Below are 115,343 nucleotides of genomic sequence, written 5' to 3'. Positions count from 1 at the left end.
CCCGACGTGCACGGCCCCCGCGAGCGTCAGGATCGTCACGGGGACGCCCACGGCCCAGATCGCGGCACGGTGCGCGCCGACCTCCTCGACGGCTCGTCGCCACAGCGCGGCCCGAGGCCTCGGTGCCTCGTGGTCGCCGTGCATCACCGTGCTCGCTCTGTCCTGTCCCGGCGCGACGGCCGGACTCCCGCCCCCTGCGTTCGTCACCCGGCGAACCTAGCGCAGCGCCGAGGAGCCCCACGGGCGTCGTCCACAGGGCCCGGCCGACCGATGGCCGGACGACCGTCCACCGGTCCGCACTGCGGGCGGGTTCGGGGCGGGCGCGCGCGGCGTGGGAGGATTCTGCTCATGCTTCGTTGGTTGACATCGGGTGAGTCGCACGGTCCGGCGCTGGTCGGCATCCTGGAAGGGCTGCCCGCAGGGGTCGAGCTCGTGACGAAGGACGTGCAGGACGCGCTCGCGCGCCGCCGTCTGGGCTACGGGCGCGGCGCGCGCATGAAGTTCGAGCAGGACGAGGTCCGCATCCTCGCCGGGCTGCGCCTGGGCCTCACGCAGGGTGGTCCGCTCGCGATCGAGATCGGCAACACCGAGTGGCCCAAGTGGGTCGACGTCATGAGCGCGGACCCCGTGCCCGCGGAGGCGCTGCAGGTCGACGCCGGGACGGGCGACGTCCGCGAGATCGCGCGCAACCGCCCGCTCACGCGCCCGCGCCCCGGGCACGCCGACCTGGTCGGCATGCGCAAGTACGCGTTCGACGACGCCCGACCGGTCCTGGAGCGGGCCTCGGCCCGCGAGACCGCGACCCGCGTCGCGCTCGGCGTGGCCGCTGCCAAGTTCCTCGAGCAGGCCGTGGGGATCCGCCTGGTCTCGCACGTCGTGGGCATCGGCACGGTCGACGTCCCCGAGGACGCGGCCCTCCCGCTGCCCGACGACGTCGAGCGTCTCGACGCCGACCCGGTGCGCTGCTTCGACCCCGCGAGCTCGGCGGCGATGGTCGCGGAGATCGACGAGTGCCACAAGGACGGCGACACCCTGGGCGGTGTGGTCGAGGTCCTGGCCTACGGCGTCCCGTCGGGGCTCGGCACCTACGTGCAGTCGGACCGTCGGCTCGACGCACGCCTCGCGGCCGTGGTCATGGGCATCCAGGCCATCAAGGGCGTCGAGGTCGGCGACGGGTTCCGCACCGCGCGCCGCCGCGGGTCGCAGGCCCACGACGAGATCGTGCGCGGCGAGGACGGCCACCTGCACCGCCTGAGCAACCGTGCGGGCGGTGTCGAGGGGGGCATGTCCAACGGCGAGGTCCTGCGCGTGCGCGCGGCCATGAAGCCCATCTCGACCGTCCCCCGTGCCCTGGCGACGGTCGACGTCGCGACGGGCGAGCCCGCCAAGGCCCAGCACCAGCGCTCGGACGTGTGCGCGGTGCCGCCCGCGGCCGTCGTGGCCGAGGCCATGGTCGCGCTCGTCCTCGCGGAGGCCGTCCTGGAGAAGTTCGGCGGCGACTCGGTCGTCGAGGTCCGCCGCAACGTCGAGGGCTACCTGTCCTCCGTGCCCGAGCTGTTGCGCTGAGATGACGTCGAGCACCGGCCCCCGGGTCGTCCTGATCGGCCCTCCCGGCTGCGGCAAGTCGACCGTCGCGGGGGTGCTGGCCGAGCGCCTGGGCCTCGCGGCGCGCGACACCGACACCGACGTGGAGGTCGTCGCGGGCAAGTCCGTCGCGGACGTCTTCCTCGAGGACGGCGAACCGCGCTTCCGTGCGCTCGAGCGCGAGGCCGTGACACAGGCCCTCGCGGTCCACGACGGCGTGCTCGCCCTCGGTGGCGGCGCGGTCCTCGATGAGTACACCCAGGCGGCGCTCGAGGCGTACGCGGCGGCCGGAGGGGTCGTGGTGTTCCTCGACGTCTCCCTGGCGCACGCCGGGCCGCGCGTCGGGTTCAACCAGGCGCGTCCGCTGCTGCTCGGCAACCCGCGCGCCAAGTGGCAGGCGCTCATGGACGGGCGGCGCCCCGTCTACGAACGGCTCGCCACGCTGCGGGTCCTCACCGACGCCCGCACCCCGGGCCAGGTGGCCCACGAGATCGAGACAGCACTCGGCGAGGCGCCCTCCGCGGCACCCGCCGACACCACGAGGAGCGAGCAGTGACCGACCAGCAGGAGACCGTGAGCGCAGCACCGGAGGACGAGCAGGGCCGGCCGGCCACGCCCGCCCGCGTCCGGGTCGAGGGCGACCAGCCCTACGACGTCCTCATCGGCCGGCACCTGCTGGGCGAGCTGCCCTCGATGCTCGGCCCGGACGTCCGCCGCGTGCTCGTGATCCACCCGGCCGCGCTCGCGACCTCGGCGGACACGGTCCGCGAGGACCTGCTCGCGGTCGGCTACGAGGCGTACATCGCCGAGGTCCCCGACGCCGAGGAGGCCAAGACCGCTCAGGTCGCCGCGTTCCTGTGGCAGGTCCTGGGACAGGCGGACTTCACGCGCAGCGACGCGATCGTCTCGGTCGGCGGTGGAGCCACGACGGACCTCGCGGGCTTCGTCGCGGCGACCTGGCTGCGCGGGATCAAGGTCGTGCACGTCCCCACGACGCTGCTGGCCATGGTGGATGCGGCCGTGGGCGGCAAGACGGGCATCAACACGGCCGAGGGCAAGAACCTCGTGGGCGCGTTCCACCCGCCCGCGGGCGTGCTGTGCGACGTCGCCTCGCTCGAGTCGCTGCCCAAGTTCGACTTCGTCGCGGGGCTCGCCGAGATCGTGAAGACCGGTTTCATCGCCGACCCGCGGATCCTCGAGCTCGTCGAGGAGAACATCGACGAGCTCAAGAGCTGGGGCGGCGCCACGGTGCCCGCCTCGACGTGGGCCGTCGTCGTCGAGCTCATCGAACGCTCGGTCGCGGTCAAGGCGCGCGTCGTGGGGGAGGACCTCAAGGAGGCGGGCCTGCGCGAGATCCTCAACTACGGCCACACCCTGGGCCACGCGGTCGAGCTCACCGAGCGCTACGCCTGGCGCCACGGGGCGGCCGTGTCGGTCGGCATGGTCTTCGCGGCCGAGCTCTCGCGCCTCGCGGGGCGCCTCGACGACGCGACCGTGGACCGCCACCGCGAGATCCTCGGCAACCTGGGCCTGCCCCTGACGTACCGCGGGGACCGCTGGGAGCAGCTCCTGTCGGCCATGCGCCGCGACAAGAAGTCCCGCGGCGACCTGCTGCGCTTCGTGGTCCTCGACGGGATCGGCAAGCCCTCGCGCCTCGAGGGTCCCGACCCGGCGCTCCTCGCCGCCGCGTACGCCGAGATCGCGATCGACGCGCCCCGCGGTGGGCCGATCGCCCTCTGACGCGACGCCGTCGGGCCCCGTGAGGGCCGCCGCGACGCGCCCACGGCCCGTCCCCACCGGTGGGGGCGGGCCGTGCGCCGTCCCGGACGCGGCTCGCTCAGGGCGAGCTCGAGGACGGGCCTCAGGCCCACCGCCCCCGCGCGAGGAGGACCTCGCGCAGCAGGTCCGCGCGGTCCGTCACGATCCCGTCGACCCCCAGGTCGACCAGCCGCCCCATCTCCAGGGGGTCGTTGATCGTCCACACGTGCACCTGGCGACCCGCGGCGTGCGCGGCCGCGACCGTCCGGGCGTCCACGACCGTCAGCGGCCCCTGGCGCTCGGGGACCTGCAGGCAGTCGGCGCCGCGCAGCGCCCAGGACGCGAGCGACCCGAACGGTGCCCGCGGGGCCCCGGCCCGGGCCGCGAGCAGGAACGTCGCGACCTCGCTCGTGCCCGTCGAGGTCGCCACGGGCCGGGTCAGGCGCTCGACCGTCCGTCGCCTGCGGGCCGGGGAGAACGAGGCGACGCACACGCGCTCGTGCGCCCGCGTGCGCTCGATCGCCGCCGCCACCGGCCCGACGGCTGAGTCCGCCTTGACGTCGACGTTGACCCGCAGGTCCGGCCACGTCCCCAGGACGTCCTCCAGCAGGGGGACCGGCTCGACGCCCCCGATCCGCGCGCCGCGCACCCGGGCCCAGGGCAGGTCCGCGACCGTCCCCGTGCCGTCGGTCGTGCGGTCCAGGGCCGCGTCGTGCAGCGCGACCGCGACGCCGTCGGACGTCGCGTGCGCGTCGGTCTCGACGTACCCGAACCCCAGCTCGCGGGCCGCGGCGAACGCCGCGAGCGAGTTCTCGAGCCCGTCGAGCGAGAACCCACGGTGCGCGAGCGCGACGAACCCCGTGGGCGAGTCGAGGTAGGGGTGACGCCAGGCCCCGGGGCGACCGCCGCGCAGGTCGGTGCGGCTCATCGGGACGGGCCCGGGCGGCGCCCGCTGCGACCCAGGTGACCCAGCCGGTCGTCGAGCCAGGTCAGCATCGACGACAGGTAGGCCTCGCGCGGGCCGTCCGCGGACAGCGTCAGGTCGTGCACCCCGCCCTCGATCGAACGGATCGTCACGTCGGGACCCGCTCGCGGGGCCAGGCGCGCGATCTGCTCGACGTCCAGGACCGTGTCCTGCTCGTCGAGCAGAGGGTTCGCCAGGTCGTCAGGTCCCGAGGTCGCCGAGTGGGCCACGAGCACGGGGCACGCGACGTCGAGCCCGCGGGCGAACCTCGCCTGCCCCTGGCGCACGGCTCGCAGCCAACCGGCACGCACGGGCACGCCGTCGGGCCGCTTGAGCGTCGGGTCGAACTCCCACCGGCCCCCGTTCGCCGCGAGCAGGTGCGTCGCGTACGCCGAGGGGGCGGCGCTGAGCACCGCGAGGGGAGACCACGGCCCGACGGCGTCGAGCACCCTGGTCGCGATCGTCCGGTTCAGCCAGCTCGAGTTGAGGTCGAGGAACGGCGAGTCCAGCACGAGCGCGTCGACCAGACGCTGCCGACGGTGCGCGTGCGCCCACAGGGGCGCCACCAGCCCACCCGTCGAGTGCGCGTGGACCGCCACGGGCAGACCGGGGTGCAGCCCGCGGACCGCGGCGACCGCGACCGACAGGTCCGTGGCGGGCTCCCGCAGGTCCTCGACGAAGTGCGGCACCTGCCCCGGCCGCAGCGAACGCCCCGCGGCCCGCAGGTCCACGGCGAAGAACGCGTAGCCCGCGTCCTCGACCGCGCGGGCCAGGTGGTCCTGGAAGAAGTAGTCGTTGTAGCCGTGCACGTGCAGGAAGACGCCCCGCAGGCCACCGGCGGCCCCCGCCCCGACGGGCACGCGGCGCACGAGCGTCGCGACCGGCGGGGGGCCGGGCTCGGGAGCGACCAACGGATCCGGGTCCGCGTCGGCGTCGGCGTCGCGCACCGTCGAACGTTCGGCGCCCCCCAGGGCGCTCGCGGCCCGGGCGGAGAGCGCCGGGACGAGCGACAGCAGCCCTGCGCGCGAGCCGGGCGGCGGGCCGCCCGTGGCGAGGGTCGCGGCCTCGAACCCGGCCAGCAGGTGGTCGGGTCGCCAGGCGAGCCGGACGACCGCCCCGGCATTCCCGCGACGGTCCTGCTCGTCCGTCGTCGCGAGGGGCTCTGTCACGGCTCGTCCTCCGTCATCGCTGGCCCTTCGTCATCCCTGGTCTCTCGTCGTCGGTGGCTCGTCGTCATCGCCGGTCCTCGGCGCTCGACGAGCCCGGGGCGCCCGCGGACGCCGTCACGAGGTCCTTGCCGCCGTCGACGCCGTCGCCGGCCGGGAAGCGCACGAACAGCATGAGCACGAGCCCGACGAGGATCACGGCCACGATCCCCAGGATGCCCCAGAACTGCTGGCCGGACACGGCGACCATGGTCGCGAACGCCATCGGGGCGAGGAAGCTCGCGGCGCGGCCCGTGGTCGCGTACAGACCGAACGCCTCGGCCTCCCGGCCCTCGTCGCTGATGCGGCCCAGCAGGGCACGGCTCGCGGACTGGGCCGGGCCGACGAACGCGCACAGCAGCAGGCCCCAGACCCAGAAGACGTTCGCGCCGCCGTCGTGCTGGACGAAGACGGCCGTGCCGGAGATCACGAGACCCACGAGCGAGCCCAGGATCACGCGACGCGGGCCGATCTTGTCGTCGAGCCAGCCGGCCGCGATCGTCGAGAGCCCCGCGACGACGTTCGCGGCGATCGCGAACACGATGACCTCGCTCGCGCTGAACCCGAACGTGCCCGAGGCGATCACGGCGCCGAACGTGAAGACGCCCGCGAGGCCGTCGCGGTAGACCGCGCTCGCGACGAGGTACCCGAGCGTCGAACGACGCGTGCGCCACAGGTGGACCAGGTCGCGCCCGAGCTTGCGGTACGCGCCCACGACACCGATGGGTGCGGCACCACCCGGGCGCGGCGTCTCCGGGACGGCCAGGAGCACGGGGATCGCGAACGCCGCGAACCACACGGCCGAGAGCAGGACGCTCACGCGGATGTCCATGCCTCCCTCGCCCGTGATGCCGAACCAGCCGACCTCGGGGTTGATGAAGCCCACGAACAGCACGAGCAGCAGCACGATCCCGCCGACGTACCCGGCGCCCCAGCCGATGCCGCTGATGCGCCCGATCGTGCGCGGTGTGGAGATGTCGAGCAGCAGGGCGTTGTACGCGACCGAGGCCAGCTCGAAGAAGACGTTGCCCGCCGAGAGCAGCACGATGCCCAGGATCACGGCGTCGGACAACGAACCGGGGGTCGGCTGCACGAAGAACATGGCGACCATGGCCGCGACGGTCGCGGCGGTGTTGACGCCGAGCCAGACCTTGCGCCGGCCCGAGGCGTCCGCGAGCGCCCCGAGCGCGGGGGCGAGCAGCGCGATGAGCGCGCCGGCGATCGTCAGGCCCCATCCGAGCCAGGCCGTGTGGTCGGCCATGACGGCGTCGGGGTCGGCGGCACCCGCCTCGACGAACGCGTCGCTCGTGATCCAGCGCGTGAAGACGAACGTCGTGACGACGGCGTTGAACGCGGCCGAGCCCCAGTCCCACAGCGACCAGGCGAGGACCTGGCGTCTGCCGACGGCGCGGGAGGCAGCGTCCGGGGCGGGGGCGAGGCCGCTGCCGGGCCCGTGGCCGGGTGTGGTGGGGGTCACGTTCTGGTGATCTGGCACGCGCGCATCGTAGACCGTCCGGCGGGCGCGAGGGTGAACGCAGGGCGCGGGCCGCCTGGACTGCCGCCCCGGGGAAGCCGCCCGCCCCGCTAGGCTCTGCGCATGACTCGTGTCCTCATCCTCAACGGTCCCAACCTCGGTCGCCTGGGCGTCCGCGAGCCCGACGTCTACGGGGCGGCGTCCTATGCCGACCTGGTCGCGGCGGGGGAGCGCTGGGGCGCGGAGAACGACCTCGAGGTCCAGGTGCGTCAGACGGACGACGAGTCCGAGCTGGTCGGCTGGCTGCACGGCGCGGTCGACGACGGGGCGCACGTGGTGCTCAACCCTGCGGCGTTCACGCACTACTCGTACGCGCTGCGGGACGCGGCGGCGCAGGTGACCAAGGCGGGCCTGCTGCTCGTCGAGGTGCACCTGAGCAACCCGGCAGCGCGCGAGGAGTTCCGGCACAACTCGGTCATCGGCGGGGTCGCGACTGGCACCGTGGCCGGGTTCGGGTTCGACTCGTACCGGCTGGCGGTCCTGGCGATCGTGTCGCGCCTCGCGGCCTAGATCTCTCCCGCTCAAGCAACGGGGCTTGATCTGACGGAATCAAGCATCAGGCCTTGAGATGAGTGGATCAAGGGTCTACCGTGGAGGGATGTTCGTCCTGACCGTGGACCAGAGAGCCAGCACCCGCCGGGGAGACCTCGTGCCGGAGCTGCTCGACCGCCTCGCGCCCTACGAGGAGCGCACGGGGGTCGTCATCGCGTTCGACCGGACGGTCGGCGACGAGGTCCAGGCAGTGCTCGACGACGCCGCGCTCGTCGTGGAGGTCGCGCTCGCCCTGGGCAGGTGGGGGGGCTGGAGCACGGGTCTCGGCATCGGTCAGGTGCTTCCCGGGCCCGACGGGCGTCTGCCCCGGGTCTCCCGTGAGGCCTCCGGGTCGGCGTTCGTGCACGCCCGCGCCGCGGTCGAGCGGGCCAAGACCCGTGGCAACCCCGTCCCGTTGGCGGTCGAAGGGCCAGATCCCGCGGCGGCCGGGGAGGTCGAGGCGCTCCTGCGGCTCCTGCTCGCGGTCGGCGCGCGCCGCACCCCTGCGGGGTGGGAGGCTGTCGACGCGCTCGCGCGTGTGGGTGGCACCCAGAAGGATGCGGCCCGGGACCTCGGGATCAGCGAGCAGGCCGTGAGTCAACGCCTGCGTGCGAGCCTGTGGTCCGAGGAAGCGGCCGTCCGGCCGGTCGTCACGAGACTCCTGCAGGAGGCAGACGCGTGAGCTTCGCATCAGGGATGGCCGTGGCGGGGGTCGTGGTCGCGACCCTCGTGCTCAGCGTGCTGGGCGGCATGCTCGTCACGCCGTGGGTGCTGCGGGCCGCAGCGCGCCGCTCCGAGATCGAGGGGGAGACGCCTCCCGCCCGGGACCCGGGGCCCGTGCCCCCGCCGCCCGGCCACGTCGCTCCGGCCGCAGGAACCCCCGCGGCGACGAGCGCTCCCGTACCCCCGCCGGCCGCCGGCATGCCCGCCGGGCCGCCCGTGCCGTCGCCGCCGGCTCCGCCTCCTGTGCCCGCCGCACCGGATCCGGCAGCCGCAGCGGCGCCGTCGGACCCCGGTGGGCCCCTCGGCGAGGAAGCCGTCCAGACCCTGCGCGGCGGCACCTGGATCGGGATCCTCGAGCGCCTCGCGATCACGGGCTGCCTGCTCGCCGGGTACCCCGCGGGGGTCGCGTTCGTGGTCGCGATCAAGGGCCTGGGACGCTACCCCGAGCTGCGCGACCACCCGGTCGCGGCCGAGCGCTTCATGATCGGCACCCTGGCCTCGATGATCTGGGCCGGAGCGACCGGAATCCTCGGCGCAGCGATCCTTGGCCTCCTCCGGTAGACTGGACCGGGCCTTTCGCGGCCCCCGGGAACGTCGCAGCGCTCGAACGCTGCTGTCGGCGCGGGGAGCCCGCCAGGAGAGGCCCGCTACCGCCAGGGCGCGCACCCGAACGTGTGCGCATCAGTGGATCGCACGTGGCTCCCACCGCGAGACACCCCGACGGCAGCCCCATGACAACGCGACAGGAAGACCGAACGTGGCGACGACCAACGACATCAAGAACGGCACCGTGCTCAAGCTCGACGGCCAGCTGTGGACGATCATCGAGTTCCAGCACGTCAAGCCCGGCAAGGGTGGCGCCTTCGTTCGCACCAAGATGAAGAACGTCCTGTCCGGCAAGACCGTCGACAAGACCTTCAACGCCGGCCTCAAGATCGAGACCGCGAACGTCGACAAGCGCGACATGCAGTACCTGTACAAGGACGGCGAGGACTTCGTCTTCATGGACACGTCCACGTACGACCAGATCACGGTCCCTGCCGCGACCGTCGGCGACGCCGCGGACTACATGCTCGAGAGCCAGAGCGCGCTCGTCGCGACCAACGAGGGTGTGCCGCTCTACGTCGAGCTGCCCCCGTCGGTCGTCCTCGAGATCACCTACACCGAGCCGGGCCTGCAGGGCGACCGCTCCACGGGCGGCACCAAGCCCGCGACGCTCGAGACCGGCGCGCAGATCCAGGTCCCGCTGTTCCTCGAGCAGGGCACCAAGGTCAAGGTCGACACCCGCGACGGCTCCTACCTGGGGCGCGTGAACGACTGACGTGGGTGCACGAACCAAGGCACGCAAGCGCGCGCTCGACGTCCTCTTCGAGGCCGAGCAGCGCCAGCTGGACCCGCAGACCCTCCTCGCCGACCGGATCGTCGACTCGGGCAGCCAGACGCCCCTGCCGCAGTACACCGTGGACCTCGTCGAGGGAGTCCTGGCGCACCGCGAGCGGATCGACGAGCTGCTCGAGACCTACTCGCACGGTTGGACCCTCGAGCGCATGCCCGCGGTCGACCGTGCGCTCCTGCGCATCGGCAGCTGGGAGATCCTCTACAACGACGACGTCCCCGACGCCGTCGCGATCGACGAGGCCGTCGACCTCGCCCGTGAGCTCTCGACGGACGACTCGCCGAGCTTCGTCAACGGCCTGCTGGCCCGCATCGAGGAGATGAAGCCGACGATCCTGGCCTGAGCCAGGTCGAGCGGCCGCCTCACGCCACCTCGGTGGCACGACGTGCCCCCGGACGCCGGTCCCGCCCTCGTGGCGGGGCCGGCGTCTGCGTGTCCGGGCTGCGCCGACGATGCGGTCGCACTGTGACGAACGACGCCTGCCCACCCCGTGAGAAGCGCCGGGGCGCGCCCCGGTCGGGCGGTAGGGTGAAAGGGTCAGATTTCCTTTAAGGCCCGTCCAGTGAGGCGGGGAAGGGGGTCACCAGAATGAGTTCTGGGCCTGCCGTACCATCTTCCGTTCCACCCGTCACCCCCGAGGATCCCTCGGCCGGTGTGACCACCGTTCTCGGTGAGACCGAGATCGCGCGGGCGCTGACCCGCATCGCCCACGAGATCGTCGAGCGCAACAAGGGCGCGCACGACGTGGTCCTCCTGGGCATCCCCACCCGGGGCGTCCCCCTGGCCGTGCGTCTCGCCGAGCGCCTCGCGACGATCGAGCCGGGCCTCGACATCGCGAGCATCGTGGGCGAGCTCGACGTGACCATGTACCGCGACGACCTCCACAAGCACCCGGTGCGCACCATCGGCGCCACCCACCTGCCCGCGTCGGGGATCGACGGCAAGGTCGTCGTGCTCGTCGACGACGTGCTGTTCTCCGGTCGCACCATCCGTGCGGCGCTCGACGCGATCAGCGACATCGGGCGGCCCCGCGCCGTCCAGCTCGCGGCGCTGGTCGACCGCGGGCACCGCGAGCTGCCGATCCGCCCCGACTACGTGGGCAAGAACCTGCCCACGTCGCTCTCCGAGCGGGTGAGCGTGCGCCTCGTCGAGACCGACGGGCCCGTCGGTGAGGACGCCGCCACGAGCGCGCCCACGACCGACGCGGTCCTCATCAGCCAGCGGCCCACCACGTCCAGCGAGGGCACCCGATGAAGCACCTGCTGTCCACCGCGGACCTCTCGCGCGCCGACGCGATCCGCATCCTCGACACGGCCGCCCAGATGGCCGCGACGCAGTCGCGCGAGATCAAGAAGCTCCCGACGCTGCGCGGCCGCACGGTCGTCAACCTGTTCTTCGAGGACTCCACGCGCACCCGGATCTCGTTCGAGACCGCGGCCAAGCGCCTGTCGGCCGACGTCATCAACTTCTCGGCCAAGGGGTCGAGCGTCTCCAAGGGCGAGTCGCTCAAGGACACGGCCCTGACCCTGCAGGCCATGGGTGCCGACGCGGTCGTGATCCGCCACCAGGCCTCGGGCGCCCCGCACACGCTCGCGCACGCGGGCTGGGTCGACTCGGCGGTCGTCAACGCGGGCGACGGGATGCACCAGCACCCCACGCAGGCGCTGCTCGACGCGTTCACCATGCGCCGCCACCTGGTGGGGCGCGGCGCCGCGGGCGCCTCGATCACCGGCGACCCGACCGGCCAGGACCTCGCAGGTCTGCGGATCGCGATCGTCGGCGACGTGCTGCACTCGCGCGTGGCCCGTTCCAACGTCCACCTGCTGCACACGCTCGGCGCGAAGGTCACCCTGGTGTCCCCGCCCACGCTCGTGCCCGTGGGCGTCGAGACCTGGCCGTGCGACGTCTCCTACCACCTCGACGAGGTGCTCGCGGAGACCGCCCCGGACGCCGTGATGATGCTCCGTGTCCAGCGCGAGCGCATGAGCGGCTCGGGAGCGGGCGGGGGAGCGTTCTTCCCCAACCCGCTCGAGTACACGCGCAACTTCGGGCTCGACGGGCGCCGCCTGGCGCTCCTGCCCGATCACACCATCGTCATGCACCCCGGCCCCATGAACCGCGGCCTGGAGATCTCGGCGGAGGCAGCCGACTCACCGCGCGCGGTGATCGTCGAGCAGGTCGCCAACGGGGTCGCGGTGCGCATGGCCGTCCTCTACCTGCTCCTCGCGGGCGACGCTTCCACGGAAAGGGCTGGACTCGAATGAGCGAGCAGACCACGAACCCCACCTACGTCCTGCAGGGCGTGGCGCCCCTCGGCGCCGACCCGGTCGACCTGGTCCTGGCCGGCGGCGTCATCACCGAGGTCCGCGCGGCGAACAGCCCCGTCGCGGACGGCGAGACCGTCGTCGACGGGACCGGCCTGGTCGCCCTGCCCGGCCTCGTCGACCTGCACACGCACCTGCGCGAGCCGGGCCGCGAGGACGCTGAGACCATCGTCTCGGGCACGCGCGCCGCGGCGGTGGGCGGCTTCACGGCCGTGCACGCCATGGCCAACACGACCCCGGTCGCGGACACCGCGGGCGTCGTCGAGCAGGTGTGGCGCATCGGGCGCGACGCGGGCTGGGTCGACGTTCACCCGGTCGGCGCGGTCAGCGTGGGCCTCGAGGGCCACCACCTCGCCGAGATCGGCGCCATGGCCGACTCGGCCGCCCGCGTGCGGGTCTTCTCGGACGACGGCAAGTGCGTCTGGGACCCCATCCTCATGCGCCGCGCCCTGGAGTACGTCAAGGCGTTCGACGGCGTCGTGGCCCAGCACGCGCAGGAGCCGCGCCTCACGGAGGGCGCCCAGATGAACGAGGGCGTCGTGTCGGCCGAGCTCGGTCTCGCGGGCTGGCCCGCGGTCGCCGAGGAGGCGATCATCGCCCGCGACGTGCTGCTGGCCGAGCACGTGGGCTCGCGCCTGCACGTGTGCCACCTGTCCACGGCGGGCTCGGTCGAGATCATCCGCTGGGCCAAGGGCCGCGGCATCGACGTGACGGCCGAGGTCACCCCGCACCACCTCATCCTCACGGACGAGCTCGCGCGCGACTACGACCCGACGTTCAAGGTCAACCCGCCGCTGCGGACCGCCGCGGACGTCGAGGCCGTGCGCCAGGGCCTGGCCGACGGGACGATCGACATCGTCGCGACCGACCACGCCCCGCACACGCGTGAGGACAAGGACTGCGAGTGGGCCGCGGCGGCGTTCGGCATGACGGGCCTCGAGACAGCCCTGAGCGTCGTGCAGGAGACCATGGTCGACTCGGGCCGCATGTCCTGGGCTGACGTGGCGCGCGTCCTGTCGTCCGCGCCCGCGCGCATCGGCCGCATCGACGAGGGCCCGACGGCGCAGGGTCGCCCTCTCGAGGTCGGCGAGCCCGCCAACGTGGTCCTGGTCGACCCGGCCGCCCGGCGCGTGGTCGACGGCTCGGCGCAGGCCACCGCGAGCACCAACACGCCCTTCCAGGGATACGAGCTGCCGGGACGGGTCGTCGCGACCTTCCTGCGCGGGCGTGCGACGGTCCTGGCCGGCGCTCCCGTCGAGCAGGTCGCGGAGGTGCGCGCGTGAACCTCCCCCTTCCCGTCGCGGTCGGCATCTGGGTCGTCATCGGCCTCGTGCTGCTCACGGTCGTCTTCGTGGGCCTCAAGCGACTGACGACCCGCACGGCCCAGACCGTCCCCGCCCCGCCGGCCGTCCCCGAGGGCGACCTGGGCGAGGTCCTGGCCGGCCCCGTGACCGCGGTCTACGTGTCCAGCACGCTCGCGGGGGACTGGCTCGCCCGCGTCGGGGCGCACCGCCTCGGCTTCCGGTCGAACGCGACCGTGAGGGTGCACCGCACCGGGGTCCTGGTCGCACGCCAGGGCGCCCCCGACCTCTTCCTGGCCGCGAGCGCCCTCGAAGCCGTCTCGCTGGCCCCCGGGATGGCGGGCAAGTACGTCGGCAAGGACGGCCTGGTCGTGCTGACCTGGACCGTCCCGGCCGCCGGCGGCGCGCCCGCCACCCGCTTGGATACTGGACTGCGGACCCAGCAGACCGCCGACCGTGCCACCCTCCTGAACGCAGTCCGCGAGCTTCTTCCCGCCGCCGACAGCGCACCGAACGACGACTCGAAGGAGCCGCAGCAGTGAGCATCTCGACCCCCAGCACGGACGCCCAGGCCGACGACCGGACCGCGGTCCTGGTCCTCGAGGACGGCACGACCCTGACGGGCCTGGCCTACGGGGCCCGCGGCACGACGTTCGGCGAGATCGTCTTCAACACCGGCATGACCGGCTACCAGGAGACGCTGACCGACCCGTCCTACCACCGCCAGATCGTCGTCATGACGGCCCCCCACATCGGGAACACGGGAGTCAACGACGAGGACGCCGAGTCGACCCGCATCTGGGTCAGCGGCTACGTGGTGCGCGACCCCGCGCGCCGTGCCTCGAACTGGCGCGCGACGCGCTCGCTCGACGAGGACCTCGCGGCGCAGGGCGTCGTGGGCATCAGCTCGATCGACACGCGTGCGCTCACGCGCCACCTGCGCGAGCTCGGCACCATGCGTGCGGGCATCTTCTCGGGCGAGGACCTGCGTCGCGGCGGCCACCCGCGTCCCACGGAGGAGCTCGTCGAGCTCGTCCGCTCGGCCCCGGCCATGACGGGCGCAGACCTGGCCCGCGAGGTCAGCACGCCCGAGGCGTACGTCGTCGAGCCCTCGGGCGAGCACGCCGGTCAGGAGCCGGTCGCGACGGTCGTCGCGGTCGACCTGGGCATCAAGGCCATGACTCCCCAGCGCCTCGCCGAGCGCGGCGTGCGGGTGCACGTCGTGCCGAGCACGACCACGATCGACCAGATCGTCGCGCTCGCGCCCGACGGCGTGTTCTTCTCGAACGGCCCGGGCGACCCGGGCGCGGCGACGACCGAGGTCGAGCTGCTGCGCGCGGTCCTCGACCGCGGCATCCCGTACTTCGGCATCTGCTTCGGCAACCAGATCCTGGGCCGCGCGCTCGGCTACGGCACCTACAAGCTGGGCTACGGCCACCGCGGCATCAACCAGCCCGTGCTCGACCGCACCACGGGCAAGGTCGAGGTCACGGCGCACAACCACGGCTTCGCCGTCGACGCCCCGCGCGACGGGGAGTCGGTCGCCCCGCACGACGGCGGGCGCTACGGCCGCGTCGTCGTCTCGCACATCGGTCTCAACGACCAGGTCGTCGAGGGGCTCGCGTGCCTCGACCGCCCGGCCTTCTCGGTGCAGTACCACCCCGAGGCCGCCGCGGGCCCGCACGACGCCGCCTACCTCTTCGACCGCTTCCTCGACCTGATGCGCGACTCCGCAGGGGCCTCCGGCTCCGCGACGAACGCCGCCCCGGTCACCCCGTCCTCCGAAAGTGAGATCTGAGCCGTGCCTCGCAGAACTGACATCTCCAGCGTCCTGGTGATCGGCTCCGGGCCGATCGTCATCGGCCAGGCGTGCGAGTTCGACTACTCGGGCACGCAGGCCTGCCGCGTCCTGAAGGAGGAGGGCCTGCGGGTCATCCTCGTCAACTCGAACCCCGCCACGATCATGACGGACCCCGAGTTCGCCGACGCGACCTACGTCGAGCCCATCACGACCGAGGTCCTGACGACCATCATCGCCAAGGAGCGCCCCGACGCGCTCCTCGCGACCCTCGGCGGCCAGACGGCCCTCAACGCCGCGATCGCGCTCGACGAGGCCGGCGTCCTCGCGCAGTACGACGTCGAGCTCATCGGGGCGAACATCGCCGCGATCGAGAAGGGCGAGGACCGCCAGCAGTTCAAGGAGGTCGTCGAGAAGTGCGGCGGCGAGAGCGCCCGCTCGGAGATCATCCACACGATCGACGAGGCCATCGCGGCCGCCGACTCGCTCGGCTACCCCATGGTCGTGCGCCCGTCCTTCACCATGGGCGGGCTCGGCTCGGGCATCGCCTACGACGAGCAGGACCTGCGCCGCATCGTGGGCCAGGGCCTGCACTACTCGCCCACGACCGAGGTGCTCCTCGAGGAGTCGATCCTCGGCTGGAAGGAGTACGAGCTCGAGCTCATGCGCGACACCGCGGACAACGTGGTCGTCGTGTGCTCGATCGAGAACGTGGACCCGGTCGGCGTGCACACGGGCGACTCGGTCACGGTCGCCCCGGCGCTGACGCTCACGGACCGCGAGTTCCAGAAGCTGCGCGACATCGGCATCGCGGTCATCCGCGAGGTCGGCGTCGACACGGGTGGCTGCAACATCCAGTACGCGGTGCACCCCGACACGGGCCGCATCATCGTCATCGAGATGAACCCGCGCGTCTCGCGCTCCTCGGCGCTGGCGTCCAAGGCCACGGGCTTCCCGATCGCGAAGATCGCCGCGAAGCTCGCGGTGGGCTACACGCTCGACGAGATCCCCAACGACATCACGCAGGTCACGCCCGCGTCGTTCGAGCCCACGCTCGACTACGTCGTGGTCAAGGTCCCGCGCTTCGCGTTCGAGAAGTTCCCGGCCGCGGACCCGACGCTCTCGACCACCATGAAGTCGGTCGGCGAGGCCATGGCCATGGGCCGCAACTTCACCGAGGCGCTCGGCAAGGCCATGCGCTCGATCGACAAGGCCGGCTCGGTCTTCCACTGGGACGGCGAGCCCGTCTCGGGCGAGGCGCTCGACGAGCTCCTGGTGGAGATCGCGCGCCCGACCGAGGGCCGCCTGGTCGCGACCCAGCAGGCGCTGCGCGCCGGCGCGAGCCTCGAGCAGGTCTTCGAGGCCACCAAGATCGACCCGTGGTTCCTGGACCAGATCCAGCTCGTCAACGAGGTCGCCGAGTCGGTCGCCTCGGCCGACGCGCTCACGCGCGACGTGCTGCTCGAGGCCAAGCGCCACGGCCTGTCGGACCCGCAGATCGCGAAGCTGCGCGGCATGGGAGCGGCAGGGGAGTCGACAGTCCGCGAGGTCCGCTACGCGCTCGACGTGCGCCCGGTCTACAAGACGGTCGACACGTGCGCGGCCGAGTTCGCGGCCAAGACGCCGTACCACTACTCGTCGTACGACCTCGAGTCCGAGGTCGCCCCGCGCGAGCGTCCCGCGGTCCTCATCCTGGGCTCGGGCCCCAACCGCATCGGTCAGGGCATCGAGTTCGACTACTCGTGCGTGCACGCGACCCTCGCGCTCAAGGACGAGTACGAGACCGTCATGGTCAACTGCAACCCGGAGACCGTCTCGACGGACTACGACACCTCGGACCGCCTGTACTTCGAGCCGCTCACGTTCGAGGACGTCCTGGAGGTCTACCAGGCCGAGCTCGCGGCCGGCCCGGTCGCGGGCATCATCGTCCAGCTCGGCGGCCAGACCCCGCTGAGCCTCGCGCAGCGCCTGGCCGACGCGGGCCTGCCGATCCTGGGCACCTCGCCCGAGGCGATCGACGCAGCGGAGGACCGCGGTGTGTTCGGCCGCGTCCTGGCCGAGGCGGGCCTGCCGGCCCCGGCGTTCGGCACGGCGACGTCCCTGGCCGAGGCCCAGGAGATCGCCGAGGGCATCGGCTACCCGGTGCTCGTGCGTCCCTCCTACGTGCTCGGCGGGCGCGGCATGGAGATCGTCTACTCGGCCGAGCAGCTCACGGGCTACGTCGAGCGTGCGCTGCACGCCGCGGCCACGGACGACCGCACGACGACGGGCTCGCTGCCCGCGCCGCTGCTCATCGACCGCTTCCTCGACGACGCGATGGAGATCGACGTCGACGCGCTCTACGACGGCACCGAGATGTACCTCGGCGGCGTCATGGAGCACATCGAGGAGGCCGGCATCCACTCGGGCGACTCGGCCTGCGTGCTGCCCCCCGTCTCGCTGAGCGAGGCCGAGATCGAGCGCATCCGTCGCTCGACCGAGGCCATCGCCAAGGGCGTGGGCGTGCGCGGCCTGCTCAACGTGCAGTACGCGCTGGTCTCGGACGTCCTGTACGTCCTGGAGGCCAACCCGCGCGCCTCGCGCACGGTCCCGTTCGTCTCCAAGGCCACGGGCGTGTCCCTGGCCAAGGCCGCGGCCCGCGTCATGGTGGGCGAGACCATCGCGGACCTGCGCGCGAGCGGCGTCCTGCCCGCCGAGGGCGACGGCGGCACGCTCGACCTCGACGCCCCCATCGCGGTCAAGGAGGCCGTGCTGCCGTTCAAGCGGTTCCGCACGACCGACGGCATCGTGGTCGACACGGTCCTGGGCCCGGAGATGCGCTCGACGGGCGAGGTCATGGGCTTCGACCGCGACTTCCCGCGTGCGTTCGCCAAGTCCCAGGCGGCGGCGTTCGGCGGCCTGCCGACCAAGGGCTCGGTCTTCGTGTCGGTCGCCGACCGCGACAAGCGCTCGATCGTCTTCCCGATCAAGCGCCTCACGGAGCTGGGCTTCGAGATCCTCGCGACCCAGGGCACCGCGGGCGTCCTGCGCCGCAACGGCATCCCGGCCACGATCGTGCGCAAGTTCTCCTCGGGCCGCGGCGCGGACGGTGAGCCGACGATCGTCGACCTCATCACCGAGGGCAAGGTCGACATGGTCATCAACACGCCGTCGGGCCAGGGCGCGCGCGCCGACGGCTACGAGATCCGCGCTGCCACGACCGCCGCGGACAAGCCGATCGTCACGACGACCCAGCAGCTCGCTGCAGCGGTCCAGGGCATCGAGGCCGTGCTCGCGGGTCCGTTCGACGTGTGGAGCCTGCAGGAGCACATGGCGGCCACGGCCGAGCGTCACGCAGCGGCGGACGCGTGAGCGCCGCGGTGACCGGGGCGCGCCGGCCCTTCGGGGAGCGGCTCGCCGCGGCCATGGACTCCCACGGGCCGCTGTGCGTGGGTATCGACCCGCACCCGGGTCTGCTCGCGGCGTGGGGCCTGCCCGACGACGCCACGGGAGTCCGTGAGTTCGGCCTGCGGGTCGTGGAGGCCCTGGGCGGGCACGTCGCCGCGCTCAAGCCGCAGTCGGCGCTGTTCGAGCGCCACGGCTCGCGCGGGGTCGCGGCTCTCGAGGAGGTCCTGGCCGCCGCGGCGGCCGCGGGGCCCTCCGGGACGCTGACGATCGTCGATGCCAAGCGTGGCGACATCGGGTCGACCATGGCGGGATACGCGGACGCCTACCTGCGCGACGGCTCGCCGCTCGCGGGCGACGCCCTGACCGTCTCGCCGTACCTCGGGTTCGGCTCGCTGACCCCTGCGGTGGAGGCCGCGCTCGAGTCGGGGCGCGGGCTGTTCGTGCTGTGCCTGACGTCCAACCCGGAGGGCGCGCAGGTCCAGCACGCCCGCACGGGGGCCGGGGCCGACGTCCGCTCGGTCGCCGCGCGCATCGCGGCGGAGGCCGCGGCTCTCAACGAGGGCGCCGACCCGCTCGGGTCGATCGGCCTGGTCGTGGGCGCGACCATCGGTGACGCGGCTCGCAACACCGGGGTGGACCTGCCTGCCGTCAACGGTCCGCTGCTGGCTCCTGGCGTCGGGGCACAGGGTGCGGGGGCTACCGAGCTTGCCGCGGTGTTCGGCGACGCCCGCCGCCAGGTGCTCGCGTCGTCCTCGCGCGGCGTGCTCGCGGCAGGGCCCGACGCTGCCTCGCTCCTCGAGGCCGCCCGAGCCGCTTCACGCGAGGCAGCCGAGGCGCTGCGCGGCTGAATGCCTGCGGCACGCTCGCGCACGTCCGAGGGGGCGCCCATCGATCCCGGTGGGCGCCCCCTCGGGCGTGCTGCGGCACGTGACGTGCCGTGCGGCAGCTCTTGACGCCACCTGAAAGACTCGCCCCATGACTTCCTCTCTCGCTGCAGACGCCCGGACGGACGACCCCGGGGCCCTCGACATCCCCGGGACCTGGAACGCCCGCGACGTGGGCGGGCGCGCCGTGCCCGTCGGCGCCACCGAGCCGTTGCGGACCGGGGTGCTGCTGCGCACCGCCGGCCTGTCCCGCCTGACCCCCGAGGGCGTCGCGGCTCTCGAGGCCCTCGGGGTGACCGTCGACCTGGACCTGCGTGGTGAGGACGAGGTCGAGCGCGACGGGCAGGACGTCGTCCCGGCGACCACGCGCGTGGTTCCTCGACGGATGGACCCGGGCGCCGGCGTCGGGCACGCGTTGCGCGGCTCGGACGCAGGGCCTGGTGGCGCGGACGGCGCGACCGCCGGCGAGGAGCGCTCGGCCGACACCGCGGCCATGATCGCCCAGCTGATCGGGTCGAAGGACCCGCAGGCGCTGGCCCGCGCCATGATGCACGGCGTCTATGCGACGTTCGTCACGGACCCGGGGATCCGCCGGACCGTGGGTGAGGCTCTCCAGGACGTCGCGGACGCGGACGGGGCGGTCGTCGTGCACTGCTCGGCGGGCAAGGACCGTACCGGGTGGATCGTCGCGCTCGTCCAGTACGTCTGCGGCGTGAGCGACGAGGACCGACTCGCCGAGTACCTCGCGAGCGGGGCCGCGGTCGACGGGATCGCGGCCGTGATCCCCCCGATCCCCGGGCTGGACAAGGAGGCCCTGACGCCCCTGCTGGGCGTCGAGCCGGAGTACCTCCTGGGCGCCTGGGAGCTGGCCGAGAAGGAGTTCGGGAGCATCGACGGGTACCTCGAGGCGTGCGGCGTCGGGCCTGCGACCAGGGAGAAGATCGTCAGGAAGTTCGCTGCTCAGGGCGTGTGAGCGTTGCCTGACCTGCCAGGTGTGACTAGTTTCGAAGGTGTCGAGGTCGCCACCGGGGCTCGTGATCCGGTGGGTGGCCCCGGTGCACGTGTGGGCCCATCCGTCTGAGGACAAGTAGGTGACTTGCGTGGCACTACCATCCCTGACCCCCGAGCAGCGCGCGGCCAATCTCGAGAAGGCGGCCGAGGCGCGCCGAGCGCGCGCCGAGGTCAAGAACCGGTTGAAGTACTCCCAGGGCTCCCTCGCTGAGGTGATCGAGCAGGGGCGCACCGACGACGTGATCGGCAAGCTGCGCGTCGTCGCGCTGCTGGAGTCGCTCCCCGGCGTAGGTAAGGTGAAGGCCCGGGCGATCATGGAAGAGATCGGGATCGCCGAGACGCGTCGCGTCCGCGGGCTGGGACCTCACCAGTCCGCGGCGCTCATCGAGAGGTTTGGCTGACATTTCCGCTTCACCCGCTGCGCCGGTTGCCTCGTCACCCGCCGCACCACAGCACCCTGCCCGCCTGACCGTCCTGGCGGGCCCGACCGCCGTCGGGAAGGGGACCGTGTCCGCGGACATCCGCGCCCGCTACCCGCAGGTGTGGCTCTCCGTGTCCGCGACGACCCGCGAGGCGCGCCCGGGCGAGGTGGACGGCGTCCACTACCACTTCATCTCGGCCGAGGAGTTCGACCGCCTGGTCGCCGAGGGCGAGATGCTCGAGTGGGCCGTGGTGCACGGGCGCAACCGGTACGGCACCCCGCGTCGCCCGGTCGAGGAGAAGCTGGCGGCGGGCGTTCCCGCCCTGCTGGAGATCGACCTCCAGGGCGCGCGCCAGGTCCGTGCCTCCATGCCGGAGGCACGGTTCGTGTTCCTGGCCCCGCCCAGCTGGGAGGAGCTCGAGCGGCGCCTCGTGGGCCGTGGCACGGAGGGACCCGAGGAGCGCGAGCGCCGCCTGGCGACCGCACGCGTCGAGCTGGCCGCAGAGCCCGAGTTCGACGTCGTGATCGTCAACGACGAGGTGCACCGGGCGACCGACGCGCTCGTCGAGGCCATGGGCCTGACGCCCGTCGCCTGACGCGACCCGCGACCACGCCCGGCCCTGCCCCGGCAGGCAGGGCGATCGGTCCCTCGGGAGGATTTGTGCCTGCCCAGTAGACTGGTCGTCAGGCGCGTGCGTGCTGAGCGCGCGCAACCTCGTGATCGACCCGCTGTACAAGGTCCGCACGTCGTACCTGAACCATCCATCCTGCACCGGCCCTGACAGACCGTCGCAGGTCCCCCTGACTCACGGAGTGAGACTGTGTCCGGAACCATCGCCGCCCCCGAGGGCATCACCGACCCGCCCATCGACAAGCTGCTGGAGCGCGCCGACTCCAAGTACGCGCTCGTGATCTACGCCGCCAAGCGTGCGCGCCAGATCAACGCGTACTACTCCCAGCTCAACGAGGGCCTGCTGGAGAACGTGGGCCCGCTCGTCGAGACCCGCAACCAGGAGAAGCCGCTGTCGATCGCGATGCGCGAGATCAACCAGGGCCTGCTCACCATCGAGACCGTGGACGTCCCGGCTCCCTGATCGTCGACCGCCTCCGGGCGGACGGACGTTCTGTGCGAGGCGTGGGCGCGAGGGAGGGCTCGTACCGATGAGGATCCTGCTGGGTGTCAGCGGGGGAGTGGCGGCCTACAAGGCCGTCCTCCTGCTGCGTCTCCTGCGTGAGCAGGGTCACCGGGTACGAGTCGTCCCCACCGCCTCCGCCCTGCGCTTCGTCGGCGCGCCCACGTTCGAGGCGCTGTCGGGCGAGAAGGTCAGCACCGAGGTGTTCGACGACGTCCCGCAGGTCGCGCACGTCGCGCTCGGCCAGGGCGCGGACCTGGTGATCGTCGCCCCCGCCACGGCGGACCTCCTCGCGCGCGCGGCCGCGGGCCGTGCCGACGACCTCCTCACCTCGACCCTCCTGACCGTGCACTGCCCCGTGGTCATGGCTCCGGCCATGCACACCGAGATGTGGCAGCACCCGGCGACCGTGGCCAACGTCGCGACCCTGCGCTCACGCGGCGTCCACGTGATCGAGCCGGCCAGCGGCCGGCTCACGGGCAAGGACACGGGTCCCGGGCGCCTGCCCGAGCCCGAGGACATCGCCCGCGTCGCGCTCGAGGTCGCCGGTCGGGCGGGCACCGGCGGGGCTCCGCAGGACCTGGCCGGGCTGCGCGTGGTGGTCTCGGCGGGCGGAACGCGCGAACCGATCGACCCGGTGCGCTTCATCGGGAACCTCTCGAGCGGACGCCAGGGGATCGCGCTCGCGCGCGTGGCCCAGGACCGTGGAGCGGACGTAACCCTCGTCGGGGCGAACCTGACCGAGCCGCTCGACGGGATCGCGGACGTCGTGCGCGTGGGGTCCACGGCCGAGCTGCGTGACGCCGTCCGCGCGGTCGCGCCTGACGCCGACGTGGTGGTCATGACCGCCGCGGTCGCGGACTTCCGTCCGGCCCGGACCCCGGGGGCCAAGATCAAGAAGGTGCCGGGCCAGGGGCCCGCGCCCATCGAGCTCGTCGAGAACCCGGACATCCTGGCCGAGCTGGCACGCGAACGCCTGCGCCCCGGGCAGGTCGTGGTCGGGTTCGCCGCCGAGACTGGCGACGACACCGGCGACGTCCTGCACCACGGCCGCGCCAAGGCGCGCCGCAAGGGTGCCGACCTGCTGGTGATCAACCCCGTCGGTGGCGGGCGAGGGTTCGGTACGGACACCAACGAGGTCACGATCGTCGACGCGCAGGGCGAGACCGTCGCCCAGGCCGCCGGGTCCAAGCGCGAGGTCGCGGACGCGGTGTGGGACGCGGTCCTCAAGCTCTCGCCGCCGCTCGCCGCGACCACGGACTGAGATCTCCTTCACGTCTCAGTGGTCGGATGCCGCGTATCACCTAGCGGGACAGTACGCTGGATCCCATGAGTTCTGACGACCTGCGCCTGTTCACGTCCGAGTCCGTGACGGAAGGCCACCCGGACAAGGTCTGTGACCAGATCTCCGACGCGATCCTCGATGCGCTCCTCGAGCAGGACCCCACCTCGCGCGTCGCGGTCGAGACCATGGTCACCACGGGCCTGGTCCACGTCGCGGGGGAGGTGACGACCAACGCGTACGTCGAGATCCCGCAGATCATCCGCGACGTCGTCAAGGGCATCGGGTACACGTCCTCCGCGATCGGCTTCGACGGCGACTCGTGCGGCGTGTCGGTCTCGATCGGCCAGCAGTCCCCGGACATCGCGCAGGGCGTCGACAAGAGCCTGGAGGAGCGAGACGACTCCTCGGGCCCGAGCATCTCGCGTGACCCGCTCGACGCCCAGGGCGCCGGCGACCAGGGCCTGATGTTCGGCTACGCGAGCGACGAGACCCCCACGCTCCTGCCCCTGCCGATCTTCCTCGCGCACCGCCTGGCCGAGCGCCTCGCGCTGGTCCGCAAGGACGGGTCGCTGCCGGGCCTGCGCCCCGACGGCAAGACGCAGGTGACGATCGGCTACGACGGGGACCGTGCCGTCCGCCTCGACACCGTGGTGCTCTCGACCCAGCACGACGAGGACGTGCTGCAGGAGACGCTGCGCGCCCAGGTCGCCGAGCTCGTCGTGGCCCCGGTCGTCGCCGGGCTGGACCTGGACGTCGCGGACTTCCGCCTGCTCGTGAACCCGACCGGCAAGTTCGTCATCGGCGGCCCCCAGGGCGATGCCGGGCTGACCGGCCGCAAGATCATCGTCGACACGTACGGCGGCATGGCCCGTCACGGTGGCGGCGCCTTCTCGGGCAAGGACCCGTCGAAGGTCGACCGTTCGGCCGCGTACGCCACGCGCTGGGTCGCCAAGAACGTCGTCGCGGCGGGGCTCGCGCGCCGCTGCGAGGTCCAGGTCGCGTACGCGATCGGCAAGGCGCACCCCGTGGGCCTGTACGTCGAGACGTTCGGCACCGAGACGGTCCCGGTCGAGCGCATCCGTGCCGCGATCGACGAGGTCTTCGACCTGCGCCCGGCCGCGATCATCGCGGACCTGGACCTTCTTCGTCCCATCTACTCGCAGACCGCTGCGTACGGTCACTTCGGTCGCGAGCTGCCCGACTTCACGTGGGAGCGCACGGACCGCGTCGCCGCGCTCCAGGCTGCCGTCTGAGCCGGGGCGCACCGGCTTCCCCGGTGTGGGTGGCGCGTGCTGAGATAGGGCGATGACCAGCCAGGACACCGCCGAGGACGCAGGGGAGCAGCTCACGCTGCTCCCCGCTCCCGAGGCGGCCCCGCGCGCCCGGCGCGCGGGCAAGGCCGCACGCCCGGTGGGCGCGCTGGAGATCGCGGGCGACCAGCCGGTCGCCCGCGTGGTCCTGGACCTGTCGCCGCACCACCTGGACCGCACGTTCGACTACCTGGTGCCCGCCTCGATGGCCGCGGACGCTCGGCCGGGGGTCCGGGTCAAGGCGCGGTTCGGCCCGCAGGAGGTCGACGGATTCGTCTTGGCCCGTGCGGACCGCAGCGACCACGACGGTCGTCTCGTACCGCTCAAGCGCCTCGTCTCACCCGAGCAGGTGCTCACCCCGCAGGTCGCGCAGCTGTGCCGCACGGTCGCCGACCACTACGCGGGCACGCTCTCGGACGTGCTGCGCCTCGCGATCCCGCCGCGTCACGCGCGGGCGGAAGCGGCGCCGTCGGGCAGCGAGCAGCCGACCGCGGACGCCCCGGTGGACCCGGGCACTGGTGACGAGGGCGCCGCGAGCGCCGCGGCAACCGGTGCTCCGACGGGTCGCGCGGGCTCCGCTTCCACGGTGGCACCGCCTGCCCCCGCGGCACCGGTGCCCTCCGGCCCGGCGCGTCCCTCGGAGTGGGCCCCCTACCGCGGCGGGGCCGCGTTCCTGAGCCACCTGGTCGGCGGGTCGGGCCCGCGCGCGGTCTGGACGGCGCTGCCGGGCCGCGTGGCCGACGGCGTGCCCGTCCCCCGTGATCGTCCGGCGGGCGGTCGCGGCGCCGGCGAGGAGGACCCGGCGCAGGCCGTCCAGCACTGGGCCCTGGCCCTGGCCGAGGCCGTGCGCGCGACCGTGACGGGCGGGCGCGGGGCGCTCGTCGTGCTGCCCGACGCGCGGGACGTCGACCAGATGTCGCGGGCGCTCGAGCTCGCCGGCTACACGGCCCGCACGGCTCGCCAGGACGGGCAGTTCGTCCGGCTGACCGCGGACGAGGGGCCCTCACCCCGGTACCGCAGCTTCCTCGCGGCGCTGCGCGGCGAGGTCCCGATCGTGATCGGCACGCGAGCCGCGGCGTTCGCGCCCGTGCAGGACCTGGGGCTGGTGGTGTGCTGGAACGACGGTGAGGAGACGCTCGCCGAGCCGCGCTCGCCGTACCCGCACGCCCGCGAGGTCCTCGCGCTGCGCAGCGAGCTGGAGGGGGCCGCGTTCCTGCTCGGTTCGGTCAGCCGCACGGTGCAGGCCCAGGCGCTGCTCGAGTCGGGCTGGGCCCGGGAGGTCGCCGCGCCGCGCGAGGTCCTGCGCGCGCGGGCCCCGCGGGTGCGGGCGCTGACGTCGGTCGAGCTCGCGTCCGAGGGCGCGGGTGCCGCGGCGCGCCTGCCGAGCGCCGCCTGGCGGGCCGTGCGGGACGCCCTGGGCACCGGGCCGGTCCTGGTCCAGGTCCCGCGTGCCGGCTACATGCCCGTCGTGGCGTGCGCCCGCTGCCGCACGGCCGCGCACTGCGGCACGTGCCACGGGCCGCTCATGCTGCCTGGTCCCGGGGCGCCGCCGCAGTGCGCGTGGTGCGGGGCCCTGGCCGGGGCGTGGTCGTGCGACGAGTGCCACTGGACAGGCCTGCGCTCGGTGCGGGTCGGGTCGGGACGTACGGCCGAGGAGCTCGGCCGTGCCTTCCCGGGCGTCGCGGTGCGCGTCTCGGGCGCGAGCGCCCCGGGCGGGGTGATCGCCGCCGTCGGGCCGCGTCCCGCCGTGGTCGTGGCGACCCCGGGCGCGGAGCCCGTGTCCGAGGGCGGCTACGCCGCCGCGCTGCTGCTCGACGCGGCGCTGAGCACCGCGCACGTGGGGCTCGCGGTCGCCCAGGACGCCCTGCACCGCTGGCTCGCGGCCGCGGGCCTGGTGCGCTCGGCCCGCGAGGGCGGGCAGGTGCTGCTCGTGGGCGACGCGGCACCGGGGCCCACCAACGCCCTGGTGCGCTGGGACCCGGCCGGGTTCGCGGACCGTGAGCTGGCCGAGCGCCGCGAGCTCGACCTGCCGCCCGCGGTGCGGGTCGCCGCCGTCACGGGGGACCGGCAGGCCGTGGACGCGGTCGTGGCCCGGGTGGGCCTCGCGGACGCCTCGACGACGCTGGGGCCCGTGGAGGTCGCCGAGGGGGCAGGGCGCCCCGCACGCGGCGGTCCTGGGCGTGATCCCTCGCTGCAGCCGCCCGTGCGCACCATCGTGCGCGTGCCGCTGCGCGAGGGCCGCAGGCTCGCGCGCGAGCTCTCGGCCTCTCTCGCGGTGCGCTCTGCCAAGCGAGAAGGTGGGAGCGTACGCGTCCAGCTCGACCCCAAGGAGATGCTGTGAACCCCACCACGTCCACGACCCCGGGCGGCGCGCCCGAGGGGAGCGCGCCCGCCCCGGCGATCGACACCGTGCTCTTCGACTTCGGCAACGTCCTGGTGACGTGGGACCCGTACGCGGCCTACGAGGGACGCATGGCCCGTGCCGACGTCGAGGCCTTCTTCGAGGCCGTCGACTTCCCCACGTTCAACGCGCGTCAGGACGCGGGCCGGTCCTGGGCCGACGCCCGCCGCGAGCTCGCGGAGCACCACCCCGAGCACGTGCAGACCCTCGACGTGTACACCGAGAACTTCGCAGCGAGCCTGGTCGGTCCGGTGCCCGGCACCGAGGAGGTGGTGCGCGAGCTGCGCACGCTCGGTGTCCGGCTGTACGGGCTGACGAACTGGTCCGCGGAGATGTTCCACGAGGCCGAGCCCGCGGCCCCGGCGGTCGGGCTCATGGAGGACGTGCTGGTCTCGGGCCGGGTGGGGCTCGTCAAGCCGGACCCGCGCATCTTCGAGGTCGCGACCGAGCGCTTCGCCCTGGACCCCGCGCGCACGCTCTTCGTCGACGACTCCGTGGCGAACGTCACGACCGCCCGTGCGCTGGGGTTCCGGACGCTGCGCTTCGAGCACGTCGAGGGGCTGCGGGCGAGGCTGCGAGAGCTCGGCGTCCAGGTCGCCGAGGCCTGACCCGCGCTCTGCCCGGTCCGGCCCGTCCGCGCCGGACCGGATCCCGCACGCCGCTCGTCCGGCCGCCCGCGGGGTCCGGACGGGGCGGCCGGCAGGGGTGCACCGCCTAGACTCGCCCCATGCGTGTGCTCTTCGCCGGAACCCCGGAAGCGGCCGTCCCGGCCCTCGATGCCCTGATCGACTCCCGGCACGAGGTGGTCGCCGTCCTGACCCGTGCCGATGCGCCCTCGGGTCGCGGCCGCAGGCTGACCCCCAGTCCCGTGCGGGTGCGGGCCGAGGCGGCCGGGATCCCGGTCATTACCGACGTGCCCCGCGGTGCGGAGTTCGTCGCCCGGCTCGAGGCCCTCGAGATCGACTGCGCGCCCGTCGTGGCGTACGGGCAGATCCTGCGCCGCGAGGTGCTCGACGTGCCCCGCTACGGGTGGGTCAACCTGCACTTCTCGGTGCTGCCAGCCTGGCGCGGCGCGGCCCCCGTGCAGCGCGCGATCATCGCGGGCGACGAGGTCACCGGCGCCACGACCTTCCTGCTCGAGGAGGGCCTGGACACCGGCCCCGTGCTGGGCACCGCGACCGAGACCATCCGCCCCCGCGACACCTCGGGCGACCTCCTGGGACGCCTCGCGACGTCGGGGGCCGGCCTGCTCGTGGCGACCCTCGACGCGATCGAGGACGGTGTGGCGTCCCCGGTCGCCCAGCCGGCCGAGGGAGTCAGCATCGCCGCGAAGCTCGTCCCGGAGGACGCGCACGTGCGCTGGGCCCACCCGGCGCTCGCGATCGACCGCCAGGTGCGCGGCTGCACGCCCGCGCCCGGCGCCTGGACCACGCTGCCCGACGGCGCCCGCCTGGGCCTGGGCCCCGTCACGCCGCGCCCCGACGTGGACGACCTGGCCCCCGGGGAGCTGCGCGCCGGCAAGCGTGACGTCCTCGTGGGCACCGGCACCCACGCGGTCGCGCTCGGCGAGGTCGCCCCCGTGGGCAAGAAGCACATGGCCGCGACCGACTGGGCCCGCGGCGCCCGCCTGGGCGACCACGTCGTCCTCGGGACCCCCGACGACACGAAGGACCACGCATGAGCGGCGAGGCACGCACCCACGGAAGCCCCCAGCGCGGCGGCGGCGGCGACCGCCGCGACGCCCAGGGCCGCGAGCGCGGCGCGGCGCGCGCCCGGGGCGCGGGCCAACGGTCCGAGTCGGCGCCCTCCCAGCGCGCCAAGGTGACCGACCCCGCGCGCAACGTCGCGTTCGACGTCCTGCAGGAGGTCGCGTCCTCCGACGCCTACGCGAACCTCGTCCTGCCGCCCCTGCTGCGCGCGCGCGGCATCCGCGGTCGCGACGCAGCCTTCGCGACCGAGCTCGCCTACGGCACCCTGCGCCTGCGGGGGCGCTACGACGCGATCATCTCCCGGTGCGTGGACCGCACCCTCGACCAGGTCGACCCGAACGTGCTCGACCTGCTGCGCCTGGGCGCCCACCAGCTCCTGGGCATGCGCGTGGCCCAGCACGCGGCCGTCTCGGAGACCGTGGGCCTGGCCCGCGCCCGCGCCGGCGCCGGCAGCGCCCAGTTCGTCAACGCGGTCCTGCGCAAGATCTCGCGCTCGACCCTCGAGGAGTGGCTCGAGGTCATCTCCGCCGACGCGCCCGACGACGTCACGCGCCTCGCGATCACCCAGTCCCACCCCGTGTGGATCGCGCGCGCGATGCGCGAGGCCCTGGTCGGCACGGGACGCTCGGCCGACGACCTGGCCGAGCTCCTCGAGGCCGACAACACCGCCCCCCGGGTGACCCTCGTGGCGCGCCCCGGCCTGGTCAGCCGCGAGCGCCTCGCGGGCGAGGTCACCCACGACGTGCGCGGGGACGCCACCACGGACCCCGGCCGCTGGGCCCCCACGGCCCTGGTGCTGTCCGGCTCGGACCCGGCCGCGATCCCTGCGGTCCGTCACGGCGCCGCAGGCGTCCAGGACGAGGGCAGCCAGCTCGTGACGCTCGCGTTCGCGGCAGTGCCCACGCTGCCCGCCGCACCCTCGACGCCCACGGCGGGCGACCGGTCCGACCGTGCGGCCAACACCGACGAGCGCTGGCTCGACCTGTGCGCGGGCCCCGGCGGCAAGGCGGCGCTCCTGGCGTCCCTCGCAGGCGAGCAGGGCGCACGCATCGTCGCGAACGAGGTCGCCCCGCACCGCGCCCGCCTGGTCGAGCAGGCGCTCGCGGCCGTGCCCGCGGACGCGGTCGAGCGCGTGCAGGTGGGCGACGGGCGCCAGGTGGGGGTCGAGGAGCCCGGCGCGTACGACCGCGTCCTGGTCGACGCCCCCTGCACAGGGCTGGGGGCGCTGCGCCGGCGCCCCGAGTCGCGCTGGCGCCGCACCCCGGGGGACATCGCGACCCTCACGACGCTGCAGCGCGAGCTGCTCGGCTCGGCCCTGGACGCCGTGCGCCCCGGCGGCGTCGTCGGGTACGTCACGTGCTCCCCGCACCTCGCGGAGACCCAGCTCGTGGTCAAGGACGTCCTGGCCGGGCGCGACGACGTCGAGGTCCTCGACGCGGCCGCGGCCGTGCGGCAGATCGCGGGGGACGACATCCCCCTCGCCGACCGCACCGACGTCCAGCTGTGGCCGCACGTCCACGGGACCGACGCGATGCACCTGACGCTGCTGCGCCGTCGGGCCTGAGCACCTGCCGTCCGCGGCCGGGTCGGGTAGCCCTCGCCACCCGGCCCGGCCGTTCCGCGTCTCCGCACAGGGTGCGGGCGCCCTCTAGGCTGGTGCCCATGTCCGCACTCATCGCCCCCAGCATCCTGTCCGCCGACTTCGCGAACCTCGAGCGCGACCTGGGCGCGATCGCGACCGCCGACTACGCGCACGTCGACGTGATGGACAACCACTTCGTGCCCAACCTGACCCTGGGGCTGCCGATCTTCGAGCGCCTGGTCCAGGTGTCCCCGGTGCCGATCGACGCGCACCTCATGATCGCCGACCCCGACCGCTGGGCCCCCGGCTACGCCGAAGCGGGCGCCGCGTCCGTCACGTTCCACGCCGAGGCCGCCACGGCCCCCGTGCGCCTGGCGCGCGAACTGCGCCGCCTGGGCTCGCGCGCGGGCCTCGCGCTGCGTCCCGCGACGTCGGTCGAGCCGTTCCTGGACCTGCTGCCCGAGTTCGACATGCTCCTGGTCATGACGGTCGAGCCCGGGTTCGGCGGTCAGTCCTTCATCGAGGGCACGCTGCCCAAGATCCGTCGCATCCGCGACGCGGTGTCCGAGGCCGGGCTCGACGTGTGGATCCAGGTCGACGGCGGCGTCTCGCGCGCCACGATCGAGCGCGCGGCCGAGGCCGGGGCCAACGTGTTCGTCGCGGGCTCCGCGGTCTACGGGGCGGAGAACATCCCTGAGGAGATCGCGGCCCTGCGGGCGCTCGCGGAGGGCCACGCGCACTGACGCCGTTCACATCGGTCCAGCCCGCGGGACGGACGGGGCCGCGTGCCTGCCGGCCGACGCCGGTGTGGCATGCTGGGTGGAGACGAGAAGCCGGGCCCGGTGCGCACCTTCGGTGGGCGGGGTCCGGGCTCGAGCGCATGAGCAGTACGCACACACGTGCTCCGGGGTCGGTGTAATTCCGAGCCGGCGGTGACAGTCCGCGACCCACGCCTCGGCGTGGTTGACCTGGTGGAACTCCAGGACCGACGGTGAAAGTCCGGATGGGAGGAAGTACGTGGCGGCGCGGGGCGGAGCCCTGTGCCGTGGTGTCGTGACGTCCGTGGACCCTCAGTGGTCCCCGTGGCGTCGCCGACCCCTCACCCCGGAGCATCGTGCTCACCGGGAGGAGGACGCATGGGCGCCAGGCCCACCCTGACGATCGACGCCGCGATGGTGCGCGCGCTCGAGCTGGCCGCGCGCGGCCCCGCGCACGGCCCCAACCCGCGCGTGGGCGCCGTCCTGCTGGGACCCGCGCCCCGCCCGCTGGACTCCCTGCCCGACGCCGCCGCTCCCGGCCCCGTGGACGACGCACCCCGGGCGGTGCTCGCCGAGGGCTTCCACCGGGGCGCGGGCAGCCCGCACGCCGAGGCCGCGGCCCTGGCCGACGCCCGCGAGCGTGGCGTGGACGTACGCGGCGCGACGGCCGTGGTGACGCTCGAGCCCTGCAACCACACCGGACGCACCGGGCCGTGCGCGCAGGCGCTGCTGGACGCGGGCGTGGCGGAGGTCGTGTACGCCGTGGGAGACCCGAACCCCGTCGCGACCGGCGGCGGCGAGCGCCTGCGCGCGGCCGGGGTGCGCGTCGCCGCGGGGCTGCGCGAGGCCGAGGGCGAGCGCCTGCTCGGCCCGTGGCTGGTGGCCGTGCGCCGGGGGAGCCCGTACGTGACCCTCAAGCTCGCCACGACCCTGGACGGGCGGGTCGCCGCGGCGGACGGCACCTCGCAGTGGATCACCGGACCGGCCGCGCGCGAGCACGCCCACCGGGTGCGGGCACAGGTCGACGCGATCCTCGTGGGCACCGGGACGGTCCTGGCCGACGACCCGTCGCTCACGGCGCGCACCCCCGTGCCGGCACCGGGTGGGGCCGCCGAGGGCGAGCACGAGGCGGGGCTCGCGGGGCACCGGCCGGTGCGCGTCGCTGGTGGGGTGGTCGGGCTGGAGCCCGGGCTTGCGGGGCATCAGCCGGTGCGGGTCGTCGTCGGGCTCCGTGACCTCCCGCCGCACGTGCGGCTCGCGCCAGGAGGGTCCTGGACCGCCGACGGCGGCGGCCCCGTGCTGCACCTGCGCACGCGCGACGTCCGCGCGGTCCTGGCCGAGCTCGCCGGGCGCGAGGCCCGCCACGTCCTGGTCGAGGGCGGCCCCGGCCTGGCGACCGCGTTCCTCGCGGCCGGGGCCGTCGACGAGATCCACGCCTACCTCGCGCCGGTCCTGCTGGGCGCGGGCCTGGGCGCGGTGGGCGACCTGGGCGTGACCACGCTCGCGGGCGCCCCGCGCTTCGTCACGCACGACGTGCGCCGCCTGGGCGCGGACGTCCTGGTCGTGGCCCGCGCCTCGCCCTCCGCCCACCCCCTGACCACCGTCCCCAGCACCACCCCCGAACAGGAGAGCTGATGTTCACCGGAATCGTCGAAGAGATCGGTACGGTCCGCGAGATCGCGTTCCCGGGCGGCCAGGAGTCCGACGCGGTCCTGACCGTGCACGGCCCCCTCGCCACCTCGGACGCGCACCTGGGCGACTCGATCGCCGTCAACGGCGTGTGCCTGACCGTCACGGGCGTGGGACAGGACGGCACGTTCACGGCCGACGTGATGCCCGAGTCGTTGCGCCGCACCGCGCTCGGTGACCTGGTCGCGGGCTCGCCCGTGAACCTCGAGCGGGCCGTGCGCGCCGACACGCGCCTGGGCGGGCACATCGTCCAGGGCCACGTCGACGGCGTCGGCGAGCTCGTGCGCCGCACGCCGGGCGAGCGGTGGGACGACCTGGTCCTGTCCGCGCCCGCCGGCCTGACCCGCTACGTCGCGGAGAAGGGCTCGATCACGGTCAGCGGCGTCTCCCTGACCGTGACGCACGTGGACGAGACCACGTTCGGCGTCTCCCTGATCCCCACGACGCTCGAGGCCACGATCCTCGGCTCGCTCGTGCCCGGGGACCGGGTCAACCTCGAGGTCGACGTGATCGCCAAGTACGTCGAGCGCCTGCTGGGCGCTCGCGGGACCCACGCGTCCGGCGCCCCGGGCACGACGACCTCCACCGACCTGCTCGGTACGAGCGCAGCACAGGAATGAGCACCGCCATGAACACCGTCCCGGGCAGCCAGGGCCCCGTCGACCCTGCCACCTCCGCCGCGACCGGCCCCTCCTCGGCCCCGCACGTGGACCCCGTGCGCACCGGCACGATCGAGGAGGCGCTGGACGCGATCCGCGCGGGGCGACCCGTCCTGGTCGCGGACTCCCCGGACCGTGAGAACGAGGCCGACGTGATCTTCGCGGCCCGCACCGTGACCCCCGAGTGGGTCGCGTGGACGATCCGCCACTCCTCGGGCTACCTGTGCGCGCCCATGCCGGCCGCGCGCGCCGACGCCCTGGACCTGCCGCTCATGGTCCCGCACAGCCAGGACCCGCGGCGCACGGCGTACACGGTCACGGTCGACGCCGCCACGGGAGTGACCACGGGCATCTCCGCGGCCGACCGTGCCCGGACCCTGCACGTCCTGGCCGACCCGGCCTCGGGCTCGGGCGACCTCATCCGCCCCGGGCACGTCCTGCCCCTGCGCGCCGTGCCCGGCGGGGTGCTGCACCGTGCCGGGCACACCGAGGCCGCGGTGGACCTGGTGCGCCTGGCCGGGGCGGGGGAGGTCGGGGGCATCGCCGAGCTCGTCAACGACGACGGCACCATGATGCGGCTCGACGACGCCGCGCACGCCGCGCAGGAGGCGGGCCTGGTCCTGATCACCATCGCGGACCTCATCGCCTGGCGCCGCGAGCACGACCCCGTCGTGCCCGAGCACGAGGCCGGGCCGTCGTCCGCGCCGCGCGTGCAGGCCACGAGCGTCGCGGACCTGCCCACCGCGCACGGGCACTTCCGCGTCCACGGCTACCGCGACCTGCGCACGGGGGCCGAGCACGTGGCCCTGGTGCCGGTGGCCGTGCCCGCCGGGGGAGGGGGCGCCCTCGACCCGGCTCCGGGCGCGACGGTCGTCGCGCCGCTCGTGCGCGTGCACTCGGAGTGCCTGACCGGGGACGCGTTCGGGTCGCTGCGCTGCGACTGCGGCCCCCAGCTGCAGGCCTCCATGGAGCGCGTGGCCGCCCAGGGCGGGGCCGTGGTGTACCTGCGCGGGCACGAGGGCCGCGGGATCGGCCTGCTCGCCAAGATCGGCGCCTACGAGCTCCAGGACGCGGGCTTCGACACCGTCCAGGCCAACCTCGAGCTCGGCTGGCCCGTGGACCGGCGCGAGTACGGGGCTGCGGCCGCGATCCTGACCGACCTGGGCCTGGACCGCGTCACGCTGCTGACGAACAACCCGGCCAAGGTCACCGGCCTGGCCGCGCACGGCATCGACGTCGTGGACGCCCACCGGCTCGAGGTCGGGCACGGCGAGCACAACCACGGGTACCTCATGACCAAGAAGGTCGCGATGGGCCACCTCCTGGACACCCTGGAGATCACGCCCGAGCAGGGCACCGGGCCCGTCCCGACCGACCCCACCACACCCACCACCACCGAGGAGAGCGACCGATGAGCGGCGCAGGAGCACCCCAGATCACCGTCGACGGCACCGGGCTACGGATCACCGTGGTCGCCGCCAGCTGGCACACCGAGGTCATGGACGGCCTCCTCGCGGGGGCCCGCCGGGCGCTCGCGGCCGCGAACGTCATGCACGTCAAGGAGATCCGCGTCCCGGGCTCGTTCGAGCTGCCCGTGGCCGCGGCGCGGGCGGCCGAGCGCGGCACGGACGCGGTGATCGCGCTCGGCGTCGTGATCCGTGGGGGTACCCCGCACTTCGAGTACGTGTGCTCGGCCGCGACCACGGGCCTGACGGACGTCTCGGTGCGCACGGGGGTCCCGGTGGGCTTCGGGGTCCTCACGTGCGACGACGAGCAGCAGGCGCTGGACCGTGCGGGGTTGCCGGGCTCGCGCGAGGACAAGGGGGCCGAGGCCGTCGAGGCGGCCATCGCGACGGTCGTGGCGCTGCGCGACCTCTGACGTCTCCTGCGCCTGTCGCCCGTCCTGACGTCGCCCCTCGTCGTCAGGGCGGGCGAGAGGGTGGGGACGACGGGTGACCGGTGGGCGGGACGGTTGGGCCCGCCGGTCACGGGGCGACTACCCTGGTCGGGTGAAGACGTTCGAAGGGCTGTTCGCCGAGCTCACCGAGAAGGCCACCACCCGACCCGCCGGTTCCGGCACGGTTGCGGAGCTGGATGCCGGTGTCCATGCGATCGGGAAGAAGATCGTCGAGGAGGCCGCCGAGGTGTGGATGGCGGCCGAGTACGAGGGTGACGACAAGACGGCCGAGGAGGTCTCCCAGCTCCTGTACCACGTGCAGGTGCTGCTCCTGGCCAAGGGCCTGACCCTGCAGGACGTGTACAAGCATCTGTGAGCCCGGCCAGGTCCGGGTCCAGGGGGAGGCGCACGGGGGCCCAGGCACCCGGGTCGCTTCCCTCACGCATGTCCGTCGTCCGCAGTAGTCGTCCACCGTCCGTCCCTGCGTTCCCGCCGTCGCGGGCGCGCCGACCGGGTGATCGGTCGTCCTGACCGCCCCGTTCCCCGAACTCCCCAAGAAACGCGAGGATCTCGTGCTCCGCATCGCCGTTCCCAACAAGGGCTCCCTGTCCGAGCCCGCCGTCGACATGCTTCGTGAGGCCGGCTACCGCCAGCGTCGCGACACCCGTGAGCTCGTGCTCGCGGACCCGGACAACGACGTCGAGTTCTTCTTCCTGCGCCCGCGTGACATCGCGGTGTACGTGGGCACGGGCACGGTCGACGCCGGCATCACGGGCCGCGACCTGCTCCTCGACTCGGGGGCGGCGGCCGTCGAGCACATGCAGCTGGGCTTCGCGGGCTCCACGTTCCGGTACGCGTCCCCCGTGGGCACCATCACGTCCCTCGACCAGGTCGAGGGCCTGCGCGTGGCCACGTCCTACGAGGTCCTGGTGGAGAACCACCTGCGCGCCAACGGGGTCACGGCCTCGGTCGTGCACCTGGACGGTGCGGTCGAGTCCGCGGTCCAGCTCGGCATCGCCGACGTCGTCGCGGACGTCGTGTCCACGGGAACGACCCTGCGCGGGGCGGGCCTGGAGGTCTTCGGCGACCCGATCCTGAAGTCCGAGGCCGTCCTGATCCGCCCGGCCTCGGTGGGCGACGACGCGGTCTCCGCGGGCCTGGAGACGCTCACGCGCCGCCTGCTGGGCGTCCTCACGGCCCGTCAGTACGTCCTGATGGACTACGACGTGCCCGCGCACCTCGTCGAGGCCGCGGTGGCCCTGACGCCCGGCCTGGAGTCCCCGACGGTCTCCCCGCTGCACGACCGCGACTGGGCGGCCGTGCGCGCCATGGTGCGCCGCGACCAGACGAACAAGCTCATGGACGCCCTCTACGAGGTCGGGGCGCGCGCGATCCTGGTCACCTCGATCCACGCCTGCCGCCTCTGAGCCCACGGGCCGCCCCGTCCGGTGACGCTGCCCGGTGACCCCCGCTTGCGCAGGGGGGCACCGGGCAGCGTCGTCCCCGGTCCCCGGCAGCCTGCCCGACGACGCCCCCGGCGCGAGCGCGTCCCCGGCACGGGATCCACGGGTCGGCGGCCGATCGTGCCCGCCGACCGCGCGCGGTACCTCAGCGCCCCGGGCGCTCGTCGCTCGCCAGCACCTGGAACATGGCATGGTCCTGCCAGCGGCCCGCGATACGCAGGTAGCCGGGGGCCAGACCGTACCGGGTGAACCCGTTGCGCTCGAGCACCCGCTGGGACGCGACGTTGTGCACGAGGGTCTCCGCCTGCACCCGGTGCAGGCCCAGCGGCCCGAACGCGTGGTCGACCATCTCGCCCACGGCCGCGGTCGCCAGACCCCGCCCGTTGCGCGCCTCGTCCACCCAGTACCCCAGGGCGCACGAGCGCAGGGCGCCCCGCACGATCCCCGACGCGATGATCCAGCCGGCGACCTGCCCGCCCTCGTCCACGACCACCCGGGCCACGACGCTCCCCGCGAGCTCCTGCGCCAGGGCCGCGGCGACGCTCGCGCGCTGACCCGCGAGCGTGAACCACTCCTCGGGTCGCTCGGGCTCGAACGGGGCCAGGAACTCCCGGTTGGTGCGCAGGAGGTCGGCCAGGGCGGCGGCGTCGTCGAGACGCAGGGCACGGGTGGTGGGCACGACCCATCGTCCCTCACCCGCAGGCCACGCCCCGCGACGCGGTCACAGGGCGGACGAGGTCCGCAGCACCCGGGCCGTCGACCCGGCCCCGCGCACGGGGGAGGATGAAGACGTGAGCAGCTACGTCGCACCACCGCCCGGGGACCTGTCCGGCGACCCCTACGCCCCCTTCCGGCCCCGCTGGGGCACCGCCGTGGCGTACACGGCCGCCGTCGTGATCCTCGCCGGGTGCACGTTCGTCGCCCTCGTCGCGACCGGCCCCGGGACCGACTCCGGGTGGAACAAGGCCGCCACGATCGGGGTCGGGGCCTTCTGCGCGCTCATCCTGTGGCGCCTGGGCCAGGTCCGGGCCACCGTGACCCCCGAACGGCTCACCGTCCACAACATCGTCGTCACCCGCCGCCTGGAATGGGCAGAGGTCCTCTCGGTACGTTTCGGCCCCGGCGACCCCTGGGTGCGCCTGGACCTCTCCGACGGCAAGGCGCTCGCGGTCATGGGCATCCAGCGCGCGGACGGGGCGCGTCGCAGCGAGAACGAGGCCGCCCGCCTCGCGGCTCTCGTCCAGGCCCTGGGGGAGGCGCCCGAGGGCTGACGCGGCGCCGTCGGGCACTCCTGCCCGTCCGGTCTCCGCCTACCTCCCGAAACCTGCGCACCTGACCCGCGCCGCCCCGGAACGCGTGAGGGCCCCGGGACCTTGCGGTCCCGGGGCCCTCACGTTCGTGCTCAGCGGCCTGAGGTCAGGCCGGGCGATCGATCAGCGCTCACCCGTGCGGTAGCGGGGAGCCTTGCGCTCGCCGCCACGCTCGGGACGCTCGTCGTAGCGACCGGCCGGGCCGTGGCCCGAGTGACCGCCCGAGTAGCCGCCCGAACGGGGAGCGGAGCCACCGGCGCGCGGTGCGCGGCTGCCCTGGGGCGCGCCCTGGTCGACCTGGATGCGCAGCGACTTGCCCGCGACACGCGCCCGCGAGATGCGGTCAATCGTCGCCGAGTCGAGCGGGGTCGCGATGTCCACGAGGGAGAAGCTCGGGAAGATGTCGATCTTGCCGAGGTCCTTGCCGTTGAGGCCACCCTCGTTCGTCAGGGCGCCGACGATGCCGGACGGCTGAGCGCCGTGCGTGTGGCCGACGGCCAGGCGGTAGCGGGTACCGACGACGTCGCGGCGGATGCCACGCTCGCCGCCACGACCACCCTCGCGCGGACCGCGCGAGTCACGGTCGCCGTAGGGGCGCGACTCGCGCTCACGGCGGGCGTTCTTGGCCTCGGCGCGCTGCGCCTCGAAGAGCTCCTGCTCCTCGCGGGCCTTGGGGCCGTCGTCGCCGACCGACAGGGCCACCAGGACGGCAGCCAGGTCGATCGGGTCCACGTCCGACTCAGCGACGTACGCCGCGACGAGGTCGCGGTACATCGACAGACGGCCGGCGGCCTGACGCTCGGCGACCTGACCGAGGATGCGGCGCGCCTTGTGCGCGGAGACGTCCGCGGGGGAGGGCACGTCGACCTCTTCGAGCGTCGCGCGGATCGTCTTCTCGATGAACTTCAGGCGGTTGCGCTCGCCCGGCGTCACGAAGCTCAGGGCCTCGCCCGTACGACCGGCACGGCCCGTACGACCGATGCGGTGCACGTAGGCCTCAGGCTCACCCGGCAGGTCGAAGTTCACGACCAGGCCGATACGGTCCACGTCCAGGCCGCGCGCCGCGACGTCCGTCGCGACCAGCACGTCCAGGGCGCCCGAGCGCAGACGCTCGACGATCTTCTCGCGGTCCTTCTGCGCCACGTCACCCGAGATCGTGGCCGCCGAGATGCCGCGCTCGACGAGAGCCGAACCGACCTCCTCGGCCGCGCCACGGGTACGGGTGAACACGATCGCCGCGTCCGCGTCCGACGTCGCGAGCACGCGCACCAGGGCACCGGTCTTGTGACGGAACGGCACGACCGAGTACGTCTGACGCACCGAGGTCACCGTCGAGGACTGGCGGGTGACCGCGATCTCGACCGGGTCGTTCAGGTGCTGGGCGGCCACGCGACGGATCGGGGCCGGCATGGTCGCGGAGAACAGGGCGACCTGACGCTCGCGCGGAGCCTGACCGAAGATCTTCTCGACGTCCTCGGCGAAGCCCATGCGCAGCATCTCGTCGGCCTCGTCCAGGACCAGGTAACGGATGTCGTCGAGCACGAGGCTGCGACGCTCCAGGTGGTCCATCACACGGCCGGGGGTCCCGACGACGATCTGGGCGCCACGCTGCAGCGCACGCTGCTGAGGCTGGTACGGCGAGCCGCCGTAGACCGCGACGACCTCGATGCCCGGCACGTGCTTGGCGAAGCTCTCGATGGCCTCGGCGACCTGCATCGCGAGCTCACGCGTCGGAGCCAGGACCAGACCCTGGACCCGGCCCAGGTTCGGGTCGATCGCAGCCAGCATCGGCAGACCGAACGCGGCCGTCTTGCCCGTACCGGTCTGGGCGACGCCCGTGATGTCACGCCCCGAGAGCAGCGCGGGGATCGCCCGCTCCTGGATGGCGGAAGGAACGGTGAAGCCCAGGTCCGTCACGGCCTGGAGGATGTTCGTGGGCAGACCGAGGTCCGCGAACGTGGGGCCCGACTGCTCGGCAGGAGCCGGCGTCTGGGCGGAGTCGACCTGGTCCGAGGCGTACGAGGGCGCAGAGGTGTCAAGAGACATAGAGATGTGTTCAACCGTTTCGCTGAGGGTGGGAGTTACGCGTGGTTGCCAAGTCGGCTCTCCACTGGCCGCACTCCCGAACACACACCGGTGACTCGCCCGCTCAGCAAAGCGGCGGGCCACACTCACACGAACACGCGGGAACAGCGACGAACTCCAGATTGTGCTGCCAGTCTACGCGACACCCGTCCCCCGCAGGGTGCCGAGCCCCGGTGACCTCCACCACAAGGCCCCCGGACACCCCAGAACCCGCCCGGGCGCACGCGAACCAGCACACACACAACGGCCCGCGCGCGAACCAAGTTCCGCAACGCCGCTGTCGCACACACCACGTCCCACACAAAACAGGTCAAACCCGGAAGAACACCCCGAGCAGCCCCTCAAATGCCCCACCAAACAGCCCCCACGCCCCTAGGATGACCACCCGTAGGATGAAGACGGACAAGCGATGCGCAAGACGCAGTGAGCAACGGACGGTGGGCGTGGCAGCAGGGCAAGAGGTCAGCTCACGCATCCTCACCATCCCCAACGCCATCAGCTTCCTCCGACTCGCCCTCGTCCCCCTCTTCGCCGTCCTCATCGTCCGCGGCGACGACGCCTGGGCGCTCGCGGTCCTGGCGATCTCCGGGGCGTCGGACTGGCTCGACGGCGTCCTCGCGCGCCGCCTGAACCAGGTCACCAAGCTCGGGCAGATGCTCGACCCGGCAGCCGACCGGCTCTTCATCTTCGTGACGCTCCTCGGCCTCGCCTGGCGCGACGTCGTTCCCTTGTGGCTCGTGCTCGTCATCGTGGCCCGGGACCTGACGCTGCTGGCTCTGCTGCCGGCGCTCACGCGGCACGGGTACGGCCCGCTGCCCGTGAGCTTCGTCGGCAAGGCCGCCACGTTCGCGCTGCTCTACGCCTTCCCCCTGCTCCTGCTCGCCGAGAGCCCGGGCGCACTGGGCGCCACGGCGTCGATCATCGGCTGGGCGTTCACCTGGTGGGGCGTCGGCCTCTACTGGCTCGCCGGGTTCCAGTACGTCCGCCAGACCCGACAGCTCCTCGCCCCCAGCCACCGCCCCGACCCTCAGGACACGGCCGCAGGATGACCAACGCCCCCCGCAACGACGCGCCCGCGACCCGCCGCCCCCCACGGGTCGACGCATCGATGACCTTGCTGACCGAGGTCATGGACCGCCCGCTCGACCCCGGCTACGCCGAGGCCGCCGCGCGCCGCGCGAGCGGCCAGGAGCAGTCGAAGGGCCCCCGCGCCTGGCTCCTCGTCGTGACGCTGGGCATCCTGCTCGGCTTCGTCACGACGACGGCCACGGTCGACCTCAGGGCTCCCCAGGGATCGGCGATCGCCGCCCGGCAGGTTCTCGAGGACGAGATCACCGATCGTCGCGAGACCGTCGACGAGCTCACCGCACGTGCCACGGCACTGAGCGAGGAGACCGAGGCCCTCCAGAACGTCGCGCTCTCCGACGTCGACCCTGCCCTCCTGGAGTCCCTCAAGGTCGACGGCGTGACCAACGGTTCGATCGCGGTGACGGGGCCGGGGATCGTCGTGACGCTCAAGGACGCGCCGGCAGGGCTCGGGGCGTCCGACGAGGACTCGTTCCAGAAGAAGGTCCAGGACATGGACCTCCAGCACGTCGTCAACGGCCTCTGGGCCTCGGGGGCGGAAGCGATCGCGATCAACGGCCAGCGCCTGACCCCCCTCAGCGCCGTGCGCAGCGCGGGCGAGGCGATCCTCGTGGACCTCCAGCCGCTGATCGGCCCGTACCGCGTCGAGGCGATCGGGGATCCGGACACCCTCGAGACCGCGTTCGCCCGGTCTGCCGCGCAGGACTACCTGATGACCATCAGCCAGGCCTGGGGCATCCAGCAGAGCCGCGTCGCGCAGAGCAAGCTCTCGCTGCCCGGCAACGGGGTGCAGCGCCTCTACTACGCGTACGCCGTAGACTCCACCGCAACCGGGGGCGACGAGCCCACGGGCACCGACAGTTCACCCGCAGAGCAGGAGAGCACGGAATGATCGCAGTCGTCGGACTGGTCCTGGGCGTCGTGGCGGGGCTCGTGCTCCAGCCCACCGTGCCCGTAGCGCTCCAGCCCTACCTGCCCATCGCGGTGGTCGCCGCGCTCGACGCTCTCTTCGGCGGCCTGCGCGCCATGCTCGACGGACTGTTCGACGACAAGGTCTTCCTCGTCTCGTTCCTGTCCAACGTCGTCGTGGCAGCGCTCATCGTCTTCCTCGGCGACCAGCTCGGCGTGGGCACGCAGCTCTCGACCGGTGTCGTCGTCGTCCTCGGCATCCGCATCTTCTCCAACGCCGCCGCCATCCGCCGGCACCTGTTCAAGGCCTAGGACCCGCGATGGCGAAGAACCCGACGCCCGACGACGCCCCGCTGCCCGAGGACTCCTCGGTCGAAGACATCTCGCCCGAAGGTGCCGTCGCAGCGACGCCCGAGCCCGTCCCCGTCCCGTCCACGGACGAAGCCGAGACCTCTGACGCACCCGACGGCGTCGAGGAGGTCGAGCCCGGCGACGCAGCACCGCACGAGGCCGGCGTGGAGCCCGAGGCCCCGGAGCCGCCCGTCTCGTCCGACGGTCAGGTCGACGGTCGCGCAGACGGCGCGTCCGACGACCCCGGCGCCACGGGCCGCCTTCCCGACGCCGCCCCCGCCGCGACGGCCTCGACGCCCGAGCCGGTCACCGAGGCCGTCGTGCAGGCTCGCTACGGGCCGCCGGCGGTCACGGGTGCCGTCGAGGCGGTCTCCGCCGCCCCGCCCGGGACGACCAGCGAGCCCGCGGACGTCCCAGCGCCCGGCGGTGAGCACGCCGTCGGGCAGGACGACGCGGCGGAGCCGCAGTCCCCGCCGCACCCACGCCCGACGCCGCACGGTCGCCACGAGGCGGCGGCGACGCCTTCTGCCGGCTCGTCTGGGGGATGGTCCAAGCTCGGGCACGCGATGCGTCCCCAGCTCACCCGCTCCAAGCTGCTCGCAGGTCTGCTGTGCGCGCTCCTCGGCTTCGCGCTCGCCGTCCAGGTGAGCCAGACGCAGGAGCAGCAGCTCTCGTCGCTGCGCCAGAGCGACCTCGTGCGCCTCCTCGACGAGGTCACGCAGCGCGCGAACGAGCTCGAGGAGCGGGTCGCGACGCTCCAGTCGACACGGGACGAGCTCAAGTCGGGTTCGGGGCAGCAGCAGGCAGCTCTCGAGCTCGCGCAGAAGCAGTCCGAGTCGCAAGGGATCCTCTCGGGCCGCCTGCCGGCGGAGGGAACGGGGATCGAGCTGTCGATCGTCGAGCCCGGCCAGCCGCTCACGGCCCCCAAGCTGTTCAACATCCTCGAGGAGCTGCGCAACGCAGGAGCCGAGGTCATCGAGGTCAACGGCGTCCGTCTCGTCACGAGCAGCTACTTCGAGGACAGGGACGGGGGGATCGTCGTCGACGGCCAGAAGATCACCTCGCCGTACCGGTGGAAGGTGATCGGCGACCCGTCGACGCTCGAGACGGCCCTCGAGATCCCCGGCGGGGCCATGGCCACGGTCCGGACCGCCGGTGCCGTGCCGACGATCACCCAGAAGGAGCTCGTGACCGTCGACGCGACGCGTGAGCCGCAGGCTCCGCAGTTCGCGACGCCGGTCCCCGCCGAGGACGGCAGCTGACCCTCGTCATGCCTCCTGACGTGCACGGATTCTTCTCTCGGACCCGTCCGTCGGGGTAGGTTGGTCGCGTTGGGCGGCATTCCTCCGCCTCGCCGCGTTCCCTGTACCCGGGAGACCGGTAGGTGTAGTAACTTCCCCCCAAGGTATTTTGCTCTGAATGCGTAAAAACTCCCGAGGAGGCGAGATGACCACTCCAGGTGAATCTGCGGAGCCGCGCCGGGGAGGCAGCGATACGACCGTCACGTTCGGACGAATCGAGCTTCCGATCGACGACGGCCTGCAGCCGGGCAGCCTCACTGCTGAGGAACAGACCGCCATCTCGGCACTGCCGCGCCATTCTGCGCTGCTCGTCATGCAGCGGGGACCCGCCGTCGGCTCGCGCTTCCTGCTGGACGCCGACCGGGTCGTCGCGGGCCGTAGCGAGCACGCTGACATCTTCCTCGACGACGTCACGGTCTCGCGCAAGCACGCCGAGTTCGTGCGTGAGGGCGGACAGTTCGTCGTGCGTGACATCGGCTCCCTCAACGGGACCTACGTGAACCGTAACCGCGTGGACGCGGTGGGCCTGGTGACCGGGGACGAGGTCCAGATCGGCAAGTACCGCATGACTTTCTACGCCAGCCCGGTCCTGGACGGGCCCGCGGGCCCGGCGGAAGGCGCGGCAGAGCACCCGTGAACCAACCGGCACGTTCCCCCTGGGGACACGACGACCGGTTCGGCGGGGCCGGTGCGCACGCCGCACGAGCCCTGGCGGACCACGAGGCCGAGGACTCCACCGAGAGATGGCCTCACGGGATCTCGCGGCGCGCGACCATGCGTATCTCGGACGTGCTGCGCGCTCTGCGCACGGAGTTCCCAGGGGTCAGTCACTCCAAGCTGCGCTTTCTCGAGGAGCAGGGGCTGATCGATCCTGAGCGGACCCCGTCCGGCTACCGGCAGTACAGCCCGGCCGACGTCGAGCGCCTGCGGTACGTGCTGCTCGAGCAGCGGGACCGCTACCTCCCACTCAAGGTCATCAAGGAGAACCTGGCCGCCCTCGACGAGGGCGACGTCGTGGAGAACCCCGCACCCCGGCTCGCCACGAGCGGGGGCGAGCCCGAGCGCGCGCAGACGCGGCAGAAGTACACCGTCGCGAGCCTGGCCTCGACCGCCGAGGTGGACGTCTCTCTCGTCGAGGCGCTCATCTCCGCGGGCGTGCTTCGTCAGGCCCCCGGTGGGCAGCTGGACGCCTGGTCGCTCGAGGTCGTCCAGCTCGCGGCCGCGCTGTCCGAGTACGGTATCGAGCCGCGCCACCTGCGTCTCCTGCGCACGTCGGCCGATCGGCACGTCGGTCTGGTCGAGCAGGTCGTCGCGCCGTGGCGTAGCCAGCAGAGCGCCTCGGCCCGCGCTCACGCCAGCGCTCTGGCCGGCGAGGTCGGCGAGCTCTTCGCCAAGCTGCACACCGTCTGGGTCCGCCAGGGAGTGGGCGACCTCACGAACTGAGGCACAGTTCACCTGCGCCCCCGGTACGTACCCACGTACCGGGGGCGCGGTGCTTCGCGGACGCAGCACGGTCCTGCTCCTGACGGAGCGGGCCACGCGTCGTACGGTGGAGACGTGAGCGACAAGGTGCCGATGGTCCCCGTGGAGGTCCTCGGCGTGCGCCAGCAGCAGGGCGTGGGTCAAGAGATCGTCGTCCTCCTTCTCGACCCGGCGGCCGAGCTCGTGGTGCCGATCATCATCGGGCCACGGGAGGCGAGCGCGATCGCGATGGCCCAGGCCCACCTGAGCGCGCCGCGGCCCATGACGCACGACCTCCTGAGGAACGTCCTGGACGCGCTCGACGTCGAGCTCACGCGTGTCGAGATCGTGGCCCTCGACGACGGGATCTTCTACGCCGAGATGGTGCTGGGAACAGGGGTGCGCGTGGACGCGCGAGCGTCGGACGCGATCGCCGTCGCGGTGCGGACCGGGAGCCCCGTGCTGTGCTCGGCGGAGATCGTGGCACTCGCGGGCGTCGAGCTCGTCGACGGCGAGCAGCAACGGGAGATGGAGCGGTTCCGCGATTTCCTGGATCACGTGACGCCCGAGGACTTCGGTCCACCCGAGGAAGGGGAAACGCCCGAAACCCCCGAAAGGGACGCGTGACATTCAGGCTTTACCTGAGACAATAGGCGCACAAGCGTCTATTTTGGACACTCAATCTCGACCTGAGGTCTGGGAAGGGTTCGCCGGGCCAGGGGAGGCCTCCAGGGCCTCCCGGTCACCTGCGACACGCCCGGACTTCGGAGGCTCAGTCGTTGACGGCCTCCGGTCACGGGCCTAGCGTGGAGTCCACATCACCCTTGGAGGCACAGTGAACAGCAGCGGTGGAGCCAGCGCGGAGCCGGGTGCTCCCGTTCCCCATGCGGCACAGGGCCTGCTGTTCGGTGAGGACATCACCGAGCACGACACGAACACCGGGTACCGCGGGCCGACGGCCTGCCGTGTCGCCGGCATCACCTATCGCCAGCTCGACTACTGGGCGCGCACGGGGCTCGTCGAGCCGACGGTCCGTCCCGCCAGCGGTTCGGGCACCCACCGTCTCTACGGCTTCCGCGACATCCTCGTCCTCAAGATCGTCAAGCGACTCCTGGACACCGGGGTCTCCTTGCAGCAGATCCGCACCGCGGTCGACCACCTGCGCGAGCGCGGAGTCGAGGACCTCGCGCAGATCACGCTCATGAGCGACGGTGCGAGCGTCTACGAGTGCACCTCGCCGGACGAGGTCGTCGACCTCGTCCAAGGTGGGCAGGGTGTCTTCGGCATCGCGGTCGGCCGGGTCTGGCGCGAGGTCGAGGGCACGCTCAGCGAGATGCCGACCGAGTCCCTCGCGGACACCGAGGACGCCCCCAGCAGTCCTACGCAGGACGAGCTGGCGCTGCGCCGTCGGGCACGAACAGCGGGCTGAACCCAGGTCGCTCACACCCTCCGACGAGCCCCGTCCTGCCTCCGCAGGGCGGGGCTCGCCCGTGTCGCAGGCCACATTCGCGGCCGCTCGCGACGTCCTGGTGCCCGAACCGTGAAGAAGCCGTGCGAAGATCGCCTGTGGGTGTCCCGGCGCACGCCGGAGCGACACCCGTGACGAGCGGGTGCGTGGACCTCTTCTCGCGACGGTCCCGTACCCGACCCACGATGACGGATGGGGTACTTGGTGTTCTCGAAAGTTCTGGTCGCCAACCGCGCGGAGATCGCGGTCCGGGCGTTTCGCGCTGCGTACGAGCTCGGCTCCCGGACGGTGGCCGTCTTCCCCTACGAGGATCGAAACTCCGAGCACCGGCTGAAGGCCGACGAGGCGTACCGGATCGGCGAGGAAGGTCACCCCGTCCGGGCGTACCTCGACATCGAGGAGATCGTGCGCGTCGCCAAGGACGCGGGCGCCGATGCGATCTACCCCGGCTACGGCTTCCTCTCGGAGAACCCGGACCTGGCCCGGGCCTGCAAGGACGCGGGCATCACGTTCGTCGGACCGCCCGCCGAGGTCCTCGAGCTCGCGGGCAACAAGGTCCGGGCGCTCAAGGCAGCGCGCGAGGCCGGGATCCCGGTCCTGGCGTCGAGCGAGCCGTCGTCGGACATCGACGAGCTCATCGCGGCCGCCGACGAGATCGGCTTCCCCATCTTCGCCAAGGCCGTCGCGGGCGGTGGCGGGCGCGGCATGCGCCGCGTCGACCGCCGTGAGGACCTGCCCGAGGCGCTGGCCGCCGCGATGCGCGAGGCCGACGGCGCGTTCGGCGACCCGACCATGTTCCTCGAGCAGGCCGTCCTGCGCCCACGGCACATCGAGGTGCAGATCCTGGCCGACGGCCAGGGCAACGTCGTGCACCTCTACGAACGTGACTGCTCGGTCCAGCGGCGCCACCAGAAGGTCATCGAGATCGCGCCCGCGCCCAACCTGGACCCCGCGGTCCGCGAAGCGCTGTGCGCCGACGCCGTGAAGTTCGCGCGGTCGATCGGGTACCAGAACGCCGGGACGGTCGAGTTCCTGCTCGACACCGTGGGGGAGCGTGCGGGGCAGCACGTCTTCATCGAGATGAACCCCCGGATCCAGGTCGAGCACACCGTGACCGAGGAGGTCACGGACATCGACCTGGTCTCCTCGCAGATGCGCATCGCCGCGGGGGAGTCGCTCGAGGACCTGGGGATCCGTCAGGAGGACGTCCACGTCAACGGCGCGGCTCTTCAGTCGCGGATCACGACCGAGGACCCCGCGAACGGTTTCCGTCCCGACACGGGCCGGATCGTGGCCTACCGCTCGCCCGGCGGCGCCGGCGTGCGGCTCGACGGCGCGACGGCGACCGCCGGGTCGGAGATCTCGGGCCACTTCGACTCGATGCTGGTCAAGCTCACGTGCCGCGGGCGGGACTACCCGACGGCCGTCCGGCGCGCACGACGCGCCCTTGCGGAGTTCCGCATCCGCGGCATCCGTACCAACATCCCGTTCCTGCAGGCCGTCCTGTCGGACGCGGAGTTCATCGCGGGCAACCTGTCGACGTCGTTCATCGACGAGCGCCCCGAGCTGCTCGCTGCGCGCGAGAGCGCGGACCGTGGCACCAAGCTCCTGAGCTACCTGGGCGACGTGACGGTCAACCGTCCGCACGGGACGGGCCCCGGCGGGATCGACCCCGCCGCCAAGCTCCCTGCGGTCGACCTGTCGGTCGCTCCTGTCCCCGGCAGCCGTCAGCAGCTCCTGGAGCTGGGCCCCGAGGGCTTCGCCCGCGCGCTGCGCGCCGAGACCGCGGTCAAGGTCACCGACACGACGTTCCGTGACGCCCACCAGTCGCTGCTCGCGACGCGCGTCCGCACGCACGACCTGGTCACGGTCGCCCCCTACGTGGCGCGCACGACACCGCAGCTCCTGTCGGTCGAGGCGTGGGGCGGGGCGACGTACGACGTCGCGCTGCGTTTCCTCGGCGAGGACCCGTGGGCCCGGCTCGCGGCACTGCGCGAGGCGATGCCCAACGTCGCGCTGCAGATGCTCCTGCGCGGCCGCAACACCGTGGGCTACACGCCGTACCCCACCGAGGTCACCGAGGCGTTCGTCCGCGAGGCCGCGGCCACCGGGGTCGACATCTTCCGCATCTTCGACGCCCTCAACGACGTCGAGCAGATGCGCCCCGCGATCGACGCGGTGCGAGCGACGGGGACCGCGGTCGCCGAGGTCGCCCTGTGCTACACGGGCAACCTGCTCGACCCGGCCGAGTCCCTGTACACGCTCGACTACTACCTCGAGCTCGCCGACCGCATCGTCGACGCCGGGGCGCACGTCCTGGCGATCAAGGACATGGCCGGCCTGCTGCGTCCTGCGGCTGCCGCTCGCCTCGTCACGGCCCTCCGGGAGCGCTTCGACCTGCCCGTGCACCTGCACACGCACGACACCTCGGGCGGGCAGATGGCGACCCTCATGGCAGCGGTCGCCGCGGGCGTCGACGCCGTGGACGTCGCGAGCGCCGCGATGGCGGGCACCACGAGCCAGCCCTCGATGTCCGCCCTGGTCGCGGGCCTCGAGCACACCGAGCGCGACACGGGCGTCTCGCTGCGTGCGGTGTGCGACCTCGAGCCCTACTGGGAGGCCGTGCGCCGCCTCTACGCGCCGTTCGAGTCGGGGCTGTCGAGCCCGACGGGGCGCGTGTACGAGCACGAGATCCCCGGCGGCCAGCTCTCGAACCTGCGCCAGCAGGCCATCGCGCTCGGCCTGGGGGACCGGTTCGAGCAGATCGAGGCGACGTATGCCGCGGCCGACCGCATCCTCGGCCGGCTCGTGAAGGTGACCCCGTCGTCCAAGGTCGTGGGCGACCTGGCGCTGCAGCTCGTGGCGCGCGGCGCAGACCCGGCCGACTTCGCCGAGAACCCTCAGGACTACGACATCCCGGACTCGGTCATCGCGTTCCTGGGCGGCGAGCTGGGCGACCCGCCCGGCGGGTGGCCCGAGCCGTTCCGCAGCAAGGCTCTCGCGGGCCGGGTCGTGCGCAACGCGGTCACGCCCCTCACGGTCGAGGACCAGGCGGACCTCGACGGGGACTCGGACGCGCGCCGCAACCGGCTCAACCACCTGCTCTTCGCCGGCCCGACCAAGGAGTACGAGGCGTCACGGGCCGCGTTCGGCGACGTGTCGGTGCTGGGTACGCAGGCGTACCTGTACGGCCTGACGCCCGGCGAGGAGGTCGAGGTCTCGCTCGGCCGCGGCGTCAAGCTCCTGGTGGGGCTCGAGGCGGTCGGCGAGCCCGACGAGCGCGGTCGCCGGACCGTGATGTTCACTCTCAACGGTCAGCTGCGCCCGCTCCAGGTGCGCGACCGGTCGATCGAGGTCGACTCGTCGTTGGCGGAGAAGGCCGACCCCGGATCGCCCGGGCAGATCGCCGCGCCGTTCGCCGGCGCTGTGACGCCCGTGGTCCACGAGGGCGAGGTGGTCGAGGCCGGGCAGACCGTCGCGACGGTCGAAGCCATGAAGATGGAGGCCGCGATCACGACGCCCGTCGGGGGCACGGTGCAGCGCGTCGCGATCGGTGCGGTCCAGCAGCTCGAGGGCGGGGACCTGGTCCTGGTCGTCGTCTGATCCGGAGGTCGGCCGCGGGCCGGTGGGGGAGCGTCACGCTCCCGCACCGGCCCGCGTCGTCGTCGGAGAAGCGGGAGCCCGACGACGGAGCTCCCGCGGGAGCGCGGGCCGCGGCCGCGTCCGAGCCACCTCGCGCCGCACGCGGCCGCGCACGGCACACTTGAAGCAGCAGCTCCCAGTCGAAGGAAGGCTCATGCGCCTCACGTTCCACGGACACTCCTGCGTCGCACTCAGCCACGAAGGAACCACGCTCACTGTCGATCCCGGGACGTTCGCCGACACGTCGGCCGCGCTCGCCGACCCCGGGACGCTCCTCGTGACGCACGCGCACCCGGACCACCTCGACGTCGCGGCGGTCGGCAAGGCCCTCGACGAACGCCCGGACCTGGTGATGATCGGTCCGCAGGCGGCTTTCGACCTGCTGGGGGAGGTCCCCGACGGCGAGAGGTACCGGGTCGTCGAACCGGGTGACGTGCTCGACCTGGGGCCCTTCGCCGTGCTGGTCGGAGGCGGTCAGCACGCGGTGATCCATCCCGACATCCCGCGGGTCTCGAACGTCACGTACCTGTTCTCGGCGGGCGGTGCGAGCGTCTACCACCCGGGTGACTCGCTCGTCCCACCGCTGACGGACCGGCGTCTCGACGTGCTGCTCGCACCGGTGTCGGCGCCGTGGATGAAGGTGTCGGAAGGCATCGACTTCGTCCGGGCGCTGGACCCGTGGACCGTGGTGCCGATCCACGACGCAATCCTCTCGTCCGCCGGGCTCGGCCTGGTCCACCGCCTGTTCGGGGTGGGGCGCACCGGCGGGACCTACGACTACCGTCCGCTCGAGGTGGGACAGCACCTCGACGTCACCCCGAGGAGCCGACCATGACCGAGCAGCAGGCCCACCGCGACCCAGAAGCCGTCGCGCAGGAGCTCCTGCGCGAGCACCCCGAGTTCGACGAGGTACCCGTCATCGAGATCGACGAGACCGTCCCGCCGCGCCCCGAGGAGGAGATCGCGGACGCCACGAGGGAGTAGGGGAATCTCCGGTCGGTAGTCTGGCGAGATGCGAACACGTGACGCCCGCACCGGGGGCGGCACCCGGTCGGCGAAGCGTGCACGCCGACAAGCCCTGGAGCGTCTGTGCGAGGCTTGCCACCACCCGTGGGGCGAGCACCCAGAAGCCGTCGCCGCCTCGGATGCGACCTGCAGTGAGTGCGAGTACGAGCTGGAGCACGGATTCAGCGACCGGGCCGCCTGCCGACTGAGCATCCCCATGATCGTGCTGGACGTGCCCTGAACTCTCTGCTGCTCGCTGTCCTCGTGACCTGGCTCTACAGCAGCGGGCGGAGCGGGGTCAGTGCGACCTCTCCGAGCTTGGCCGCGAGCGACCTGCTCGACCACTCCGTCAGCGTCAGCTCGCGGCAGTTGCTGAGGTCGAAGTCGAACACCTTCTCCATCTGTCCAGCGATGCCCGCGTCGACGATCTCGAGGTTGACCTCGTAGTTGCCCGTCAGGCTGAGGCGGTCGATGTTGGCGGTGCCGATGGTCGTCCAGCGGCCGTCGATCGTCGCGGTCTTGGCGTGGACCATGGCTTCCTTGTAGAGCCAGATCGTGACCCCACCCCGCAGGAGCGTGGTGTAGAGCCCGCGCGAGAGCCAGTCGGCCACGACGTGGTTGGAGCGCTCGGGCACCAGGACACGGACGTCGACGCCGCGTTGTGCAGCCATGAGCAGCGCGTCGAGGATCTCCCGGTCGGGGATGAAGTACGCCTGGGTGATGTAGATGTGGTCCGAGGCCCGGTCGATCGCATCCAGGTAGATGCCGCGGATCGGGAAGACGAGGTGCGCGGGGGCGTTGCGCGCCGCGCGGAGCTCGGGGAGCCACAGGCGCGAGCCCGGGTCCTCGAGCGGCGGCTGGTGGGACTTGCGGTTGGAGTTCCAGAAGTCGACGAACGCGTTGCGCAGCTCCCAGGCCGACGGGCCGTCGAGCCGGATGTGCGTGTCTCGCCACTGTGTCGCGTACACCGCGCCGATGTTGTACCCGCCGACGAAGCCGATCTCGTCGTCGACCACGAGGATCTTGCGGTGGTCTCGCCCGGACTTGCGGACGTTGAGCACCAGGACACCGGGACGGAAGACGGGATACCGGATGACGTGGATGGGGGAGGGGAACGTCAGGAACTCCCGCGGGACCACGAGGTTCGCGAAGCCGTCGTAGATCACGAAGACCTCGACGCCGCGCTCGGTGGCCTCGACGAGGGCGTCCTTGAACTCCTGGCCGAGCTCGTCGCCCTTCCAGATGTACGTCTCGAGCATGATGCGACGCTTGGCGCCGCGGATGGCGGCGAGCATCTCTCGGTAGAGGTCGTCCCCGTAGGTGAAGATCGTGGTCGACGTCTCGCCGATCCGTCCTTCGGCGGGAGCCGAACGGGGGAACCTGCTGGGGTCCGTGACCCGGCGCTTGCGGATCGCATCGGCGATCACGAGCCCCGTGGCCACGGTCATGGGGACGGCGATCGTGAGAACTGCCGCACGGGCCATCACCGTTCGGGCGAGCTGGACGGGAGAGGTCTTCGAGGGGCGCACCTGCTCACCGTAGCCTCAGGAGGCCGGGAGCACCCGGAGAAAAAGGGTGACGTCGGCCGGACCGGCCGCGACCCTCGCGCTGTCAGGGCTGCCGGGTGCCGATTTCACCCGCTCTGTCTGTTTCGGCTGGCGGTTCGCTCCCCATCTCCGCAGGCAGCCCGGTCGAGAGCGGGTGCGACCGGATCGCTGCGGCCAGCTCGCCCTCGATGCGGTCGAGGTAGACGCCTGTCGTCGCGATCGACGCGTGCCCCAGCAGCTCGGCTATGACCTTGACGTCCCATCCCTGGGCTACGAGGAGCGTCGCGGTCGTGTGTCGCAGGGCGTGAGGGGTCGCGGCCCGTCGGTACTCGTCGGGCATGCGGGCGATGCACCGGTTGAGGAGTGCGCGGATCGCCTGCGCGTCGATGCGCCGGCCTCGCCAGGTGAGGAGGAGGGCACGGGTCGCATCAGGGTCGCCGGGCCGCCGGCTGAGCAGCTGGGGGCGCAGGCCGGCGAGGTACTCCTCGAGAGCGCGCGACAGCGGCTCGGACAGGCTGACCGTGCGGACGGCCCCGCCCTTGCCCTTGATCCGCCAGCGGGTCTGGTCCGGTTCGCGGACGAAGTCGTCGATGTCCGCGCGAGCGACCTCGGAGACCCTCGGACCGAGGATGAGCAGGAGCGCGATGATGAGGCGGTCTCGCAGGGCGAGGTCGTGGTCGACGCGCGGTGCCGTCACGCCGGACGCGGTGCGCAGCGGCGACGCGGCGTCGCCCGTGCGCGGCTTGGTGCTCGCCGTCACGAGCAGCGACTGCGCGGCCGTCGCGGACAGTGCGGTCCGGGCGACACGCAGCCCGCCGCGGAGCCTGGCCGGGGGAGAGGCCCACTGCATCGGGTCGGCCTGGACCCAGCCGTCGCGTGCCGCGTGCGTGAAGAAGCGGGAGATCGACTGCCGGAACCGGTTCACGGTCGCGGCGGACCTCCCGGGGCCGTCGGGCTTGGTCCGGGGATCGGCGTACCGGCCGTCGGGTGTGATCTGGTAGCGCAGGAGGAAGTCGTCGATGTCGTCGCCCGTGATGTCGTCGAGGATCGTCTCCGGTCCGGCGAGGGAGGAGAGCTCTCGGAGGTCGCGCTCGTAGTTGCGCTGGGTCGTGGGGGAGAGGACACCCCTGACGGTCTCCGCGGACACCGACGACAGGTACGTGGCGACTGCCTCGGCGACCGTGACACGACGTAGGCGGGGAGGGGCGACCACCGTGCGACTCCTGGGAACGGGATGACATCGGACATCCGGAGCATAGGGGGCGCCACTGACACGCTGGAGGGGACCGGTCCTCCCGTTCGCCCCTCAGAGCATGGTGTTGTGACAAACACAATGGTTTGTCCTGTATGTCCTTATCTAAGAGAGTACCCCCAGCAGTGCCATCGCGAAAGAGGTGCGGGCAGCTACGCCCTCAGATGCCCGACGACGCAGCGAGGGGCGCGTCGCCGTCCCGCCCGGGCCGAACGTCCAGGAGGGCGCCCGCACTCGAGGGGGACCGGTCGAGCGCAGGGCGGAGCCACAACCGGTAGATCCACCAGGGGGCCGTGAGGACCGCGACGATCGAGGCGAGCGCAGCCGCGAGCACCGCCACGCCGAGCGTCGTCACCAGGAGCAGCGCCACGAGGGTCGCGCGCGCGCCGTGGACCGCAAGCCGACGGCCGGTCGGCGCCGGCGAGCTCCTGGGTGACGGCGCCGGCTCGACGACGGTCGGCCTGTCGGACTGCGCGGCCGCGAACGGTCCTGAGCTCATCGTCGACTCCAGAGGCTGCTGCGCGCCGCTGCTCGACGCCCTTGCGAAGGAGAGAGTCCGCCGCGTCCGATCCTGATGCACGCCGTGCGCCCGGCGAGGCTCGATCCAGTCGTACTGTGCGTGGTCGCTCAGGGCGCCAGGGGCCCGTCTGGCCGCACGAGAGGGGTGGCCCCGTTCGGCCATAATGACATAATGTACATTATCGGCGTTGCCGGGTGACGGTCGAGAGGGGCTGGAAGGGGCGTCGTTCCAACGATCTGTGGACCGGACCGTTAGTCACCGATCAGGTGCAGCTCCGTGGTCGCATCGGCGGCGCACCGCTCGGCCAGGCCGACGACCTCGTCCACGATGCGCGCAGCGGCCCCGGAAGCCGCGCCGTCGACGGATCGCAGCTCGGCGACCAGCTGGTCCGCGCCTCCGACGACGTCAGGACGAGATCTCCGTACGGGTCGATCTTCGCCAGCAACGGCCGCCCGCTCGCCGCGGCCAGCCGGACGAGCTCGCCCTCGGTGTCGCAGGTGGCTGCCAAGGTCCTCAGCGTGCGACGGCGAGAGCTCGTGCCTCGCTGCGAGACGGCGACCAGCAGGATGTCGAGGGGCATGGTGAGCATGGTGCCAGACGATGCGGGCGCCGCGGCCAGGAGACGTGTGCCCGCCACTCCCCCAGCTGTCAGCTCCCGGATGTGTATCCGTGCAGGTCAGAGCGCATTTCTGCGCTCTGACCCGCACAGTGACGGAGTGGCGACGCCCGCTGTCGGTCAGCCGGCCGCCCGCTTCACGAGCTCGGCGATCGTCGCCTCGTTCTCCGCCGTCAGCTCCGTGAGGGCATAGGCGACGGGCCACAGCGTGCCCTCGTCGAGCTGGGCGACGTCGTTGAAGCCGAACGTCGGGTAGCGAGCGCCGAACTTCTCCGCAGGCTGGAAGAAGCACAGGATCTTGCCGTCCTTGGCCCACCCGGGCATCCCGTACCAGGTCTTCGGCGCGAGCGAGGGCGCGTGCTCGGCCACGAGCTCGTGGATCCGCGAGGCCATGGAGCGGTCCGGCTCGGACAGCTCCGCGATCTTCTCGAGCTGAGCCTTCTCCGCCTCGGCCCGGTTCGCGGACGCCTTGAGCTCCTTGGCGCGCTCCTTCATCGCCGCGCGCTCCTCGGCCGAGAATCCTTCGTAGGCCTTGGCGGTCTTGGTCGACTTCGTGGTGCCGGTCATCGTGGTTCCCCTTCTCGGTGGGTCTGTCGTCAGGTTCGACGCTACTGACGGGCGCCGTCGTGCGCTTCTCCAGATCTGCTCGATCGTGTCCGACGGCGCGCCCGCTCGCGTCTCGAAGTAAGACCTCGCGTCGCCGAGGTTCTTCACTCCGCCCTCGCTCGGGGAATCGATGAAGAGATGCCCTGGAGCGAGGCACGAATTTCCGCACGGCAATGGCGAGAAATGATCAGGTCGGAAGGTATCGAAGCAGCCGTCTGGGCATACCGAGATTCAGTCGGCGAATCGGCAGCCTGCAGCGCGGAGCAGTCGGCGGAGAATTTCCTTGGTCGACTGCGCGTGCGGCGTGCTAGCGTCGCCTTGATCGTGACCCGTCGTCGAGGAGGTGAGACCCGTGAACGCCGTACCCGTACCGGGCTCTCCCCTGCAGTCCACGATCGCGCGACCGAGCTAGTCGTCGCAGGGAGCGCTTGCCCAGCACTTCGCGAAAGGCGACTCCCATGAACACCTCACCTGATTCCTCCCCGGCCCGCGACTCCTCGAACACTGACCAGAGCCTGCCGCGGCTCCCTGCCGGCGAGCGGGCGCTCGTCCTCGGGGGCGGCGGATCGACGGGCAACGCCTGGCTGATCGGCGTCGTCGCCGGTCTGTTCGATGCCGGGCTCGACGTGACAGCAGCAGACCTCACCGTCGGGACGTCGGCCGGTTCGACTGCCGCCGCCCAGCTGGCCGGCGCATCTCCGACCGAGCTGCTCGCGACGACCCTCGCGGCTGCTCCCCCACGTCCGAACGGCGCACCCGGCGGAGACCGAGGACATGCCCCGAACCGCGCGGTCGTGGATCATCTGGCGCGGATGAACGCTCTCATCGCTTCCGCCGACGACGCTGCTGACCTGCGACGAAAGGTGGGCGCCGCAGCGCTCGACCGCGAAGCGGCATCGGACGGTTCCTGGCGCGCTCGGTGGCGCGCTACCGTCGCTTCTCGGCTGCCGAGCCAGCACTGGCCGCAGCGCACGGTGCTCCTCACGGCCGTCGACGCCGAGTCCGGCGAGCCAGTCGTGTTCGACCGCCTCAGCGGGGTCGACCTGGCGGACGCCGTCGCCGCGAGCTGCTCGAGCGGCCTTCCGTACAGGATCGGTGACCGTCTCTACATCGACGGCGGCTACCGCCGCAACGAGAATGCCGACCTGGCCGCCGGGCACGAGCGTGTGCTGGTGCTGTCACCGTTCGCCGGGAGGTCGTTCACCCCACCGGCGTGGGGACTGCAGCTCGCTGCGCAGGTGGACGAGCTCCGCGCACGGGGCAGCGCGGTCGAGACGATATTCCCTGACAGCGCTTCCGAGCACCTGTTCGGAACCCACGCGATGGACCTGTCCCTTCGTCCGGCTGCGGCTCGAGCCGGGTACGAGCAGGGCACGGAGCTGGCTGGTGGACTGGCTTCGTTCTGGCGCTGACGCCCACGGAAACAATGGGCAGGTCTTCGGCGGTGCGGCGTTTCCACACCGCACCGCCGGAAATCCCCGACAATCCGTCCGAACCTCAGGTCAGTCGTTCGGAAAGGTGGACGGTGACGGCGTCACCGAGGTCCTTTCCGAGAGCCTTCCGCATCTTCGCGCTGATCGAGAGCATGTGGCCGCCGGCCCCGGTCGGCATCAGTCCCGCCGTCAGGTCGTGACCGTCCACGGTGGCGACCACCCGCACGGCCTTGCCGGTTCCCAGGAGCTCGACCGAGTCGGGCACCTCGACGCACGACCACACGTCGCCGCGCACGGTCACGCCGATCGGTGCGGAGAACGTCACGTCCATCGGACCTGGAGGGCTGCTCACCGGGTGGCTCCTTCGTCGTTCGTCGACACCGCTCCACGCAGCGCCCTGTTGCTCGACCCTATCGAGCAGCAACAGGCCGGGCAGGTCGGAACGCGCCGCGAGTCGGTACCCTGCGTGCCGACCGCCCGCCACTCCCCGACCCGCCCGATCGATCCACACGGGCGGTGCGCTCACCCGTCGCCCAGTCCGCCATGCGGCGAAGTATCTTGATGACGACAGACTTCGTCAGGAAGCCCTGAGAGCGCAGGCGCGCGATCCGCATCCGGCAGCATGCGGGCAGTTCGACTCTCGTCGCAAGATGCCCGATTTGCCCTCGGATGCGCCTGCCCCGTGAGTTCTATACCCACGGGGCATGAGCGCCTCTCCCCCGTCGGAACGTTGAAATTCCGCCACTCTCACGAGCCTGCAGGAGCCAAACGCACACCCCGTGGGCACACCACGGGCACTAGCCAGGCGAGACTGCGCGCAGTCTCGCGGACTCCAGAGCGACCGCGACGCCGTCGAGATCGTTGTCGAAGAGGTCGGCGTAGACGTCGAGAGTCATGCTCGCGGAGGCATGTCCCAGCATGCGCTGGACGGCCTTGACGTTCGCCCCGGCCGAGACGGCGAGGCTCGCCGCGGTGTGGCGCAGGTCGTGAGGGGTCAGGTGGTCGTCGATGCCCGCGTCGCGAGCCGCGCGCCAGAACCACCCGGTGCCGGACTTCGAGCGCTTGAGGTAGTCGCCGCGGTCGCCGTGGAAGACGACGTCGTCGCGCCCCTTGCCCTCGCACGCGGCAGCGAGCCGCATCGAGAGGAACGCCGGGAACGGGACCGAGCGTCGCTCGTGCGTCTTGGGAGTCCCGATGACGATGTCCGACCCGACCTCGACCGCGTTCTGGTTGACGCGCAGCCGGTGCCGGAGCATGTCGAGGTCCCTCACGCGCAGGCCGGCGGCCTCGCCCCAGCGGAGCCCGCAGTACGCGAAGACCAGGACGAGCGTCTCGTGCCGGCCGGCGGCGGTGGCCAGTGCGGCCACCTGCTGGTGGTCGAGGTAGGTGTGCTCTCGGCGGACCTTGCGCGGCAGGTTCACACCGCGGGCCGGGTTGGTGAGGATGCGGCGGTCGTCGACCGCGTCGTCGAGCAAGGAGGCCAGTGCGCCGTGCGCGCGTGCGACGGTCGTGGGACTGTAGGCGGCGCTCAGTTCCGAGACCCACGCCTGGACCGCGGTGCGCCGGATCTCGGCGACCGGGACGCTCCCCCACCGGGGGGTGACGTGCAGGCGCCACGAGCTCTCGATCGCGCGGGCCGTCGAAGGCTTGAGGTGGGTCTGGCGCTGGAGCCACGCTCCCCCGAGCTCGAGGACCGTCGACCGGGCCGCCGCAGGGTCGATGAACTCGCCGCGGAGCATCGACACCTCGAGCGAGGACGCGAAGGCCTCGGCGCTGCGCTTGGTCTTGAAGCCGCGCTTCTTGGTCTGCTTGCGCTCGGGGGTGCGGTAGCGAACCATGTACCGCCGTCCGGCGGTCGTCTCGTAGGCCTCAACGGTCGCCATGGTCGACCGTCCGCTGCTCGCCGTGTCCCTGGTGCCTCACACGAGGAACCGTACCGCGATCGTGGCATTGGAGACTATACGGACAGGCCGCCTCCGTCCCGCACCGGCGCGTCCCCGTCACGTCGGCGCACAGCGGTCGATGCCGGCCGAGGACACGTTCGTGGTGGACGAGGAGCCTCCCGTCGCCTGGCTTCTCGCCGCCGGACCGGGCGCGCGAGCGCACGTGACGGAGCAACGTCACACCCCGATTCTGCGCTTGAAGTTGCGCCTGCCCGCGAAAACCGGAAACCTGGTCGGTGGTCTCGCGGGAGTGCGTGTCCTACCCGATGCGCACGGTCTGCTGGGCAGCCTCGACGGGTGGGTTCGGCGTGCCTCCTGCTTCACCGGACCTTCACGTCCGACCGGAACACTCGCAGCCGGCCGGACGTTGACCCCCATAGACAACCCTGCCGCTACCCCTTGGAGGACACCATGGCCGACCGGTCCCTACGTGGAATGAGCATCGGCGCGAAGAGCATGGAGTCCGACGCGGGCGTCGACTTCGCCCCCCGCTTCCAGGCTCACTACGACTGCCCCAACGGGCACACGATCATCCTGCCGTTCTCGACCGAGGCCGAGGTGCCGGCGGTCTGGGAGTGTCGTTGTGGCGAGGAGGCCCTCCTGCGTGACGCGGAGCGCCCCGAGCCCAAGGCCGGCAAGCCTGCCCGCACCCACTGGGACATGCTGCTGGAGCGTCGCACCATCAAGGAGCTCGAGGAGCTGCTCGACGAGCGCCTCGGCCTCCTGCGTGCCGGCAAGCTGCGTCGCAGCGCCTGATCGACTGCCTCGAAGGGCCCGGAACTCCTCGGAGTTCCGGGCCCTTCGTCGTTCCGTCGGACGGCACGCTCGGTTGTCGCTCTGCGTGCCCGACGGCGGCGCGCACCCAGGGCGGGGCGGCTCGCCCGGGAGGGGACGCCGTCGGGCAGCGGGGCTCTCGTGGAGCTGGCCGACCGGTGTCCCCGCTACCGGCGCGCGGTCTTCTTCGCCGCCGGGCGCCGGGTGCCGCCCTTGCCGCCCTTGGTGCTCGCGGTCGGCGCCCGCCGGACGTGAGCCGTGATGCCCGCGACCACGAGCAGGACCGACAGCCCCCCGGCGATCCACCCGGGCCAGTAGCCCGCGCGCACGGCCGGGGTCAGGGAGTCGCGCAGGGGAAGGGTGGCGATCAGCTGGTCCGGGGTGAAGAGCTCGGTGCTCTGCAGCAGGGCCCCGTTGGGGGCGATGATGCCGCTGACCCCGACGGTCGAGATCTGCACGGTCGCGCGGCCGGTCTCGATCGCCCGCAGGCGTGACATGGCCAGCTGCTGGGTGGACTCGGCGCTGTACCCGAACGAGGCGTTGTTTGTCGGGACCACCAGGAGCTCGGCGCCCGCGTTCACGGCGTCACGCACCAGCTCCTCGTACGCGACCTCGAAGCAGATGACGTTGCCGAGCCGCACGGTGCGACCGAGCCGCTCGGAGGGAAGGTCGATCACGGCGACCTCGTCGCCCGCGATCATGTCCGTGGTCACCCGGTCCACCTGGTCGGAGAAGATCCGCACGAAGCTGCGCATCGGGATGTACTCGCCGAACGGGGCAGGGTGCTGCTTGGCGTACCGGTCGACGACCCCCTCGCCGGGGACCCAGAGGAGCGACACGTTGTACCGCCCACCCGACTCGGGGAACTCCTGGGCACCCACGAGGATCGGGGCGCCGACGGCGCTCGCGGCCTCGTCGATGTCGGCTGCGACGTCGGGCGTGGTCTGGGGGTCCAGGTCGGAGCCGTTCTCGGGCCACAGGACCACGTCCAGCTCGCCGGGGTCTACCTCGTCGAGGAGTGCGAGGGTGCCGTCGACGTGGTTCTGCAGGACCACGCCACGGTTGGCGAAGGACCCGAGCCCGGGCTCGTCGACGTTGCCCTGGACCGCGCCGATCGCGAGCGTCCCGGTCTCGGCGCGCACGTCGAGCGGGACGACGAGCCCGACCCCCAGCAGCACGGCCGCGGTCGCGAGCGAGCACAGGGCGGGAAAGACCTTGAGGCGGCGCGACTCGAGCAGGAACACGGCCAGCAGGACGCCGATCGCGGCCGTGAGCAGCGAGACGAGCAGTCCTCCGCCGAGCCAGGCCGTGCGCCCCAGCAGGGAGTCGACCTGGGAGAACGCGAGCCGGCCCCACGGGAACCCGCCGAAGGGGAACTCCGAGCGCCACTGCTCGATCGCGACCCACAGCACGGAGAACGTCACGACCTGCCACGCGAGGTTGCGACCCACGAACCCGATGCGTCGAACCCACGTCCACATCGCGCCCAGCAGCGCCAGGAACACGGCTTCCAGGACGCTCAGGGCGAGCCACGGCACGGTGTCCGTGGCGATCTGCGCCCACTGGATGTGCGGGAGGAAGAAGGCCAGCCCCCAGACGAACCCGACCAGGGCGTTCCACCAGGCGCCGTCGCGACGCATGGCCAGGAAGTAGGCGGCGACGCCCAGGAAGGCCAGGGGCCACCACCCGCGGTCGGGGAAGGCGGCGTTCGTCAGGAGGCCGCCACCGGCGGCGAGAAGGATCAGCAGCCAGCGGCTCGGCTCACGGGTCGACACTCGTGCAGACTACGCCACGCACCTGCAGGTCAGCGGGTGGATGTGGGCCGACCCGCGCGTCCTTCGGACCACGTCGCACCGCCACCGGTGAGGCCGTGTTGTCTACTGAACGCGCGGGTCGAGCCGATGCGCATCAGGGCACACGGGGAGAACAGTGAGATGGTGGCTCGCTCCCCCGCGGCGCTGAAGGCCGGAACACGTCAACGAACTTACCGGTCCTCACGGTGGTGTCAATCCGAACGGGCACCTGCGGGGCGGCGGACCGCCCCGCAGGCCCGGGAGGGCGCCGGAGGACTCAGTCGAACGTGTCGAACAGCACGACGCCGTCGCGCACGGTCTGCAGGCACGTCGGGTCGGGCGCACCGTCGGTCAGGTCGGGCAGCAGAGGCGTCCCGGAGCGCGCGTCGGTGCTCCACGAGGAGACCGTGGTGCCCGTGCCCTGCACCGCGAGGTGCTCGGCCCGCCACACCGCGAGGTGGGCCGGGGACCCGACGCGCAGCTGGCCCGCGCCCGTGTGGTCCAGGCCGGCGATCCGCCAGCCGCCGCGCGTGTGCGCCCGGAACGCCGCCCGGGCGGAGATGCGCTGGTCGGGGTCCGCGTGGGACATGGCCGCACGCACCGCCGACCACGGGTCCAGGGGCGTCACCGGGGAGTCCGACCCGAAGGCCAGGGGAACCCCGGCCCCCGCGAGGTCCGCGAACGGGGACAGGCCCCCGACACGGGTGGGCCCCAGCCGCGAGGCGTACATGCCGGCCGGGCCGCCCCATGCGGAGTCGAACACGGGCTGGATGCTCAGGGAGACCCCGAACAGCAGGAGCGTGGACAGCGCGTTGGTGTCGACGAACAGGGCGTGCTCGACGCGGTGCGCGGCCCGGCGGTGGGCCGCGGCCCCGTCGGCGTCGGCCGCGGCGCGCAGACCCACGAGGAAGGCGTCCATGGCGCGGTCGCCGATGACGTGGAAGCCGCCCTGGGTCCCGGCGGCGGCGACCGCGGACAGGTGGGCCGCGATCTGCTCGGCGCTCAGGTACTGGTTGCCTCGCCCGTCGGGGCCGGCCTCGCCCGGCGCCCCGGTCAGGTCCGCGTACCGGTGCCGCAGGGCCGCGGTGCGCGAGCCGAGCGACCCGTCGACGTTCAGGTCGCCCGCGATGCCCGCGAGCCCGGGCAGGTCCGCGAGCAGCGCACGGGCGTCGTCGGGCGTGGCGCACAGCTCCCCGCGGTAGGCGACCAGGTGCGGCAGGGCGCCCGCCGGGTCGGCGGTCAGCGCCATGAGCTCGCGCAGGCCCTCACGCGTGTCGATCGAGGGGGCGCTGTTCTCGTGCACCGACACGATCCCCCGGCGCGCCGCAGCGTCCAGGGCCGTGCGGTACATGGCCGTGCGACGCTCGGGGCTCAGGTCGCGCGCCGCGTCCCGGGCGCTGTGGTGCGCGTCCTCGGTGACCCAGCCGGTCTCGGTCCACCCGCGCTGCCCCTCGAGCCCGGCCCTGCGGGCCAGGGACGTCGAGACGACCGCGGAGTGCACGTCGACCCGCGCCGCGTAGACGAGCGCTCCCCCGCACGCCGCGTCGAGCTCCTCGCGGGTGGGAGCCCGGTGCTCGGGCCATTCCTGCTCGTCCCACCCGAACGCGAGCAGCACCTCGTCGGCGTGGGACGCCGGGCGCGCGGCCACCGCCGCGTGCAAGGCCTCGAGCGCGCCGGCCAGGGACGTGACGCCGGCGCTCGCGGACAGGTCCACCCCGGCCAGGGCCAGGCCCGTCTCCAGGACGTGGACGTGGGAGTCGACGAACCCGGGGGCCACGAGGGCCCCGTCGAGGTCGATGACGCGGTCGGCACGGGCGGCGAGCCCGGCGGCCGTGTCGTTCGCGCCGATCCAGGTGATCACCCCGCCGTCGACGAGCATCGCCTCGGCGAAGGGGTCGGTCGAGGAATGAATGACACCGTTGCGATACAGGGTGGAGGCCACGAAACGACACGATAGGCCACCGGACGCCCCTCGCGCCTCGTCCAGGGGCGCGAGGAGCCCTGCGTGACGCGAAGGTCACACGCTCGAGTAGGCCACGACCCCTCGCCGGACGGCCTCGATCGCGCGGATCGCGGTCTTGCGCAGGGCGGGCGTCGGGGCCGCCGCGGCGAGCTGGTCGAGGACGTCGATGATCTGCTTGCACCAGCGCACGAAGTCGCCCGCGGCGAGCTCGGACCCGCGCAGGACGGCGTCGAGGCTGCGGCCGTTGGCCCACCGGTGCACCGCAGCGACGAGACCCAGGTCGAGCGTGCCGCTCGCGTCGATGTGGTGCGCCTCCTCGAGGTCGTCGACCTCGGACCACACCACGACGGTGCCGTCGAGGGCGCGTGCGAGCTTGCCGTCAGGTCCGCCGGGGACGTAGGGCTCGCCCGGCTCCTCGCGGCGGGCCGAGAACACGAGGGTCGAGACGACGGCTGCGAGGCCGGCCGGGTCGAGCTCGTCCCAGACGCCACGGCGCAGGCACTCGGCCAGGAGCAGGTCGTTCTCCGCGTAGAGGCGGCGCAACCAGTTCCCTGCGTCGGTGACCTTGACCTCCGGGGCGGGGCGGCGACCGGTCCCGGTCCGGGAAGCCGACGCCGGGTCCTGGGCGGGAGCCTGCGCGCCGCCGGTGGCGTCACGGTCGAGCGGACCGCCCCCGGCCGGGTGCGTGTCGACCTCGAGGTACCCGAGCTGGGTGAGGATGTCGCAGATGCGGTCGAAGACCCGGGCGATCGAACCGGTGCGTCCCTCGACACGGCGTACCAGGGCGTCGTGCTCCTTCTTGAGCTTGGCCCACCGTTCGGCCCAGCGTGCGTGGTCCTCACGCTCGGGGCAGTCGTGGCACGGGTGCGCACGCAGGGCGGCGCGCAGCCGGGTGAGCTCCTTGTCGTCGGCTGCCGAGGACCGCACGCGCGGGCCGCCACCGCGTGCCGGGGCCCCGGGGACGTCGACGAACGCACCGAGCGCGTTGCGCAGCGACGACGCCAGGTCGCGCCGGGCTGCGGGCACGCGCGGGTTGAACGTCTTGGGGATGCGGACCTTGCCGACCGTGCGGATGCCCGAGGGGGCGTCGGCGACCGTGAGCTTCTTGACCTGCTTGTCCTCGGTCAGGACCGTGGGGCGCGGGCCGTCGAACCCGCCGTCCTTGCCGGGGTCGAGGACCACGACGTACCCCGCGCGGCGCCCCGAGGGCAGCTCGACGACGTCCCCGACGCGCAGGTTCTCGAAGTCCGCGACGACCTGGGCCCGGCGGGCGCGCTGCGCGGACTTCGACAGGTCCGCCTCGCGGGTCGCGATGGCGCGCCGGAGCCGGGCGTACTCGGAGAAGTCGCCGCGGTCGCACGTCATGGCCTGGGCGTAGCCCTCGAGGGCCTCGGCGTGGGCCTGGGCCTGCTTGGCCAGGCCCACCACCCCGCGGTCGGCCTGGAACTGGGCGAACGACGTCTCCAGGACGTCGCGGGCCCGCTCGCGTCCCACCTGTGCCACGAGGTTGACGGCCATGTTGTAGGTGGGCCTGAACGAGGACTTGAGCGGGTACAGGCGCTTGGACGCGAGGCCCGCGAGGGCCACGGGGTCCAGCCCTGGGTGGTCGACGACGACGGCGTGCCCCTCGACGTCGATGCCCCGGCGCCCGGCGCGCCCCGTGAGCTGGGTGTACTCCCCCGGCGTCATGTCCACGTGCGAGGTGCCGTCCCACTTGACGAGCTTCTCGAGCACGACCGACCGGGCGGGCATGTTGATCCCCAGGGCCAGGGTCTCGGTCGCGAACACGACCTTGACCAGGCCCTTGCTGAACAGGTCCTCGACGATCTCCTTGAAGATGGGCAGCATCCCGGCGTGGTGTGCGGCGATGCCGCGCGCGAGCGACTCGCTCCACGTCCAGTACCCCAGGACGTCGAGGTCCTCGGCGGGCAGCGTCGCGCTGCGCTCCTCGACGATCGCCCGGATCCGGGCCTCCTGGTCGGGCGTGGTCAGACGCAGGCCCGCGGCCAGGCACTGGGTCACCGCGGCCTCGCACCCCGCCCGGGAGAAGATGAAGAAGATCGCTGGCAGCAGGCCGTCGGCGTCGAGCGCGTCGACGACCGCGAAACGCGGCGGCGTCCGGCGTCCCGACCCCTCCCGGTTCCCGTGGCCGCCCGACCCGCCGGGACGCCCGCCCCGGCCGCGGTACCCGCGATCGCCGCGGCCACCGCCCCGTCCCGGGTACCCGCCGTCGCGCGCACCGCTGCGGAACGCGACCAGCAGGTCGGGGTTGATGGGCGGGTTGACCCCGGGGTCCGTCGGGTCCACGTGCCCCGCGTACAGGTCGATCAGGTCGGCGCCGGTCCCCGGGCGTACGGCCTCCCCCGGGGTGCGCCCCCCACGGTCGCGCGAGCCCACCAGGACGTGCTGCCACAGCGGGACCGGTCGGCGCTCGCTGACGATCACGGCGGTGTCGCCGCGGACCATCTCGAGCCAGTCGCCGAACTCCTCGGCGTTGGACACCGTCGCGGACAGGGACACGAGCTGGACGTCGTCCGAGAGGTGGATGATGACCTCTTCCCAGACGGGGCCGCGGAACCGGTCGGCGAGGTAGTGGACCTCGTCCATGACGACGAACGCGAGGCCGTCGAGGGCGCGCGAGCCCGCGTAGAGCATGTTGCGCAGGACCTCGGTCGTCATGACGACGATCGGGGCGTCGCCGTTGATCGACGTGTCGCCCGTCAGGAGCCCGACCTGGTCGGCGCCGTGGCGGCGCGCGAGGTCGGCGTACTTCTGGTTGGACAGGGCCTTGATGGGCGTGGTGTAGAACGCCTTGCGCCCACCGGCGAGGGCCAGGTGGACCGCGAACTCCCCCACGACGGTCTTGCCGGCGCCCGTGGGGGCGGCCACGAGCACGCCTCGTCCTTCTTCGAGTGCCTGGCAGGCGCGGACCTGGAAGTCGTCGAACGGGAAGCCGACGACCTCACGGAAGGCTGCGAGCTGGGTGCGGGAGGCTGCCTGGAGCGCGCGCGAGGCCGCGTAGCGCTCCGCGGGGCTCTGGGTCTCGTCGGTCCCGGCGGAGCGGGGTGCTGCGGTCATGGCTCCACCCTACGGTCCGCCGGTGACGTGCCGACGTCAGGCGCAGCCGGGGGACGTCGTCGTCCTGCGGCCGGCACCCGGCCAGCACCGCGGCACCCACGCCTCCGCTCCGGTGGGTCAGGGGTGGCGTGGTGCCGTCACGCGGTCGGGGTAGGCGCGGGGGTCGAGGACCGTGAGGGCGCCGGGGACGACGGTGACGCGCACGGGGAGCCGCGAGATCCGCTCCCCGTCCGCGAACGCGGGTGGGGGCGGTCCGCCGGCGTCGCTGGCCTCCAGGACGACCGAGCGGGCCTGGTGCACGTCGACGGCCGGGTGGTGCACGTGCTTGCCGCGGTACATGCCCGGGAAGACACGGGCAGCGCCCAGGCGGGTCAGCGGGCCCGCGGTCACGAGGTCGAGCAGGCCGTCGTCGATCGACGCCTCGGGGGCGATGAGGACGCCGCCGCCGATACGGGGCCCGTTGGCCACGGCGACCACGGTCCCGGGTGACTCCCACACGAAGGGGTGCGAGGCGTCGTCGGGCGGCGCGGTCCGGGCTGTCCCGGCCGGGTCGAGGGGCCCCGACGCCGCGGGTGCCGCGGGGAGGACGGCCGCGGCGTCCGGGGCGCCGACGAGCTCGGCCGTGATGCGGTACCCGTAGGGGCGGAAGCGCGCGAGCTCGCTCGCGACGGCGCGCACGTACTTGGCGCGGCCGCGCGGCCAGGTCAGGGCGTTGGCGCGCGCGTTGACCGCGGCGTCCAGGCCTGCGGACAGGACGCCGCAGAACCAGCGCTCGCGTCCGGGACGGGGGTCCAGCCGGTCGTCGAGGGGCTCTGCGCGGGCCGCGTCCACGAGGCGGGTGCCGCCCGTGCCGGCGGCGCGGGCACGCAGGGACTCGAGGAGCAGGGTGACGGCCGCGTCGACGTCGTGCACGGGCAGCTCGAGGGCCGAGGCGAAGTCGTTGCCCGTCCCGGCGGCTACCACCCCGAGCGGGATCGTGGTCCCGGCGACCGCGTTGACGCCGAGGTGGACCATGCCGTCCCCGCCCACGACGACGAGCGCGTCGAGCGGACCGCGGGTGCTGCTGCCGGCGACCGCGTCGCGGGCGTTCTCGAGCGCGAGGGGCGCGTTGGGGGCGCTGAGGTCCAGGACGTCGTGCCCGGCCTGGCGCAGGAGCTCGAGCGTGCGGGCGCCGTCGCCCCGGCCGCGCCCACGGTCGGCCGTCGGGTTGACGACGACACCGAGGCGGGCCGGGCGCGAAGGTGCCTCAGGCACCGGCGAGGGCTGCGGCGTCGCGCTTGTCGGTGCTGCGGTCGCGCAGGAAGGCGATCCCGACGGCCCCGAAGTACAGCAGGCAGATCGGCAGGGCCACGAGGATCATCGTGAGCGCGTCCGGGGTCGGGGTCATGACGGCGGCGAACACGAACGCGATGAGCACGGCCCAGCGCCACCCCGCGAACAGCGCCTTGGCCCGGACGAGTCCCGCGAAGTTCAGGGCGACCAGGACCACGGGCAGGACGAACGCCAGCCCGAACGCCAGGACCAGCCGCATCACGAAGCTCAGGTACCCCTGGGCGTCGGTGAGGTTGGTCGCGCCCTCCGGCACGAAGCCGGCCAGGATGTCGACCGCGTGCGGGAGGACCCACCACGCCAGGAACGCCCCGCCGAGGAACAGGGGCACCGATGCCCCCAGGAAGCCCATGGCGTAGCGGCGTTCCTTCGACGTGAGTCCCGGGGTGATGAACGCCCACAGCTGGTACAGCCACCACGGGCAGGACACGATGACCCCGAGAAACAAGGAGACCTTGATCTTCATGTCGAGCGCGGTCGCCATGCCCGAGAAGTTCAGGTTGATGACCTTGCCCTGCTCCGCGGCAGCCTTCTCGAGCGGGGCCTGCAACGCGTCCAGGAGCGGCTGGTACAGGAACCACCCCAGGATCGCTCCGGCGACCAGGCCGCACGAGACCAGGAAGAGTCGCTTGCGGATCTCGAGCAGGTGCTCGCGCAGCGGCATGCGCCCTTCGGACGTCTTGGTCGAGCTGGACACGGGTCAGGCCTTGGGGGCGTCGTCATCCTTGACGGCAGGCTCCGCGGGCTTGTCGTCGTCGCGCAGGTCCTTGACCTCGCTCTTGAAGATCTTGAGGGACTGGCCGACGCTGCGTGCCAGGTCAGGAAGTCGCTTCGCCCCGAACAGGAGCAGGACGACGACGACAAGAACGATGATGTGCCAGGGCTTCAGCATGCCCATGAGATGGCTCCTTGGAGTCGGACGCGAGTCTTGTTGTCGCAGATCCTACGCGTTGAATCGGCGCCAGCGGTCCCACGTCACTTTGTTGCGGGTCCTGCGCAGGACCCGGCGCTCGGCCCGCTCGGCGCGCAGGTGCTCCACGCGCTCGTGCAGCACCACCGGGTCGTCGAACAGGGTGGGCGCGGTGCTGGGCTGTGCGGCCGCCGCCGCGGCGGTCAGCTCGTCGGTGCGCCGGGCGAAGCGGTCCATGACCTGCGACGACTCCGACATCTGCCGCAGGAGCGCCTTGGCCTTGCGCCACAGGTCGCGGCCCAGGAAGAACGCGCCGACGAGCGTGCCGACGACCAGGACCGACCAGATGGTGAACCACATACCGACCAGCCTAGTTCGCGGAGGGCACGCCCGGGGCCGGGTCCGGCCCCTCGTCGACCGCACCACCGTCGACCGCACGCTCCCCGTACGCGGCCAGGGCGGCGCTCGCGGCCTGCGCGACGTCGTCGGCCACGGCCTGGGGCGTGACGGCCAGGACGTGGCGGGCGTGCTCGAGCAGGAGCCGGCGCAGCCACACGGGGTTGGTCACGCGCAACGACACCTCGAACGCGCCGTCGGGCAGGTTGCGGACCTTCTCCACGGGGACCTGCTCCGCGACCCAGCGGGCCGGGCTCGCGAACGTGATCGTGGCCAGGGGCGCGTCACCCGTGGGCGTGAAGTCGACCTCGGTCGGCAGGTCGTGCTCGGCCGTGGGGACGTCGAGCTCGGTCGCGGCCAGGAGCCGGTCGAGGCGGAACGTGCGCTGGCCCTGCGCGCGGTAGCACCACGCCAGGAGGTAGGACCAGGCGTCCTGGGTGTGCAGGGCAACGGGGTCGATCTCCCGCTCGGAGACGACGTCGGCGCTCGTCACGTACCGCACGCGCAACCGGTGCCGGTTCGCCAGGGCCGAGGACACGGTCGCCACGACCGCGGGGTCCCCGTCGGTGGGCAGGCGCACGTCCAGGGCTGCGGCGGCCTCGCCCGTCGCGCCCGTGAGCTTGTCCAGGACCGAGGCGACGACGTCGGAGCGTGCCCGGTCCGAGCGGACCGCGCCCGTCTCCCCCATGGCGCGCAGCGCCGCGATGAGCGCGACCGCCTCGCGCGTGCCCAGGCGCAGGGGCCGGGTCATGCCGCGAGCCTCGGTCAGGCGCACCACGCCGCGCTCGAGGGAGTCCGCGTCGAAGTCGATCAGGTCGTCGGGCCAGTACCCGGGGGTGCCGGACACCCACAGGGCGTCCACGTCCTCGACGATCTGGCGGGTCGTGACCCCGAACCGGGACGCGAGCTCCTCGACGGGCACGCCGCCCGCCCCGTCCAGATAGCTGACGATGCCCAGCAGGCGCACCAGCCGGTCGTCCGCGCGCTCAGCCACGCTGCTCCTCGGTCGTCGTCGTGCTCGTGCCGTCCCGGTCGAGGGACCGGTCGGTCGGGGAAGGGGTGAGACCCGTGGCCAGGTCCGCGGACCCCAGGCGCGCCGCGGCGCGCAACCGGCGCACGACGGCGTCGCGCAGCTCGGGCGGGCTCAGCACCACGACCGCGTCACCGTACCCCGCGATCTCGTCCGCGAACGTGTGCGCGTTCGTGTAGGGCACGTGCACGACGTCGCGCCCGTCCCGACGGGGCCCCGCCCCCTCGCCCGTGCCGTCGCCGTCGCTGCGCCCCCGCGCACGCAACGCCTCGGCCCGCTCCGGACCGATCGCCAGGCGTGCCTCGAGCTCGCGCCCCGCGCGCGCCCCCAGCAGGGCGTCGACGTCCACCCCCTCCGGGATGCTGAACGCCCCCGCCCGCCCCAGCAGACGCACCCGCCCCTCGATACGGCTCAGCCGGTACGCGCGCGGCGCCTGGCGCTCGCGGTCGAAGCCCAGCAGGTACCAGCCGCCCCGGCGCGCCGCGATGCGCCACGGCTCGACCGTGCGCGTGCGCACCTCGCCCGTGGACGCCGCCCGGTACGTGAACGACACCACGCGCAGCGCCTCGATCGCGTCGAGCAACGGCCCGTACGCGTCACCCACGGCCCGCACCCGGGGCGCCAGGCCCGCGACCGCGTCGTTCGCGATCTCCCCCGCCCCCGCCGCCCGCAGCTTCGTCAGGGCGCGCGAGATGTCCGTCCGCAGCGTCTTGTCCTGCCAGAACTGCGCGGCCAGCGACAGGACCCCGAACTCGGCCGGGGTCAGGTCCACCGCGGGCAGCGCGTACGCGTCCTGGTCGATCCGGTACCCCACGTCGTCGCTGTGGCCCCCGGCGTCGACCGTCACGATCGGGATCCCCAGGTCGCGCAAGGAGTCCTTGTCGCGCTCGAACATCCGCTCGAACGCCTCGGGCGAGGGCGCGTCGGCATACCCCGCCACGCTCGTGCGGATCTGCTGCTTCGTCATCGACACGCTCGTGTTCACGAGGGCGATCACGAGGTTCAGCAGCCTCGTCGCAGGGTTGACTGGTTGGCTCGTCTGATCAGGCATCGGCACCCACGCTAACGAACGGTAGCCTCACCCGTGTGATGACGTGGCGATCTGCAAGGGTGATGTCGCGCGGCCGAGGCTGGCAGGGCGCGCAAGAACTGACCGTCGAGCTCGACGAACCGCTGCCCGCGACCGCAGGACCGGGCGACCAGGAACGCCCCCGGACCGTGCGCGCGCTCGCGTACCCGCAGCTCGTGGGCGACCCCCAGGTCGGCGACCGCGTCCTCCTCAACGTCAGCGCCCTCGCCCGGGGGCTCGGCACCGGCGGGTACGCGCTCGTCGTCGCCCTGCCCGACACGCTCCCCACCGACCCGCCCGCAGGCCCCGGCCACCTCGTCAAGGCCCGCTACACCCCCCTGCAGGCCCTCGTCCTGGGCGTCGACGAGCAGGAGTCCCCCCACCACGACACGCTGCGCGACGCCGACGACCTAGGCGGCATGCCCGTCGTCGTCGCCGACCTGCACTCCGCGCTGCCCGCGATCGTCGCCGGCGCCCGCCTCGCCGCAGCCCAGGACGGACGCCCCGCCCCCCGCATCGCCTACGTCATGACCGACGGCGGCGCCCTGCCCGCAGCGTTCTCCCGCACCGTCTCCGGACTGCGCGACGCCGGCTGGATCCACACCTGCCTCACCGTCGGACAGGCCTACGGAGGCGACCACGAAGCCGTCACCGTCCACACCGGGCTCCTCGCCGCCCGCCACGTCACCGGCGCCGACCTCGCGATCGTCGCCCAAGGACCCGGCAACCTCGGCACCGGCACCCGTTGGGGCTTCTCCGGCGTCGCCGCCGGAGAAGCCCTCAACGCCGCCGCCACGCTCGGAGCCCTGCCCGTCGCCTCCCTGCGCATCTCCGGCGCCGACCCCCGCGACCGCCACCTCGGCATCTCCCACCACTCCCTGACCGCCTACGGCCGGGTGGCGCTCGCGGCCAGCGACGTCGTCGTGCCCCGCCCCACCCCCGAGATCGAAGCCCTCCCCGGGTGGGGGGCCGCACTCACCGCGCGCATCACCGAGCAGGCCACCCACCTCGCCGCCCCCCACGGGCGCCACCGCCTCGCCCACACCGAGACCGGCACCGCGCTCCTCGACGCGCTCCGCACCACCCCCGTCGGCCTCTCCACCATGGGCCGAGGACTCGACCAGGACCCCGCAGCCTTCCTCACCGCCGCAGCAGCCGGCCTCCACGCCGAGAGGAACCGGCCCGCATGAGCAACCGGACACGACTGGGGGGTGTCGTCGTCCTGATCGCACTCGTCCTCGTCGGCGCCGCCGCCGGGTCCCGCTGGAGCTACGACCGCCCCGCATGGTTCCTGCCCCCCGACGACTCGGCCGTCCCACCCCCCGAAGCCCCCGTCCCGATCGACGGCCCCACCTACGTCGAGACCCTGCCCCCAGGGCTCGACGGCCAGGCCGCCGGGATGCCCATCGGCGACTACACGACCTACCTCGCCGTCACCGTCGCCGCCGTCCTCGTCGTCTTCGCGATCCTCTACCTGCGCCGCCGCCGCACCGAGCCCGCCGCACCCGGCGAGACCCACCGCGACCACGTCGCCACAGGGGACACCGTGACCTCCGCCCCCACCCTCGAGGCCCAGCTCCCCGCCCTACGGCGCGGCGTCACCCACGCACGCCACCTCCTCGACACCGCCCGCAGCCCCCGCGACGCCGTCACCGCCGCCTGGATCGCCCTCGAGGACGCGACCGCCGACACCGGCCACCGCAGGCATCCCGCCCAGACCCCCACCGAGTTCACCACCACCGTCCTCGACGCCACCCCCGCCGACCCCGACGCCGTCACGACGCTCCTCGGCCTCTACCAGCGCGCCCGCTTCACGAACCACCCCCTCGCCGACCACGACGTCCAGACCGCGCGCGACTGCCTCGAACGGCTCGCCATCGCCTTCGCGCCACCAGGACCCGCCGCGAGCCCGACCCGGACCGGAACAGCTCCCCACGACACCGGACAGGCCACGACCCCATGAGCCGACGCCCCACCACCGGCAGACGCCTCCTCCTCGAAGCCGGGCTCGTCCTCACCGCCGGCACCGCCCTCGCCGTCGTCGGGCTCGACCCGCCCCACGCCCTCGTCCTCACCGCCGGCGCCCTCGTCCTCCTCGTCCTGTACCGACGCACACGACCCGGCGACGACCCCGAGCACCACGCCCTGCCCGACCGCAACCGCCACGGCGCCCGACGCGACCTCTCTGAGCTCACCTGGGCCATGCACGGCAACGACGGACGAGTCAGCGAACGCGCACACAAGCACGTCCTGGCGCTCGCGGCCAGGGCGCTGGCCGACCAGGGTGTCGACCTGCGCAGCACGGACCCCGCTCAGCAGCGCGCGGCCTCAGAGCTGCTCGGGCCGAAGGTCCACCAGCAGATGACGACCGACCTGCGCCCACCGACCATGCCGGTCCTGAGGTCCTGGGTCACAGCGGTCGAGGACGTGAGCGGCATCTCCGCGGGCCCAGGACGAGCGTCCGCCGCGCAGCGCCGCGAGACGGACGGCCGCGCGACCGACGGAACCACCACCGGCACGGACCACAGCACACGCACGACCACCACGACCACCACCGAGAGGCGAACCCGATGACGGACTCCCCTGCCCCCGCGCTCAGCGTGCCCGAGGTGGCCGCGCTCGGCCGCCGCATCCTCGACGAGGTCGGCACGGCCGTCGTCGGGATGCGGGACCCGCTCGAGCTCGCGCTCGCCACGATCCTCGCGGGCGGCCACGTGCTGTTCGAGGACGTGCCGGGGCTCGGCAAGACCCTCGCGGCCCGCAGCCTCGCCACGGCGCTCGGGCTCGACTTCGCCCGCCTCCAGTGCACACCCGACCTGCTGCCCGCGGACATCACGGGGTCCTCGGTCTACGACCCGGCCACGACCGACTTCGTGTTCCGCCCAGGACCGGTCTTCACGGGCCTCTTCCTGGCCGACGAGATCAACCGCACCGCGCCCAAGACCCAGTCCGCGCTGCTCGAGGCCATGGCCGAGCGCCAGGTCTCGATCGAGGGCAGCACGTACCCGCTGCAGCGCCCGTTCCACGTCCTGGCGACGTCCAACCCCGTCGAGTACGAGGGCACCTACCCGCTGCCCGAGGCGCAGCTCGACCGCTTCATGGTGCGCCTCGCGGTCGGGTACCCGGACCGGGACGAGGAGCGTGAGGTCCTGCGCCGCAGGCTCGACCGCCGTCAGGAGCAGGCCGAGGTCCGCCGGGTCGTCGACGCCGCCACGGTCCTCGCGATGCAGGCCGGGGTCGAGGCGACAGACGTCGACCCCGACGTGGTCACGTACTGCGTCGACCTCGTGGCCGCGACGCGCGCCGACTCCCAGCTCGAGGTCGGGGCCTCGCCCCGCGGGTCGCAGACCCTCGTCCTGCTCGCGCGGGCCGTCGCGGCCCTCGACGGCCGGGACTACGTGCTCCCCGAGGACGTCAAGCGCGTCGCGGTCCCCGTGCTCGCGCACCGGCTCACGCTGACTCCCACGGCGTGGGCGTCGAACGCCCAGCCGCAGACCATCGTCCGGGCCATCCTCGACCGCGTCCCGGGCCCCGCGACGGTCGCCAGCGCAGCGCGATGACGGCGCCTGCAGGGGGCGGAGAACCGACGGGCTGGATGCAGACCACGAGTCTCGCGGCCGGGGTCGTGCTCGGTCTCGCCCTGCTGACCACCGGCCTCGTCGCCGGTCGCGCCGACATCGCGGTCCTCGGTGCGCCGGCGCTGCTCGGCGCGACGTGGGCGTGGACCGCCCGCCCACGAGGCGGGACGGTCACGGCGACGTTCGTCCCGGCCGAGGCGGGCGAGGCGGGACCAGGCGAGCTGCGCGCGCGGCTGCGCCTCGAGGTGCCCGACGGCGCCGCACCCGTCCGCCTGCGGGTCACCAGCCCGGGGAACGACGACGCGGACGTCACGGTCCTCGTGGACGGGACCAGGACCCTCGACCTCACGACCCGCTCGGCCCGGACCGGGCCGCACCGGACGTTCCGCGTCGACCACGTCGCGGCGAGCGTCGAGGGTGGCTTCGAGTCACGGCCCGACGACGTGCAGGCACCCGGGGTCCTCGTGCTGCCGGCGGCCCTGCCGCTCGGTCGACTTCCCCTGCCTCATCAGCTGGTCGGGCTCACCGGACCCCACACGACCCGGCGGCTCGGCGACGGCACCGAGCTGCGGGACATCCATCCGTTCGCGCCGGGCGACCGGCTGCGGCGCATCGACTGGCGCGCGACCGCACGACGGTCCCCGGGCCTCGAGACCCTCTACGTGCGCCGCACCCAGGCGACCGCGGAGGCGACGGTCGTGCTCGTGCTCGACTCGCGCGACGAGGTGGGACCGGACGTCACGACCTGGCGCGGGAACGGCCCGCTCCCCATGGACCGTGCGACGTCTCTCGACGTCGCACGCAATGCCGCGGCGTCGGTCGCGCAGGCCGCGCTCGACGGGGGTGACAGGGTCGGCTTCGAGGACCTCGGGTGGGTCCGACGTCCCCTGCCCCCGGCCGCAGGCAAGCGCCAGCTGCGCAGGATCGTCCACGCGCTCGCGCTCGCGCACCCCGTCGGAGACCCCGGACGCCGCCTGCGTCCCCCGCAGATCCCGGCAGGTGCGCTCGTGTACATGTTCTCGACCTTCCTCGACGACGAGAGCGCCTCGATCGCCCGGACCTGGCGCGGTACGGGCCATCCGGTCGTGGCCGTCGACATCCTGCCCACGGTCGAGGTCCCGCGGGGCGACCCCGGCGTCGCTCTCGCCTGGCGGATCACGCACATCGAGCGTGAGCAGCGCCTCGAGAGCCTGCGTCGAGAAGGGATCCTCGTGGTCCGGTGGCTGCCCTCGGTCGACGACGGTCCTGGGGTGCCCGGCCGCACGCCACGATCGGCCCGGACCGCGCTCGAGCTCGCGGCCCGCCGGCAACGACACGTCGCGCATGGGACGTCCCGATGAACGCGCGCCTTCCGGTTCGCCCGGCTCCAGCAGCCGCCAGGCCCTCGACCGAGGTGGCCACCGGACCGACCGTCCCCGGGCCCGGTCTCCGCGCCGTGCTGTTCGGCGCCACAGCCGTGTTCGGCGCCCTGACCGTGCACAGCCTGCTCCCGTCGTTGCTCGGCAGCGTGGTGATCGGCCTCGCGCTCGCCGCGGCGGTCACCAGGTTCCCGCGGCCCCCTGTCCCGCACGCGATCGTCCTCGCCGGGGGCGCCGCGCTCCTCGGCGCCTCGACGGCGTTCGACCCGGTCGTGTTCGCCCTCCTCCCGCTGGTGCACCTCGTGCTCCGGGCATCCTGGTGGGTGGCGCGCGTCCCCTGGACGGGCGCGGTCGAACGGCGGGTCCTCGCGCTCGACCTGCGTCGCGCCGCCCTGGTGCAGGCGCTCTGCCAGGGGCTCGCGCTCGTGGCGTTCGCCGCCTCGGGCCTCGAGGGCAGCGGGTCCTGGACCGTCGTGGCGGCGCTGGCGCTGTGCGCGCTCGCCGTCCTGGTGGTCCCACGGACCTGGTGGCGTCGGTGAGCTCGCGCTGGACCTGCGAGCACGAGCACGCGGGGCCAGGATGGGTGGAGGCGCCCTGCGCCTGACACGCATCCCGACTCGAGGAGGACCACATGGCTGCCCAGAAGGACCTGCCGGAGTACACCGTCCCGTCGCTCACCCTCCAGGAGGGCAAGGACGTCGCGGCGATCCTGCAGGAGCGTCTGCACTCCCTGAACGACCTCGCCCTCACGCTCAAGCACATCCACTGGAACGTCGTGGGTCCGCACTTCATCGCGGTCCACGAGATGATCGATCCCCAGGTGGACGCCGTGCGCGCCATGGTCGACGCCACGGCCGAGCGCATCGCGACGTTGGGGGTGCCGCCGCGGGGCACGCCGGGTGCGATCGTCGCCGAGCGCACCTGGGAGGACTACCACCTGGGTCGCGCGTCGACGATCGCCCACCTGGGCGCTCTCGACGAGGTCTACCAGGGCGTGATCGCCTCGCACCGCAAGGCCGCGGCGGACACCGAGACGGTGGACACCGTGAGCAACGATCTCCTGGTGGGGCACCTGCACGAGCTCGAGCTGTTCCACTGGTTCGTCAGGGCGCACCTGGAGTCCTCGGGCGGCGAGCTCTCCACCTCCGGTGCGTCGACCGAGCGAGGCGCAGCCCGTAAGGCCGAGTCCGCGGCGAAGAACGAGGCCTGACTCCCCCGCCCGTCACCGGCGGCGCCCGTCCGCGACGAAGAGCCCCCCTGGTCCTCTTGAGTTCTAGCAGTCGTCGCAACGCCCGACCTTCGGGGATGCGATGGACTTTGAGATCAGACCCCTGCGAGCACCGCAGGGCAGGCGGAAGCTCGAGCGTGAGCGCGAGGCATACTTCCTGCTCATGGCCCAGGGCATGAGCAATAACGAGGCTTGCAGGATCGTCGGGATCAACCGGCGCACGGGCAAGCGGTGGCGTAACGGATCTCCAGCAGGAAGACGGCCCGCGGGACTCCCACAGTCGGTGGGGGTCGCGCGGGCCTTCTCGCAGTCTTCGGGCAGGTTCCTTTCGCTCTCGGACCGACTCGTGATCGCGGACCTGCTGCGGGAGCGGAAGTCGTTGCGGTCGATCGCCGCCGAGCTCGGGCGGTCGGTCTCCACGATCAGCCGGGAGGTCACACGCAATCGGCACCCGACGAACGGGCAGTACCGTCCGCACGCTGCTCAGCTGCGCGCCGAGGGCCGCCGGCCCCGCCCCAAGCCCGCAAAGATCGCATCTCACACGCCCCTGCGAGTCTTCGTTCAGAAGCACCTGGACCTGCGGTGGAGCCCGGAACAGATCAGCGTCGCGCTCCGATCCCGCCACCCCGGTCGGGCGGAGATGAACGTGAGCACCGAGACGATTTACCAAGCGATCTACGTCCAGGCGCGCGGCGGGCTACGGCGCGAGGCTGTGACCGCCCTGCGCACCGGACGCGCCCGTCGCAAGCCCCGCCGCCAGGCCCAGCAGCGCCAGCCCCGCTACTCCCACCCGATGGTCATGATCTCCCAGCGCCCACTCGAGGTAGCCGACCGAGCCGTACCCGGGCACTGGGAAGGAGACCTCATCATCGGCAAGAACCAGCAGTCCGCGATCGGAACCCTGGTCGAGCGAGCCTCCCGATTCCTCGTACTCGTACACCTTCCCGGGGACCGGTCTGCCGTGACGTTCCGTGATGCACTCGTGCAGACCATGGTGACCTTGCCGGTCGCGCTGCGCCGCTCGGTCACCTGGGACCAGGGCTCGGAGATGGGCCGCCACCACGAGTTCACCCTCGCCACGAGCATCCCGGTCTACTTCTGCGACCCCGCCTCACCCTGGCAACGCGGATCGAACGAGAACACCAACGGCCTCCTGCGTCAGTACTTCCCGAAGGGCACGGACCTGCGCCGCCACGACCGCGCGCACCTGGACGCCGTCGCTCATCAGCTCAACACGCGGCCCCGTAAGACACTGGGGTGGGTCACGCCTACCCAGCGGCTCACGCAACTTCTCAGGCCCGAATGATCGACTATCGTCGGCTATTATCGGTCTATGTCGATCATAGAATCCGAGGTATGTACAGCAACCACGACCGATGTTGAGCCCGCGGTCGCGTTGTTCCGGTCGTTGGGCGACCCAGCGAGGTTGGCGATCGTTCGCCGGCTCGCGGCCGGAGAGGCACGGGTCGCGGAGCTCACGGCGGATCTGGGTCTGGCGCAGTCAACGGTCTCCTCGCACGTGGCGTGCTTGAAGGACTGCGGCCTGGTGGTGGGCCGCATGGAGGGCCGGCGGGTGTTCTACTCGTTGGCACGCTCGGAGCTGCTGGACATGCTCGCGGCCGCTGAGACGCTGCTCGCAGCGACGGGCAGCGCAGTCGCGCTCTGCCCGACCTACGGCGCGGACGGGCAGGTGTCGGCGTGCTGAGCACGATCGCGGGCGCAGTCGGGTTGTTCGTCGCGACCAACCTCGACGACATCGTGGTCCTGACGGTCCTGTTCGCGGTCGCCGCGCGGGGGACGTCGCGGCTGCGCGGGTGGCAGATCGTGGCCGGGCAGTACCTGGGCCTGATCACGCTCATCGCGGTCAGCTTCCTGGCTGCGCTGGGCCTGACGATCGTGCCGGACGAGTGGGTGGGCCTGTTGGGCCTGATCCCGCTCGCGATCGGTGTCCTGGCCCTGGTGCGCACGCTGCGCGGCAAGGACGACGACGATGAGGCCGAGTCTGCCCTCAAGGCCGTTGGGCTGCTCGGCGTCGCGGGCATCACGATCGCCAACGGCGGGGACAACATCGCGATCTACACCCCGGTGTTTCGCACCATGCCGACCACAGACGCCCTGGTCACGATCGCGGTGTTCCTCGTCTTGCTCGCCGGATGGTGCCTGCTCGCGCGCGCCATCGGCAGCAACGAGAAGGTGACCGAAGCGCTGGAGAAGGTCGAGCATTGGCTCGTGCCCGTGGTCTTCATAGGTCTCGGCCTGTTCATCCTCGTCGAGTCCGGTACCCTCGCCCACATCGCATCGCTCCTGTGAACAGTACGGGCCCGGCCGCTCTAGCGGCCGGGCCCGTACCATCAACGCCGAACGTGTTGCGACCACCGCTGGAATCTGCCCCTCGACCAGGGGGGCTCTTCGTTCGTCCCGCTCCGCCCCGTGTCGTCGGGGCTGTTTTGGTGAGGTGTCCTGGGTGGTGATCAGCGTGGTCGCTACGCTTGGCACACTATTTATTAACGGAAGAAGCGGAGCAGAGCGGTCCGGCATAACGTGGCGACATGACGGAACGCCCCGACCCCGCACCCGTGCGCCAGCTCCGCCTCGTCGTCGAGGCGGAGGACTACGAGGCCGCGCTCACGTTCTTCCGCGACGTGCTGGGCCTCCCCCAGGAGGCCGCCTACAGCGGCACCGGCGGCGCCCAGGTGGCGATCCTCGACGCCGGGCGCGCCACCCTGGAGCTCGCGAACCCCGCGCAGAAGCGCATGATCGACGACGTCGAGGTGGGCAGGCAGGTCGCTCCCCCGCTGCGCGTCGCGTTCGAGGTGTCCGACACCGCAGCCGTCACGACGGACCTGGTCGCGGGCGGGGCTCGCCTGGTCGCCCCGCCCGTCCGCACCCCCTGGAGCTCGCTCAACGCGCGGCTCGAGGCGCCCGCCGGTCTGCAGATCACGGTCTTCCAGGAGCTCGACCCCGAGGCGCCCCGCTCCCCCGGCGACGCAGACCGCACGGCCTGAGCCCCGTCGTCGGGCCCCGCGGGACCTGACGACGCGCTACTCCCCCGCCGACCCCTGGGCCGCGCCCAGGTCCTCCGGGTCCGCGTGCCACGCCCGGCGGACCTGCTCGAAGCGCGTCGGCAGCGGCGGACGCACCCCGCCGTACCGCGCGTTGGTCCGCTGCACGAACCTGCGCCACGAGAGCACCAGGCCCTGCTTGGTGATGGGCAGACCGCTGGCCACCGTGACGCCGTTGTCGTGCGTGTGGTGAACGGTCAGGAGCAGTGCTCGCGGGATCGACCCCTCGAGCTCGGAGCAGAGGTCCTCCCGGACGTCCATCCAGCGGCGCAGGACCATGACGACCCCCGGTTCGAGGCGGTGCTCACGGACCGTGCGGTGCTTGCCGTGCTGCACGACGACGCGCCCCTCGCCCGCCTGAGCCCCCGCCGGGCCCAGGTCGAGAGAGTCGACCGTGCAGCGCAGCAGGTCCGAGTACCGGGCGCCCGTGGCGCGGGTCAGCCCGACGATCACGGCCAGGCGAACCATCTCCGGCTTGGTCGAGGCGTACATCGCGGCGACCGAGAGCTCCCGCCAGACCCACTCCGCCTCGTCGCGCGTCACGGGTGGACGCGGGTAGCGCGGCGCGAGGGCCGTCGCGGTCTCACCGCCCGGAGAGCCGGCGTCGGGCACGTGTGGCACGGGCGGGCTCGTCCCGTCCGTCGGGGCGTCCTGGGGTGAGTCGGCGTCGTCGGTGACCATGGAGCGAACCTACCCGCTTGGCACACTATTTTCCACGACCAGACACGGCGGGTCGCGCGGCACGTCGCCGCAGGCTCAGGCCTCCCGCAGCCGCCGCGTGAGGTCGTCGATCTCGCCCAGGACCTCGGTCGCAGCCCACACGCCGTGCCGCTGCGACGTCGAGATCCGCGAGAGGACCCCCGCGTCCGTGAGGCGGCCCAGCGCCTCGTAGGCCGCCGCCCCGGACGTCCCCGCGACCTGCCGCGCGAGGTCCCCGTCCAGCACGGGGTGGTCGAGGAGCGCATCGAGGATCGACGCCGCGGCCGACCCTGCGCGCGGGCGCACCTCGGACCGCCACAGCCCCGGGAGCTCTGCGAGGTTGTCCGCGGAGATCCTCGCCTCCTGCGCGGCCATCGACGCGCTGGTGGCGAGGTATCGCACGAACTGCGCCGCCCTCCCCTCGCGGTAGGCGTTGACGCGTGCGAAGTACTCCCCCGTGTCGGCGAGCATGGCCGAGGCGACGGGCACGACCAGCGTCGGCGCGAGCCCGCGGCGACGCCACACGGCCCCGATCAGGGCCCTGCCGATGCGGCCGTTGCCGTCGGTGAACGGGTGGACCGACTCGAACTGGGCGTGCGCGATCGCTGCCTGGGCCACGGCGGGGAGGTCGTCGCGCCGGAGGAACTCGACCAGGTCCTCCATGTACGCGGGCACGAGCTCGGGCGGCGGCGGGACGTGCACGGCTCCGCGGGGTGAGTAGTCGGACCCGCCGATCCAGTTCTGGACGGTCCGGAGGGTTCCCGCCACAGGACCGTCCAGGGGATCGTCCTTGAGCAGCGTCCGGTGGGCCGCGAGGACGTCGTCGAGCTCGATCGCCCCGGCGGCGCCTGCCGCGTCGACCAGCCTCGACACCGCCCGCGCCGCCGCGACCGTGACCTGGGCGTCCTTGCTGGCCCGCATGCCGATCGTGGCCTTGGCCAGGTCGGCGAGGCTCGCGTCGTGACGCTCGATCCGCGACGACGCCACGGCCTCGGTCCGCAGCAGGAACGTGGCGAACGACGACAGGACCGGGCCGTGGACCGCGTCGAGGCGCGTGATGTCCACGGCGGCGCGCTCGATGCGGGCGGCGTCCTCGGCCGTCGGCACGTACGCGACCTCGGCGATCAGGGGCGGCAGCGAGACCGTGACCTCGCGCAGCATCCGGTCCTCGCGCGGACCTCGGGTCGCCGAGCGCCAGGGCCGCACCTCGCTCGTGTGGCGCGGCCAGTCCGGCCCGTCCGTCGTGCTGCTCGTGCTGGCCGAGGTCATCGACAACCTTTCCTTGGACGCCCTTTGCTCAAGGTTATGCCCTCTAACCTTGACACGGCGAGCCGGAAGTCCAGGTTGGCTAGGCTGGTCGGCGATGACCTCCCACCCGCGCTCCCCCGGCTCCGCCGACGGCGACCCGCCGCTCCCCTCGACCGTCGCGCGCCCCGTCGAGCACGAGCTCGTGGTCAAGAAGTCCCGGTTCATCACCCTCCTGCACCCCGTCACGACGGTCGCGGACGCCGAGGCCGTCATCGCACGCGTCCGCAAGGAGCACTGGGACGCCCGGCACCACTGCACGGCGCTCGTGGTGGGTACCCATGCCGACCAGCAGCGATCGAGCGACGACGGCGAGCCCTCGGGCACAGCCGGCATCCCCATGCTCGAGGTGCTGCGGCACCGCCACGTGACCGACGTCGTCGCGGTCGTCACCCGCTACTTCGGCGGCGTCCTGCTCGGCGCCGGGGGCCTCGTCCGGGCCTACTCGAACGCCGTGAGCGAGACGCTCGACCTGGCCCCGGTCCTGCGTCGCGAGGTCATGGTCGAGGTCGCCGTCGAGGTCCCTCACGCGGAGGCCGGCCGGATCGGCAACGTGCTGCACGAGTGGTGCGCGACCCACGGCGCGGTGCTCGAGGGCACCGACTACGCCGCTCGTGCCACCTACCGCCTGCTCGTCCCGCCCCCGCAGCTCGTGCCGCTCGAGGCCGCCCTCGCGTCGGCGTCGAGCGGCACGCTGTCACCGGCCGTGGGTGACCGCCGGATCGTCGACGTCCCCGCCTGAGCCAGGGCGCGGGCGAGGGCCCCTCCCCGGCCGCGCGACGCCGTCGGGCATCAGCAACCTGCCCGAGGGGACCACGTCCCTCTCAGGGCACCCTCGGCGCCCTCGTAGGGCCCGTCCCGGGACACCCGCGGCCCGTGGCGCTCGCCCCACTGCGTCGCGCGACGGTCAGGAGCCCGCGGCGATCCCCGCGGGCCCCACGCGCGCGCCGTCCGGGACGCTCGACGGCGTACCCGCGTCCTCCAGGACCGCATCTCCCTCGGCCACCACGTCTCGGCCGAACGACCAGTCGCCGTGCACCGTGAGGCTGTTCGCGCCGCGCAGCGACGGAACCCCCTGGGCGAACCGCGCGTCGAAGTCGCCCACGAGCTTGTAGTACGCGCCGTCGAGGTCGATCAACGGCGCCTCGACCGTGGCCCTGAGCGTGAAGTCCTCGGCGAGCTCGTAGACGTCCGAGCGCAGCAGGAGCAGGTCGCTCGTCGCCTTGACGGGCAGGAACCGGCTGCGGTCGACCTCGATCACGGTCGATCCCTCGAAGACCTCGATCGCGGCCCCCATGGCCGACTCCATCTGGATCACGGGCGTCGACGACGGGTCGGTCGGGTCGACCGTCTTGGGGTTGACGATGAGCGGCAGCTCGAGGACTCCCCCGGTCCGCTCGAGCTCGGCCGCCAGCGCCCGCAGGTCGAGCCACAGGTTGTTGGTGTTGAAGAACTTGTGCCGCTCGATGTCCCCGGCGGCCGCCAGGTCCTCCTCGGGGGTCTGCGCGGTCTCGCGCAGCACCAGGCGGCTGTCCGAGCGCCGCACGACGACGTGGCCGCCCTTGCGGTCCGCGGGCGTCCTCCGGGCCACCTCCGCCGCGAAAGGAGCGCCCGACGCCGCGAACCAGCCGGCCATGGCCGCGTCCGGAGACGCTCCGAGGTTGTCCGAGTTGGACACGCTCGCGTACAGGTAGCCGGCGTCCAGCAAGGTCTGGAGCGCCCCCGACGCCACGAGGGCCGTGTACAGGTCGCCGTGCCCGGGCGGGCACCACTCCAGGTCCGGGTCCGCCGGCCACTCGACGGGCTCGAGGTCGTCCGCGCGCAGCTTGGGCTCACGGTTCTGCAGGAAGTCCAGGGGCAGCCCGTCGACCGCGAGGTCGGGGTAGGCCGCGAGCGCCGCGAGGGTGTCGTCGCGGGTGCGGAAGCTGTTCATGAAGAGCAGTGGCAGCGGGGCGCCGGTGGCGGCGCGGGCGGCGCGGACCTGGCGGGCGATGATGTCGAGGAAGGTGAGGGGGGCGGCGTCGGGGCTGTCCGTGGTGCGCACGGTGAGGAGCGACTTGGCGCGGTCCATGCCCATGGAGGTGCCGAGTCCTCCGTTGAGCTTGATGAGGACGGTGCGGGAGAGCGCGTCGGCGGCGTCCTGGGGGGTGACGTCGAGCTCGTCGCGGTGGGTGACGTCGGTGAGGGGTTCGATGTCGGCTTCGGGGACGGTGCCGGTGGCGCCGTCCTGCAGGAGTGCGTAGAAGCGGCTGAAGACGTCGATCGCGGTGGGGTGGACCCCGGCGTCGGCCATCTTGTGCTGGGAGTGGGTGAGGCCCTGGCTGCTCATGGTGTCGATGCTAGGACCGGTGGGCGGGTTCGCGCCGGGTGGGCCGTGGTGTGCCGGTCACATGCGGGGTGCCGGGGGGCGGGGCTACTCGAAGCGGGAGGGGTCTCCTGCGCCGACGCGCACGACCTCGGCCGCGCCGGAGGAGAAGTCGACGACGGTGGTGGGTTCGGTGCCGCAGTCGCCGGAGTCGACGACGGCGTCGACCTGGTGGTCGAGGGCTTCCTTGATCTCCCACCCCTGGGTCATGGGCTCGTCCTCGCCGGGGAGCAGGAGGGTGCTGGACAGGAGGGGTTCGCCGAGGGCACGCAGGATGGCCTGGGTCACGGCGTGGTCGGGGATGCGGACGCCGACGGTCTTCTTCTTGGGGTGCGCGAGGCGTCTGGGCACCTCGGAGGTCGCGGGCAGGATGAAGGTGTAGCTGCCGGGGGTGGAGGCCTTGATGGCGCGGAAGGCGGCGTTGTCGATCTTGACGAGCTGTCCGAGCTGTGCAAAGTCGGCGCACACGAGCGTGAAGTGGTGCTTGTCGCCGAGGTGGCGGATGTCGCGGATGCGCTGGGTGGCGCTGTGGGAGTCGAGCCGCGCGCCGAGGGCGTAGCAGGAGTCGGTGGGGTAGGCGATGAGGGCGTCGTCGCGCAGGAGCGTGACGATCTGGTCGATCGCGCGGGGCTGGGGGTCGACGGGGTGCACGTCGAAGTACTTCGCCATGGACCGAGCGTAGGCCAGCGCGGCTCGGCGTGCCGCGCGCCGGGGTGGGAGGAGAATCTGTGGGATGCGACTGGCTACCTTCAACATCCTGCACGGGCGGTCCACGGTCGACGACGTGGTGGACGTCGACCGGTTCGCGCGTGCGGTGGCGGACCTGGGTGCGGACGTGCTGGCGCTGCAGGAGGTGGATCGCAACCAGCGGCGCTCTGGGCACGTGGACCTGGCCCGGGTCGCGGCGGAGGCCATGGGCGCGGTCGACCACCGGTTCGCGGCGACGATCGACCGGCGGGGGGTCGGGGGGCGCGCGCAGTACGGTGTGGCGCTGCTCTCGCGCTTCCCCGTCCACGAGTGGCGGGTCCTGCCTCTCCCCCGTCGTCCGTGGTGGCGGCCGCTCCCGCGGGGGAACGACGTGCGGCGTCCGCGGTGGCGCCTGGACGAGCCGCGGACGGCGTTGGCCGCGGTCGTGCTGTCGCCGCAGGGCCCGTTGACCGTGGTCGCGACGCACCTGAGCTTCCTGGACGGCTGGGGCGAGCGGCAGCTCGACCACCTGGCGGCGGGCCTCGTGGGCGCCCCGCGTCCCCTGGTGCTGCTGGGGGACATGAACCTGCGCTCGGAGATCCCGGCGGCGGTCACGGGGTGGAGCCCGTTGGTGGTGGCCCGGTCGTACCCGGTCGCGCACCCGACGCTGCAGATCGATCACGTCCTGGCTGACGGGTCGGTGCGCCCGACGTCGCCGGGGCGGTCGGTCGACACGGGGCTCTCGGACCATCGGGCGCTCGTGGTGGACGTCGAGATCGAGCCTTTCGGCTGAGTCGGGGGGCAGCCCGCCCGTCGTTCGAACAGGAGTTCGACGGCGTCGGCACGCTCGTGGGCCATCGATAGAACACCTGTTCGAACCATGGTCGGAGATCCCCTCAGAACTGTCGAACAGGCGTTCGATCCCTTGCCTGCCCGTGGGACGAGGGCACTTCTCCCCCGCTCAGAGCGCCTGCCCGTGCGTGATGCGCACGACGGGCAGGCGCAGCGCCCCGGGCGCCCCGGCGGGCACGGCCGGCCTGAGCGGCTCGACCGGCGCCACACGGCGATAGGTGCTGCCGAGCGGGGGACGCGGGTCGGTCTCCCCGCGGCGCGGCCACATCGCGACCGCGCGCTCTGCCTGGGCCGTGATGGTCAGCGAGGGGTTGACGCCGAGGTTCGCGCTCACCGCGGCCCCGTCCAGGACGTGCAGCCCCGGGTGGCCGAACACCCGCTGGTACGCGTCGATCACGCCGGTCCCGGGTGACTCGCCGATCGCGCACCCGCCCAGGAAGTGGGCCGTGAGCGGCATGCCGAACGGTTCGCCGATGCTGCCGCCGGGCGCTCCGCCCATGACCCGGGCCAGACGCCGGGCGGCCTCGTGGGCCGCCGGGATCCATCCGGGGTTCGGTGCGCCGTGCCCCTGGCGCGAGGTCATCCGACGCCGGCCCGTCCACGTGCGCCGCGTGTACGTCGTCAGCGAGTTGTCGTGGCTCTGCATGACCAGGGCGATCACGGTGCGCTCGGACCAGCCGCGCAGGTCGAGCATGGCGGGCAGCCGGCGGCGCTGGGCCCACAGCTCGCGCACCCACTCCCCCGGCGAGGGCGCGATCCCGGGGCGGGCTCCGTCGTCGGGCGCGGTCCCCTCGCCCTGAGTGCGCGGGCCGCGAGCGCCGCGGGGCGTGACGAGGACGGTCTGCAGGAGGGCCATGGCGTTCGAGCCGCGGCCGTAGCGCACGGGTTCGACGTGCGTGTGGGCGTCGGGGTGAAACGAGGAGGTGATCGCGACGCCGCGCGTGTAGTCGGGCGCGGTTCCCCCCGGGGGGCGCCGGTCGGCCGTGGCGCCCAGCAGGGCCTCGGAGTTGGTGCGGGTGAGCATGCCGAGGCGCTCGGAGAGGTGCGGCAGGGTGCCCGCGTCGCGCTGGGCGTGCAGGAGCTGCTGGGTCCCGTGCGCGCCGGCCGCGAGGACGACGTGCCGGGCGGTCCAGCGGGTGCGCCGGGCGAACGGTCGGTCGGTGCGCCGCGAGGTGACCTCGTAGCCCCCGTCCGGGAGCGGGGCGATGCGTGTCACGGTCGTCAGGGGGTGGATCCGCGCCCCGGCGGCCTCGGCGAGGTGCAGGTAGTTCTTGACGAGCGTGTTCTTGGCGCCGTGGCGGCACCCGGTCATGCACTGGCCGCACTCGAGGCACCCGCGCCGTGCGGGTCCCGCGCCGCCGAAGAACGGGTCGGGCACGGGCACCCCGGGGGCGCCGAACAGCACGCCCACGGGGGCGGGCGTGAACGTGCCCTCCACGCCCATCTCGCGCGCGACCTGGTGCACGGCCTCGTCGGCGGGCGTGCGGCCCGCGTAGGTGACGACGCCGAGCATGCGCCGGGCCTGGTCGTAGTAGGGCGCGAGCTCGGCCTTCCAGTCGGTCAGGTAGCCCCACGAGGGGTCGGTGTAGAACGCGTCGAGCGGCTCGTAGAGGGTGTTGGCGTAGACGAGGGACCCGCCGCCGACCCCGGCGCCGGCCAGGACGAGCACGTCCCGCAGGCGATGCACCCGCTGGATGCCGAGGCAGCCGAGGCGCGGCGCCCACAGGAAGTCGCGCAGGTGCCAGGAGGTCGCGGCGAAGTCCTCGTCGGCGAAGCGGCGACCGGCCTCGAGGACCGCGACCCGGTACCCCTTTTCGGTCAGCCGCAGAGCCGCGACGGACCCGCCGAAGCCCGAGCCGACGACCAGCACGTCGACGTCACGGGTCAGGGTGCGGTCCTGGTCCGCAGAGATGTCGTCGGTCATGGTCGTGGTCACCTCGTCGCACGTGCGGGCGCCCCGTCGCGCCCGGCAGGTGCTCATCCTGCCACCAGCCACGGGGCGGGGCGCACGCACCTCCTGCGAGTCCGCGAGCGCCGACCTAGCGTGGGGAGGGACCGGTTCGACGCGTCCCTCGACACCCCGACGGAGGAACACCATGCCCGACGACGCCCCCGCCTTCCCCGCCCAGCAGCAGGAGCCCCCGGGGCTCACCGCACCGATGGACCCGGCTCCCGACCACGGGGAGACCTCCTACCGCGGTTCGGGCCGTCTCGCGGGCCTGCGCGCCCTGATCACGGGCGGCGACTCGGGCATCGGCCGGGCCGTCGCGATCGCCTTCGCGCGGGAGGGCGCCGACGTCGCGATCGGCTACCTGCCCGAGGAGCAGCAGGACGCCGAGGAGACCGCGCGCTGGGTGCGTCAGGCGGGCCGCGAGGTCGTCCTGCTGCCCGGGGACCTGCGCGAGGAGCAGGTGGCGCGCGACACGGTCGCCGACGCGGTCGCCCGCCTGGGCGGTCTGGACGTGCTCGTCAACAACGCGGGCTTCCAGATGGCGCGCAGGTCGTCGATCGCGGACGTCACCACGGACGACCTCGACCGCGTGCTCAAGACCAACCTCTACGCGCTGTTCTGGGTCACGCAGGCCGCGCTCGAGCACCTGGGCGAGGGGGGCTCGATCGTCAACGTCTCCTCGATCCAGGCCTACCAGCCGTCCACGTCGTTGCTCGACTACGCCTCGACCAAGGCCGCGATCAACAACTTCACGGTCAACCTCGCCGCGGAGGTCGGCGCGCGGGGGATCCGCGTCAACGCCGTGGCCCCCGGACCGATCTGGACGCCGTTGCAGCCCGCGACCCAGCCGCCCGAGAAGATCGAGGCGTTCGGTGCGGACACCCCGCTCGGTCGTGCGGGGCAGCCCGCCGAGGTCGCCCCGGCCTTCGTGTTCCTGGCCTCGCCCACCGACGCGGGCTACGTCTCGGGGACCGTGCTGGGGGTCACGGGCGGCAAGCCCGTCTTCTGAGGTCGCCCCGCCGCCCCGCCCGGCCGGGGCGGCGGTCTCGGGCTAGCCTGGACGCGGGTCGAGAGGTGGCCCGCACGCACCGCAAAGGGTCCCTCGGAGGCCGACGATGCCCACGACCATCGCCCAGCTCATGTCCACGACGTTCTGCACGGTCGAGCAGAGCGCGACGGTCGCGAGCGTCGCGCGCGCGATGATCGACGAGGACGCCGGCGACGCGGTCGTGCTCGACGACGGGGACGTCGTGGGCATCCTCACCGACCGCAGCATCGTGCGCGCCCTGGCGGCCGACGCCTCGCCCGACCATCCCGTGGGCGGGCTGTGCACCGAGGACCTCGTGGTCCTCAGCCCCCAGGACCCCGCCCGGGAGGCCGTGCGGATCATGGAGCGCCACGCCCTGCTGCGCCTGCCCGTGATGGTCGGGGCCGAGCTCGTGGGGATCGTGCGGCTCTCCGACCTCGTGACCGCGATCGAGCGCGGGCTCGTCACCGTGACCGAGACCCAGGGCGCCGGGAGCCTGGAGGGCGCCTGAGCCGAGCCCGTGTGGGGTGCCCCGGGGCGACCCAGGCCCGGACTTTCGCGTGCGGGCGCGTAGCGTAGTCCCCGAGAGGTGGAGGACCGGCGCGCTGTGCACCGGACACCGGACACCCCCGAGCACGAACGGGTACGCAGGATGACGCAGGAGCTGCAGCAGACCACCACCACCGCCCCCTCGACGGTCGAGTACGGCACCGGGGTGAGCCCGGCCTCGGCCGTCGAGTCCTCCGTCGCGGCGGCTGCCCGCGCCCTGGCCGAGGAGCCGAGCCTCCAGGAGACTCTCGACCGGATCGTCGAGCTCGCGGTCGCCATGGTTGACGGCTGCGACGCGGCCGGGATCTCGCTCGTGACCCGCAAGGGGCAGATCGAGACCCCGGCGGCGTCCCACGCGCTCGCCCGACGCGGCGACGAGCTCCAGTACGCCCTCAACGAGGGGCCGTGCCTGGACGCGATCCGCGAGACCGACCTGGTGCGCACCGACGACCTGGCCACCGAGCCCCGCTGGCAGCGCTGGGCCGACCAGGTCCAGGACGAGCTGGGCGTGCGCTCGATGCTGTGCGTCCAGCTCTTCACGAGCGAGACCTCGCACGGCGCCCTCAACCTCTACTCCCGGTCCGTGGCCGCGTTCCCCGCCACGACGCTCTCGATGGTCTCGACGTTCGCCGCGGTCGCCGCGGCGGCCCTGACCGCGGCCCGCACCGAGGAGCAGCTCACGAGCGCGGTGCAGACGCGCACCGTGATCGGGCAGGCCCAGGGGATCCTCATGGAGCGCTACCAGCTCTCCGCGCAGCGCGCGTTCGGGGTCCTGAGCCGTGTCTCGCAGGACTCCAACGTCAAGCTCTACGACCTCGCGCGCCAGGTCGTCGAGACCCGGGTCCTGCCCCAGCGCCCCAGCGCCGACTAGGGGCCCGGGTGCCGCGGGACCTTCGGTCCACCACCGCACCACCGCACCACCGCGCCACGCAGCGGCGCGGCGCGGACCCGGCTCAGCCCGCGGCCGCGCCCTTGCGCCGGAAGAGCTGCGCCCCGCCCACGCGGCTCACGCTGCCGGGCTCGAGCGCCGCGAGGCACGCGTCGGCGCGGTCCTTCGCGTCCTCGCCCAGCCCGCCCGCGACGGACAGCGCGTCGAGCAGCTCGTGGGCCACGTCGGGCAGGCGGCGGCTGCTCTCGCTCGCGTGCACCACGAGCAGGTCCAGGGCCCCGTCGGAGTCCAGCCCGTGCGTGGCCATGAGCACGCCCTTGGCCTGGTCGACGACGGCGCGGTCCGCGAGCCCCACCGCGACCTGGCGGGTCACCTCCCGGCGCAGCGCGTCCTCGTGGGCCGCGGTGCTGTCCACGACCAGGCCCACGACCTCCACCACGGCCCCCGACGCGTCCCGGCGCCCCTGACCCGTGACGGTGACCGTCCTGGTCCGGCCCCGGGCGTCGACGATCCGGTGGCTGCAGCTGAAGGGACGCCCCGTGGTCCGCAGCATCGCGATCTCGCGCAGGACCGCGTCACGGTCGTCGGGGTGCTTGTGCGAGGCCAGCAGCGCGGCCGTGGGCGCGACCGATCCCGGTGCCAGCCCGTGCAGCAGGTACATCTCGTCGGACCACCACCACTCGCCCGTGCGCAGGTCCACGCGGTACTGCGCGGTGGGGTGCGCGCGCCCGATGCTCAGCGCCTCGGCCAGGGGGTCGCGCCGGCGACGGCGGGGGGTTCGTTCGGTCGTCATGAGGTCTCGCTCTCAGCACAAAGTGTCGAGGGGCCGCTTCCTGACTCCTAGGTGCCCCACCTTAGGCCCCGGCGAGCAGGAGAGCCAGCATGCCCTCGCGACCCGGCGACCCCACGGTGACCTCCTGACACCGCGGGCGCCCGCCTCACTCCTCGAGCGCGTGGTGCGGCGGCAGCGGGTAGAGCGTGTGCTCGGTGTGGTGCAGGACGTTCGTCACGAGCGCCCCCACGTGCTCGGTGGCCTGCGCGTAGTAGACGCTCGTGCCCTCCCGCCGCGAGGTCACCAGGTGGCCCGCACGGAGCTTGGCCAGGTGCTGGGAGACCGCGGGCACGGGCCGGTCGAGGGCCTCGGCGATGGCCGTGACCGACATCTCGGTGCCGGTCAGCATCTGCAGCACGGCCAGGCGCGTGCGGTCGGCGAGCAGCCGCAGCACCTCGACCGCCCGGTCGAGGTCGGCCTCGGGGGGAGCGGTGGGTCTGACGTCGCGCTGCGTGGTGGCCATCCCCCTCATGCTCCCACCTGAGCGCCCGACCGCGCGGCAGGCGCAGCGTCCGGGCCGGGTGCGTCGCCCCGCGCGCCAGGGACCGGCCACAGCGACCGCGCGGCCAGGGTCGCGCCGAGCGCGACCAGCGCGAGCACGCCGGCCGCCCACGACAGGCTGAGCGCCCCCAGCAGCCCCGCGAGCGGGTACGTCACCAGCCAGCACGCGTGGGACAGGGAGAACTGCGCGGCGAACGCGACGTGCAGGTCGTCGGGACCGACCGCCCGGCGCACCACGCGCCCCACGGGCGTCTCGACCGCGGACCAGCCGGCGCCGATCGCCGACCACGCGAGGGCCACCCCGACCAGGGCGACGTCCTGCGGGGCCGCGAGCACCAGCGGCACGACGGCGCAACCCACGCTCAGGAGGGCGGCTCCCCCGAGCATCACGCGCCGCTCGGGCACCGCGCGCAGCACACGGGGCAGGGCGAGCGCGGCGACCACCGACCCTCCGCCGCACACCGCCAGGAGGAGAGCGACGCCGTCGGGCCCGAGCCCCAGCACCTCCCGGGCCACCACGACGCTCTGGACCAGCACGAACGAGACCGCCGCCGCGACCGCCAGGTCGAGCGCGAGCACCGGACGCAGGGCGGGCGTGCGCACGAACAGCACCACGCCCCGGCGCAGCCGCCACCCGAACGAGCCCTCCGGTCCCGAGGGCGCACCCGCGGGCTCGTGCACCCGCCGCGGGAGCGCGACCGAGACCACGAGCAGCGCCGAGGCCCCGAACCCCACCGCGGTCCCCCAGAAGAGCTGGGACGGGCTCAGGACCAGCAGGAGCACGGCCGCGAGCGCCGGGGACGCCACGGCCTCCAGGTCGTAGGCCAGGCGCGAGAGGGACAGGGCCGAGGTGTAGTCGCGCTCGTCGGGCAGGACGTCGGGCACCACGGACTGGAACGTGGGGGTGAACGTGGCCGAGGCGCACTGCAGGATCACGACGAGGACCAGGACCTGCCAGACCTCGCCCACGAACGGCAGCGCCAGCGCGACGCCCAGGCGCACGAGGTCCGCCCCGACGAGCACCGCGCGGCGCGGCACGCGGGCGAGGAGGGCCGCGGCGAGCGGGGCCAGGACGACGTAGGCGACCATCTTGACGGTGAGGACGGTCCCGAGCACCGCGCCAGCGCGCGGCCCCGCGAGGTCGTAGGCGAGCAGGCCCAGGGCGACGGTCGCGACGCCCGTGCCCGCGAGCGCGACGACCTGGGCGGTGAACAGTCGCCGGTAGACCGGGTGGGACAGGGCGGAGAGCATGCCCCCATCATCCTGCTTGCTTGCGCAGTGATGCAACTATGCAACCAGTCGACCCGGATCCTCCCGGACGTGGGATCCTGGAGCCGTGTCCGACCTGACGTCCCGTCGTATCCCGCCCGGCCCCATCCTGCAGGCGCTGCGCACGCACCGCTTCCTGCCCGACTGGACGCTCGACGTGCCACAGCTCGCGTTCGAGCACGCGCTGGACCTCGCCGAGGGCGACCCACGACGCCTCGTGCTCGAGGAGGACGGCACGATCCGCGTGGAGAACTCCCCGCAGCCCTGAGGGCTAGACCTTGCCGTGCGGGTAGATGTCCGCGAGCACCGGCTCGAAGGGGCGCGAACGCAACGTCATGCCCGCCTCGAGGGGCGTCCGCCCGGCCTTGGCGCTGTTGCACGCCTCGCACGCGGCCACCGCGTTCATCCAGCTCGTGGGGCCGCCCTGGCACCGGGGCACCACATGGTCCATGGTCGTGGCGGGCGCACCGCAGTAGCCGCAGCGGTGCCGGTCCCGGCGCAGGAGCGCCGCCCGCGAGTAGGGGACCCGTCCCGTGCGCTCGTAGACCCAGCGGGTGTGGACGTAACGGACCAGCTCGACCGAGACGGGACGCTGGTAGGGGCCGAAGGTCTCGCCCTCGACGGCCTCGCGCACCGCGGCGACCCGCCGGTGCAGCATGCGGATCGCGTGCCCCAGCGAGACGCGGCCCAGGACCTGCCCGCCCCCCAGGTTGTAGATGAGGACCTCGCTCATCGACCGACTCCCGTCTGCGTCCCGTGGCGTCGAGGTCCTCGACGCCACGGGCGCTCGCGCTGCGTGCGGAGAGGGCGGGAATCGAACCCGCCCCACGGGACGCAGGTGCGTCCCGTCGCCCTCCTTGGCACATGCCTCTCCAGGGGTAGCCGCCCGACTGCAGACCGGGCGACTTGGGAACTCCACGCACACCACGGTTCCCCGTCGTGACCAGGTTCATGTGCCTGGCTCGCCGCGCTACCACTGTGGCGCGGTCTCGTGTGCGTCAGCTCGTGCGGGCCGCCGGGGCGGCACCTCATGAGAACGGGTCAGGAGCGGTGGCGTCCGGGCTGCCCCGTACGACGCCGGTCTCCTGACCGGACGATCACCACAGTAGCCTCCGCCCCCGGGGACACGGCAAGGGCTTTTCGGGGAGAGATCGCGCAGGAGCTCAACGCACGACGGCGCAGAGACCGTCGGCACGCGCCCGAGCGCCGACGCACCTGCCGCCACCACCCGCCGCGAGGGGTCGGTCTAGGCCCGGCACGTCCCGCAGACCCCGGACAGGGCCACGTGCGCGGGGGCGAGCGTGAAGTCGGCCGTCGTCGCGAGCCACGTCGTGACCGGGTCGAGCAGGTCGCCCGGCAGGTCGATGATGCGCCCGCACGAGCTGCAGATCGCGTGCAGGTGCTCGCGCGTCGGCTCGCCCGGGGCCAGGTGGTAGGCCGTTGCCCCTCCCCCGATGTGCACGTGCGTCACGACGCCCAGGGTCGTGAGCCGGTCCACGGTCCGGTAGATCGTCGCGCGGTGGATGCCCGGGTGCCGGGCCTCGACCCGGGCCGAGAGCTCGTCGGCGCTCGGGTGCCCCTCGCCCGTGGCGAGGACCTCCAGGACCGCGCGCCGCGCCTCGGTCACGCGGTGCCCACCCGCCCGCAACCGGTCCAGCGCGGCCTCGACGGGGTCGGCCCCCTCGGGGGCCGCACCGAGCACCCCGCCCGCTCGCGCTGGGCCGGACTCCCCCGGGCCCCCGGGCTCTCCGAGAACCTCGGCCCGGCGCGGGAGGCCGACGTCACCCTGCGCGTGCCCCTGCCCGGTCACAGCGCCGCGATCCCGTCACCGACCATCTTGGCGCCCAGCACCAGGAGCAGCACGGCCATGATGACCGCGTTGTTCTGGATCATCCAGGTCTTGAGCTCGTCGAGCAGGGTCGCTGCACGCGCGCCCATCGCGAGGTAGATCACCACGGGGGCGGCGACCCCGACGCTCGCCACGACGACGAACACCGCGAGAGCCCCGAGCTGCTCACCGGTCTGGGACGTCGCGGCAGCGATGGCCGCAGCACCCGAGACCACGAGCAGCAGGTTCTTGGGGTTGACCGCGCCGAGCAGGACCGCGAGCCCGAACGCCTTGACGGGCGTGAAGGCGTCGATCGCGCTCATCCACCTCGGCGTCTCGGGCGCCACCCCCGCGCGCGGGCGCCCTCGCCACTGCTTGAACGCGAGCAGCAGCAGCAGGACGCCCAGGACGATCTTGACGACGCTGGCCCACGTGGGCGGCCCGGACTCCGCAGGGGTTGCGGCCCCGGCCACGAGAAGCACGATCGACCCGAGCGCCGCGATCCCGACGATCCACCCCAGCAGGAACGAGAACCCGTTCGCCGTCGCCTTCCTGCTGACGAGCATCAGCACCACCGCCACGATCGGCATGGGGCTGATGAGAACACCCACCGCGATGGGCAGGGACTGACCGATGGCTGCGCCCACGGCACTTCCTCTCGTCGTGCGGCGGGCGCCGGGACGCCGCGCCGCGTTCGTGGTCCTGCTCTCGACCCGGGGCGCGCGCCCGGTCCGGACCGGTTCGGCCGAATCGGGCAGTGCCCCGCCGCACCGGTCACCCCGACCGTAGTGCCGCGCCTCCCACCCCGCGCGGGAAGGTTCCCCGCCCCGGCAGGCGCGCGGCGCCGTCGGGCCTTCAGGAGGCGGGCGCGCCCGCGGGTGCGGCGCCCGGCGCGCCGGGCGCCGCCGGACCGTCGCCGAGCGCCGCGTCGAGCGCGGTGTCGACGTCGGGGTAGGTGGGGGGCAGGTCGTCCGGCCCGACGGCGCCGCGCAGCACGTCGCGCACCTGGCCCACGTCACGTGCCAGCACCAGGCGAGCACCGACGCGGTCCAGGTCGCGGCGCAGGGTCGCGAGCATGTCGGCGGCCTCGACGTCGACGAACGGCACCGTCTCGGCGTCCAGGACCACGACCCGGGGCGAGGCCTCGGCGACCAGGCGCCGCACGGCCGCGCGCACCGTGTCGGCGTTGGCGAAGAACAGGCCCGACTCGACGCGGACCACGAGCGCCCCCTCGACGCCCTGGCCCCCGTCCTTGCCCGTGGCCACGCGCCGCGCCCGGTCGACCCACACGCCGTGCGAGTTGCGCACGAGCACGGCCACGTGAGGCCGTGAGGCACGCCCCAGGAGCAGGAACAGCGAGAGCACGATCCCGATCACCAGGCCCGGCAGGGTGTCGAACACCAGGACGCCCACGACGGCCGCGAGCGCCGCCCAGAAGTCGTGCCGGGCCGCCCCGCCGTACAGGTCCTTGGTCCGGGGCGTCGCGAGGCCGTACAGGCGGCGCAGCGCCTTGACGTCGACGAGCTCGATCACCGCGGCGATGACGACGGCCGCGAGCGTGGCCTCGGGCAGGGACTCGAACACGGGCGTGAGGAACAGCAGGGTGAGGATCGTCAGGGCCGCCGCGACCAGCCCCGAGACCTGGCTCTTGGCTCCCGCGCCGCCGTTGACGGCCGTCTTGGACAGGCTGCCGTTGACGACCATGCCGGACGCGAGGCCCGAGCCGACGTTGGCGGCGCCCATGCCGAGGAGCTCGCGGTTGGCGTCGATGTCGTAGCCCTCGCGCGAGGCGTACGTCTTGGCCGCTCCGAGGGCCTCGGCGAAGCCCACGAGCATGACGCCCGCCGCCGGGCCGATCAGGTCGGTGTAGGTGTTCCAGTCGATGCCCGTGGGCAGGCCGAGCGCGGGCAGGCCTGCCTGGATGGGGCCCAAGATGTCCACGCCGTCGTCGTCGAGCCCGAGCAGCAGGACGAGCGCGATCCCGATCCCGACCACGACGAGCGACCCGGGGACCTTGGGCAGCCAGTGCTTGAGCGCGAGCACCGCGGCCAGCGACCCGACGCCCAGGACCACGGTCAGGGGGTGCGCCGTGCCGAGCTCGGTGAGGATCGCCCAGAGCTTCTCGAAGAAGTTCCCCTCGCCCTTGTCGACGCCCAGGAGCGCGGGCACCTGCCCGATGACGATCGTCAGCGCCAGGCCCACGATGAAGCCCTTGAGCACGGGTTCGGAGATGAACGAGGCCAGGAATCCCAGGCGCGCGATGCCGGCGACCAGGCACAGGACCCCGGTCACGAGCGCGACCGCGGTGGTCAGCGCGACGAAGGCCGCGGTGTCGCCCGGGCGGAAGGCCGCGACCACGCTCGCGGACAGCGCCGCGGTCGCGGACATGGGCCCCACGATCAGGTGGCGCGAGCTGCCGAAGGCCGCGTAGAGGATCAGCGAGGGCACGGCCGCGTACAGGCCGACGACGGGCGAGACGCCCGCGATCGTCGCGTACGCGAGCGACTCGGGCACGAGCACGGCCCACACCGTCAGGCCGGCGACCACGTCACCGCGCAGCCAGGCCCCGCGGTATCCCTGGAGCGACGCGAACAGGAGGCGTGGTCGCGTGCTCGTGGTGCGTGGACCGGTGCTGTGCGGCATGCGCCCGCCTCTCTCCGCGAGGCGCCGGGCGCGCCTCACGGGTGAACGTATCGGCGCTGGGCGCCCTCGGCATCAGGAAGCCTCGCGTGCGGCCCGACGGCGCCGCTCACCGTGCACCGGTGCCTCGCCGTGCGCGGGGGCGCCTCCGGGGCTAGATGCCCAGCACCACCTTGGCGACCGAGAAGTAGATGATCAGGCCCAGGGTGTCGACGAACGTCGAGATGAAGGGTGCCGCGACGATCGCCGGATCGATGCCCGCGCGGCGCGCCAGGATCGGGATGCTCGACCCGACCGTCGTGGCGAGCACGCACACCCCCACGACCGTGACGGCGAGGACCTGCGCGATCGAGACGCCCGCGCCCCAGGTCGCGGGCCCGAACCCGACCGCGGCGAGCACCGTGCCGAGCAGCAGTCCCGTGAGCATCTCGCGGCCCACGACGCGCAGCAGGTCCCCGCGCCGGATGTCGCCCACGGCCAGGGCGCGGACCACGGTCGTGGCGGCCTGGGAGCCCGCGTTGCCGCCCGTGCCGATGAGCAGCGGGATGAACAGGGCCAGGGCCACGACCGTGTCGAGCTCGGCCTCGAAGTAGCTCTGGACACCGACCGTCAGGCTCGCCGCGACGATCAGCAGCAGGAGCCAGACGACCCGCGAGCGCACGAGCCCCAGGACCGAGACCGACAGGTACGGGCGGCGCAGGGGCTCGGAGCCACCCACGCGCGCGGAGTCCTCGTCGTCCTCGGCCTCGAGGATGCGCATCGCGTCGTCGACCGTGAGGACCCCCAGGAGCCGGTCCTCGTGGTCGACCACGGGCACCGCGACGTACCCGCCGTCGCGCACGACGTTCGCGGCGTGCTCCTGGTCGTCGGTCGCCTCGACCGTCACGGCCGGGGACATGACCTCCTCGACGGGGGTTCCGGGATCGCTCACGAGCAGCCTGCGCAGCGAGACCACGCCCTCCACGACGCGCCCGGGGCCCAGGACCGGCACGGTGTAGATGGTCTCGACGTCGTCCCCCGCCCGGCGCAGCGCGTCGAGCGCCCCCTCGACCGTGGTGCCCCGGCGCACCGAGGCGACCCGGGGCGACATGCGTCGGCCCGCGCTGTCCTCGGGGTAGCCGAGCAGCGCGGTCGTCAGCGCCCGTTCGTCGGGGCCGAGCCCCTCCAGGAGCCGGGCCGCGACGCCCGCGGGCAGCTCGTCGAGCAACGAGGCCCGGTCGTCGGGGTCGAGCGCGGCGAAGATCTCCGCGGTCGAGTCGGCGCGCAGCGCGTCGACGAGATCGGCCTGGATCGCCGGGTCGAGGTCCTCGAACACCTCGACCGCCCGGCCCTTGGGCAGCAGGCGGAACGCGACCGCGCGCCGATGGTCGCCCAGCCGTCCCAGCTCGTCGACGACCTCCTGGGTGTCCATGCCCGCGATGCGGTGCTGCAGGTCCTCCAGCTCGTGGGGTCGCTCGGTCCGGGCGTCGGGGTGTGCACGCATGGCCCCACCCTCTCAGGGGACCGACGGGTGCGGCCCGTCGAGGACGGGGCGCGAGACCGCGCGGGCCCCGGTGCGGAGGCTGCGGGCGGTGGGCGTGCCCGGCTCAGCGGCGCACGCGGTAGTGCACGTGCACGACCCCGCTCGCGAAGCGCCGCTCGTCCACGAGCTCGAGGTCGGTGCGCACACCGAGCGGGAAGCTCGCGAGCCCCCCGCCCAGCAGGACCGGGCGTACCAGGAGCCGCACCTCGTCGACCAGGCCGGCCGCGAGCGCCGCGGCGGCGAGGGTCGGTCCCCCGAGGCCGACCTCGGTGCCGGCGCCCGCCACGAGGTCTCGGACCGCCTGCGGGTCGAAGGTCCGTTCCAGTCGCGTGCGGGGGGCCGAGACCTCGGTGAGCGTGGTCGAGTAGACGACCTTGTCCGTCTCGCGCCACTGGGCGGCGAAGTCGCGCGTCCCGGGCGAGGGGTCGTCGAGCATGGCCGGGTCGTCCCAGACGGCCATGACCTCGTACAGCCGGCGGCCGAACAGGTAGGTCCCCACGGGGCGCTCGAGGTCGTTGATGAACGCGAGCACCTCCTCGTCGGGGAAGCTGAACTCGAACGAGCCCGACGTGTCGGCGACGTAGCCGTCGAGCGAGGTGTTGCTCGTGTACGTCAGCAGTCCCACGGTTCCTCCTCGGTGAGGGCCCTAGGCGTGACCGGGGGGCGCGTCACGGGGCGGCGCGTGGTGGCGGGGGCTGTGCCGGGTCCGCAGGTAGCGGGTGCCGCCGACCACCCCGAAGAGCAGCGCGAGCACGAGCAGCAGGAACGGCAGCACCGGGGCGCCCGTCGTGACCAGGAGCGCGGCCAGGACGAACGAGCCGAGCGCGAGCCAGAGCACGTTCCCGACGGGTCTGGGTTCGCTCGGGCCGACCATGGTCCCCTCCTTGCGCTCGCGCCCTCTCAGCCTACTCCGGGGCCGTCGGGCTGGCGCCTGAGCGGACGCCGGGAGCGCGCGCCGCGGCGGGCCGGGCGGGCAGGCACCGTGCTGTTCGCGTCCCTTTCTGGGACGTGAGGGGGCGCCCGCTCACGCGCCCGGGTCCTCGGGCCAGTCGTGCTTGGGGTAGCGCCGCCGCAGCTCGGCGCGGACCTGGGCGTACCCGGTCCGCCAGAACGACTCGAGGTCGGCGGTGATCGCCGCGGGGCGCCGCGCCGGGGACAGCAGGTGCAGCAGGACGGGCACCCGGCCGTCGGCGACGCGTGGGGTCGCGCGCCACCCGAACGCCTCCTGGACCTTGACCGCGAGCACGGGCTGCTCGCCCGTGTAGTCCACGCGTGCGCTCTTCCCGCCGGGCAGGTCCACCCGGACCGGCGCGAGCTCGTCGAGCCTGCCCGCAGCGGGCCAGGGCAGGAGCCTGCGCAGCGCGCCGGTCAGGTCGAGGCGCTGGAGGTCGGCGGCCGTGCGGACCCGGGCGAGGTCGGGCCCGAGCCACGCATCGAGGCCCGCGAGCAGCGCGTCGTCGGACACGTCGGGCCACGGGTCGCCCAGGGCGCGGTGCAGGAACGCGAGCCGGCGCCGCAGCTCGTGCGCGGGCTCGCGCCACGGCAGGACGCCCAGGCCGTCGCGCTCGAGCCCTGTCCGCAGCGCCGCGACGACCTGGTCGGCGGGTGGGTCGGTGATCTTCTGCGAGGAGATCTCGATCGCGCCCAGCCGCGTGGTGCGCCGAGCGTGGATGCGCCCGCCCGTCCAGCTCACGTGCTCGTCCTCGCGCAGCGCGGCGGACGCGGCCTCGTAGGCGAGGTCCTCGTCGATCGGTGCGGCCGAGCGGATCGTCGCGTCGCGCCGGCCCGCGCCGCGGTCGGCGTCGGCGACCGCGAGCCAGTCGTAGCCCGCGAGCGGGGAGCCCGGCGGGAGCGCGGCACCGGTGCCCGACGCCATCAGGTACGTGGCACCGTTCGGGCGCCGGCGCGCGACCCGGTCCGGGTGCGCGAGCGCGACCACGAGCCCCACGGCCAGGTCGAGGCTCAGGTCCGCGCGCCCCCGGCCCGCGCCGCGGGCGCCGCGTCCCGGCAGCAGTCGTTCGAGCCGCTCGGCCTGCGCGCGCCACGACCCGCTCGCCGGGCCGCCGCGTCGTGCGTCCCGCAGGGCCGCGACGAGGTCCGCCCCGGGCGCACGCACGTCGTCGGACAGCAGGGCGACCACCTCGGCGGCGAGCCGCGGCCCGACGACGTCGCTCGCGTCCAGGAGGGCGCGCGCGAGCCGCGGGTCGGCCGGGACGCGCGCGATCTCGCGCCCCCGGGGCGTGACGGCCCCGTCGGCGGTGACCGCGCCGAGCGACTCGAGCGTCGCGCGGGCGACCGCCATCGCGGCCGCGGGAGGAGGGTCCAGGAGCGCGAGGTCCGCGCCGTCGGGACTTCCCCAGCACGCGAGCTCGAGCGCGAACGCGACGAGGTCGGCCGTGAGGATCTCCGGCACGGGGTGCGCCACGAGCTGGGCGTGCTCGCCCGGGGACCAGCACCGGTAGACCGCGCCCGGGCCCTCGCGCCCCGCGCGCCCGGCCCGCTGCTCGGCCGCCGCCCGGCTCACGCGCACGGTCACGAGGCCCGCGAGCCCGCGACGGTGGTCGGTGCGGGGCTCGCGCGAGAGCCCCGCGTCGACGACCACCCGCACGCCGGGCACCGTGAGCGAGGACTCCGCGACGGCCGTGGAGACCACGACCCGACGGCGTGGGCCCGGGGTCAGCGCGAGGTCCTGCTCGCGCGCGGGCAGCCTCCCGTGAAGGGGGCGCACGTCGGCGTCGATGCCACCGAGCCGGCGTGCCACCCCGTCGACCTCGCCCGCGCCGGGCACGAAGACGAGCACGTCGCCCGGCTGCTCGGCCAGCGCGCGGCGCGTGGTGGCCGCGACGTGGTCGAGGAAGGCCCGGGGGACGCCGCGCTCGTCCAGGCGCGGCCCGGGCGGGGGCGCCCAGACCTCCCGGACGGGGAACAGGCTGCCGTCGGCGACCACCACGGGCGCCGGGGAGCAGTCGCCCAGCAGGTTCGCGGTGCGCTCGGCCTCGATCGTCGCGGACATCGCGACGAGGGCCAGGTCGGGGCGCAGGTTCGCCCGGACGTCCACGAGCAGCGCGAGGGTCAGGTCGGCGTCGAGGTGACGCTCGTGGACCTCGTCGAGGACCACGACGTCCACCCCGGCCAGCTCCGGGTCACGCTGCAGGCGCCGCAGCAGCACGCCCGTCGTGACCACCTCGATGCGCGTCTCGGGGCCCGTGCGCGACTCGCCGCGCACCGAGAAGCCGACCGTGCGCCCGACGGGCTCGCCCAGCAGGTGCGCGAGGCGACGCGCCGCGGCGCGGGCCGCGATCCGGCGGGGCTGGGTCACGACGACCCGCGACGAGCCCGCGAGCGAGGCTCCCGTGCCCCCGGGCCGTGCGGACGTCGACATGCCCGCGAGCGCGGGCGGGACAAGGGTCGTCTTGCCCGTGCCGGGAGGTGCCTGGAGCACCGCGACGCCCCGGGCACGCACCGCGTCGACGAGCTCGCCCAGGTGGTGGCGGACCGGGAGATCGGGCGGCGAGGCGAGCAGGCGGGCGATCGGGTCCAGGTCCACGGGGTTCATTGTCCCCTGGCCGACCCGCCCCGCCTGCGCGCGGGCGGGTCAGCGCCCCGAGGCCTCGGCGAACACGTGGAGCAGGGGCGTGCGCAGGCCCACCGTCTGCCGCGTGAGGAGGTCGACGACGGTCGGGGCGGACGCCCGGGCCACGCAGAGCTCGACGCGCAGGCGGCGCGCGAAGCGCACGGGCTCGGAGGACTCGCGGAAGCGCAGCGACGGCGGGTCGGCCACGACCTCGTTGACCTCGGTGACCTGGATCGCCCAGGCTCCCGCGGTCTCGAGCGAGGTCGTGAGGGCGTCGAGATCGGCCGAGTCGAACGTCGCGGTGAGGACCACGGCGTCGGGCGTCGAGGGCGTCTCCGACGTCGTCGTCGAGGCCACCGGAGCCGGGACCGGGTGCTCGGCCGGGGCGACCGTCCCCGCCCCGCCCGGCGTCCCGGCGGAGCCCGCCGCCGACAGCCCCGAGACCTGGCCCAGCGTGTAGGCGTTCGCACCCTGCTCGACCTCGTCCATGCCGAACTCGTGCCCCGGGGCCACCTTGAGGCCGACGGTCTTCTGGACGGCCAGCGCGATGAGGAGCGTCACGACGAACGAGAACGCGATCACGACGACCAGGGCGATCGCCTGCGCACCCAGCAGGTCGGCGCCACCACCGAAGAACAGCCCGTCGGCACCCGCCGCGTTGATCGCGTGCGACCCGAAGAGCCCCAGCAGGAGCGAGCCGAGGATGCCGCCCACGAAGTGCACGGCGATGACGTCGAGCGCGTCGTCGAACCGGAAGAACGTCTTGAGGCCGAGCGCGAACGTGCACACCACGCCGGCCGCCAGGCCGATGACGAGCGAGGAGAGCGTGCTGACGTAGCCCGCGCACGGCGTGATCGTCGCGAGGCCCGCGACCCCGCCCGTGATCGCACCGATCACCGTGCCCTTGCCCGTGCGCAGACGCTCCATGACGAGCCACGCGCCCATGGCGGCCGCTCCTGCGACGTGCGTGTTGAGGACCGCCTGCGCCGCGACGCCGTCGCCCTGGAGCGAACCGCCGCCGTTGAAGCCGAACCAGCCGAACCACAGGATCCCTGCGCCCGCCACGGCGAGCGGGATCGAGTGCGGGATCGACCCCGCGGCCAGCCCTGCCTGCGTCCCACGACCACGAGGACCGCGAGCGCCGCTGCCCCCGCGGCCGCGTGCACGACGATCCCGCCCGCCCAGTCCTGGGCGCCGATCCCGACGAGCCAGCCGTCGGGGTTGAAGAGCCAGTGAGCGACGAACGGGTAGACGAGCACCGACCACAGGGCGAGCGTGACGACCCAGCCGACGGTCTTGAGCCGCCCGACGGTCGCGCCGGTCAGGAGCGCCGGGGTGATGATCGCGAACATCATCTGGAAGGCCACGAACGCGAGCGTCGGGATCGCCACGTCGCCGTCGACGGCGTGCAGCGCGGGCGTCGGGGCCGTGTCGAGCCCCGTGAGCCCGAACAGCCCGAGGTCGCCCATGAACCCGTTCCCGATGTCGTCACTGAACGCGATGCTGTACCCGACCAGGATCCAGGTCAGCGAGATCACGGCGATGGGCACCAGGTTCTGCTGCATGATCGCGAGCACGTTGCCGCGCCGGACCAGGCCCGCGTAGAACAGGGCGAGTCCCGGCATCATGAACAGCACGAGGGCCGCCGAGACGAGCACCCAGACGGTGTCGCCGCTGTCGATCACCAGCTCGGACATGAGACCTCCCGCAGGACGGCTCGGGGCGCCTCCTGGCACCCCGGGACTGGGGCGCGCGTCCTCCGCACGGCGACGCGCGAGACAGATCTTGGAGCGGACCGGCTCCCCTGGGCCCCTGCGCGCCACGGGCGGCTCCGGTCCGTGCGAGCATCGCACGAGATCGGCCCGCGCGACATCGGAGCACGGGCGTCCCGGCACCGGGGCGCACGGCCCGGCGCCGGCCCGAGAGGGCGCTAGTCTGGGCGGACGCGCGGGACGGTGCCCGCCAGGTCACGAGGGTCGGAGGTGGAGACGTGCGGACAGCCCAGGCGCTGCGCGAGCGCTTCGACCACCTGACCACCGCGTCCGCGGCCCGGACCGTCGCGACGGTGCCGCTCGTGCTCGTGCTGGCGCTCGCCGTCGGGCACTCGCTCGGGACCACGTCGCTCGGCGCCGTGCTCTCCCTGCTCGGTGCCGCGACCCTCGCGGCGACCGCGGGTGTCCTCGGGGTCGCGCTCGCGTCCGTCGCCGTGGCCGTCCTGCTGCTCCTGACGATCCCTGTCGCAGCCGAACCGGTGCCCCTGGCGGCACCGGTGCGCCAGCAGAGCCCGACGACCCCCGGACGGCCACGGCCGCGGGCACCGGGAGCCCTCGTGCTCCCGCGCACCGCCTGATCCCCCAGACGTCCTGAGCCGTTCGCGGCCCGGGTGCTGCGGACGCGGCGCGGGAGCTCCATGCTCCCCTCCCCTCCGTCCCGCAGGAGTCCGCCGTGCCCGTCCTCGACACCCTCACCCATGCCCTCTCCACGCTCGTCCACCCGCTCCAGCTCGTCGTCGCCTGGATCCTCGTCCACCTCCACGGCGCCCTGACCTCGCTCGGCCTGGACCCCGCCGGAGGCGCGGGGTGGAGCCTCGCGATCGTCGGCCTCGTCGTGGTCGTCAAGCTGCTGCTCGTCCCGCTCGTCGTGGCCCAGGTCCGTGGCATGCGTGCCATGCGGCTGGCCTCGCCCGAGATCCGCCGCATCCAGGAGAAGTACCGCGGCCGGACCGACGCCGCGAGCCGCGACGCGGCCCGGCGCGAGCAGCAGGAGCTCATGACCCGCACCGGGGCGAACCCGCTCGCCGGCTGCCTGCCCGTGCTCGTGCAGGCGCCGGTCCTCTTCGCGCTGTACTCGGTGCTCTCGGGCATCGGTCGCCAGACGCCCGTGGGCGCGCTCACGGGCGACCTCGTCCGCCAGGCCGACGCCGCGACGCTCCTCGGTGCCCCGCTCTCCGGGACGCTGACCGGCGCGCTGGGTGGCGCCGCCGGTCTGCTCGGCGTCCTGGTCCCCGCCGTCCTGATCGTCCTCATGTACGCCGCGCAGGTCCTGACCCAGCGTCTGAGCGCGCGCGACAACCCGCCCGCCGACCCCACGAACCCGCTCGCGCGGCAGCAGGGCGTGCTCGCGTTCGTGCTCCCCGCGGTCTCGGCCGTGGTGGCCGTCGGCTTCCCCGTCGGAGTGGTCCTGTACTGGGCCACGTCCTCGCTGTGGGGGCTCGGGCAGCAGCTCGTGGTCGGGCGGCTCCTGCCGTCGGGCGGGCAGGAAGGGTCACCGGCGCCTCGGACCTCGGTGACCGGATCCCCAGCGCCCGAACCCACCGCGACGCCACGCGCCGGCGGTCAGCGACCACAGCCGCGTCGGGGCACGACGCGGAGGGGACGCCGGGGCTGAGGCCGGTCGGTGCATCTCGTGCGGAAGGGAGCATGGCTTGGAGGAGAGCGCCGCGAGGGCGCGGGAGTGCGAGCGCCTGCCCGGTCGCCCGGCACCGGACCCCGTCAGGATCCCGTCAAGACACCTTGACATCGACGGGACCGCGGCAGGTTGATGGAGGGATGAGGACGAGGTCGCGCAGGACCGCCCTGGTGGTGACGGCGGCGCTGGCCGCCCCGTTGGTGGTGTGCGCTGTGCTCGCACCGTTCCGGGACGACGTGGCGAACACCAACGTCGCTCTGGTCCTGGTGCTCGTCGTGGTGGGCGCCGCGGCCACCGGGCGCAGGACCGCCGGGATCGGCGCGGCCCTGTCGAGCGGGGTGTGGTTCGACTTCTTCCTCACCGAGCCGTACCACCAGCTCACGATCACCGACCGGACCGACGTCGAGACGACCGTCCTGCTGCTGCTGGTGGGCGTGTCCGTCACCGAGATCGCCCTGTGGGGCCGGCGTGAGCAGGCGCGGTCGAGCCGTCGCGTGGGCTTTCTCGCCGGGTTCGTGTCCTCGGCTCGCCTGGTCGCTGCGGCCGACACCCCGCCGTCGGTCCTGATCACTCATGTCCAGCGACAGATCGTCGAGGCGCTCGACATCGACGAGTGCCGCTTCGACACGGCCACCGGTGGCGCCCACCCGCGGCTGCACGCGGACGGCAGCGTGACCAGCGGCGGGAGCCTCGTCGACGTCGAGCGCGACGGTCTGCCCACCGGTGACCGGATCGAGCTGCTGATCGAGCACGCCGGGACCGTCCACGGCCGCTTCCTCCTCGACGCGACGACGCGGGTGCGGCGCCCCGACGTCGACCAGCGCGTCATCGCCGTGACCCTCGCCCAGCTCGTCGGCGCGGCCCTCGCCACCCCGCGGAGCGGCGATCGCCGCACCTAGCCCACGAGAGTGCGTGCCGGACGCACGCCCGCGTGTCGTGGCGACCTGGGCCCGCCGTGCGCCGTGCGCCGACGGCTCAGTCGCGCGAGACCACGACGCTCGCGCTGTGCCCGCCGAAACCGAACGCGTCGACCAGGGCGTGGCGCGCCGTCGTCGGGCGTGCCGCCCCTCGCACCACGTCGAGGTCGATCGCCGGGTCCAGCTCGTCGACGTTGAGCGTGGGAGGGACGAGCCCGTCGCGCAGCGCGAGCAGCGCGGCGACGACCCCGAGCGACCCCGAGGCTCCCAGCAGGTGCCCCGTGGCCCCCTTGGTCGAGGTCACGGGCGGGGGCTCGCCCAGCGCAGCCCGCAGCGCGGCCGCCTCGTTGAGGTCGCCCACAGGCGTCGACGTGGCGTGCGCGTGCACCAGGCCGAGGTCGCCGGGCGCCAGGCCCGCCGAGCGCAGCGCGAGCGAGATCGTGCGCGCCTGGTTGTCCGGGTCGCCGCCCACGATGTCGAACGCGTCCGACGTGAGCGCGGCCCCCGAGACCGCGCCCAGGATCCGCGCGCCGCGCGCTCGCGCGTGCTCCTCGCTCTCCAGGACGACGACGGACGCCCCCTCGCCCATGACGAACCCGTCGCGCGCGACGTCGAACGGGCGCGAGGCCCGCCCCGGCTCGTCGTTGCGCGTCGACATCGCCCGGGCCTGGGCGAACGCGGCGATCGAGAACGCCTGGACTCCGGCTTCCACTCCCCCGCACACGACCACGTCGGCCGTGCCCGCGAGGATCATCTCGCGCCCCATGACGATCGCCTCGACCCCCGCAGCGCACGCGCTGACGGGCGCACGCGCGCCGGCCCGGGCGCCCAGGTCGATCGAGAGCCAGGCCGCGGGTCCGTTGGCCATGAGCATCGTCACCGCGTGCGGCGAGACCCGTCGGTGCCCCTGCGTCTCGAGCACACGGCTCTGCTCGAGCGTCGTGGCGATCCCGCCGTTGGCCGATCCCACCGCCACCGCGAGACGCGTGGGGTCGACCTCGGGGCTGCCGGCGTCGGCCCAGGCCTCCCGGCCCGCGACGAGCGCGAGCTGCTCGGCCCGGTCGGTCCGGCGTCTGATCCGCACGCCGAGCGGGTCGGCGAACGCGTCGTCCACCCGTGCCGCGATGCGGACCGGCAGCTCGCGTGCCCAGGCGTCGTCCACCGCCCGGACCCCCTGCTCGCCGCGCAGCAACGCGTCCCACGTCCCCGGCGCCGTCGACGACAGCGGTGTCACCGCGCCGACCCCTGTCACCACTGCTCGCGTCATGAGGCTCTCCCGTCACCTGTCCCACGGCGTCTCCTCGACCCTGGTCGCAGGCTAGGACAGGCGTACCGGTCGCGCGCCGCGAACCGCCCGTGCGTGAGCACCGTCACTCCGCGCTCGCCCCGTCCCGTCGGAGCCGGACGCCGACGACGACGCCGGAGACCCGACGCGGGCTAGGCGACGGCGAGGGCCATGACGTGCTGCGTCCTGCCGTTCGCGTCGACGTACGCGCCGCGGTCGGCGAACCCCGCGCGGGAGTACGCACGCCGCCCGGCGACGTTGTCCGCATCGACGACGAGGACGACCGACGCGAACGGTTCCCGGCCGAGCCGCTCGGCCAGGTGAGCCACGAGCGCCGGCAGAGAGGCGGCCACCGAGGACCCGACCCCGACCCCCTGATGGTGCCGGTCGACGAGGAAGCCCCGGAACACCACGACGTCCTGCGGACGGGCGCCGTCGAGCCGGTCGAGCATCTCGCCGGACGCGCCGCCCGGGTGCAGGACCCCGACCCCCGCGACCTGGCCCTCGCGCCGGACGACCAGCACGTACCGGTCGGCGTCCGCCTCGGCGAGCGTCAGGATCTGGTCGGCGGACGCCGAGAACACGTCCTGCCCGGGAGCACCCGTGACGTCCCGCAGGGCGCGCAGCAGACCGGCCCGCGAGCGGGCGTCGCCCGCGAGGTCGTCGAGGAACGAGACGTCGATGCTCGTCGACCGCCCGGTTCCGCTCGCCACCCGGCGACCCTACGTCGGCACCGCACGCTCACGAAGCCCTGACGCGGTCGCCGGGAGCGCCCTACCCTCGAACTCATGACAACGCCGTCGTCCAGCAACGAGCGCCCCCTCGAACCCGACATCGTGACCGACCTGCGCGACCGCATGACCTACGGCTCGTACCTGCACCTGGACAGGCTCCTGGACGCCCAGGTCCCGGTCAGCGCGCCCGTCCACCACGACGAGATGCTCTTCATCGTCCAGCACCAGACGACCGAGCTCTGGCTCAAGCTGGTCCTGCACGAGCTGGCGTCGGCGCGCGAGCTCATCGCGGCCGACGACCTGCAGTCCGCGCTCAAGCGCATCGCCCGGGTCAAGCACGTCCAGCGCACGCTGACCGAGCAGTGGTCGGTCCTGGCGACGCTCACCCCGAGCGAGTACGCGCAGTTCCGGGGCTTCCTGGGCAGCTCGTCGGGGTTCCAGTCGCACCAGTACCGTGCGGTCGAGTTCCTGCTGGGCAACAAGAACGCACGCATGCTGACGGTCTTCGCCTCGGACCCGGCGGCGCACGAGCTGCTCGAGCGGCTCCTGCACGAGACGAGCGTCTACGACGAGTTCCTGCGCTGGCTCGCGCGCCACGGGCACGACGTACCAGCCAGGGTCCTCGGGCGGGACGTCACGCAGGCGCACACCCTGGACGAGGACCTCGTCGAGACCTTCCGCGCGATCTACGAGGACCCCGAGGGAAACTGGCTCGCCTACGAGAGCTGCGAGGAGCTCGTCGACCTCGAGGACAACTTCCAGCTCTGGCGCTTCCGGCACATGAAGACCGTGCTGCGCATCATCGGGACCAAGCGGGGCACGGGAGGGTCGAGCGGCGTGGGCTTCCTCGAGAAGGCCCTCGACCTGACGTTCTTCCCCGAGCTCTTCGCGGTCCGCACCGAGATCGGCCGGCAGTGACGCCGGGCCGCGCGGCGGCGTCCGGCGGAGCGGGCAGGTCCGCGAGCGCCGTCGGGTTCTCGGTCGACGCCCGCTGGGAGCGGGGCGCGGGATGGTCGGGCCCGACGGCGCTCGTCGCCACCGAGCGCGGCGTCCGGCCCGCGACGGGTGCGGACCCGGCGCCGGGCCGCCACCTGCCGGGCACGGTGCTCCCGGGGCTGACCGACGCGCACGTCCACCTGGCCCTGGTCGACCCCGCGGCCTTGCGCCGGGGCGGGCTGGCCGCGGTCGACGACCTGGGCGGGAACCCAGACGTGCTCGCGGAGCTGGCCCGGACGCCGGGCCTGCCCGTCGTCCGCTACGCGGGGGCCTTCCTCACGGCACCGGGCGGGTATCCCTCGGACAGGTCCTGGGCCCCTTGCGGTGCGGTCGAGGAGGTCGCGGGCCCCGCGCCCGCCGTGTCTGCGGTCGACCGTCAGGTCGCGGCCGGGGCGTCCTTCCTCAAGGTGGTGCTGCACCCGGGCGCAGGTCCCGAGCTCGACGACGAGACCCTCGGCGCGATCCTCACACGGGCCCGCGCGCACGGTCGGCCCGTCGTCGCGCACGTCGAGGGCGAGGGGCAGGCCCGCCGCGCCCACGAGGCCCGCGTCGACCGGCTGGCCCACGCACCGTTCACCGAACGCCTGCCCGACGACCTGGTCGCTGCCATGGCGCGCGCGCAGCAGTGGATCAGCACGCTCGACATCCACGGCTGGGAGAGCCCGACCCGCGAGCAGGACGTCGCGCTCGACAACCTGTCGCGGTTCGCCGCGGCCGGCGGGACGGTCGTCTACGGCACCGATCAGGGTAACGGGCCGCTCCCGGCGGGGGTCGATCCGCGCGAGCTGTGCGCGCTGGGTGCCGCGGGCCTCGCGGCCGACGACCTGCTGCGCGCCCTGACGTCGACGCCCGTCGCGACGTCGACCACCTACGTGCCCGGCCCCCGGCCCGACCCGGACGCACCACCCGCGGCCGTCGCCGCATGGCTCGCGAGCGCCGTGGTCCTCACGACCTCCGACCTGGTCGGCTCGCCGCCCCCTCCGCCCGAACCCCTCGGAAAGGCCCACCCGTGACCGACTCCCCCGCTCCCGTGACCTCCCGCACGGGCTCGCCCGCCCAGCGCGCGGCCCTCCTCGACGACGCCGACCCGCTCGCGCGCTTCACGGACGCGTTCGTGGCGTCCGACGACGTCGTGGCCTATCTCGACGGCAACTCGCTCGGGCGCCCCACGCGCGCGAGTGCCGACCGTCTGGCCCGCTTCGCGACCGAGCACTGGGGAGCGCGCCTCATCCGCGGCTGGGACGAGTCCTGGTACGAGCTGCCGCTGAGCGTCGGCGACCGGATCGGGGCGACCGTGCTGGGCGCGGCGCCCGGCCAGACGTTCGTGGGCGACTCGACGACCGTGATCCTCTACAAGCTCGTGCGCGCCGCGCTCGACGCCCGCCCGGGCCGGACCGAGATCGTGCTCGACAGCGGGAACTTCCCCACCGACCGCTTCGTGCTGCAGGGCGTCGCGGCCGAGCGGGGCGCGACCCTGCGCTGGATCTCACCGGCGCACGACGGCGGCGTGACCGCCGAGCAGGTCGCGGACGCCGTCGGGCCCCGGACGGCGCTCGTGGTCCTCAGCCACGTCGCCTACCGCTCCGGACATCTCGCCGACGCCCCGACGATCACGCGTCTCGCCCACGACGCCGGCGCGCTCGTGCTGTGGGACCTGTGCCACTCGGCGGGGTCGGTCCCGGTCGAGCTCGACGCGTGGGACGTGGACCTCGCAGCGGGCTGCACCTACAAGTACCTCAACGGCGGCCCCGGCTCGCCCGCGTTCGGCTTCGTCCGCTCGGACCTGCAGGCGACGCTGACCCAGCCGATCCAGGGCTGGATGGGCAGCGCCGCCCCGTTCGAGATGGGTCCCGAGTACGCACCGCACCAGGGGGTCCGCCGGTTCCTCAGCGGGACGCCCGCGGTCGTGGGGATGCTCGCGATGCAGGACATGCTCGACCTGCTCGCCGACGCCGGGATGGACGAGGTCCGGGCCAAGTCGGTCCGGCTCACCGCGCTCGCGCTCGACCTCGTGGACGAGCTGCTGGTCCCGCTCGGGGTCACGGTCGCCTCGCCCCGCGACGCGGACCGGCGCGGCAGCCACGTGACGATCGACCACGCCCGGTTCGAGCACGTGCTCCCCCGGCTCTGGGAGCAGGGGATCATCCCGGACTTCCGTCGACCCGACGGGCTGCGGCTCGGCCTGTCCCCGCTGTCCACGCGCTTCGACGAGGTGCGGATCGGCGTCGAGGCGATCCGTGCGGCGCTGCTCGAGGGCCCCGGCGGGCCCTGACCCGCAGCACCGGCGGGGCCGTCCCCCGGTCTCCCCGGTTGTCGGGCCCCTCGGCCGGTGCCACCCTGGGAAGGTCGAGTACCCGGGACCTCCCGAGGGGAAGGCGCGCCCATGTTCGGCAGCATCGCTCGGACGGTGATCGCCCACCCGTGGCGCGTCATCGGTACCTGGATCGTCCTGGCCGCCGCCGTCATCGCGTTCGCGCCGAGCCTCGACGACTACACCACGGGCAACCAGCAGTCGTTCCTGCCGAGCACGTTCGAGTCGGTCGAGGCGCAGGACGCCGGCGACGAGAACTTCCCGGCCCAGTCGGGGGCGACCGGCAGCCTGGTCGTCGTCCGCGACGACGGCGCGGCGCTGACCACCGCGGACCAGGGCACCGTCGCGGCGCTCGCGACCACCCTGCAGTCCGACGCGATCCCGGGCGTGGTCTCGGTCCAGGAGACCCCGCAGTCGCTCTCGCCGGACGGGCTCACCGCGGCGCTCTCGGTCGCGTTCGACGGCCAGCCGGGCGACGAGGCGGTCGACGACGCCGTCCCCGCGCTGCGGACCGCGTCGGACGAGGCCCTCGCGGGGAGCGGGCTCACGAGCGCGCTCACGGGCAACGCCGCGATCCAGGTCGACACGACCACGGCCTACGCGAGCGCCGAGCGGACCATCACGATCGCGACCGTGCTGCTCATCGTGCTGCTCCTGGGCCTCGTCTTCCGCAGCCCCCTGATCGCGGTGATCCCGATCGTCGTGATCGGCGTCGTGCTCTCGGTCGTCACGGGCCTCACGGCCCTGCTGGCCGACCTGCTCGACTTCCAGGTGAGCGACACCCTGCAGCCCATCCTCGTCGTGGTCCTGTTCGGGATCGGCACCGACTACATCGTGTTCGTCCTGTTCCGCTACCGCGAGCACCTGCGCCGAGGCGAGTCGCACCGCGAGGCGCTCGAGGTCTCGGTGGGCGTCGTGGGCCGCGTCGTGGCCTCGTCGGCGCTGACCGTGATCGGCGCGTTCGCGGGCTGCTGTTCGCGCGGCTCGAGTCGCTGAGCACGCTGGCGCCGGGGCTGATCGTGGCCGTGGCCGTCATGCTCCTCACCGCCCTGACCCTGATCCCCGCGCTGTTCGCGCTGCTCGGCCGGTCCTTGTTCTGGCCGCTCGGCCCCGGGCACGAGCCCGCGCGCAGCCCGTTCGCCGCGGTGGGGTCCTTCACGGCGCGCCGCCCGCTCGTCCCCGCGCTAGGCGTCGGGGTGGTGCTGGTGGTCCTGACGCTCTTCGCCTCGGGGTACAAGGCGACCTGCGACACGCTCGACGAGCTCCCCGCGAGCACCGCCTCGCGCCAGGCGTACGCGACGCTCGACGCCTCGTTCCCCGCCGGGGCGCTGAGCCCCACGCAGGTCTACGTCGTGGGCTCGGCACCCCTCGACCCGACCGCCCTGACCACGCTCGCGACGAACCTCGCCGCGGTCCCCGGCGTCTCGAGCGTCGCCCCGCCCACGGTCACGACCGACGGCACGGCCGCGCTGGTGACCGTGGTGCTCGCGGACGACCCGTACTCCGACGCCGCCATGGCGACCGTCGAGGGCCCGTTGCGCGACGCCGCGCACGGGTCGGTGCCGGGGGCCGAGGTGTACGTGGGCGGGCAGACGTCCGCGTTCGTCGACGTGCGCGACCAGCTCCGCGCCGACACCGGGCGCGTGTTCCCGATCGCCGCCGTCATCATCGTGGTGATCCTCGGCCTGCTCCTGACCGCGCTCCTGGGGGCCGTCAACCTGCTCGTGTGCGTGGCCCTGACGTTCACCGCGACGCTGGGCGCGGTCGTCCTGCTCTACCTGCACGCGCTGGGCTATGCGGGCATCGACTTCTCGATCCCGATCGTGCTGTACCTGTTCGTCGTCGCGATCGGCACGGACTACAACATCCTGATCGCCGCGCGCATGCACGAGGAGTACCGCGCCGGGGCGAGCCCGCGCGAGGCCGCGCGCCTCGCGATCACGCACGACGCGCCCACGGCCTCGGCGGCCGGGATCATCCTCGCGTGCACGTTCGCCTCGCTCATGCTCACGGGCATCGCGAACCTCGCCGAGCTCGGGTTCGGGGTCGCGGTGGGGATCGTCGTCGCGGCGTTCCTCATGGCCCCGCTGCTGGTCCCGGCGCTGTCCGCGCTCGAGGGACGCGCGTTCTGGTGGCCGACCCGCCGGCACGCCGCCTCCGGGCAGGTGCCGGCGCAGGCAACCTCGCAGGCAGCAGGCCAGGAGCAGGAGCCGGCGGCGCAGGACCCGACCCCGGGCACCTCCCCCGCGTCCTGACCGCCAGGGCACGTACCCCGGCGAACGCGGGCTCCCGGCTCCCGACCTTCCGGACGGGAGCCGGGGACACGCCGTCGGGCCTCTCGCCGGGCAGTGCTCCGGCGAGAGGCCCTACGAGAGGCCGGGGGGGGGGGGGG

At 73.4% G+C, this 115,343-nt stretch carries 109 protein-coding genes, 2 pseudogenes and 1 riboswitch (1 of these 112 cut by a window edge); of the genes and pseudogenes, 71 read left to right on the top strand and 40 right to left on the bottom strand.

The genetic code is table 11. From position 1 onward, the window contains the following. Positions 1-207, bottom strand: the 5' portion of a protein-coding gene (locus H9641_RS07820; protein WP_318244451.1) for a prepilin peptidase. Its footprint begins 492 nt before the window's first position; only the first 207 of its 699 coding nucleotides appear in the window; it begins with the start codon at positions 205-207; its stop codon lies beyond the left edge, outside the window. Between the two features lie 141 nt (positions 208-348). Between H9641_RS07820 and aroC the strand changes: the two genes are divergently transcribed. From aroC to aroB, 3 genes are read left to right on the top strand one after another with little or no spacing between them, the layout of a single operon-like run. Further along, positions 349-1,566 carry a chorismate synthase gene (aroC, locus tag H9641_RS07815; RefSeq protein WP_191802529.1) on the top strand — a complete coding sequence of 406 codons (1,218 nt, stop codon included), beginning with the start codon at positions 349-351 and terminating at the stop codon, positions 1,564-1,566. Between the two features lies 1 nt (position 1,567). Next, positions 1,568-2,140: a shikimate kinase gene (locus H9641_RS07810; protein WP_191802527.1), complete on the top strand. Its 573-nt coding sequence runs from the start codon at positions 1,568-1,570 to the stop codon at positions 2,138-2,140. Positions 2,141-2,157: 17 nt separating this feature from the next. Continuing rightward, positions 2,158-3,324: a 3-dehydroquinate synthase gene (aroB, locus tag H9641_RS07805; protein ID WP_191802628.1), complete on the top strand. Its 1,167-nt coding sequence runs from the start codon at positions 2,158-2,160 to the stop codon at positions 3,322-3,324. Between the two features lie 121 nt (positions 3,325-3,445). Here aroB and H9641_RS07800 read toward each other — a convergent pair whose 3' ends face one another. From H9641_RS07800 to H9641_RS07790, 3 genes are all read right to left on the bottom strand, one after another. Continuing rightward, positions 3,446-4,270, bottom strand: coding sequence for a glycerophosphodiester phosphodiesterase (locus H9641_RS07800; RefSeq protein ID WP_191802525.1), 825 nt, complete (start codon positions 4,268-4,270; stop codon positions 3,446-3,448). Next, on the bottom strand, positions 4,267-5,475 hold the full coding sequence (locus H9641_RS07795) for an alpha/beta hydrolase (protein ID WP_318244450.1): 1,209 nt from the start codon (positions 5,473-5,475) through the stop codon (positions 4,267-4,269). Before H9641_RS07795 ends, H9641_RS07800 begins: the two co-directional genes overlap by 4 nt. Before the next feature lie 64 nt (positions 5,476-5,539). Then, positions 5,540-7,006, bottom strand: a complete 1,467-nt coding sequence (locus H9641_RS07790) for an MFS transporter (RefSeq protein WP_318244449.1) — start codon at positions 7,004-7,006, stop codon at positions 5,540-5,542. 102 nt (positions 7,007-7,108) lie between these two features. Here H9641_RS07790 and H9641_RS07785 point away from each other — a divergent pair, with 102 nt between their 5' ends. The 29 genes from H9641_RS07785 (at position 7,109) to hisG (ending at position 36,671) form a co-directional block, all read left to right on the top strand. Continuing rightward, entirely contained in the window at positions 7,109-7,555 is a 447-nt protein-coding gene (locus H9641_RS07785) for a type II 3-dehydroquinate dehydratase (protein ID WP_056652020.1), read from the top strand. A gap of 88 nt (positions 7,556-7,643) precedes the next feature. After that, on the top strand, positions 7,644-8,258 hold the full coding sequence (locus H9641_RS07780) for a hypothetical protein (protein WP_191802523.1): 615 nt from the start codon (positions 7,644-7,646) through the stop codon (positions 8,256-8,258). Next, entirely contained in the window at positions 8,255-8,860 is a 606-nt protein-coding gene (locus H9641_RS07775; protein ID WP_318244448.1) for a hypothetical protein, read from the top strand. The genes H9641_RS07780 and H9641_RS07775 overlap by 4 nt, the downstream gene beginning before the upstream one ends. Positions 8,861-9,056: 196 nt before the next feature. Further along, a complete protein-coding gene (gene efp / locus H9641_RS07770; RefSeq protein WP_056652011.1) occupies positions 9,057-9,620 on the top strand; it encodes an elongation factor P in 564 nt (187 codons plus the stop codon). Between the two features lies 1 nt (position 9,621). Continuing rightward, a complete protein-coding gene (gene nusB, locus H9641_RS07765) occupies positions 9,622-10,038 on the top strand; it encodes a transcription antitermination factor NusB (protein WP_056652009.1) in 417 nt (138 codons plus the stop codon). 245 nt (positions 10,039-10,283) lie between these two features. Then, complete coding sequence (gene pyrR, locus H9641_RS07760) at positions 10,284-10,949, top strand: bifunctional pyr operon transcriptional regulator/uracil phosphoribosyltransferase PyrR (protein WP_191802521.1); 666 nt, start codon at positions 10,284-10,286, stop codon at positions 10,947-10,949. Beyond that, a complete protein-coding gene (locus H9641_RS07755) occupies positions 10,946-11,959 on the top strand; it encodes an aspartate carbamoyltransferase catalytic subunit (RefSeq protein ID WP_191802519.1) in 1,014 nt (337 codons plus the stop codon). Before pyrR ends, H9641_RS07755 begins: the two co-directional genes overlap by 4 nt. Next, positions 11,956-13,302 carry a dihydroorotase gene (locus tag H9641_RS07750; protein WP_191802517.1) on the top strand — a complete coding sequence of 449 codons (1,347 nt, stop codon included), beginning with the start codon at positions 11,956-11,958 and terminating at the stop codon, positions 13,300-13,302. The genes H9641_RS07755 and H9641_RS07750 overlap by 4 nt, the downstream gene beginning before the upstream one ends. Next, entirely contained in the window at positions 13,299-13,862 is a 564-nt protein-coding gene (locus tag H9641_RS07745; protein ID WP_191802515.1) for a PH-like domain-containing protein, read from the top strand. Before H9641_RS07750 ends, H9641_RS07745 begins: the two co-directional genes overlap by 4 nt. After that, positions 13,859-15,118 carry a glutamine-hydrolyzing carbamoyl-phosphate synthase small subunit gene (gene carA, locus H9641_RS07740; protein WP_191802513.1) on the top strand — a complete coding sequence of 420 codons (1,260 nt, stop codon included), beginning with the start codon at positions 13,859-13,861 and terminating at the stop codon, positions 15,116-15,118. Before H9641_RS07745 ends, carA begins: the two co-directional genes overlap by 4 nt. Before the next feature lie 3 nt (positions 15,119-15,121). Continuing rightward, a complete protein-coding gene (gene carB, locus H9641_RS07735) occupies positions 15,122-18,469 on the top strand; it encodes a carbamoyl-phosphate synthase large subunit (RefSeq protein WP_191802511.1) in 3,348 nt (1,115 codons plus the stop codon). After that, positions 18,466-19,353: an orotidine-5'-phosphate decarboxylase gene (pyrF, locus tag H9641_RS07730; protein WP_318244447.1), complete on the top strand. Its 888-nt coding sequence runs from the start codon at positions 18,466-18,468 to the stop codon at positions 19,351-19,353. Before carB ends, pyrF begins: the two co-directional genes overlap by 4 nt. A gap of 127 nt (positions 19,354-19,480) precedes the next feature. Further along, a complete protein-coding gene (locus H9641_RS07725) occupies positions 19,481-20,362 on the top strand; it encodes a tyrosine-protein phosphatase (protein WP_191802509.1) in 882 nt (293 codons plus the stop codon). Between the two features lie 127 nt (positions 20,363-20,489). Further along, entirely contained in the window at positions 20,490-20,801 is a 312-nt protein-coding gene (gene mihF, locus H9641_RS07720; RefSeq protein ID WP_056651986.1) for an integration host factor, actinobacterial type, read from the top strand. A 1-nt stretch (position 20,802) separates the two neighbouring features. Continuing rightward, the gene (gene gmk, locus H9641_RS07715; protein ID WP_191802618.1) at positions 20,803-21,417 is read left to right on the top strand and encodes a guanylate kinase; all 615 of its coding nucleotides are present in this window, start codon (positions 20,803-20,805) and stop codon (positions 21,415-21,417) included. Positions 21,418-21,642: 225 nt separating this feature from the next. Further along, positions 21,643-21,915: a DNA-directed RNA polymerase subunit omega gene (gene rpoZ, locus H9641_RS07710; protein ID WP_056651983.1), complete on the top strand. Its 273-nt coding sequence runs from the start codon at positions 21,643-21,645 to the stop codon at positions 21,913-21,915. 67 nt (positions 21,916-21,982) lie between these two features. Then, complete coding sequence (gene coaBC, locus H9641_RS07705; protein WP_191802507.1) at positions 21,983-23,218, top strand: bifunctional phosphopantothenoylcysteine decarboxylase/phosphopantothenate--cysteine ligase CoaBC; 1,236 nt, start codon at positions 21,983-21,985, stop codon at positions 23,216-23,218. 65 nt (positions 23,219-23,283) lie between these two features. Then, on the top strand, positions 23,284-24,492 hold the full coding sequence (gene metK / locus H9641_RS07700) for a methionine adenosyltransferase (RefSeq protein ID WP_191802505.1): 1,209 nt from the start codon (positions 23,284-23,286) through the stop codon (positions 24,490-24,492). A gap of 52 nt (positions 24,493-24,544) precedes the next feature. Further along, positions 24,545-26,890 (top strand): primosomal protein N', encoded by a 2,346-nt coding sequence (locus H9641_RS07695; protein WP_191802503.1) that lies wholly within the window; start codon positions 24,545-24,547, stop codon positions 26,888-26,890. After that, positions 26,887-27,558 (top strand): HAD family hydrolase, encoded by a 672-nt coding sequence (locus tag H9641_RS07690; RefSeq protein WP_318244446.1) that lies wholly within the window; start codon positions 26,887-26,889, stop codon positions 27,556-27,558. Before H9641_RS07695 ends, H9641_RS07690 begins: the two co-directional genes overlap by 4 nt. 119 nt (positions 27,559-27,677) lie before the next feature. Then, complete coding sequence (fmt, locus tag H9641_RS07685) at positions 27,678-28,631, top strand: methionyl-tRNA formyltransferase (protein WP_191802501.1); 954 nt, start codon at positions 27,678-27,680, stop codon at positions 28,629-28,631. Then, positions 28,628-30,223: an RsmB/NOP family class I SAM-dependent RNA methyltransferase gene (locus H9641_RS07680; RefSeq protein WP_191802499.1), complete on the top strand. Its 1,596-nt coding sequence runs from the start codon at positions 28,628-28,630 to the stop codon at positions 30,221-30,223. Before fmt ends, H9641_RS07680 begins: the two co-directional genes overlap by 4 nt. A 98-nt stretch (positions 30,224-30,321) precedes the next feature. Continuing rightward, entirely contained in the window at positions 30,322-30,984 is a 663-nt protein-coding gene (rpe, locus tag H9641_RS07675) for a ribulose-phosphate 3-epimerase (protein WP_191802497.1), read from the top strand. 152 nt (positions 30,985-31,136) lie between these two features. Further along, positions 31,137-31,262, top strand: a riboswitch (FMN riboswitch). Between the two features lie 115 nt (positions 31,263-31,377). Continuing rightward, on the top strand, positions 31,378-32,634 hold the full coding sequence (ribD, locus tag H9641_RS07670; protein WP_225220137.1) for a bifunctional diaminohydroxyphosphoribosylaminopyrimidine deaminase/5-amino-6-(5-phosphoribosylamino)uracil reductase RibD: 1,257 nt from the start codon (positions 31,378-31,380) through the stop codon (positions 32,632-32,634). Then, positions 32,634-33,308: a riboflavin synthase gene (locus H9641_RS07665; protein ID WP_191802495.1), complete on the top strand. Its 675-nt coding sequence runs from the start codon at positions 32,634-32,636 to the stop codon at positions 33,306-33,308. Before ribD ends, H9641_RS07665 begins: the two co-directional genes overlap by 1 nt. Before the next feature lie 86 nt (positions 33,309-33,394). Beyond that, positions 33,395-34,762 carry a 3,4-dihydroxy-2-butanone-4-phosphate synthase gene (gene ribB / locus H9641_RS07660; protein WP_318244456.1) on the top strand — a complete coding sequence of 456 codons (1,368 nt, stop codon included), beginning with the start codon at positions 33,395-33,397 and terminating at the stop codon, positions 34,760-34,762. Continuing rightward, the gene (gene ribH, locus H9641_RS07655; RefSeq protein ID WP_191802490.1) at positions 34,759-35,226 is read left to right on the top strand and encodes a 6,7-dimethyl-8-ribityllumazine synthase; all 468 of its coding nucleotides are present in this window, start codon (positions 34,759-34,761) and stop codon (positions 35,224-35,226) included. Before ribB ends, ribH begins: the two co-directional genes overlap by 4 nt. A 130-nt stretch (positions 35,227-35,356) precedes the next feature. Next, positions 35,357-35,620: a phosphoribosyl-ATP diphosphatase gene (locus H9641_RS07650; protein WP_056651951.1), complete on the top strand. Its 264-nt coding sequence runs from the start codon at positions 35,357-35,359 to the stop codon at positions 35,618-35,620. 196 nt (positions 35,621-35,816) lie between these two features. After that, positions 35,817-36,671, top strand: a complete 855-nt coding sequence (gene hisG / locus H9641_RS07645; protein ID WP_191802488.1) for an ATP phosphoribosyltransferase — start codon at positions 35,817-35,819, stop codon at positions 36,669-36,671. A 181-nt stretch (positions 36,672-36,852) separates the two neighbouring features. Here the strand turns inward: hisG and H9641_RS07640 are convergent, their stop codons facing one another. Then, positions 36,853-37,386, bottom strand: coding sequence for a GNAT family N-acetyltransferase (locus H9641_RS07640; RefSeq protein WP_191802486.1), 534 nt, complete (start codon positions 37,384-37,386; stop codon positions 36,853-36,855). 112 nt (positions 37,387-37,498) lie between these two features. Between H9641_RS07640 and H9641_RS07635 the strand changes: the two genes are divergently transcribed. Beyond that, complete coding sequence (locus H9641_RS07635; RefSeq protein ID WP_318244445.1) at positions 37,499-37,978, top strand: PH domain-containing protein; 480 nt, start codon at positions 37,499-37,501, stop codon at positions 37,976-37,978. 162 nt (positions 37,979-38,140) lie between these two features. Here H9641_RS07635 and H9641_RS07630 read toward each other — a convergent pair whose 3' ends face one another. Continuing rightward, entirely contained in the window at positions 38,141-40,063 is a 1,923-nt protein-coding gene (locus tag H9641_RS07630) for a DEAD/DEAH box helicase (protein WP_191802484.1), read from the bottom strand. 482 nt (positions 40,064-40,545) lie between these two features. On the opposite strand from H9641_RS07630, the gene H9641_RS07625 reads away from it, so the two are divergent. The 11 genes from H9641_RS07625 to H9641_RS07575 all read left to right on the top strand — a co-directional run bounded on the left by H9641_RS07625 (position 40,546) and on the right by H9641_RS07575 (position 51,304). Further along, entirely contained in the window at positions 40,546-41,151 is a 606-nt protein-coding gene (locus H9641_RS07625) for a CDP-alcohol phosphatidyltransferase family protein (protein WP_318244444.1), read from the top strand. After that, the gene (locus H9641_RS07620) at positions 41,148-42,080 is read left to right on the top strand and encodes a DUF881 domain-containing protein (RefSeq protein ID WP_191802480.1); all 933 of its coding nucleotides are present in this window, start codon (positions 41,148-41,150) and stop codon (positions 42,078-42,080) included. Before H9641_RS07625 ends, H9641_RS07620 begins: the two co-directional genes overlap by 4 nt. Beyond that, on the top strand, positions 42,077-42,409 hold the full coding sequence (locus H9641_RS07615) for a small basic family protein (protein WP_056651935.1): 333 nt from the start codon (positions 42,077-42,079) through the stop codon (positions 42,407-42,409). Before H9641_RS07620 ends, H9641_RS07615 begins: the two co-directional genes overlap by 4 nt. Positions 42,410-42,417: 8 nt before the next feature. Further along, the gene (locus tag H9641_RS07610; protein ID WP_191802477.1) at positions 42,418-43,710 is read left to right on the top strand and encodes a DUF881 domain-containing protein; all 1,293 of its coding nucleotides are present in this window, start codon (positions 42,418-42,420) and stop codon (positions 43,708-43,710) included. A 184-nt stretch (positions 43,711-43,894) separates the two neighbouring features. Continuing rightward, complete coding sequence (locus H9641_RS07605; RefSeq protein WP_191802475.1) at positions 43,895-44,386, top strand: FHA domain-containing protein; 492 nt, start codon at positions 43,895-43,897, stop codon at positions 44,384-44,386. Positions 44,387-44,523: 137 nt separating this feature from the next. Continuing rightward, the gene (gene ftsR / locus H9641_RS07600; protein WP_191802473.1) at positions 44,524-45,192 is read left to right on the top strand and encodes a transcriptional regulator FtsR; all 669 of its coding nucleotides are present in this window, start codon (positions 44,524-44,526) and stop codon (positions 45,190-45,192) included. 114 nt (positions 45,193-45,306) lie between these two features. Then, the gene (locus tag H9641_RS07595; protein ID WP_318244443.1) at positions 45,307-45,837 is read left to right on the top strand and encodes a bifunctional nuclease family protein; all 531 of its coding nucleotides are present in this window, start codon (positions 45,307-45,309) and stop codon (positions 45,835-45,837) included. 208 nt (positions 45,838-46,045) lie between these two features. Next, a complete protein-coding gene (locus tag H9641_RS07590) occupies positions 46,046-46,639 on the top strand; it encodes a MerR family transcriptional regulator (protein WP_191802470.1) in 594 nt (197 codons plus the stop codon). Positions 46,640-46,882: 243 nt separating this feature from the next. Continuing rightward, complete coding sequence (locus H9641_RS07585) at positions 46,883-50,281, top strand: pyruvate carboxylase (protein ID WP_191802607.1); 3,399 nt, start codon at positions 46,883-46,885, stop codon at positions 50,279-50,281. A 193-nt stretch (positions 50,282-50,474) separates the two neighbouring features. Next, entirely contained in the window at positions 50,475-51,155 is a 681-nt protein-coding gene (locus H9641_RS07580; RefSeq protein ID WP_191802468.1) for an MBL fold metallo-hydrolase, read from the top strand. Continuing rightward, positions 51,152-51,304: a hypothetical protein gene (locus tag H9641_RS07575; protein ID WP_191802466.1), complete on the top strand. Its 153-nt coding sequence runs from the start codon at positions 51,152-51,154 to the stop codon at positions 51,302-51,304. Before H9641_RS07580 ends, H9641_RS07575 begins: the two co-directional genes overlap by 4 nt. 296 nt (positions 51,305-51,600) lie before the next feature. Here the strand turns inward: H9641_RS07575 and H9641_RS07570 are convergent, their stop codons facing one another. From H9641_RS07570 to H9641_RS07555, 4 genes are all read right to left on the bottom strand, one after another. Continuing rightward, on the bottom strand, positions 51,601-52,854 hold the full coding sequence (locus H9641_RS07570) for a phospholipase D-like domain-containing protein (protein ID WP_318244442.1): 1,254 nt from the start codon (positions 52,852-52,854) through the stop codon (positions 51,601-51,603). 82 nt (positions 52,855-52,936) lie between these two features. Beyond that, positions 52,937-54,085 carry a tyrosine-type recombinase/integrase gene (locus H9641_RS07565; RefSeq protein WP_191802464.1) on the bottom strand — a complete coding sequence of 383 codons (1,149 nt, stop codon included), beginning with the start codon at positions 54,083-54,085 and terminating at the stop codon, positions 52,937-52,939. A gap of 199 nt (positions 54,086-54,284) precedes the next feature. Next, positions 54,285-54,623, bottom strand: a complete 339-nt coding sequence (locus H9641_RS07560; protein ID WP_191802462.1) for a hypothetical protein — start codon at positions 54,621-54,623, stop codon at positions 54,285-54,287. Positions 54,624-55,380: 757 nt separating this feature from the next. After that, the gene (locus H9641_RS07555) at positions 55,381-55,827 is read right to left on the bottom strand and encodes an iron chaperone (RefSeq protein WP_191802460.1); all 447 of its coding nucleotides are present in this window, start codon (positions 55,825-55,827) and stop codon (positions 55,381-55,383) included. Between the two features lie 497 nt (positions 55,828-56,324). On the opposite strand from H9641_RS07555, the gene H9641_RS07550 reads away from it, so the two are divergent. Beyond that, positions 56,325-57,278: a patatin-like phospholipase family protein gene (locus H9641_RS07550; protein WP_191802458.1), complete on the top strand. Its 954-nt coding sequence runs from the start codon at positions 56,325-56,327 to the stop codon at positions 57,276-57,278. 85 nt (positions 57,279-57,363) lie between these two features. On the opposite strand, the gene H9641_RS07545 is transcribed toward H9641_RS07550, so the two are convergent. Together H9641_RS07545 and H9641_RS07540 are read right to left on the bottom strand one after the other, a co-directional pair. Further along, a complete protein-coding gene (locus H9641_RS07545; protein WP_318244441.1) occupies positions 57,364-57,651 on the bottom strand; it encodes a DUF1905 domain-containing protein in 288 nt (95 codons plus the stop codon). Between the two features lie 445 nt (positions 57,652-58,096). After that, complete coding sequence (locus H9641_RS07540; protein ID WP_191802456.1) at positions 58,097-59,182, bottom strand: tyrosine-type recombinase/integrase; 1,086 nt, start codon at positions 59,180-59,182, stop codon at positions 58,097-58,099. A gap of 471 nt (positions 59,183-59,653) precedes the next feature. On the opposite strand from H9641_RS07540, the gene H9641_RS07535 reads away from it, so the two are divergent. Next, positions 59,654-59,998: an RNA polymerase-binding protein RbpA gene (locus H9641_RS07535; protein ID WP_030151331.1), complete on the top strand. Its 345-nt coding sequence runs from the start codon at positions 59,654-59,656 to the stop codon at positions 59,996-59,998. Positions 59,999-60,183: 185 nt separating this feature from the next. Here the strand turns inward: H9641_RS07535 and lnt are convergent, their stop codons facing one another. The 9 genes from lnt to H9641_RS07490 all read right to left on the bottom strand — a co-directional run bounded on the left by lnt (position 60,184) and on the right by H9641_RS07490 (position 71,566). Beyond that, positions 60,184-61,791, bottom strand: coding sequence for an apolipoprotein N-acyltransferase (lnt, locus tag H9641_RS07530; RefSeq protein ID WP_191802454.1), 1,608 nt, complete (start codon positions 61,789-61,791; stop codon positions 60,184-60,186). A gap of 295 nt (positions 61,792-62,086) precedes the next feature. Beyond that, positions 62,087-63,751, bottom strand: coding sequence for an amidohydrolase (locus tag H9641_RS07525; protein ID WP_191802452.1), 1,665 nt, complete (start codon positions 63,749-63,751; stop codon positions 62,087-62,089). A 75-nt stretch (positions 63,752-63,826) separates the two neighbouring features. After that, on the bottom strand, positions 63,827-66,850 hold the full coding sequence (locus tag H9641_RS07520; RefSeq protein WP_191802450.1) for a DEAD/DEAH box helicase: 3,024 nt from the start codon (positions 66,848-66,850) through the stop codon (positions 63,827-63,829). A 117-nt stretch (positions 66,851-66,967) separates the two neighbouring features. After that, on the bottom strand, positions 66,968-68,104 hold the full coding sequence (locus tag H9641_RS07515) for a diacylglycerol/lipid kinase family protein (protein WP_191802448.1): 1,137 nt from the start codon (positions 68,102-68,104) through the stop codon (positions 66,968-66,970). Then, positions 68,097-68,843, bottom strand: coding sequence for a twin-arginine translocase subunit TatC (gene tatC, locus H9641_RS07510; protein ID WP_191802601.1), 747 nt, complete (start codon positions 68,841-68,843; stop codon positions 68,097-68,099). Before tatC ends, H9641_RS07515 begins: the two co-directional genes overlap by 8 nt. 36 nt (positions 68,844-68,879) lie before the next feature. Then, positions 68,880-69,077 (bottom strand): Sec-independent protein translocase subunit TatA, encoded by a 198-nt coding sequence (gene tatA, locus H9641_RS07505; protein ID WP_036571710.1) that lies wholly within the window; start codon positions 69,075-69,077, stop codon positions 68,880-68,882. 45 nt (positions 69,078-69,122) lie between these two features. Beyond that, entirely contained in the window at positions 69,123-69,449 is a 327-nt protein-coding gene (locus tag H9641_RS07500) for a hypothetical protein (RefSeq protein WP_191802446.1), read from the bottom strand. Positions 69,450-69,459: 10 nt separating this feature from the next. Further along, on the bottom strand, positions 69,460-70,479 hold the full coding sequence (locus H9641_RS07495; protein WP_191802444.1) for a helix-turn-helix transcriptional regulator: 1,020 nt from the start codon (positions 70,477-70,479) through the stop codon (positions 69,460-69,462). Beyond that, positions 70,472-71,566 (bottom strand): helix-turn-helix transcriptional regulator, encoded by a 1,095-nt coding sequence (locus H9641_RS07490; RefSeq protein ID WP_191802442.1) that lies wholly within the window; start codon positions 71,564-71,566, stop codon positions 70,472-70,474. Before H9641_RS07490 ends, H9641_RS07495 begins: the two co-directional genes overlap by 8 nt. A gap of 35 nt (positions 71,567-71,601) precedes the next feature. Between H9641_RS07490 and H9641_RS07485 the strand changes: the two genes are divergently transcribed. The 11 genes from H9641_RS07485 (at position 71,602) to H9641_RS07435 (ending at position 80,753) form a co-directional block, all read left to right on the top strand. Continuing rightward, on the top strand, positions 71,602-72,774 hold the full coding sequence (locus H9641_RS07485; protein ID WP_191802440.1) for a DUF3866 family protein: 1,173 nt from the start codon (positions 71,602-71,604) through the stop codon (positions 72,772-72,774). Continuing rightward, on the top strand, positions 72,771-73,547 hold the full coding sequence (locus H9641_RS07480) for a DUF4129 domain-containing protein (protein WP_191802438.1): 777 nt from the start codon (positions 72,771-72,773) through the stop codon (positions 73,545-73,547). The genes H9641_RS07485 and H9641_RS07480 overlap by 4 nt, the downstream gene beginning before the upstream one ends. Continuing rightward, positions 73,544-74,158 carry a hypothetical protein gene (locus tag H9641_RS07475; RefSeq protein ID WP_191802436.1) on the top strand — a complete coding sequence of 205 codons (615 nt, stop codon included), beginning with the start codon at positions 73,544-73,546 and terminating at the stop codon, positions 74,156-74,158. Before H9641_RS07480 ends, H9641_RS07475 begins: the two co-directional genes overlap by 4 nt. After that, positions 74,155-75,144 (top strand): AAA family ATPase, encoded by a 990-nt coding sequence (locus H9641_RS07470; protein ID WP_191802434.1) that lies wholly within the window; start codon positions 74,155-74,157, stop codon positions 75,142-75,144. The genes H9641_RS07475 and H9641_RS07470 overlap by 4 nt, the downstream gene beginning before the upstream one ends. Before the next feature lie 35 nt (positions 75,145-75,179). Beyond that, positions 75,180-76,502 carry a DUF58 domain-containing protein gene (locus H9641_RS07465; RefSeq protein WP_191802432.1) on the top strand — a complete coding sequence of 441 codons (1,323 nt, stop codon included), beginning with the start codon at positions 75,180-75,182 and terminating at the stop codon, positions 76,500-76,502. Positions 76,503-76,555: 53 nt separating this feature from the next. After that, complete coding sequence (locus H9641_RS07460) at positions 76,556-77,059, top strand: hypothetical protein (protein ID WP_191802429.1); 504 nt, start codon at positions 76,556-76,558, stop codon at positions 77,057-77,059. Positions 77,060-77,151: 92 nt separating this feature from the next. Then, on the top strand, positions 77,152-77,730 hold the full coding sequence (locus H9641_RS07455; RefSeq protein ID WP_191802427.1) for a Dps family protein: 579 nt from the start codon (positions 77,152-77,154) through the stop codon (positions 77,728-77,730). Positions 77,731-77,923: 193 nt separating this feature from the next. Then, positions 77,924-79,054, top strand: a complete 1,131-nt coding sequence (locus tag H9641_RS07450) for an IS30 family transposase (protein WP_404821930.1) — start codon at positions 77,924-77,926, stop codon at positions 79,052-79,054. A 27-nt stretch (positions 79,055-79,081) separates the two neighbouring features. Beyond that, complete coding sequence (locus tag H9641_RS07445) at positions 79,082-79,453, top strand: ArsR/SmtB family transcription factor (protein WP_191802425.1); 372 nt, start codon at positions 79,082-79,084, stop codon at positions 79,451-79,453. Continuing rightward, positions 79,447-80,058: a cadmium resistance transporter gene (locus tag H9641_RS07440; protein ID WP_191802423.1), complete on the top strand. Its 612-nt coding sequence runs from the start codon at positions 79,447-79,449 to the stop codon at positions 80,056-80,058. The genes H9641_RS07445 and H9641_RS07440 overlap by 7 nt, the downstream gene beginning before the upstream one ends. 239 nt (positions 80,059-80,297) lie before the next feature. Next, complete coding sequence (locus tag H9641_RS07435; protein ID WP_191802421.1) at positions 80,298-80,753, top strand: VOC family protein; 456 nt, start codon at positions 80,298-80,300, stop codon at positions 80,751-80,753. Positions 80,754-80,789: 36 nt separating this feature from the next. On the opposite strand, the gene H9641_RS07430 is transcribed toward H9641_RS07435, so the two are convergent. Beyond that, on the bottom strand, positions 80,790-81,491 hold the full coding sequence (locus H9641_RS07430; protein ID WP_225220133.1) for a site-specific integrase: 702 nt from the start codon (positions 81,489-81,491) through the stop codon (positions 80,790-80,792). Between the two features lie 75 nt (positions 81,492-81,566). Then, positions 81,567-82,778, bottom strand: coding sequence for a Fic family protein (locus H9641_RS07425; protein WP_191802419.1), 1,212 nt, complete (start codon positions 82,776-82,778; stop codon positions 81,567-81,569). 94 nt (positions 82,779-82,872) lie between these two features. On the opposite strand from H9641_RS07425, the gene H9641_RS07420 reads away from it, so the two are divergent. Beyond that, on the top strand, positions 82,873-83,556 hold the full coding sequence (locus H9641_RS07420) for a YigZ family protein (protein WP_191802417.1): 684 nt from the start codon (positions 82,873-82,875) through the stop codon (positions 83,554-83,556). Positions 83,557-83,721: 165 nt separating this feature from the next. On the opposite strand, the gene H9641_RS07415 is transcribed toward H9641_RS07420, so the two are convergent. Both H9641_RS07415 and H9641_RS07410 read right to left on the bottom strand, forming a co-directional pair. Further along, positions 83,722-85,143, bottom strand: a complete 1,422-nt coding sequence (locus H9641_RS07415) for a UTP--glucose-1-phosphate uridylyltransferase (protein WP_191802415.1) — start codon at positions 85,141-85,143, stop codon at positions 83,722-83,724. Positions 85,144-85,227: 84 nt separating this feature from the next. Further along, on the bottom strand, positions 85,228-85,848 hold the full coding sequence (locus H9641_RS07410; RefSeq protein WP_191802413.1) for an L-threonylcarbamoyladenylate synthase: 621 nt from the start codon (positions 85,846-85,848) through the stop codon (positions 85,228-85,230). 64 nt (positions 85,849-85,912) lie between these two features. Between H9641_RS07410 and H9641_RS07405 the strand changes: the two genes are divergently transcribed. Beyond that, positions 85,913-86,659, top strand: coding sequence for an endonuclease/exonuclease/phosphatase family protein (locus H9641_RS07405; protein WP_191802411.1), 747 nt, complete (start codon positions 85,913-85,915; stop codon positions 86,657-86,659). 168 nt (positions 86,660-86,827) lie between these two features. Here the strand turns inward: H9641_RS07405 and H9641_RS07400 are convergent, their stop codons facing one another. Continuing rightward, complete coding sequence (locus H9641_RS07400; protein ID WP_318244440.1) at positions 86,828-88,642, bottom strand: GMC family oxidoreductase; 1,815 nt, start codon at positions 88,640-88,642, stop codon at positions 86,828-86,830. Positions 88,643-88,814: 172 nt separating this feature from the next. Here H9641_RS07400 and H9641_RS07395 point away from each other — a divergent pair, with 172 nt between their 5' ends. From H9641_RS07395 to H9641_RS07385, 3 genes are all read left to right on the top strand, one after another. Next, on the top strand, positions 88,815-89,678 hold the full coding sequence (locus tag H9641_RS07395; RefSeq protein ID WP_056651844.1) for an SDR family oxidoreductase: 864 nt from the start codon (positions 88,815-88,817) through the stop codon (positions 89,676-89,678). A gap of 106 nt (positions 89,679-89,784) precedes the next feature. Beyond that, positions 89,785-90,207, top strand: a complete 423-nt coding sequence (locus tag H9641_RS07390; protein WP_056651841.1) for a CBS domain-containing protein — start codon at positions 89,785-89,787, stop codon at positions 90,205-90,207. Between the two features lie 141 nt (positions 90,208-90,348). After that, the gene (locus H9641_RS07385; RefSeq protein WP_082608952.1) at positions 90,349-91,116 is read left to right on the top strand and encodes a GAF and ANTAR domain-containing protein; all 768 of its coding nucleotides are present in this window, start codon (positions 90,349-90,351) and stop codon (positions 91,114-91,116) included. A gap of 82 nt (positions 91,117-91,198) precedes the next feature. On the opposite strand, the gene H9641_RS07380 is transcribed toward H9641_RS07385, so the two are convergent. From H9641_RS07380 to H9641_RS07370, 3 genes are all read right to left on the bottom strand, one after another. Continuing rightward, positions 91,199-91,927 (bottom strand): PAS and ANTAR domain-containing protein, encoded by a 729-nt coding sequence (locus tag H9641_RS07380; RefSeq protein WP_191802409.1) that lies wholly within the window; start codon positions 91,925-91,927, stop codon positions 91,199-91,201. Positions 91,928-92,072: 145 nt separating this feature from the next. Continuing rightward, positions 92,073-92,429, bottom strand: coding sequence for an ArsR/SmtB family transcription factor (locus H9641_RS07375; protein WP_191802407.1), 357 nt, complete (start codon positions 92,427-92,429; stop codon positions 92,073-92,075). 5 nt (positions 92,430-92,434) lie between these two features. After that, positions 92,435-93,718, bottom strand: coding sequence for an MFS transporter (locus tag H9641_RS07370; RefSeq protein WP_191802405.1), 1,284 nt, complete (start codon positions 93,716-93,718; stop codon positions 92,435-92,437). 85 nt (positions 93,719-93,803) lie between these two features. Here H9641_RS07370 and H9641_RS07365 point away from each other — a divergent pair, with 85 nt between their 5' ends. Beyond that, entirely contained in the window at positions 93,804-94,004 is a 201-nt protein-coding gene (locus H9641_RS07365) for a hypothetical protein (RefSeq protein ID WP_191802403.1), read from the top strand. A gap of 3 nt (positions 94,005-94,007) precedes the next feature. Here the strand turns inward: H9641_RS07365 and H9641_RS07360 are convergent, their stop codons facing one another. The 9 genes and pseudogenes from H9641_RS07360 to H9641_RS07320 form a co-directional block, all read right to left on the bottom strand. After that, complete coding sequence (locus tag H9641_RS07360) at positions 94,008-94,469, bottom strand: HNH endonuclease (RefSeq protein ID WP_191802401.1); 462 nt, start codon at positions 94,467-94,469, stop codon at positions 94,008-94,010. 513 nt (positions 94,470-94,982) lie between these two features. Beyond that, positions 94,983-95,546, bottom strand: a complete 564-nt coding sequence (locus tag H9641_RS07355) for a Fur family transcriptional regulator (protein WP_318244439.1) — start codon at positions 95,544-95,546, stop codon at positions 94,983-94,985. Continuing rightward, positions 95,543-96,211, bottom strand: a complete 669-nt coding sequence (locus H9641_RS07350; protein ID WP_191802399.1) for a GAP family protein — start codon at positions 96,209-96,211, stop codon at positions 95,543-95,545. The genes H9641_RS07355 and H9641_RS07350 overlap by 4 nt, the downstream gene beginning before the upstream one ends. Before the next feature lie 208 nt (positions 96,212-96,419). Then, complete coding sequence (locus H9641_RS07345) at positions 96,420-98,207, bottom strand: SulP family inorganic anion transporter (RefSeq protein WP_191802397.1); 1,788 nt, start codon at positions 98,205-98,207, stop codon at positions 96,420-96,422. A gap of 151 nt (positions 98,208-98,358) precedes the next feature. Then, a complete protein-coding gene (gene mgtE, locus H9641_RS07340) occupies positions 98,359-99,687 on the bottom strand; it encodes a magnesium transporter (RefSeq protein WP_191802395.1) in 1,329 nt (442 codons plus the stop codon). A 103-nt stretch (positions 99,688-99,790) separates the two neighbouring features. Beyond that, positions 99,791-100,351, bottom strand: a complete 561-nt coding sequence (locus tag H9641_RS07335; protein ID WP_191802393.1) for a dihydrofolate reductase family protein — start codon at positions 100,349-100,351, stop codon at positions 99,791-99,793. A gap of 21 nt (positions 100,352-100,372) precedes the next feature. Continuing rightward, positions 100,373-100,600 (bottom strand): hypothetical protein, encoded by a 228-nt coding sequence (locus H9641_RS07330; protein ID WP_191802391.1) that lies wholly within the window; start codon positions 100,598-100,600, stop codon positions 100,373-100,375. A gap of 150 nt (positions 100,601-100,750) precedes the next feature. After that, complete coding sequence (hrpB, locus tag H9641_RS07325) at positions 100,751-103,282, bottom strand: ATP-dependent helicase HrpB (RefSeq protein WP_191802389.1); 2,532 nt, start codon at positions 103,280-103,282, stop codon at positions 100,751-100,753. A gap of 39 nt (positions 103,283-103,321) precedes the next feature. Continuing rightward, positions 103,322-104,925: pseudogene (locus H9641_RS07320) on the bottom strand (ammonium transporter). Positions 104,926-105,290: 365 nt separating this feature from the next. On the opposite strand from H9641_RS07320, the gene H9641_RS07315 reads away from it, so the two are divergent. The 3 genes from H9641_RS07315 (at position 105,291) to H9641_RS07305 (ending at position 107,607) form a co-directional block, all read left to right on the top strand. Further along, complete coding sequence (locus tag H9641_RS07315) at positions 105,291-105,650, top strand: hypothetical protein (protein ID WP_191802388.1); 360 nt, start codon at positions 105,291-105,293, stop codon at positions 105,648-105,650. Between the two features lie 95 nt (positions 105,651-105,745). Then, on the top strand, positions 105,746-106,687 hold the full coding sequence (yidC, locus tag H9641_RS07310) for a membrane protein insertase YidC (protein ID WP_191802386.1): 942 nt from the start codon (positions 105,746-105,748) through the stop codon (positions 106,685-106,687). 32 nt (positions 106,688-106,719) lie between these two features. Beyond that, positions 106,720-107,607 (top strand): DUF4118 domain-containing protein, encoded by an 888-nt coding sequence (locus H9641_RS07305; RefSeq protein WP_318244438.1) that lies wholly within the window; start codon positions 106,720-106,722, stop codon positions 107,605-107,607. A 76-nt stretch (positions 107,608-107,683) separates the two neighbouring features. Here the strand turns inward: H9641_RS07305 and H9641_RS07300 are convergent, their stop codons facing one another. Together H9641_RS07300 and H9641_RS07295 are read right to left on the bottom strand one after the other, a co-directional pair. Further along, the gene (locus H9641_RS07300) at positions 107,684-108,892 is read right to left on the bottom strand and encodes a beta-ketoacyl-[acyl-carrier-protein] synthase family protein (protein ID WP_191802382.1); all 1,209 of its coding nucleotides are present in this window, start codon (positions 108,890-108,892) and stop codon (positions 107,684-107,686) included. Positions 108,893-109,062: 170 nt separating this feature from the next. Further along, the gene (locus tag H9641_RS07295) at positions 109,063-109,623 is read right to left on the bottom strand and encodes a GNAT family N-acetyltransferase (protein ID WP_191802380.1); all 561 of its coding nucleotides are present in this window, start codon (positions 109,621-109,623) and stop codon (positions 109,063-109,065) included. Positions 109,624-109,698: 75 nt separating this feature from the next. Here H9641_RS07295 and H9641_RS07290 point away from each other — a divergent pair, with 75 nt between their 5' ends. From H9641_RS07290 to H9641_RS20065, 5 genes and pseudogenes are all read left to right on the top strand, one after another. Then, the gene (locus H9641_RS07290) at positions 109,699-110,562 is read left to right on the top strand and encodes a tryptophan 2,3-dioxygenase (protein WP_191802378.1); all 864 of its coding nucleotides are present in this window, start codon (positions 109,699-109,701) and stop codon (positions 110,560-110,562) included. Then, entirely contained in the window at positions 110,559-111,653 is a 1,095-nt protein-coding gene (locus H9641_RS07285) for an amidohydrolase family protein (RefSeq protein WP_191802376.1), read from the top strand. The genes H9641_RS07290 and H9641_RS07285 overlap by 4 nt, the downstream gene beginning before the upstream one ends. Continuing rightward, on the top strand, positions 111,650-112,912 hold the full coding sequence (locus tag H9641_RS07280; protein WP_318244437.1) for a kynureninase: 1,263 nt from the start codon (positions 111,650-111,652) through the stop codon (positions 112,910-112,912). Before H9641_RS07285 ends, H9641_RS07280 begins: the two co-directional genes overlap by 4 nt. A gap of 111 nt (positions 112,913-113,023) precedes the next feature. After that, a pseudogene (locus tag H9641_RS20070) lies at positions 113,024-114,066 on the top strand (MMPL family transporter); the annotation flags it as partial. A gap of 30 nt (positions 114,067-114,096) precedes the next feature. Beyond that, positions 114,097-115,206: an MMPL family transporter gene (locus H9641_RS20065; RefSeq protein ID WP_404821929.1), complete on the top strand. Its 1,110-nt coding sequence runs from the start codon at positions 114,097-114,099 to the stop codon at positions 115,204-115,206. Positions 115,207-115,343 lie beyond the last annotated feature (137 nt).

Source organism: Oerskovia merdavium (genome assembly GCF_014836755.1).
Taxonomy (GTDB): domain Bacteria; phylum Actinomycetota; class Actinomycetes; order Actinomycetales; family Cellulomonadaceae; genus Oerskovia; species Oerskovia merdavium.
This window is presented reverse-complemented; position numbering and strand designations above follow the sequence as displayed.

Coding starts and splice junctions, on each gene's coding strand:
- H9641_RS07290 (WP_191802378.1), top strand. CDS start 109,699: ATGACAACGCCGTCGTCCAGCAACGAGCGCCCCCTCGAACCCGACATC.
- H9641_RS07800 (WP_191802525.1), bottom strand. CDS start 4,270: ATGAGCCGCACCGACCTGCGCGGCGGTCGCCCCGGGGCCTGGCGTCAC.
- H9641_RS07475 (WP_191802436.1), top strand. CDS start 73,544: ATGAGCCGACGCCCCACCACCGGCAGACGCCTCCTCCTCGAAGCCGGG.
- H9641_RS07345 (WP_191802397.1), bottom strand. CDS start 98,207: ATGCCGCACAGCACCGGTCCACGCACCACGAGCACGCGACCACGCCTC.
- H9641_RS07385 (WP_082608952.1), top strand. CDS start 90,349: ATGACGCAGGAGCTGCAGCAGACCACCACCACCGCCCCCTCGACGGTC.
- H9641_RS07395 (WP_056651844.1), top strand. CDS start 88,815: ATGCCCGACGACGCCCCCGCCTTCCCCGCCCAGCAGCAGGAGCCCCCG.
- H9641_RS07755 (WP_191802519.1), top strand. CDS start 10,946: ATGAAGCACCTGCTGTCCACCGCGGACCTCTCGCGCGCCGACGCGATC.
- H9641_RS07560 (WP_191802462.1), bottom strand. CDS start 54,623: ATGAGCTCAGGACCGTTCGCGGCCGCGCAGTCCGACAGGCCGACCGTC.
- H9641_RS07780 (WP_191802523.1), top strand. CDS start 7,644: ATGTTCGTCCTGACCGTGGACCAGAGAGCCAGCACCCGCCGGGGAGAC.
- ribH (WP_191802490.1), top strand. CDS start 34,759: ATGAGCGGCGCAGGAGCACCCCAGATCACCGTCGACGGCACCGGGCTA.
- H9641_RS07610 (WP_191802477.1), top strand. CDS start 42,418: ATGGCGAAGAACCCGACGCCCGACGACGCCCCGCTGCCCGAGGACTCC.
- H9641_RS07300 (WP_191802382.1), bottom strand. CDS start 108,892: ATGACGCGAGCAGTGGTGACAGGGGTCGGCGCGGTGACACCGCTGTCG.
- H9641_RS07405 (WP_191802411.1), top strand. CDS start 85,913: ATGCGACTGGCTACCTTCAACATCCTGCACGGGCGGTCCACGGTCGAC.
- H9641_RS07520 (WP_191802450.1), bottom strand. CDS start 66,850: ATGACCGCAGCACCCCGCTCCGCCGGGACCGACGAGACCCAGAGCCCC.
- tatC (WP_191802601.1), bottom strand. CDS start 68,843: ATGCCGCTGCGCGAGCACCTGCTCGAGATCCGCAAGCGACTCTTCCTG.
- H9641_RS07480 (WP_191802438.1), top strand. CDS start 72,771: ATGAGCAACCGGACACGACTGGGGGGTGTCGTCGTCCTGATCGCACTC.
- H9641_RS07370 (WP_191802405.1), bottom strand. CDS start 93,718: ATGCTCTCCGCCCTGTCCCACCCGGTCTACCGGCGACTGTTCACCGCC.
- ftsR (WP_191802473.1), top strand. CDS start 44,524: ATGCGTATCTCGGACGTGCTGCGCGCTCTGCGCACGGAGTTCCCAGGG.
- H9641_RS07615 (WP_056651935.1), top strand. CDS start 42,077: ATGATCGCAGTCGTCGGACTGGTCCTGGGCGTCGTGGCGGGGCTCGTG.
- H9641_RS07500 (WP_191802446.1), bottom strand. CDS start 69,449: ATGTGGTTCACCATCTGGTCGGTCCTGGTCGTCGGCACGCTCGTCGGC.
- H9641_RS07540 (WP_191802456.1), bottom strand. CDS start 59,182: ATGGCGACCGTTGAGGCCTACGAGACGACCGCCGGACGGCGGTACATG.
- H9641_RS07375 (WP_191802407.1), bottom strand. CDS start 92,429: ATGGCCACCACGCAGCGCGACGTCAGACCCACCGCTCCCCCCGAGGCC.
- H9641_RS07410 (WP_191802413.1), bottom strand. CDS start 85,848: ATGGCGAAGTACTTCGACGTGCACCCCGTCGACCCCCAGCCCCGCGCG.
- H9641_RS07450 (WP_404821930.1), top strand. CDS start 77,924: ATGAGCAATAACGAGGCTTGCAGGATCGTCGGGATCAACCGGCGCACG.
- H9641_RS07725 (WP_191802509.1), top strand. CDS start 19,481: ATGACTTCCTCTCTCGCTGCAGACGCCCGGACGGACGACCCCGGGGCC.
- H9641_RS07435 (WP_191802421.1), top strand. CDS start 80,298: ATGACGGAACGCCCCGACCCCGCACCCGTGCGCCAGCTCCGCCTCGTC.
- H9641_RS07695 (WP_191802503.1), top strand. CDS start 24,545: ATGACCAGCCAGGACACCGCCGAGGACGCAGGGGAGCAGCTCACGCTG.
- H9641_RS07550 (WP_191802458.1), top strand. CDS start 56,325: ATGAACACCTCACCTGATTCCTCCCCGGCCCGCGACTCCTCGAACACT.
- H9641_RS07425 (WP_191802419.1), bottom strand. CDS start 82,778: ATGACCTCGGCCAGCACGAGCAGCACGACGGACGGGCCGGACTGGCCG.
- H9641_RS07415 (WP_191802415.1), bottom strand. CDS start 85,143: ATGAGCAGCCAGGGCCTCACCCACTCCCAGCACAAGATGGCCGACGCC.
- H9641_RS07575 (WP_191802466.1), top strand. CDS start 51,152: ATGACCGAGCAGCAGGCCCACCGCGACCCAGAAGCCGTCGCGCAGGAG.
- H9641_RS07420 (WP_191802417.1), top strand. CDS start 82,873: ATGACCTCCCACCCGCGCTCCCCCGGCTCCGCCGACGGCGACCCGCCG.
- H9641_RS07665 (WP_191802495.1), top strand. CDS start 32,634: ATGTTCACCGGAATCGTCGAAGAGATCGGTACGGTCCGCGAGATCGCG.
- H9641_RS07400 (WP_318244440.1), bottom strand. CDS start 88,642: ATGACCGACGACATCTCTGCGGACCAGGACCGCACCCTGACCCGTGAC.
- H9641_RS07490 (WP_191802442.1), bottom strand. CDS start 71,566: ATGCCTGATCAGACGAGCCAACCAGTCAACCCTGCGACGAGGCTGCTG.
- aroC (WP_191802529.1), top strand. CDS start 349: ATGCTTCGTTGGTTGACATCGGGTGAGTCGCACGGTCCGGCGCTGGTC.
- H9641_RS07580 (WP_191802468.1), top strand. CDS start 50,475: ATGCGCCTCACGTTCCACGGACACTCCTGCGTCGCACTCAGCCACGAA.
- H9641_RS07680 (WP_191802499.1), top strand. CDS start 28,628: ATGAGCGGCGAGGCACGCACCCACGGAAGCCCCCAGCGCGGCGGCGGC.
- mgtE (WP_191802395.1), bottom strand. CDS start 99,687: ATGCGTGCACACCCCGACGCCCGGACCGAGCGACCCCACGAGCTGGAG.
- H9641_RS07465 (WP_191802432.1), top strand. CDS start 75,180: ATGCAGACCACGAGTCTCGCGGCCGGGGTCGTGCTCGGTCTCGCCCTG.
- ribD (WP_225220137.1), top strand. CDS start 31,378: ATGGGCGCCAGGCCCACCCTGACGATCGACGCCGCGATGGTGCGCGCG.
- H9641_RS07305 (WP_318244438.1), top strand. CDS start 106,720: ATGGCTTGGAGGAGAGCGCCGCGAGGGCGCGGGAGTGCGAGCGCCTGC.
- H9641_RS07535 (WP_030151331.1), top strand. CDS start 59,654: ATGGCCGACCGGTCCCTACGTGGAATGAGCATCGGCGCGAAGAGCATG.
- H9641_RS07430 (WP_225220133.1), bottom strand. CDS start 81,491: ATGGTCACCGACGACGCCGACTCACCCCAGGACGCCCCGACGGACGGG.
- H9641_RS07810 (WP_191802527.1), top strand. CDS start 1,568: ATGACGTCGAGCACCGGCCCCCGGGTCGTCCTGATCGGCCCTCCCGGC.
- rpe (WP_191802497.1), top strand. CDS start 30,322: ATGTCCGCACTCATCGCCCCCAGCATCCTGTCCGCCGACTTCGCGAAC.
- H9641_RS07330 (WP_191802391.1), bottom strand. CDS start 100,600: ATGGTCGGCCCGAGCGAACCCAGACCCGTCGGGAACGTGCTCTGGCTC.
- fmt (WP_191802501.1), top strand. CDS start 27,678: ATGCGTGTGCTCTTCGCCGGAACCCCGGAAGCGGCCGTCCCGGCCCTC.
- metK (WP_191802505.1), top strand. CDS start 23,284: ATGAGTTCTGACGACCTGCGCCTGTTCACGTCCGAGTCCGTGACGGAA.
- H9641_RS07390 (WP_056651841.1), top strand. CDS start 89,785: ATGCCCACGACCATCGCCCAGCTCATGTCCACGACGTTCTGCACGGTC.
- pyrR (WP_191802521.1), top strand. CDS start 10,284: ATGAGTTCTGGGCCTGCCGTACCATCTTCCGTTCCACCCGTCACCCCC.
- H9641_RS07470 (WP_191802434.1), top strand. CDS start 74,155: ATGACGGACTCCCCTGCCCCCGCGCTCAGCGTGCCCGAGGTGGCCGCG.
- hrpB (WP_191802389.1), bottom strand. CDS start 103,282: ATGAACCCCGTGGACCTGGACCCGATCGCCCGCCTGCTCGCCTCGCCG.
- coaBC (WP_191802507.1), top strand. CDS start 21,983: ATGAGGATCCTGCTGGGTGTCAGCGGGGGAGTGGCGGCCTACAAGGCC.
- tatA (WP_036571710.1), bottom strand. CDS start 69,077: ATGGGCATGCTGAAGCCCTGGCACATCATCGTTCTTGTCGTCGTCGTC.
- H9641_RS07445 (WP_191802425.1), top strand. CDS start 79,082: ATGTCGATCATAGAATCCGAGGTATGTACAGCAACCACGACCGATGTT.
- H9641_RS07620 (WP_191802480.1), top strand. CDS start 41,148: ATGACCAACGCCCCCCGCAACGACGCGCCCGCGACCCGCCGCCCCCCA.
- H9641_RS07630 (WP_191802484.1), bottom strand. CDS start 40,063: ATGTCTCTTGACACCTCTGCGCCCTCGTACGCCTCGGACCAGGTCGAC.
- H9641_RS07455 (WP_191802427.1), top strand. CDS start 77,152: ATGGCTGCCCAGAAGGACCTGCCGGAGTACACCGTCCCGTCGCTCACC.
- H9641_RS07380 (WP_191802409.1), bottom strand. CDS start 91,927: ATGACGACCGAACGAACCCCCCGCCGTCGCCGGCGCGACCCCCTGGCC.
- H9641_RS07785 (WP_056652020.1), top strand. CDS start 7,109: ATGACTCGTGTCCTCATCCTCAACGGTCCCAACCTCGGTCGCCTGGGC.
- H9641_RS07605 (WP_191802475.1), top strand. CDS start 43,895: ATGACCACTCCAGGTGAATCTGCGGAGCCGCGCCGGGGAGGCAGCGAT.
- H9641_RS07555 (WP_191802460.1), bottom strand. CDS start 55,827: ATGACCGGCACCACGAAGTCGACCAAGACCGCCAAGGCCTACGAAGGA.
- H9641_RS07750 (WP_191802517.1), top strand. CDS start 11,956: ATGAGCGAGCAGACCACGAACCCCACCTACGTCCTGCAGGGCGTGGCG.
- H9641_RS07360 (WP_191802401.1), bottom strand. CDS start 94,469: ATGAGCGAGGTCCTCATCTACAACCTGGGGGGCGGGCAGGTCCTGGGC.